This is a genomic window from Brevundimonas sp. GW821-FHT12C05 (assembly GCF_058807475.1).
Genome location: NZ_JBXAQS010000001.1, coordinates 998033 through 1113375, shown reverse-complemented (window position 1 = coordinate 1113375; position 115343 = coordinate 998033). Strand labels below are relative to the sequence as shown.

Here is a 115343-nt window from a genome sequence, read left to right as displayed (position 1 = left end):
CGGCGGTTCGTAGGACGAGCCGACGCCGGTCAGATCGACAATGACGCCGGCGTCGGCGCGGGCGTACAGGCCCTTGGGATCGCGTGCGCGGCAGGCGTCCAGGGGCGCATCGACGAAGATTTCGAGGAAACCGTTCGCGGGGAGCCGGTCCCGGACGGCCTGACGCGCGGTGACGCTGGGCGAGACGAAGGCGCACAGACTGATCACGCCGCCCTCGGCGAAGAGTCGCGCCACCTCCCCTGCGCGGCGGACATTCTCGGCCCGATCCTCCGGCGAGAAACCCAGATCCCGGTTCAGGCCGTGACGCAGATTGTCGCCATCCAGCAGAACCGTCCGTATACCCCGCCCATGCAGCTTGCGCTCCAGGGCCGTGGCGATGGTCGACTTGCCCGAGCCGGGCAGCCCGGTCAGCCAGATGGCGCCGCCTTCGTGGCCGTTCAGGCGAGACCGGTCGCGCCGCGAGACGGCCTCGGCGGTCGGATAGATGTGTCCGGCCTGGCCCAGCGCGGCCCGGGCCACCCCGGCCGCAGCGACGGCGCCGGTCTCTCGGTCGATCAGGACAAAGGCGCCCATGGCGGGATCGTCCGTGAACGGATCGAAGGCGATCGGCGCAGGCAGACCCAGTTCGGCGGTGGCGATCTCGTTGAGGTTCAGCCCCGCATCGTCCCCCGCCTCAGCGTCGGCCAGCACGACCTTGACCGGCGAGGTTCGGCCTCCGATGCGGATCCTGTAGGCGCGGTCGGGAGCGAAGGACCGGTCGTCCATCCACAGCAGGCTGGCCGAGAACCGGTCCACCGAGGTCGGCCGCGCATGAGGCAGGGCCAGGACGTCGCCCCGGGCCACGTCCACCTCCTCCTTCAGCACCAGCGTCACCGCATCACCGGCCTCGGCCGAGGTCCGGTCGCCTTCCCAGGTCACGATGCGCGAGACGGTCGCCGTCTTGCCCGACGGACTGACGACGATCTGGTCGCCCGCGCGGACCCGCCCGGAGGCCACCGTTCCGGCGTAGCCTCGGAACGCGTGATCTGGGCGATTGACGTACTGCACCAGGAAACGGAACGGCCGCGACCGGCGGTTGTCCTCGACCGGCAGGCCTTCAAGCGCCTCGATCAGCGTCGCCCCCTCGAACCACGACAGCTCGGGCGAGCGCCGCACGACATTGTCGCCCTGCCGCGCGCTGATCGGCACGGCGGTCACGGACCGGAAGGCCAACCCCGCCGCGAAGGCGGCGTAGTCGGTGGCGATGGCGTCGAAGACTGCGGGGTCGTAGTCGACCAGGTCGATCTTGTTCACCGCCAGGATGACGTGCCGGATTCCGAACAGGGAAACGATGCGGCTGTGACGTTCGGTCTGGGCCGTCACGCCCCGGGTCGCATCGACCAGAATGACGGCCGCGTCGCAGCCGGACGCTCCCGTCGCCATGTTGCGCGTGTACTGCTCATGGCCGGGCGTGTCGGCGACGATGAAGTTGCGGCGGGCCGTCGAGAAATAGCGATGCGCCACGTCGATGGTGATGCCCTGTTCCCGCTCGGCCTCGAGACCGTCTAGAAGCAAGGCGAAATCCAGAGCATCGCCTGCCGTGCCGAAGCGGCGGCTGTCGCGCGCGAGCGCGGCCAGCTGGTCGTCCGCGACCTGGCCGGTGTCGTGCAGCAGGCGGCCGATCAGGGTGGACTTGCCGTCATCGACCGAACCGCAGGTCAGGAACCGCAGGTGATCTCGCGTCGCGGGGTCGGGGATGGTTCCAGACAGAGGCACGACTTCACCGTCCATCAGAAATACCCCTCGCGCTTCTTGCGCTCCATGGAGGCGGTCTCGTCGGCATCGATCAACCGCCCCTGACGCTCGGAGGCGCGGCTGGACCGCAGTTCCGCGATGACGTCATCGATGTCCGCGGCGTCCGACTCGACGGCGGCCGAGAGCGGGTAGCAGCCGAGTGAGCGGAAGCGCACGCGGCGCAGGTGCGGGACCTCGCCGGCCCGCAACGGCAGGCGTTCGTCGTCGCGCACGATCAGCGCCCCGTCGCGCTCGACGACCGGCCGCGGGGCGGAGAAATAGAGGGGCACGACCGGGATCGCTTCAATCCGCGTGTATTCCCAGACGTCGAGCTCGGTCCAGTTCGACAGCGGGAAGACCCGCAGGGATTCGCCGGGCTGAAGGGCCGAGTTCCACAGCTTCCACAGTTCGGGTTTCTGACGGCGCGGATCCCAGGTGTGGCCGGGGCCGCGCACCGAGAAGATCCGCTCCTTGGCCCGGCTTTTCTCCTCGTCCCGTCGGGCGCCGCCGAAGGCCACGTCGAAGCCGTGCAGGTCCAGCGCCTGTTTGAGCGCGTCGGTCTTCATGACCTGGGTGTGCAACGACGAGCCCGAGGCGACGGGGCTGACGCCGCGTTCCAACCCATCCTGGTTGACGTGGACCAGCAGGCGAACGCCATAGGTCTCGGCGACCGTATCCCGATGCCGGATCATGTCGCGGAACTTCCAGGTCGTGTCGACGTGAAGCAGCGGGAACGGCGGCGGAGCCGGATAGAAGGCCTTGGCCGCGAGGTGCAGCAGCACGCCGGAGTCCTTGCCGATCGAATACAGCATCACCGGATTGCGCGCCGTGGCGGCGACCTCTCGGAAGATCTCGATGGCCTCAGCTTCCAGACGCCGCAGGTGAGGCGACAGCCGTCCGATCGGCGCCAAGGGCGCGGTCGGCGTGTCGGTGGGACAGATGAGTGGTGCGGCAAGAGTCATGGAAGCCTCGTGGATGCTCTACCCAAACTCCACCCACGCGGCTCAGGTCGAACGATTTGATCTGGGCGGCGCCAATAGACTTTCTTACACATCACCCGACGAAGGCCCGCTCCAGGACATAGTCCCCGGGGGCCGCGTTCGAACCCTCCGTGAAACCCGCCCGCTCCAGCAGGGTCGCCACATCGCGGATCATGGCCGTGGATCCGCACAGCATCGCGCGATCGGTCGCGGGGTCGAAGCCGCCGAGGGCCAGATCGGAGAACAGCGCGCCGTCCTCGATGCGGCGGGTGATCCGTCCCGGCCGGTCAAACGGTTCGCGCGTGACGGTGGGGTAGTAGAACAGCCGTCCCAGAGCGAGGTCGCCGATCAGGGGATCGTCGAAAACATCGCGCGTCAGGAAGGTCCGATAGGCCAGATCCTGCACCTGCCGGACGGTGTGAGTCACGACGACCTGGTCGAACCGCGCCCAGGTTTCCGGGTCACGCAGCACACTCAACCAGGGCGCCAGGCCGGTCCCGCCGGCGATCAGGAACAGTCGCCGGCCGGGGGTCAAGGCGTCCAGCACCAGGGTGCCCGTGGGCTTTCGACCCAGCAGGATTCTGTCTCCGGCGGCCAGCCGTCCGAGCCTTGAAGTCAGGGGCCCGTCCGGGACCTGGATGGAGAAGAACTCCAGCTCGTCCGACCAGCCAGGGCTGGCGATCGAATAGGCCCGGAGCGTCGGCTTGCCCGCGCCGTCTTCGGCCGGGAGCCCCAGCATGACGAACTCTCCGGAGCGGAACCGGAAGCTCTCGGGCCGTTCGACCGCGAAACTGAACAAGCGGTCCGTCCAGCGGCGGGTCCACAGGATGCGGGGCTCATGCCAGGCGGAGGCCGCGGCGACGGGACGAGCGGGGGCGAGGGTTTCGGTCATGGCGATCCTTCGAGCAGGATCTCGCCCATAGGAGACCGCATCGCCGAAGCGCGAACGACTTCTTCTGCCGTCATGGGGCAGAAAAACTGCGACCAGCGCCTAGAGTTGATCCAGGCCGGTGTCGTGGAACGCCGCCTGCTTCTTCAGCCAGTCGGTGAAGGCCTTGGCGCTCGGAGACAGCGGCCGGTCCTTCGGATGCACGACGTGATAGGCGAAACCGACGACCGCTCCGCCGTCGTGGAAGGGCGCGATCAGGCGGCCCGCCGCCAGGTCCGCCTGGGCCAGGGTGCGCTTGGCCAGGGCGACGCCGCGCCCCGCGACCGCCGCCTCGATCAGCATGGCGGACTGGTTGAACCGGGAGCCTCGCCGTGCGTCGCCGTGGCGAACACCGCGCGCCATCAGCCACATCGGCCAGTCCGGTCGACCGGGATCCCCGTCGCCCGACATGTCGTGCAGCAGCACATGATGAGCCAGGTCCGCCGGCGTCCGGATCGCATTCGGCCGCTGCATCAGCGATGGCGCGCAGACCGGAAGGACGCTCTCGATCAAGAGCCGTTCGGCCACATGGCCCGGATAATCCCCGGGGCCGTAGCGGATCGCCAGATCGACCTGGCCCTGATCGAAGGCGACCGGCTCCATGTCGGCCGACACCCAGACCTCGATCTCGGGATGAAGCGCGTGGAAATCGTCCATGCGGGGCATCAGCCATTTGGAGGCGAACGAGGGCGCGACGCTGATCGAGACCTGGCGACGACGCGGCGGCTCGCGCATGAGGGCCGAGGCGTCGCGCAATCGGTCCAGCCCTTCGGCCACCAGAGGCATCGACGAGCGGCCCAGATCGGTCAGCTGCAGCCCCTTGGCCTCGCGCTTGAACAGCGGGGCGCGAATGATCTCCTCGAGTTGGCGGATTTGCTGGCTGACGGCGCCGGGCGTGACCGCCAGCTCCTCCGCCGCGCGCGAAAAGCTCAGGTGTCGCGCGGCGCTCTCGAAGACGCGCAGGGCGTTCAGGGGTAACAGGGTTCGGGCCATCACTGATAGAAAACCTAATAGATCGACAAAGACAATCTCGTTTGTTGCGCAGCATCGCCGGACCTAGGGCTGGGGTGGAAGCTCGGCCGTCAGAGCGCCGTGAAATGATCCAATGCGCGTATTCCTCGCCTCCATTCCCCTGCCGGGAACCTCGATCGTCCTGATTGGCGCGGGCGACGCCGCCGCCGCCAAGGCGCGACTGTTCGACGGATCCGGAGCGAGACTGCGCTGGTTCGCGGGGCCGACTGCTGAGCCTAACGACGCCTGGATCGCCTGTTGGCCCGACGCGACGGATCTGGTCGGCGCCAGACTGGTCTTCATCGCCCTCCCCGACCCGAAACAGGCGGCGGCCTTCGCCGATCTGGCGCGGGCGGCGGGCGCCCAGGTCAATGTCGTGGATCAGCCCGGATTGAGCGACTTCCACACGCCGGCCCTGATCGACCGGGACGGGGTGGTGGTCGGGATCGCCACCGGCGGCGCGGCTCCGGTCCTGGCCCGCGAGGTCCGCTCGCGTGTCGAGGCGGCCCTGCCCCAGGGGTTGGATCGTCTCGCCCGCCTCGCCGAAGGCCTGCGCGAGACGGTCATGGCCACCCTGCCCGACTTCATGGCCCGACGTCGGTTCTGGGAGACCGCCTTCCGCGGCGCGCCCAGGGACCTGGCTCTCGACGGACAGACGGCGGAGGCGCGTCGTGAGATGCTCCGCCTGCTGAACACGCCCGAACGACCGCGGGGGGTCGTGCATCTGGTCGGCGCCGGCCCCGGCGATCCCGAGTTGCTGACGCTCAAGGCGCTGCGCGCGTTGCAGGACGCCGACCTCGTCATCCACGACCGCCTGGCGCCGCCGGCTGTTCTGGATCGCGCGCGCCGCGACGCACGCCGGATCTATGTCGGCAAGAGGCGCGGCGAGCACTCCGTTCCGCAGGAGCAGATCGCGGCCCTGATGATCGCCGAGGCGAAGGCCGGGCATCGCGTGGTGCGCCTGAAAGGCGGCGATCCATTCGTGTTCGGACGAGGCGGCGAGGAGCTGGAGGCCGTGCGGGCCGCGGGGATCGAGGTCATCGTCGTGCCGGGGATCACCGCCGCCCTGGGCTGCGCGGCGGCCGCGGGCATTCCGCTGACCCATCGCGACCAGGCCCAGGCCGTCAGCTTCGTGACCGCAGAGACCCGTGCGGGCGGCGCCGGGCCGGACTGGACCGCCCTCGCCGCCCCCAACCATACGCTCGCCGTCTATATGGGCGTCGCCGGCGCGGGGGCGGTGCAGGCCGGTCTGATCAACGCCGGCCGGTCGCCCGATACGCCGGTCGCCGTGATCGAGAACGGGTCCCGCCCCGATCAGCGCGTCGTGACAGGCCGGCTCGACGACCTCGCCCATCTGGTGGCCCGCGAGAAGGTCGTCAGCCCGGCCCTCCTGATCGTCGGCGAAGTCGCGGCCTGGGCGCGGTCAAGCGCGACAGCGCAGGAGGTCGCGGCATGAAGATCGTGACCGCCAACCGGCTCTCCGACGGACGGGTGATCTACGCCGACGCAGCGGGAGAGCCTGTCGGCGCTCTTGACCAAGCGGGTCGGTTCGACGGCGAGGCCGCCGAGCTCGCCCTGTCGCAGGCGGCGCTGAGACCCGCAACCTTCGTCAACCCCTACCTCGTCGAAGTCGACGACGGCCGTCCTTCGGGCCGTGACCGGTTCAAGGAGTTGATCCGCTCAAGGGGCCCCACCGTCGGCCACAGTCTGGAGCGGCTCTGATGTACCGCTACGACGAGTTCGACACCGCCGTGGTCCGCGAGCGGATCGAGGAGTTCCGGGACCAGGTCGCGCGCCGGGTCTCGGGAAGCCTGACCGAGGACGAGTTCAAGCCCCTGCGCCTGATGAACGGCGTCTATCTGCAGCTGCACGCCTACATGCTGCGCGTCGCGGTGCCCTACGGGACCATGAACAGCCGCCAGCTGCGCCGCCTGGCCCACATCGCGCGCGTCTATGACAAGGGCTACGGCCATTTCACGACCCGCACCAACATCCAGTACAACTGGCCGGCGCTCAGTGACGTCCCCGCGATCCTGTCGGAACTCGCCGAGGTCGAGATGCACGCCATCCAGACTTCGGGCAATTGCATCCGCAACGTGACCACCGACGTCTTCGCCGGCTGCGCGGACGACGAGATCGAGGATCCCCGTCCTTGGTGCGAGATCCTGCGCCAGTGGTCGACCATCCATCCCGAATTCTCCTTCCTGCCGCGCAAATTCAAGATCGCGGTCATCGCGGCTCCGAAGGACAGAGCCGCCATGCGCACCCATGACGTCGGCCTGCAGCTGATCCGGGGAGAGGACGGACAGGCGGCGTTCCGGGTCTTTGTCGGCGGTGGCCAGGGCCGGATTCCGCATATCGCGCAGGAGATCGCGCCGGCGGTGCCGAGACGCGACCTGCTGGCCTATCTGACCGCCATTCTCCGCGCCTGGAACCTGCTGGGCCGCCGCGACAACATCCACAAGGCACGGATCAAGATCCTGGTGGCCTCCCTCGGCATCGACGCCTTCCGCGAAGAGGTCGACCGGCATTTCGCCACCCTGCGGCGCGAGGACCTACGGGTGCCCGACGAAGAGGTCGCCCGCATCCGCGCCTATTTCGCGCCGCCGCCGTTCGCGGACCTGCCGAGGACCAGCGGGGCCTTCGACCGGGCGAGCCTGGCCGATCCCGACTTCGCCCGTTTCGCGCGCAACAACATCCGGCGCCATCGCCAGCCGGGCTATGCGACCCTCATCGTCTCGCTGAAGCCGCAGGGCGGCGTTCCCGGCGACATCACGGCCGACCAGATGGACCTGGTCGCGGACCTCGCCGAGCGTTTCTCCTTCGATGAGGTGCGGGCCGCCTATGAGCAGAACCTGGTCCTGCCCCATGTCCGCCTGGACGACACGCCGGAGATCTGGCGACGGTTGACCGACGCCGGCCTGGCGACGCCGAACGCGGATCTGGTGACGGACATCATCGCCTGCCCCGGCCTGGATTACTGCAGCCTGGCCAACGCCCGGTCGATCCCGGTCGCCCAAGCCCTGTCCGAGCAGCTCGCGGATCTCGACTATCAGGAACGGCTCGGGCCGGTCCGGGTCAATATGAGCGGCTGCATCAACGCCTGCGGCCATCACCACGTCGGCCACATCGGCGTGCTGGGCGTCGATCGCAAGGGCGAGGAGTACTACCAGATCACCGTTGGCGGCTCGGCGGACGAACAGGCCGCCCTGGGCGAAATCGTCGGCCGCAGCCTGGCCGCCGAGGACGTCGCGCCGGCGCTCAAGCGGGCGCTGGACCGCTATCTTGAGGTCCGCCGCGAGGGCGAAACCTTCCTGGACGCCGTTCGCCGCCTGGGCGCCGATCCGTTCCGCGACGCCATCTATGGAACGCTCGATGCAGTGGCTTGATACAGCTCCCCAGGGCGTGCGGCTGCCCGTGACGACACCGCTTGAAGAGGTCGAGGCCGCGGCGCGGGACGCCGAGGTCCTCGTTTTGGAATTCGACGCCTTTCGCGATGGTCGAGGCTTCTCCCTGGCGGCGGTCCTGCGCGAGCGCGGCTATCGCGGACGGCTGATCGCGGAGGGACGGGTCATTCCCGACCAGGCCCGCCATCTGCGCCGCTCAGGCTTCGACGGCGTGGTGCTCGGCGCCGGCGCCGACATCAACGCCTGGAAGCGGATGGACGCTGCATTCAGCGCCACCTACCAGCCCGTGGAAGACAGCGCGATCCCGATCTGGCGGCGCCGGAACCCCGCGCCGCGGGACCTTGAGGCTCTTGTCGGGACACTCGACCGCGCAACGCGCAGCGGCGGCGCCGAACAGATTCTTCGGGCGGCGCTGGATCCGTCTCTGGGGTTGAAGCCCGCGGTCCTGTCGTCGTTCGGCGCCGAGGCCGGTGTGCTGCTGTCGCTGGTCGCGCGGATCAATCCATCGACCCCGGTGATCTTCCTCGATACCGGCATGCATTTCCTCCAGACCCTGGCCTACCGAAAGGCCCTGTCGGAACACCTGGGCCTGACAGACGTGCGGCTGGTGACGCCTGACGCCGACCAGCGCGCCGACCTCGACCCCCGCGACGACCTGTGGCGGGCCGATCCCGACGCCTGCTGCGACCTGCGCAAGGTGGCCCCGCTCGAGCGGGCGCTGGCCGGCGTCGACACCCTGATCACCGGCCGCAAAGCGTTTCAGACCCCGGACCGGCGGGGCCTGCGTCCCTTCGAGCTGTTCGAGGGCCGCATCCGGGTCAATCCGCTGCACGACTGGTCGGAGGAACGGCTCGCGGCCTGGCTCGACGGCGAAAACCTGCCGAGGCATCCGCTCAGCGCCCATGGCTACCGCTCGATCGGCTGTTGGCCCTGCACCCAGGCTGTCGAGGCCGGCAAGGACGGTCGCCTCGGCCGCTGGTCCGGAGCCGCAAAGACCGAATGCGGTATACATCTAGGCCGCCGCGCGCTTCCGGTCGGCTGACTTTCCCGCCTTCTCCCGTTTCCAGAGATATCGCCTTGACGCTCCGACGTTCCGTGATCGACCTGATCGGTCAGACTCCCCTTCTTCGACTGAACCGCCTGTCGGATGCGACGGGGTGCGAAATCCTGGGCAAGGCGGAGTTCATGAACCCCGGCCAGTCGATCAAGGACCGCGCCGCCCTGTCGATTGTTCAGCGCGCCCGGGCGTCCGGCGAACTGCGTCCGGGCGGGACCATCGTCGAAGGCACCGCCGGCAATACCGGGATCGGCCTGAGCCTGGTCGGGGCCGCTCTCGGCCACCCGGTCGTGGTCGTCATGCCCCGCACCCAGTCGGAGGAGAAGAAGCTGGCGCTGCGGGCGCTCGGGGCCCGGCTGGTCGAGGTGGATGCCGCGCCCTTCTCGAGCCCCAGCCACTTCGTCCATCACTCCGCCCGCCTGGCGCGCGAGCTCGATGCGGACCTTCCCAACGGGGCCTTCTGGGCCAACCAGTTCGACAATCTCTCCAACCGCCTGTCCCACTACGAAGGGACCGGACCGGAGGTCTGGGAGCAGACCCAGGGCCGGATCGACGGCTTCGTCAGCGTCGTCGGATCCGGCGGCACCCTGGCCGGGATCGGGAGCTTTCTGAAGGAACGTAATCCGGCGATACAGACCGCCCTCGCCGACCCGGCCGGCGCCTCGCTCTACAGCTGGTTCACCCGCGGCGAGATGAAGGCCGAAGGCTCCTCGATCACCGAGGGCATCGGGGTGGGTCGGATCACCGGGAACCTTGAAGGCTTCGCGCCGGATCACGCCTACCGCGTCGAGGACGCGGAGTTCCTGCCGATCCTCTTCGATCTGATTCAGGAAGAAGGCCTGTCCCTTGGCGGATCGAGCGGCGTCAACCTGGTCGGCGCCGCGCGGCTGGCCCGGGAGCTCGGCCCCGGCAAGACCATCGTGACCCTGCTGTGCGACCCCGGAATCCGTTACGCCTCCCGGCTGTTCAATGTGGAGTATCTGTCGGCGCGCGGTCTGCCCACACCGGACTGGCTGACGTCCGTTCAGGCGACCGCCTGATGCAAGAGTTCCTGCTGTTCGCCGCCGTCGGCTTCGCCGCCCAGATCGTCGACGGGGCGCTGGGCATGGCCTTCGGGGTCATCTCTTCAACCCTGCTGCTCAGCCTGGGCACACCGCCGGCCGTCGCCTCGGCCAGCGTCCACGCGGCCAAGGTGTTCACCGGAACTGCGTCCGGCCTGTCCCACCTCGCCCACGGCAACGTCCGCTGGTCGCTGTTCTGGCCCCTTGCGGTCGGCGGCGTCATCGGCGGCGTGGTCGGCGGCGTCTTCCTGACCTCCGTCGACGGCGCGCTGATCAAGCCCTGGGTGCTGGGGTGGCTGGCGCTGATGGGGGTGATCATCCTGGTGCGCGCCACCCGGGAAATCCGGCTTCGGCACACGCCGATCAAGGGCGCCGGTCCGCTCGGCGTGGTGGGCGGCTTTCTGGATGCGCTGGGCGGCGGAGGATGGGGGCCGACGGTGACGACCACCCTGGTGAGCGTCGGCGAACCGCCCCGCCAGGCCGTGGGCACGGGCAACGCCGCCGAGGCCGTCGTCGCCGCGGCCGTTTCGACCACCTTCATCGTCGCCCTGGTCACGGGACATTGGGAGGAGGTCGACGGTTTGAAGCAGTACGGGACCTCGGTCGCGGGCCTGATTGTGGGCGGCGTCATCGCCTCGCCCCTGGCCGCCCTCATCTCCCGCGTTCTTCCGGTTCGGCCCTTCGCCTGGCTGATCGGGGTGCTGATCCTAGTGCTCGCGGGCTTCCAGCTGGTGGGACCGCTAATCGGTCGCTGATCCGCTCGCTCTCAATCGGGAGCGAGCAGGATCTGGAGCGTATCCGAGCCAGTGCGAACGAAGCCGCGGGGCAGCAGGACAGCCAGCTTCGCCGGATCGATCTCGGCCCTGTTCAATCGAACGCAAAGCCGCCCCGCCATGCGCTGGACGCTCTCGACATTGCCGGCGCCGCCCAAGGCCGCGAGGACGTCCGGAGCCAGCTCCGCCGTCCCTTGTGCGGGCACGGCGCGCGGGCCTTGGGGCAAAAGGTCGCCTGCGCCGACGACCGCCTTGATCTCGTCCGCCACGGCGTCGGCGATCGGTCCCAGCACGACCTGAAGCTGGTCCGGGGCCGGCGCGATGACGCCCCGCGCACCCAGCCGTTTCAGCGCCGCCTCATCCACCGCCTCGCGCGACCGGATATGCAGCCGCAGGCGTGTTGTGCAGGCGGCGACGGAGGTCAGATTGCCCGCCCCGCCCAGCGCCGCGACGAACACCTCGCCCCGGCTGCCCGCCACATCCGAAATCGGCGCGGCGGCCACGGGCTCGTCCTCCCGCCCCGGCGTCTTGAGATTGAAGATCGAAATGGCGCCCCGGAACAGGCCGTAATAGAGGCCCCCGTAGACCAGACCGACCGGCAACAGCATCCACGGCCGCGTCGCGCGACCGTAGTTCAGCACATAGTCGAACAGGCCCGCCGAGAAGGTGAAGCCCAGCCGCGATCCCAACAGGTCCATCGCCACCATCGATACTCCGGTCAGCACCGCATGGATGGCGTATAGGACCGGCGCCAGGAACATGAAGGTGAACTCGATTGGCTCCGTCACCCCGGTCAGGAAGGCCGTCAGGGCCAGGGAAAACAGCATGCCCCCGACCTCCTTGCGCCGGTCCGGACGGGCGGCGTGGTACATGGCCAGGCAGGCGGCAGGCAGACCGAACATCATGACCGGGAAGAAGCCGCTCATGAAGACGCCCGCGCTGGGGTCGCCGGCGAAGAAGCGGTTCAGGTCGCCCGTCGCGCCGTTGTAGTCGCCGACGATGAACCAAGCGACGTTGTTCAGGATGTGGTGCAGGCCGGTGACGATGAGCAGCCGGTTCAGGAAGCCGTAGACGAACAGGCCGATCTCGCCCGACCCGACCACGGCGCGGCTGAAGACGTCGATGGCGTGGTCAATGCCGGCGAACGTCAGTCCCACGGCGGCGGCCACGACCAGACCGGCGACCCCCGCCACGATGGGCACGAAGCGGCGACCGGCGAAGAAGCCCAGATAGTCGGGCAATTTGAACGTCGAGAAGCGATTGTAGCAGGCCCCGGCGATCAGGCCGGCGACGATGCCGATGGGCACGCCCAGTCGCGACAGAGCCTGGTCCTTGAAGGCTTTTGACGCCGCATCGAGGGCGTCTCCGCTGAGCCCCGCGACCACCTCGGGCGGGACGCTCAGCAGGACCTTGGACGCCTCCACCGAGATCAGGAAACAGACCACGCCCGCCAGGCCCGCGGCGCCGTTGTTGTCCTTGGCCAGGCCCACCGCCACGCCGACGGCGAACAGCAAGCCGAGGTTGGCGAAGATCGCCTGCCCCGCCGCCGAGATGAAGGCGATATCCATGAGGTCCGGCTGGCCCAGACGCAGCAACAGGCCCGCGACCGGCAGGACCGCGATGGGCAGCATCAGGGCCCGGCCGAGCGGCTGCAGGCTGGACAGTCCGATCTTCATGCGACCGCTCCGACGACATGGGATTTGAGCAGGGCCGCCAGACGCTCATCGGCCAGGGCGCGCACGGCCTCGGCGTTGTCCAGCGTCAGGGCCTGGGCCGCCAGTGCGCGACACTCGGCCAGGGTCGTGGACCGCACCACGGCCTTGATCTCGGCCACCATCGACGGCGTGGCCGACAGCTCGGTGACGCCGAGCCCGATCAGAATGGGCGCGGCCAGAAGGTCGGAGGCCAGACCGCCGCAGACGCCGATCCAGCGCGTGTCGGTGGCCCCCGCAGCGGTCTGCGCGATCAGGCGCAGGACGGCCGGATGCAGGCTGTCGAGCTGAGCCGCCAGATGGGCGTTCTGGCGATCCATGGCCAGGGCGTACTGGGTCAGGTCATTGGTGCCGATCGAAACGAAATCGATGTGGGGCGCCAGCAGGTCGGCGGTCATGGCCGCCGCCGGAGTCTCGATCATAACCCCCAGCAGGGGCGTCTGACCGCCGGTCTCGCTCGCGGCGATATCCAGCAGGGCGCGAACCTGGCGCACCTCGGACGCCGAGGCGATCATCGGCAGCATGACGGCCACCGTCCCGGCCGAACGCACCCGACAGATGGCGCGCAGCTGGGTCAGCAGCAGATCGGGCCGATGCAGCCCCGCCCGGACGCCGCGCAGGCCCAGGGCCGGATTGTCCTCCTGCGGCATGGGCAGATAGGGCAAGGGCTTGTCGCCGCCCGCGTCGAGGGTGCGGACGACCAGCGGTCGTCCGTCCAGGGCGTCGGCGATGGCCTGGTACTGGGCCAACTGCTCCTCTTCCGTCGGTGCGTTCTGGCGTTCGAGGAAGAGGAATTCGGTGCGCAGCAGGCCGCAACCTTCGGCGCCCCCGGCCACGGCGGGCGCGGCCTCGGTCACAGCGCCCAGATTGGCGAAGACCTCGATGCGGACGCCGTCGGCGGTGCGGCAGTCTTCGGAGGCCAGGGCGCGAGCCTCGGCGCGGCGGCGGTCGCGGGCGGCCGCGCCGCTCTGGGCGCGCGCCTGACGAGCCGCGGAAGGGCTGGCGACCAGCCGCCGCCCGTCAGCGTCCAGCACCACCAGAGCCCCGTCCTCGACCTGGTCCAGACCCGGCCCCACGGCGACGAGGGCGGGCACGCCCATGGCCGCGGCCAGGATGGCGACGTGCGAGGTCGGTCCGCCCCGCGCGGTGCACAGCCCCGCCACCTTGACGGCGTCCAGCGCGATCAGTTGCGACGGCAACAGATCGTCGGCCAGGATGACCGATCCGGTTCCCAGCACCACAGGCGCCGGCGCGGCCTCGCCCGACAGCTCGATCAGGACCTGACGCTCCAGATCCAGCAGGTCGTCGGCGCGCTCGGCGGTGCGGACATCGCCCAGAGAGCGGAACAGGGCCACGCCGCCCTGCGTCGCCTTGCGCCAGGCGAAGCCTGCGCCGCAGCCGGCCGCGATGGCCTCCTGCGCCGTCGCGATCAAACCTGGGTCATCGAGGAAGGCCAGATGGGCCGCCAGGATGGCGCGACGATGCGCGCCGCCCCCGGCCACCGAAGCCTCGATGCGGCCGCGCACCGCGTTCAGGGCCTGTTGCAAGGCGGCCTGCTCCAACGCGACGCCGCGCCCCTGTTCGGGCGTCTCGATCTCGGCCTGACGCAGACGAACGGCGCGGCCGATCGCCAGACCCGGCGCCGCCATGACGCCCGAGAAGATCAGCTCGCCGTCCTCGCCCGCCGCCGGACCGGCGGGAGCTTCAGGCGCTTCGGCAGCGTGGGCGACGGGCGCGCTCTCGCCCCCCTCGCCCAGACCAGACAGGATCAGGGCGGCGATCGCCTCCAGCGCCGCCTCGGCCTGCGGACCGCTGGCGCTGAGGATCAGGTCGTCGCCGTCCTTGAGGCCCAGCGTCATCATGGCCGTCAGGCTGGCGGCGTCGGCGCTGCGGTCGCTCAGGATCAAACGGACCCGCGCATCGAAGCCCTTGGCGGCGGCGGCGATGCGCGAGGCCGGGCGGGCGTGCAGGCCATGCGGCAGCGGCGCACGCACCGTTCGGGCCAGCGCCGTCTGTCCATCGCTCGCCGCCGCGCCGGAGGCCGCGGCCGGACGCACCGCCATGATCGGCTCGCCCGCCACGACCAGACGGTTCAGGGGCAACAGGCGGACCTCGCCTTCATTGGCCAGTAGGATCGGCGAGATCAGGCTCTTCGCGCCGCCCGCCACGACGTCCATGTCCAGCGCCAGCAGGAGATCGCCGGTGCGCACGCGCGCGCCCTCCGCGACATGGGCGGTGAAGCCCGCGCCGTTCAGAGAGACCGTCTCCAACCCCAGATGGATCAGGATCTCCGGTCCATCATCCGAGCGGACGCTGACGGCGTGGCCGGTGCGGGCCAGGCTCGAGACCACGCCGTCGAAAGGCGCCCGGACCGTCAGGCCGGTCGGATCGATGGCCAGTCCCTCGCCGACCATGCGCGCGGCGAAGGCGGCGTCCGGGACCTCGTCCAGTGAACAGACCCAGCCGTCGATCGGCGCGTGGACGATCAGTTCGGGCGTCATCAGTCGTCCTCGGGCTTGGTCGGATCGGACAGGCGCACCCAGTCGACGCCCCACATCGGATCCAGGTCCTTCTGTGTGAAGCGCAGGCACAGGTCGTGCCGGCCCGAGCGGACAGGCAGGCGTCCCGAAAGCGTGGTGATCCCGTCGTTCCCGGCGGCCTCGGCCAGAGGAATGATCAGCGCTGGTTCGCCCTCGCAGCCGTCGATGCGGACTTCCAGCTCACCTTCCGGCGTGCGCGGGGTCCCCAGTCGGATCTTGTCGCGGTCGGCGCCGATCTGGAAGTTGAAGGGGACCTGGCCGACGGCGGCCTCGAAGCGCATGCCCTGGCTAAGGTCCGCCGACTGGTAAATCCAGCAGGGGTTGAGGATGTCCATCAGCAGGGCCGCGCGTTCGCCCTCCAGCGGGGCGTCGTCGATCAGCGACAGCGGCAAGGCCGCGCTGCACAGCTTCATCTGATGGTCGTAGCGGCGCTGGCCGTCGGCGGGCGGGACCGCGGCGACCTCGGTCAGGCCGCTGGTCGCATAGTCGATGCCGAGGGTGCGATAGCGCGCCAGCTGCGGATCCAGCCGCGCGCGGAAATCGGCGAAGTCCAGTCGCTCGTGCGGGGTCCAGGCCATTTCGGCCAGGGCCGATATCCGCGGGAAGGCCTGGTATTCGACCCGCTCCTCGCTGCGCATATGCTCGGTGAACAGATTGGCCTGCACACCGATGACGCGGCGCGCCTGCTCCGGGGTCAGTTCGTCCGGCGTCGGATCAAAGGAATAGACATCGCGCAGGGACGAGGTGAAGCCGCGTCCCGGCGCCCCGTCATCGGCGCTCTGGCGATTATCGAGATAGAGGACCGGCGCCGGAGACATCACTGTGTCATGGCCCAGGCGCGCCGCCTCGATGGCGCCCTCGACGCCGCGCCAGGACATGACGCTGGCGTTCGGATTGATGCCGCCCTCGAGGATCTCGTCCCAGCCGATCATGCGCCGGCCGTGGTCGTTCAGTCGCTTTTCCAGACGGGCGACGAACCAGCTCTGCAGCTTCTCCTCGTCCGTGAGGCCCAGTTCGCGCATCCGCTCCTGAACGCGGGCCGAGGCCTTCCATTGATCCTTGACCGCCTCGTCGCCGCCGATGTGGACGTATTCGCCGGGGAACAGATCGACGACCTCGTCCATCACATTCTCGAGGAAGACCAGGGTCGGCTCCTCGACGTTGAACAGGGTCGGATAGACGCCCCAGTCGGCGGGCACGGCCGGCACGGCGCCGCCCGGTACGTCAGTCACGCCCAGCTCGGGATAGGCGGCGACCGCCGCGCTGGCGTGTCCGGGCACGTCGATCTCGGGCACCACGACGATATTGCGGGCCGCCGCATAGGCGACGATGTCGCGCACCTGATCCTGGGTGTAGACGCCGCCGTAGAGACGCGGACGGCCTGTTGCCGGGTCGATGTCCTTTTGCGCCGCCGCGCCCGCATGGACGCGCCAGCCGCCGACCTCGGTCAGCCGGGGATAGCGTCTGATCTCCAGCCGCCAGGCCTGGTCGTCGGTCAGGTGCCAGTGGAAGACGTTGAGCTTGTGCAACGCCATCCAGTCGATGAATTCCTTGATGAACTCCGGCGACTGGTAGTGACGGGCGGAATCCAGCATGACGCCGCGCCAGCCGAAGCGGGGGGCGTCCTGAATGGCCACGGCGGGGATGGTCACGGCCCCCTGCCCCGCTTCGGCGGTGGCCAGCTGCCACAGGCTGACCGCGCCATACAGAAGTCCGCCGAAGTCGCCGGCGGTGATGACCGCGCCCCGCGGGGTCACATCCAGACGATAGCCGTCGGCGGCCGATCCGGCCTCGTGGCGGAAGACGACGGCGCCCGGCGCGGCTTCGCCTTCACGCACCGTCAGGCCCAGCCCCCGCGTGCGTTGCATCAACTCCGCGAAATGAGCGGCCGCCCGGGCGGCTTCGGCGTCGCCGCGCGGCGTCAGGATCGTGGTCCCGGCATTGATCTGGAACACGCCGGACGTCGCCGTCACGGACTGTGGCCGAGGGATGATCGAGCCCGCTGTCACCTGCGCCAGCGCAGGCGTGGCCGCCGCCAAGGTGAAGATCAGGGCGAACGCCGTCGCCGATCGCGCGAACAGGGTCATCGCAGTCTCGCAGCTGGAGAAAGGGCGCGCGGGACGTGGGACGCCCCGCGCCAGTCTGGCCTCAGGAGGAGACCTTGGCGACAGGCTTTTGCGAGGACGACGGACGCCGTCCTCGCAAAGAAACCCCGTCCTAGAACTCGACCGACAGGGTCGCCATCAGCTTGCGGCCCGTACGATAGACGCCGCGCGGCAGGTCCACCGTATTGGCGTATGCGTAGTATTCGCTATCCAACAGGTTCTGGCCGGACACCGTCAGGCTTACGCGGTCGTTGAAGGCATAGCCCGCCGTCGCGTCCAGGGTATCGACGTCGCGCACATACATGGCGTCGCCGCGATCCAGGCCGGTGAAGTACCGCGACCGCCACGTATAGGTCACCCGGGCCGAGAAGGCGCCGTTCTCATAGAAGGGGCTGAGATTGACCTGGTGCTTGGAGTTGAACGGCAGGTCCTGGCCGTTGTCCGCCTCCCCGTCGACCAGGGTGTAGTTGGCCAGCAGGCCGAACCCGTAGGCGTAGTTCTGCTGGTAGGCGAGCGAGATCCCCTTCAGTTCGGCCGAGCCCGCATTGGTCGGACGGCTGATCTGATAGGTGGTGACGGCGTTCTGGGCCTGGTTGAAGTGCTGCTCAGGCGCGGTCTGCTGCAGGATGTAGTTCGAGATGTCCTTGATGAAGACCTCGCCCGACAGGATGGCGTTCTCGGCGAAATACCATTCCGCCGCCACGTTCAGGTTGGTCGATTCATACGGGTCCAGGTCCGGATTGCCGCCGCCGCCGTTCAGGATCTGGTCCGACAGCCAGAAGTAGTTGGACATGTCGGCGTAGTTCGGACGGGCGATGACCCGGGACGCCGTCGCACGGATGAGCAGATCGTCCGAGGCGTTGAACACCAGGTTCAGGCTGGGCAGGAAGTCGTCGTATTCCTTGGTCGTCACGTTCCAGGCCCAGTCGGCGGCGGTCGTGCCGCAGCCGGTGGCCGTCTGGTTCACGCAGATATAGCCGCCGCTGTCCGATTCCGTCCGGACGTAACGCAGGCCGATGTTGCCGCGCACGAAGTCGTTCTCGAAATTCGCCTGGCCGTAGACGGCGTGGATTGTCTCCTGGACGTTCCAGTTCTGGGCCGTGAACTCGGCGTTGCCGAACACGGTCGGCGTCGGCGCCGGCTGCCACGGACGCAGATAGCCTCCGGACTGGATGTAGTCCGCCAGGGCGGCGCCGTCGATGCGGAAGCGGCCGGTCATCTGGCCGTTCACGCCGTCGAAGCCGTCTAGATAGTTGCCCGGCACCTGGCTCGGGTTGAACATCGAGGCGCTGTCCGGCGCGCCGAAGATCTGGACCGTCACGCCCGACATGCGCTGGTCGGTCTCGTGCTTGCGGTATTTGTAGCCGAACTGAAGGCGGTCGAAGAAGCCGTCGCGATCAAGACCGAAATCGACCTGGCCGTAGGTCTCCTTGTCCGTGGTCGGCTTGGAAACGATGTTGCCGCCCCAACCGGCGTTGTAGCCCGTCGGGCCGACGGACGGATCGCCCGCGCCCCAGCCGCCGTCGAACGAGAACCTTGCGGCGTTGGACAGCACGTCGTTGTTGGCCGGATTGGTATAGGTCAGGACACCCGGCGAGCCGGGCGCGCCCCGGAAATCAACGGTGTAGTCGGCCCAGTTCAGGAACTCGCCGAACAGCTGGCGCTGGGTGCCGCCGTCCGCCTTGCTGTAACCGATGTCGCCGGACAGATCCCAGCCCTCGCCCTGCCACTTGCCGTCCAGGTGATAGGAGTCGGTCGTCAGGGCGGCCTCGCGGTACTGGACGTCCAGCACGCTCAGCGCATTCTTGAAGGCGGCGTACTTGATGACGCCGTCCTCGATCTGGATGTCGGTCAGGGCGCCCAGGCTGTTCCAGGTGTTGCCCTGGAAGGCGAACAGCGACTGGTTGGTGTTGTTGTAGGTCGCCTCGACGTGCAGCCAGTCGAAATTCAGGTCCAGTTGCTCGACCGGGCGCCATTGCAGGGCGACAGTATAGCTGTCGCGTTCGCGGTCCTGTTCGAAGAAGTGGGTGCCGAACGAGTTCAGGCCGCGTGCATTCGGGTTGGCCAGCAGAGTTGAGGCGCAGGTCCCGGCGCAGTTGCCGTTGGTGATGGAGTTGGCGCCCGGGTTTTCCGGATTGCCGCCGGCATAGTAGTTGGCCGGAATGGTGCCGTAGGCTTCCAGGCCGTCACGGCGCAGGCCGTCCTTGGCGTGCTGGTAAGAGACCAGGACACCGAAGTTGCGGTCCTCGTTCCGCCAGCCGGCCAGCAGCGAATACTGGGGATCGGATTCTTCCGACCGGTCATTGTACAGCCAGGTCGCGGCGCCCGAGAGGGTCAGGCCTCGGCTCAAGTCCAGCGGACGGCGGGTCAGGACATCGACCGTGCCGCCGATGCTGCCTTCGTCGATGCGAGCTTCCGACGACTTGAACACCTCGACCCGGCCGACGATCTGCGGCGCCAGCAGGGCATAGTTAAAGGTCCGTCCCGGCTGGTCCAGGATGAACCAGTCCGCCGAAGCGACCGTCTGGCCGTTCAGCAGGGTGCGGTTCAGCGCCGGGTCGGTGCCCAGGATCGAGACCTTCTCACCCTGACCGAAGGCGCGGTCGATGGTGACGCCCGGAATGATGGTAATGGCTTCGGCCACGTTCGAGCTGGGGAATTTGCCCACGTCCTCGGCGGTGACGACATCGATGATGGCGTCCGCGTTGCGTTTGGTCTCCAGCGATTGCTGCAGCGAGGCGCGGATGCCCGTGACGATCACGTCGTCAATGACGGTGGGTTCCCCTGCGTCCTGTGCGGCGGCGGAGCCGGCGACCAGCGCCAGTGCGCTGACGGTGCCGGCAAGCAAGGCATGACGAAGACTCATGACGCCTATTCTCCCCTGATTGGACCTACCCCCGCAGGTCCAGAAAAGCCCAATTTAAGACCAATATGGTCCATTCCCCGGCTGCGAATGCTGAATTGCGCCGCCGTTGACACGAGACTTTCATCAAACAATCACGACGCGCAAGACCAAAATGATAATTGGGCCTATTCTTTTATTATATTGGTACTTGATTGGTCGCATGACTTGCGTTCAGATGGGCCCATCAAACGGGCTGTTTGAATTGGACGGGGCGTAATGTCGTTTCTCGAAGCCATAGGCCCGCTGGACGCCCAGCGTCCGGCGCCGCTGTACCAGCAGCTGCAGCACGCGGTGCGCGAGGCGATCGAGCGTCACGCCCTGAAACCTGATGAGGCCCTGCCGCCCGAACGCGACCTCGCCTCGGGCCTAGCGGTGTCGCGCATCACGGTGCGAAAGGCGTTCGACGGGCTGGTCGCCGAGGGCCTGCTGACCCGTCGTCAGGGCGCCGGCACCTTCGTCGCCGCCCGAGTGGAGAAGAGCTTCTCCAAGCTGACCTCGTTCTCGGAAGACATGGCCGCGCGCGGCCGCAAGGCGACCAGCTCCTGGCTGAACCGCAGCGAAGGCGCCGTGACGCCGGAAGAATCGCTGACGCTTGGCCTCAGCCCCGGCACGCCGGTCTATCGCTTCAGCCGCATCCGCTACGCCGACGGCCTGCCGATGGCGCTGGAGTATTCGACGATCCCCGCAGCCTGCCTGCCCGGCCTCGACGCGGTCGGCGCCTCCCTGTACCGCGCCCTGGCCGACACCGGCTATCGCCCAAACCGCGCGCTTCAGCGCCTACGCGCCGTGTTGTTCAACGCCGAGCAGGCCGAACTTCTGGGCACCACCGCCGGGGCGGCCGGGCTGCTGATTGAGCGCCGGGCCTTCCACGCCGGCCAGGCCGTCGAGGTCACCCAGTCCTATTATCGCGGCGACGCCTACGACTTCGTCGCCGAACTGAACGACGGCCCCGCCTGATGCGCGCTGAAGACACGAAGATGTTCGCCGAGGCCGCCGAGGCCTCGGCCGTGGTTGCCGCCCAGCTGCGTGACAACGCCGGGATCGTCGCCCGCGCCGCCGCCCACCTGCGCGCGCACCCGCCCACCGCCGCCCTGATCTGCGGCCGCGGCAGTTCGGACAATGCCGGGGTCTTCGCCCGCTATCTGATCGAGGCCGAAACCGGCGTCCTGACCAGTCCCACGCCTCTGGCCCTCAGTTCGGTCTATGGGCTTACGCCACGCATTCCCGGCGGGGTCTGCTTCGCCGTCTCGCAGTCGGGCAAGAGCCCGGATCTGGTCGCCGCCGCCGCCGCCGCCAAGGCGGGCGGCGCCTTCGTCATCGCCCTGGTCAATGTCGAGGGGTCGCCCCTGTCGGACGTGGCCGACCTGACCGTTCCGCTGCGCGCCGGTCCGGAACTGTCGGTGGCCGCGACCAAGAGCTTCATCGCCAGCCTCAGCGCCATCGCCCATCTGGTCGCGGAATGGAGCGGCGACGCCGATCTGTCCGAGGGGCTGAAAGATCTGCCGCGACAGCTGGACGCCGCCTGGAAACAGGACTGGTCCGCCGCCCTGCCCGCCCTGACCGACGCGACCAGCCTCTATGTTGTCGGCCGCGGCGTCGGCTTCGGCGTGGCCCGCGAGGCGGCGCTGAAGCTGAAGGAGACCTGCGGCCTGCACGCCGAGGCGTTCAGCACCGCCGAGGTGCGCCACGGTCCAATGGCCCTGGTCAAGACCGGCTTCCCCGTCCTGCTGCTGCCCCAGTCGGACGCGACACGCGACGACGCCGTGGATCTGGCCGCCGACTTCGCCCGTCGGGGCGCCCGGGTCTTCTTCGCCGGAGCCACGACCGCGCCCGGCGTCATCGCCCTGCCGACCGTGCCCTGCCATCCGTGGCTTGAGCCGATCCTGCTGATCCAGAGCTTCTACCGGCTGGCGGCGACGCTCTCGACGGCGCGCGGCTTCGATCCCGACCGACCGCCCTATCTCAACAAGGTGACCGAGACCGTTTGATGCCCATCCTGCTGTACAACGGGCGGATTCTGGCCGAGGACGCCTTTCACGAGGACCTCGCCGTGGTCATCGACGGCGACCGAATCGCCGCCGTCGGGCCGGAAGACGCCCTACGCGCCGCCTTCCCGGAAGCGGCGGATCACGACCTGAACGGCGATCGACTGGTCCCCGGCTACATCGACACCCAGGTCAACGGCGGCGGCGGCGTCCTGTTCAACGACGCGCCCACGATCGAGACTATCGCCCGCATCGGCGCCGCCCACCGGCGCTTCGGCACCACCGGCTTCCTGCCGACCCTGATCAGCGACGACCTGTCGGTCATCGACCGGGCCATCGACGCGGTCGAACAGGCCATGGCCGACGGCGTGCCCGGGGTGCTGGGCATCCATATCGAAGGCCCCTTCCTGAACGTCGCTCGCAAGGGCATCCACGATCCCAACAAGTTCCGCACCCTGGACGCCGAGGCCGTGCGCCTGCTGACCCGGATGAAGACGGGCCGGACCCTGATCACCCTGGCCCCGGAAATGACCTCGCCCGACATGATCGCGGCCCTGGTCGAGGGCGGCGCCGTGGTCGCCGCCGGCCATACCGACGCCGACCATGCGACGACCAGAACCGCTCTGGACGCGGGCGTGACTGGCTTCACCCATCTGTTCAACGCCATGTCGCCGCTGACCAGCCGCGAGCCGGGCGTGGTCGGGGCGGCGCTGGAAAACACTACCGCCTGGTGCGGGATCATCGTCGACGGCCACCATGTCGATCCGGTCGTATTGAAGCTGGCCCTGCGCTGCCGGCCCGCCGACCGCTTCATGCTGGTCACCGACGCCATGCCCAGCGTCAACGCGGGCAGCGATCACTTCTATCTTCAGGGCCGCCGCATCTCGGTGAAGGACGGCGCCTGCCTGGACGAGCGCGGCGTGCTCGCCGGCTCCGACCTGGACATGGCCGCCGCCGTACGCAACGCCCGCGACCTGCTGGGCCTCGATCTGCCTACCGCCGTCATGATGGCCTCGGCCGCGCCAGCCACCTTCCTGGGGCTGCAGCGCGAACGCGGCCACATTGCGCCAGGGTTCGCCGCGGACCTTCTGATCCTCAACGACGACCTGTCCGTCGCACAAAGCTGGATCGACGGCGCTCCGATCCGTCATCGCTGACACCGCCTGAAGCCGTCAGGCGATCCTTCAGTGCGCCAGCATGGTCCCGGAGATCCCGTCGACCGAGGTCACCCCGGACAGGGCCATGGCGACGGTCATTTCGGCGGCCAGAAGGTCCAGGACATGGGTCACGCCGGCCTCGCCCCGCGCCGCCAGCGCATAGGCCCACGCCCGACCGATCAAGACGCCGTCGGCGCCGAGCGCGAGCATCCGCACGACATCCAGACCACTGCGCACGCCGCCGTCCGCCAGGATCGTGACCCGCCCCTGAACCGCCTCCGCGATCGCCGGCAGCGCGCGCGCCGATGACAGGGCGCCGTCCAGCTGGCGGCCGCCGTGGTTGGACACCACCAGGCCATCGGCCCCCAGATCCACCGCCGCCCGGGCGTCCTCGGGGTCGAGCAGTCCCTTGATGATCAGCGGGCCCTTCCACTGATCCCGCACCCATTCCAGGTCGCGCCAGGTCACGGAGGGATCGAAATTGTCCCGCATCCAGGCGAAGAAATCCTCCAGGCCGGAGCCGTCGCCCAATACGGGAGCCACATTGCCCAGGGCGTGCGGGCGCCCGTTGACCCCCACGTCCCACGCCCAGGCCGGTCGCTGGACCGCCTGCCAAATCCGCCTCAGGTCGCCCGCGAACCCCGGCGCGCCCGCCAGGCCGGACCGGAGGTCGCGATAGCGCGAGCCCGGCACCGGCATGTCGACCGTGAAGACCAGGGCGGGACACCCTGCCTCGGCCGCCCGCGCCAGAAGGTCCTTCATGAAGGCGCGGTCGCGGATCATGTAGAGCTGGAACCAGAACGGGGCCGGCGATCCTTTCGCCACCTCCGCGATCGGACAGGCCGAAACCGTCGACAGGGTAAAGGGCACGCCGAAGGCCGCCGCCGCCCGGGCGGCCTGAACCTCGCCGCGTCGGGCGTTCATCCCGGCCAGCCCGATCGGCGCCAAGGCGACCGGCAGGGCGCTCTTCTGACCGAACAGCGTGGTCGACAGGTCGATCTTCGACACGTCGCGCAGCACGCGCTGGCGCAGCGCGATGTCCTGCAGGTCCGACACATTGCGACGCAGGGTCGTCTCCGAATAGGAGCCGCCGTCGATGTACTCGAACAGGAAGCGCGGCAGGCGACGCCGGGCGAGCTCGCGGTAATCGCCGATGGATGCAGCCTTCATCGTCCCGCGCCCTACTGGAAGTTCGCCAGGGCGCCGCCATCGACCAGCAGGGCCGCGCCGGACATGTAGGACGCCATGTCCGAGGCCAGGAAGGCGACGACGCCGGCGATATCCTCGGGGCGGCCGAGCCGGCCCAGGGGGATGCGCCCCTCCATGTAGCGACGCTTGTCCGGGTCGGCGAGGTCGTCCTTGTTGATGTCGGTCGCGACCGTTCCCGGCAGGACGGAGTTGCACCGGATGCCGTGCCGCCCCAGGGCGACCGCGCAAGACTGCATCAGGCTGTGCACCCCGGCCTTGGTCGGGGTGTAGTGGGTCTGCATCTCGCCGCCCACCAAAGCGGAGATCGAACTGATGGCCACGATGGAACCGCCTCGCCCCTCGGCGTCCCTGCCCTGTTTGACCATCTGGTTGGCTGCGGCCCGAACCATGAAATAGGCCCCGTGCAGGTTGACCTCCATCGTCCGGCGCAGGGTCTCAACCGGCATTTCCAGGAAGGCGTGGAACGGGCAGATCCCGGCGTTGGAGACGAAGACGTCCACCCGCCCGAACGCCTCAACCGCCGCGTCCACGAACACCGTCGCGCTCTCGGGCAGGGCCACGTCGCCGTCCACCGCGATCGCCCTGCGCCCGAGCGCCCCGACCGCCGCGACCACGGCGGAGGCCTCTTCAGCGTCGTTGAAGGTGTTGATGGCGACATCCGCGCCCTGCCGCGCCGCTTCGATTGCGGTCGCCCGGCCGATCCCGCGCGAGGCTCCGGTGACCAGCACCACCTTGTTTTCAAGCAGCATGCGGGCTCCGGCGAGGTTCAGGGTTTGGGCGACCAGCCGAGATCGAGGCTGATGGCATTGGCGGCGTCCATGACCGTCACGGTCAGTTCGGCCATGCGGGCGTCGCTCATGTACTGGGCGGCGCTGGAGACGCTGATGGCGGCGATCACCTGGCCGTCCACGCCGCGCACGGGGGCGGCGACGCAGCGGATCTGGTCCTCGTTCTCCTCGAGGTCGAAGGCGTAGCCCTTGGCCGCATACCCTCGCATCCGTTCCAGCCAGACGGCGCGCGCCGCGGAATCGAACGGCTGACCTTCCGGCGAATAGAAATCCACCCACTCCGTCTCGGTCTTGTCCAGGATCAGGGCCTTGCCCAGGCCCGTGGACGCGATCGGATGCCGCTCGCCCAGGCGCGACCCGATGTTGATCCGTCGACGCCCGCCGACCTTGTCCAGATAAAGGGCGTGGCGTCCGTCCAGAACGCCCAGATGCACGGTGTCCTCGGTGGTCGCCGACAGCTGCTCCAGCCATGGCCGGGCGATGCGCGGCAGATGCATCTGCTGGCTGGCCGCGTGCCCGAGCTCCAGCAGCTTGGGCCCCAGGGTGTAGCCCTCGCGCGGGCGGAACGAGAGCAGGCGGCGATCGACCAGCGCCGACGCCAGGCGATGGGTCGTGCTGCGCGTCAGTTGCAGGTGTTCCGACAGTTCGGCCAGCGACAACGGCCCGTCGATCAGGGCGTCGATGACGTCCAGACCGCGCAACAGCGTCTGGCTGCCGGAAGCCTTGGCGGCTTCCTCGGGTTCGCCCGTCTCGATTGACGCAGTTTGTCCCATCACGTAAGCACCTGTTTCAGAATGTAGCAAAACACGCAAGCAAAGCGGCGATTGAAAGCCAGTTTGACGCGGAGCACGGAGAAGCGCCAGTGCCATCCCGGAATATGGGAAACGATCACCGGAATCGCACCACGTGAGCCGGCTGTCCAAGATCAAGGCTGTGCGCGCCTTCGTGGTGCGGGGCGGCGGCGCGGACTATCACGACCAGTCGGACGGTCACTGGATCGATGACCACATCGCCACGCCGATGTCGAAATACCCTGAGTACCGGCAGAGCCGCCGCAGCTTCGGCATCAATGTCCTGGGTACGCTGGTGGTCGAGATCGAGGCCGAGAACGGCGTCGTCGGCTTTGCGGTCACGACCGGCGGCGAGCCGGCCGCCTATATCGTCGAGAAGCACCTGGCCCGTTTCCTCGAGGGGCGCGACCCGTCCGATGTCGAGACCATCTGGGACCAGATGTATCTCTCAACCCAGTACTATGGCCGCAAGGGCTTGGTGGTGAACGCCATCTCCGGCGTCGATCTGGCGTTGTGGGACCTGCTGGGCCGCCTGCGTCAGGAGCCGGTGTTCGCCATGTTGGGCGGACCGGTGCGCGACGAACTGACCTTCTACGCCACCGGCGCCCGCCCCGACCTGGCCAAGCAAATGGGCTTCATCGGCGGCAAGATGCCCCTGCACCACGGTCCGGCCGAGGGCGACGAGGGGTTCGCCAAGAATATCGCCGAACTGGCTGAGATGCGCTCGCGCTGCGGCGAGGACTTCTGGCTGATGTTCGACTGCTGGATGGCGCTGGATCTGGACTATGCGACCCGCCTCGCCCACGCCGCCAACGACCATGGCCTGAAGTGGATCGAGGAAGCGCTGAGCCCCGACGACTACTGGGGCTATCAGGCGCTGAAGAAGGCCGCCCCTCCCGGCATGCTGGTCACCACGGGCGAGCACGAGGCCACGCGCTGGGGCTTCCGCATGCTGCTGGAGATGGAGTGTTGCGACATCATCCAGCCGGACGTGGGCTGGTGCGGCGGCCTGACCGAGCTGATCAAGATCGCCGACATGGCCGACGCCCGGAAGGTGCTGACGATCCCGCACGGGTCATCGGTCTACAGCTACCATTTCGTGGTGACGCGCCATGACAGCCCGTTCGCCGAATTCCTGATGATGGCGCCCAAGGCCGACGAGGTCGTGCCGATGTTCCATCCGCAGCTGATCGGCGAGCCCGTCCCCGTGAACGGCAAGCTCAAGGTCCCCGATCTCCCCGGCTTCGGCGTCGAGCTGAACCGGGACATCGCCCTTCACCGCCCCTACCCCCGCCAGGCGTCCTGATGAAACTGTTGCGTTACGGCCCCAAAGGCCTTGAGAAACCTGGCCTTCTGGATGGGGAAGGCCGCATCCGCGACCTGTCCGGCCTCGTCCCCGACATCACGCCGGACCTGCTGCATGGCGCAGGCTTGGCGCGGCTGAAAGCCGTCGATCCTGAAAGCCTTCCGCTCGTCGAGGGCGAGCCCCGCCTGGGCACGCCCGTGAACGGCAGCCGCAAGTTCATCGCCATCGGCCTGAATTTCGCCGACCACGCCGCCGAGTCCGGCCTGCCCGAGCCGACCGAGCCGGTCGTGTTCATGAAGGCCATCACCTGCCTGACCGGGCCGAACGACGAAGTCATGATCCCGCGCGGCTCTGAGAAGACCGATTGGGAAGTCGAGCTGGGCATCGTCATCGGCAGGACCGCTTCGTACGTCGAGCAGGCCGACGCCCTGGATCATGTCGCCGGCTATGTACTGATCAACGATGTGTCCGAGCGCGCCTTCCAGACGGAACGCGGCGGCACCTGGGACAAGGGCAAGGGCTGCGACACCTTCGGCCCCGTCGGCCCCTGGATCGTCACCGCGGACGAGGTCGGCGATCCGCAGGACCTGGACATGTGGCTGGACCTGAACGGCAAGCGCATGCAGACCGGCAACACCCGCACCATGATCTTCGGCGTGGCCGAGATCGTGTCCTACGTCAGCCAGTTCATGACGCTGGAGCCCGGCGACCTGATCACCACCGGCACGCCGCCCGGCGTAGGCCTGGGTCAGAAGCCGGAACCTTTCTACCTGAAGCCCGGCGACGTCATGACCCTGGGCATCGAGAAGCTGGGCCAGCAACGACAGACCGTCGTCGCCTGGCGCGCCGCCACCGAAGAGGCCGCCTGAATGTCCGTGTTTGAAGGCCGCTTTTCCGGTCGCCGCGCCATTGTCACTGGCGGCGCCTCGGGCCTGGGCAAGGCCGCCGCCGCCCGCATCGTCGCCGAGGGCGGCCAGGTCTCGCTCTGGGACCTGAACGCCGAGACCCTGTCCGCCGCAGCCGCCGAGATCGGTGCGGCTCATACGGTCGCCCTGGACGTCTCCGACGCCGACGCGGTGGCTGACGCCGCGCTCGCCGCCCATGACGCGCTAGGCGGGATCGACATCCTGATCGCCTCGGCCGGCATCACCGGCGCCACCGTGCCGGTGAAGGACTTCCCGATCGACAGCTGGCGCCGGGTCATCGACATCAATCTGAACGGCGTCTTCTACTGCTGCCGCGCGGTCGTGCCCTATCTGCTCGAGAACGGCTACGGGCGCATCGTCAACGTGGCCTCCGTCGCGGGCAAGGAGGGCAACCCCAACGCCTCGGCCTACTCCGCCTCCAAGGCCGGCGTGATCGGCCTGACCAAGTCGCTGGGCAAGGAGCTGGCCACCTCGGGCGTGATCGTCAACAGCCTGACGCCCGCAACCTTCGAGAGCCCGATCCTGGCCCAGATGCCCCAAAGTCAGGTCGATTACATGCGCTCCAAGATTCCGATGGGACGGCTGGGCGAGGTCGATGAGAGCGCCGCCATGGTCTGTTTCATGGCGTCGGAAGAGTGCAGCTTCACCACGGCCTCGACCTTCGACACCTCCGGCGGCCGGACGACCTACTAGGGGCATATGCAGGTGGGCAGGGACATCCGCATTGTCGATCCGCATGTCCACCTCTGGGACCTGTCGCGCGCGCGTTACGCCTGGCTTCAGGACGAGCCGCTGCCCCACAATCCGGCCGGCGACATGAGCCCGATCGCTCACCGCGACTACGGCCTGGCCGACTACCGCGCCGATACCGCCGGCTGGACGATCGACAAGATTGTCCATGTCGAATGCGGCCTGCCGCGCGGGGCGCAACTGGCGGAGACCGACTGGCTACAATCCCTCGCCGACGACGGCGGCTTCCCGCAGGGGATCGTCGCCGGCGCGGATCTGACCGATCCCGATCTCGACGCCCTGCTGGAAGGCCACGCCGCCCGCCTGAATGTGCGCGGCATCCGTCAGATCGTCTGCTGGCACGCCGATCCGTCCAAGACCTACACCACCCGCGACCTGCTGCTGGATCCGGCGTGGGAGGCCGGCTTCGCTCGGCTGGCGCGGCACGACCTGTCGTTCGACCTGCAGCTTTATCCGTCGCAGATGGCCGCGGCGGCGGCGCTGGCCGATCGCCATCCCGACATCCCGCTCATCGTCAATCACGCCGGCCTGCCGACCGATCGCGACCCGGCGGGCATGGCCGCTTGGCGCGACGGCCTGCATCGGCTCGCCGCCCGGCCACAGGTCTCGATCAAAATCTCCGGCTTGGGCATCACCGACCGCGCATGGACGACAGAGACGATCCGGCCGGTGGTGCTGGAGTGCATCGAGGCCTTCGGCGCCGGGCGCGCCATGTTCGCCAGCGACTTCCCGGTCGACAAGGTCCACGGCAGTTTCGACGCCGTCCTTTCCGCCTTCGACGCCATCACCGCCGGCTTCAGCGACGACGAGCGGAAGCGGCTGTTCGCCGCCAACGCCGAGGCGATCTACCGCATCTGAAACACGCCAAGCCGCCGCGAAAGACGGGGCCGAGAGGGAGGATTTCATGGTCATCGAAACGGACGCGGCCCACACGCCGGGCGGACTGGACCGGCCGGGGGGAAGTCTGCGCGGCCCCCTGGCCTTCGCCATCGCCTGCTTCCTGATCTGGGGGCTGGCCTACGGCCTGCTGGACGTCCTCAACAAGCATTTCCAGGAAACCCTGAGCATCAGCCAGGCCGACAGCTCCTGGCTGCAGATCGCCTATTTCGGCGCCTATCTGCTGATCAGCTTCCCGGCCGGAATGCTGCTGCACGCACGGGGCTACAAGTTCGGCATCGTCTCGGGCCTGGTGGTGACCGCGTTCGGCGCGCTGCTGTTCATCCCGGCGGCGGCGGCCGGAGCCTTCCTGCCTTTCGTCGGATCGATGTTCGTCCTGGCCGCCGGCCTGTGCATCCTCGAAACCTCGGCCGACACCTACGTCAATGTGCTGGGCGACCCGGCCAAGGCGTCGCAGCGGCTCAACTTGGCCCAGTCCTTCAACGCCCTGGGCGTTTTCTTCGGGCCGCTGATCGGCGGGGCGGTGTTCTTCAGCCCCAGCACCACGCAAGCCCTGGGCGGCGCGACCCGTTCGATCCAGACCGTGTACGGCCTGATCGCCGTGGCGGTGCTGGTCTTCGCCGTCGCCGTCTGGCGCGCCCGGTTGCCCGAGACGGGCCTGTCGGATCACGGTGAGGCGGTCGCGGGCGATGCCCCTGCCCGCTCCCTGGCGCAACAGCCGCACTTCATCGCCGGCGTCGTCACCCAGGCCCTCTACATCGGCGCCCAGGTCGGCATCGGCGCCTATTTCATCAATCTGGTCACCCACAACTGGACCGGCCTGACGTCGCAGCAAGGCGCCTTCATGCTGTCGCTGGCCGCCATCGGCTATCTGGTCGGACGGTTCGCCGCGACGGCGCTGCTGCTGCGGGTCAAGCCACGCACCCTGCTGACCACCTACGGCCTGATCAATGTGGCGCTGACCTTGGTGGTCGCGGCCGGCATCGAGCGGGTCTCGCCCATCGCCCTGATCGCGGTGTTCTTCTTCATGTCGACCATGTTCGCCACCATCTTCGCCCTGGGCACGACCGGCCTGGGAAGCGGGACCAAGAAGGCGTCATCGCTGATGGTCATGGCTATCGGCGGCGGGGTGCTGCTGCCCTGGCCGATGGGGCGTCTCGCCGACCTGTACGGCGCCAACGTCGCCTTCCTGCTGCCCGCGGCCTGCTTCGCCGTGGTGGCCTGGTACGGCTGGAAGGGCGCGGGACTGGGACGGGCGGCGACCGCCGCCTGACCCTTGCCGCCGGCCTTCGAGGTTCGCCTCAGCGGACCTCGAAGGTGGTGTGCAGTTCGGCCCGGGAATCCCCGCCGATCCAGACGTCGAAGGCGCCTGGATCGATCACCCAGCCGCGTTCCGCCGCGCTCCAGTATCGAAGCTCGGCTTCCCCCAGGGTGAAGGTCACGGTGCGGCTTTCGCCGGGGGCCAGGGTGACGCGCTGGAAGCCCTTCAGTTCACGCACGGGGCGTGTCGCCCGGCCCGCCTGCTGATGGATGTAGAGCTGGGCGGTCTCGTCGCCCGTACGATCGCCGGTATTGGTCACGACCGCCGAAACAGTGATGCGTCCGTCCCGCGCCATGGCGGGCCGATCGACGGCGATGTCGGAGAAGCCGAACGTCGTGTAGCTGAGCCCGTAGCCGAACGGATACAGCGGCGTGGACGCCTCATCCCAGTATCGGGTGGCGACGCCCGCGGGCTCCTTGGTCGCGTTATGCGCGTAGTAGAGCGGGATCTGACCCGCCTCGCGCGGCCAGGTCACGGGCAACTTGCCGCCGGGGTTCACGTCCCCGAACAGGACGTTGGCCACCGCCGCGCCGCCTTCGGACCCGGGATGCCACGCCTCCAGGATCGCGGGGACCTTGGCCTGGGCCTCGCGGATGTCGAGCGGCCGCCCGTTCATCATCACCATGACCACGGGCTTGCCCAAGGCGGCGACAGCGTCGATCAACGCCTGCTGGCGTCCCGGCAGGGACAGGGACACGCGCGAGGCCTGCTCGCCGCTCATGTAGAAGTCCTCGCCGACCACCAGCACGATCAGATCCGACCGGCCGGCCAATTCGACCGCCCGCGTGAACTCCTCGTCGGCCTGGGCTTCGGTCCAGCGCCGGGGCGGCGGCCTCAGGGCGGCGAACATCGACGCCGTCCCGCGGCGCAGCTGGACGCCGGGCGCGGTTTCGACCTCGGCCGCGCCGGCCAGCTCGGTCTTCACGCCGGCGTAGAGGGTGACCGTCTCGGCCGGTTTGTCCGCGAACGACCACGGGCCGACGGTGTCGATGGGCGAGTCGGCCATCGGTCCGATCACGGCGACGCGCCGGTGCGCGCCGCGCTGCAGCGGCAGCAGGCCGCCGGTGTTCTGCAGCAGGACCATCGACCGTTCCGCCGCGACCCGCGCCAGGTCACGATGCTCCGGCGCCGACAGCACGCCCTCCGTCAGCGCCGGGTCGGTATAGGGCTGTTCGAACAGACCCATCCTGAACTTGGCGATCAGCACCCGGCGCACCGCGCGGTCCACGACCGCCTCTTCCAGCCGCCCCTGCCGGACCGCGTCGACCAGTTGGCCGAAGGCGCCGGTTCCCAGCGACATCTCCATGTCGTTCCCGGCTCTGACCGACCGCACGGCGGCGTCCATCGGGTCCAGGGAGAAGTCCTGCGGGATCAGGCTGCGTACGGCGTTGGCGTCCGAGACCACGAAGCCCTCAAAGCCCAGTTCACCGCGCAGCAGGTCGTTCAGCAGCCAATCGTTGGCCACCGCCGGCACGTCATTCAGCTCCATGTAGGCGCTCATGACATTGCCCGCGCCCGCCTCGATGGCGGCCGCGAAGGGCGGCAGATAGACGTTGTACAGTTGGTTGTCGGACAGGTTGACGCTGTCGTAGTCGCGCCCGCCTTCGGACGCGCCATAGCCGATGAAATGCTTGGGACCGGCGATGACCCGGCCCGGCGTTCCGATGGTCTCGCCCTGGAAACCCCGCACCTGGGCGCGCGCCAGCACCGAGCCGAGATGCGGATCCTCGCCCGGCCCTTCGACGATGCGGCCCCAGCGCGGGTCGCGGGTGATGTCCAGCATCGGGGCGAAGGTCCAGTGGATGCCCGTCGCGCGCGCCTCGGCGGCGGCGACCGCCTGTGACCGCTCGACTAGGTCAGGATCCCAGGTCGCGGCCATGCCCAGCGGGACCGGGAAGATCGTGCGGAAACCGTGCACGACATCATAGCCGAACAGCAGCGGGATCCCCAGGCGGGTCTCCTCGACCGCCATGTGCTGCAGACGGTTGATGACGACGGGATCGCGAACGAACAACAGGGATCCCAGCCCGCCCGACCGCACCCGCGCCTCGACCGGCGCGGCGCTGCCCAGCACGAACTGCTGGCTGATCTGGCCCACCTTCTCTTCCAGCGTCATGCGGGCGATCAGGGCGTCGGCCCGCGCCTCGGGGGACGCGAGAGGCGCGGCGGCGTCGGGCGCCGACAGGGGGACGGTCGCCGGCTGCGGCCCTGTCTGGGCCAGGACGCCGGTTCCGCTCCAGCTCACGATCGCGGCGCTGAGAAGTAGACGTTGGAGAAGTCGCGACCGCATCAGACACACACCAAAAAAATGGGCCGACGCGGAGGCTGATCCACGTCGGCCAGTCAAGTCGGCGCGGCCCCGGGGGAGCCGCTCCGGCTCAGGATCAGAACGTCTTGCGAATGCCCACCGAGACCATCCGTCCCAGGGTGGCGCCGTTGGCCGTGCCGCCGGCCGCATTGTAGTAGGGCGGCTCTTCGTCGAACAGATTGTCAACGTTGACGGTCAGCGTCGTGTCGCTCAGGACCCCGCCGAACGACAGGTCATAGGCGCCGAACAGATTGACCGTGGTGAAGCTGTCGATCTTGGTCTGGCCGACGATGCCCTGAACATCCGCCGCGGCACTGTGATTGACCGTCAGTTCGACGTTGAACGCATCGATCGCCACGCCCGCGGATCCGACCAGCGAATAGGGGCTGGACCCGTTGTTGAACTCGTCGGTGACCGGGCCGCCGGCGACGGGACGGCTGTCGCGGGTCAGGTTGTAGGTCCCGGCCAGGCCGACGTGCCAGGCCCCGAAATCGGCGGGTCGGAAATACTGCAGATTGAAGTCGATGCCGTCGACATCGAGCGTGCCCAGATTGGTGCGGCGCGCGTCGATCAGGACGGCCGGCGTCAGGAAGCCGGCGTACAGGGCCGCGATGCTGGGCGCCCCTTCAACCCGCATTCCCGAGGTGGCCGCAAGCGCCTGAGCCTGGGTCGGATTGCGGATGAAGTAGGACGCATAGCTGGGGTTGGCGAAGAAGGGCGCGCCGCTCAGGAACGGCGCCAGGCCGATCGCATCGGTGAAGGCGACGTTGAAATAGGTCACGCTGGCGGTCAGGCCGTCCAGTGCGCCCTCGGGCTTCCAGTCGAAGCCGAGCGACCATGTGTCGGCCTCCTCCGGCTTCAGGTTGGGGTTGCCCCCGGCCAGGAGGATGGTGGGCCGGAACAGGTCAGTCGTGGGACTGCCGGCCGGCAGGAACGGGCTGAAGCTCAAGACCTGGGCCCGCGTATCAACCGCCTGCCCCATGTCCGCCAGGCTCGGCGCGTGGAACGAGGTCCCCCAGTTGCCACGCACGGTCAGAGAGGAGGTCGGCCGATAGTTGAAGCCGATCTTGGGATTGGTCGTGTCGCCGACGTCGCTATAGGAATCGTAGCGCACCGAGGCGGACAGATCGAACGAGCCCAGCGAGGCGCTGTCGAACACCGGAACCAGCACTTCGCCGAAGACCGATTTGACGTCCCGCTTGGCGGAGGCTTCACCCAGAACCAGGGCGGACGGCGGACCTGCCCCCTGCTCGGCGTCGATCGTCTCCTCGTGATACTCGGCGCCGAAGGCCACCTTCACGTCTCCGGCAGGCAGGCTCCCCAGCACGCCGTCGGCGACAGCGCGGACTTCGCGGATTTCCTGGACCGAGTGGCCGTAGCTCTGGAAGTTGATGATCCCGTCCAGCACCGCCCGATTGGTGGCCCCGACATTATAGGGATTGAGCGCGGTCGCGGTCGTCGTTCCCGCCAGGGCCGCCGCTTCCGCGGCGGTGTTGATCTGCCAGGTCCGCACCAGGTTGGTGCTGCGGCCCCAGTTCAGCGAGCCACGCAGGCGCCAGTCGTCGTTCAGTTGATAGGTCAGCGACGGCGTCAGGCCGGCGGAGGTGAAGCGGCTGGTGTTCTCCGGCGCGCCCGTGCCCCAGGCCGCCGAATAGTTGAAGGCGACCGAGTGGCCCAGTTCTCCGGCGACGGACTGGAAATAGGGATTCAGCGCCGTGATCGTGCCGCTGCCCCGGATGCCAGTGCCTTCGGTGGCGGACATGCCCCGGCGAGTGGTGTCGCGCTGGGAATAGTAGCCGGTCGCTTCGAACACCAGGCGGTCGCTGAGGTTATGCGTGACCGCGGCGAACAGGCTGTGGCGCTCTTCCTCCGGATAGAAGTCGATGACGTCGGCTTCGTCGCACAGGTTCGTTCCCGGCGTCCGACCCGGCAGGGTGTAGTTCACGCCCGGCAGGAGCGGAGAGAAGGGATTGGGGGTCGTGATGGTGCCCGGCGAACAGGCATTCGAGCGGAAATCGGAGCCGCCCTTGCTGCGCAGATCCTGGGTGAAATAGTCCCGGTCGGCGCCGATGATGTTGCTGTGCCGGGCGTAGGCGTAGGAGATGATGGCCGAACCGCCGGTCCAGTCGTGACCCGCCGTCAGGTTCAGGTCGGACTGGTCGTAACCGTCGGCGACGCCGTAACGGCCGGTCAGTTCTACGCCGTCAAACCGCTTGCGCGTGATGAAGTTGACCACGCCGCCGATGGCGTCGGAGCCATAGATGGACGACCCGCCGTCGGGGATGACCTCGACGCGCTCGATCATGCCCGGTGGGATGATGCTCGGGTCCGGCGAGGTCTGCAGCACCCCGGCGCCGACCAGGCGGTTCCCGTTCAACAAGACCAGCGTGGTCGATCCGCCCGAGGCGCCCAGGTTGCGGATGTTGGGTCGGTTGATCGGCAGCGCGATCGTGCCGCCGGGCTGCGGCGCGCCGTTGAAGGCGTTCGAAATCTGCGGAATGCGCGCCAGCAGGTCGTTGGAGGAGGCCACCCCGGTCCGGGTGATGTCCTCGCGATCGACGCTGACCACATTGGTGCCCGTCGGCGCGACTCCGCGCAGCAGGGTGCCGGTCACCACGACGTCTTCCAGGTTGGTGGCTTCTTCATCCTGCGCGCCCGACGGAGCGGGCGCGTCCTGGGCCGCCGCCACGCCGGCCGAACTGACGCCGAGAACGACGAGGGCGGTCGTCGCCAGCAGCCGCATGGTCAAGGTCGCATTTCGCATGTGTCATCCCCCCAGGCCCCATGGCCTGTCCGCCTCAGCGGTTGTTTCCGGACATCGGCGCGACCGAGAAACGGGGGGCCGACTAATCACTCCCAGCGACAGTTGAAATCTGTCGTCCCAGATTGTGAGCGGAGGTTCCGTTATTTCAAAAGTGTCGTCAACAATTATTTGAGCGATTGCATAACCAAACAGCGCAAGGCTAGCTATTCCGCACCACCGTCCGGATGCGGACGCTCCCAAGGGCGAGAATATCGCCGCCATCGCCACCCAGGAGGCTCTCCCATGCCGTCCACCGTCACCCGCGCCGGACTGGCGCTCGCCGCCTTCCTGGTCCTCGCCCTCCCCGCCCGGGCCCAGTCTCCCGCGTTCGACGTCTGGCCGGGCGCAGCCCCGGGATCGGAACACGCGACTCAGGTCGAGGTCGTCAGCCCCTTCCCCACCGGCGCCTTCCAGGTGGTGCGCAACGTCACGCGGCCGACCCTGCAGGTGTTCCAGCCCGAGCCAGGGACCGCGACCGGCGCCGCGGTCATCGTCGCGCCCGGCGGAGGCTTTCGCTTTCTAACCATGCAGGCCGAGGGTGTGGACGTCGCTCGCGCCCTGACCGCTCACGGCGTCACCGTCTTCCTGCTGAAATATCGCACCATTGAGACGCCGGTCGACGACCGCCAGCTTTGGCGCGAGTTCTTCGTCTTCATGGCCCAGGCGAGCGCGCGCGGCGGCGAACTGAACCTGGACGAGGCCGCCACCTTCGGCGTCGCGGACGGTCTGCAGGCTCTGGCCCTGGTGCGGAGCCGCGCGGCGGACTGGGGCGTCGATCCGGCCAAGGTCGGCATGATCGGCTTCTCGGCCGGAGCGAGAGTGACCGCGGGCGCCCTTCTGGCCCAGGACGCGGCGGCCCGTCCCGCCTTCGCCGGCCTGATCTACGGCGCGGCCTTCAACGACGCGCCCGTGCCTACCGACCTGCCTCCGGTGTTCCTGGCCGTCGCCGGCGACGACAAGCTGGCGGCGCCGACGGTCATCCGCTTCTACCAGGCCGCCGCACAGGGGGCCCGGCAGCCCGAACTGCACGTCTACGCCAAGGGCGGCCACGGCTTCGGCATGAACCATCAAGGGACAAGCAGCGACTTCTGGATCCGTGACCTGCTCAACTGGCTGGAAGTCCAGGGCTTCGCCGCGCCCTAACGGGCCGCCATCTCGGCCAGCGCGGTCTTCAGCACCTTGCCCAGGGCGTTGCGCGGCAGTTCGTCCAGGCGGATGACCACGGACAGGCGCTGAACCGGCCCCAACCGCTCATTGGCCCAGGCCCGGACGGCCTCTACGTCGATATCCGGCGCGCCGACCACGAACCCCACCGGGGTTTCGCCCCATCTGTCGTCCGGGACGCCCACGACGGCGGACTCCGTCACCGCCGGATGTTGATCCAGCTGCTTCTCAAGATCGACCGGGTAGATGTTGAATCCGCCCGAGATAATCATGTCCTTCTTGCGCCCGACGATCTCCAGGAAACCGTCTTCGTCGAACCGCCCCAGATCGCCGGTGCGGATGAAGGCTCGGCCGTCCGCGGACTCCCAGCGCCCGGCCGCGGTCGCCTCGGGACGATTGTGATAGCCGGCCATCATCATTTGCTCGGAGTAGCTGACGATCTCGCCGACCTCTCCGACCGCCAGTTCCAGGCCGGTCTCGTCAATGATCCGCATGTCGGCGCCCGGCGCGGGCATGCCGACGGTGTGGAGCTTGTGCGGGAACAGATGAGCAGGAAGCAGGCAGACGCCGCCGCCTTCGGTCATGCCGAACAGCTCCAGAAGACCGCCCGGCCAGCGCCGCAGCACCTCGGACTTCAGCTCGACCGAGAACGGCGCGCTGGTGCAGAGCTTGAGCTGGAACGCCGACAGGTCCGCGCCGTCGAACAGGGGGCTCGCCATCAGCCGCTGATACTGGACCGGGACCAGCATGGTGTGGGTCACGGCGTGCTGTTCGGCCAGACGCAGGAAGGCGCCGACATCGAATTTGCGCATGAGAACGACCGCGCCGCCCGTCAGCAGGGCCGGCAGAAGGGTGACCAGCGTCGTGTTCGAATACATCGGCGTCGTCAGCAGGGTCACGGCCTGGGGACCGAACAGACCACCCAGCCCGCCCATCTGCCGCTCGCGCATCGCGTGGGAATGGATGATGCCTTTGGGGACCCCGGTCGTGCCCGATGAGTAGATCAGATTGAACGCCGCGCCCGGCGCGATCTCGACGGTCGTCGGCGCCGCACCGGCCGGCGCCAGCCAGGTCTGCCAGGACTGTCCGCCATCGCCGTCGAGGGTGACGACCAGAGGGTCGTTGGCTGTTGTCTCGACCCGGCCGGATTGGGCGCCGTCGACAAACATCGCCGCCGGCCGGGCGTCGCCCAGCATGGCGGCGAGCGTTTCGTCCGTGACGCCTGTCGCCAACGGAACGGGCGTCATCCCGGCCCGGACGGCGCCCAGAAAGGCGACGGCGTAGGCCAGTCCGGGCTCCCCGAGCAGGACCACGCGATCCCCCACCGACAGGCCGTCGCGTTGAAGCGCGGCCGCGGCCCGGTCCATCAAGTGGTTCAGGGCGACGTAGCTCAGGGTCGTCTCGCCCTCGGTCAGCGCCGCGCGGTCGCCCGCCTCTCCGGCGTGATGTTTGATGGCCCCGGAGAGCGACGATGGGGCTGACGACATGTCGGGCGTTTCTCAGTTCGGCGTGAAGATGAAGGTCGCGGCTCCCGGACCGACCGCATAGATCGCGTGTCCGTCCTGGGCGCGAAGGTAGCGCGCGCCGCGGGGCGACCGGGTCAGCCGGCCGCCGCCGTTGGGCAGCCAGATTTCCGCCCGGGTCGCCCCCGGGACGACCACGTCCAGCACGGCTTGCGCCCCGTCGCGGCGCCAGGCCGACCGTATCTGTCCGCGCGGCGCATCGACCGTGGCGGCGGCATGGTCCAGACCGGCCGGCAGGGCCGGGCGAATGACCAGATCGGCGTACCCCGGCGAGGCGGGGCGGATGCCGGCCAGCCCTTCGTAGAACCAGTCGCTGATCGACGCGAAATAGTGGTGGTTCCAGGATCGGGCGTTCAGTCCCCACCCTTCCAGCATGGAATTGATGTCGTTCTCCAGCCAGAAGCCCCAGCTCGGCTGCGTCGTCCGCGTCGCCACACGATAGGCGGTGTCGGCATGGCCGTGGTCGGTCAGCAGGGTCATGGCGTAGCGCAGCGGATAAACCCCCATGGTCAGGGTCAGGTCGTTGGCTTCCAGATCGGCGGCGACCGCGTCGGCGACCGCCTGCGCCTCGCCGTCCGGAACCAGGCCGAACGCCAGCGGCAGGATGTTCTGGGTCTGGCTGAACGGCGGCGTCGGACCATTCGCGACCGGCGGCGTCAGATAGCGCCGGGCCGCCGCATTCCAGTATTTCCGATTGTAGGCCTCACGGATGCGGCCCGCGAGTTCGCCATAGCGGGCCGCTTCGTCCACCCTGCCCAGCGCCGCCGCATTCCGCGCCAGCATCGAGACCATGTGGAAATAATAGGCCGACGAGGTCGCATCGACCGGACCGAACGGCCCCTTCCCGGCATAGTCGCCCAGGCCTCGGGCATAGGTGAAGTCGGGCGCGGTGATGAGCGTCCCGGTGTAGTCGACCAGCCGCTTCTGCGCCTCGTACATCGACGCCAGGATGGTCTCGTCGCCGTAGTGGCGCACCAGTTCGTCCGGGATCACGAACATCGCCGCGTCCCATGCGGGCGTCGGCCCCCAGATGAAGGACCAGCCCGGCGTCTGCTCGAAGCCATAGAACGAGGTCGAGGGCACGATCTCCGGCAGTTCCCCGCTCGCCGCCTGGGCGTCGCGGAAGTCGGCCAGCCATTTGGTCCAGACCCGCGCCATGCCGAAATTCACGCCGGCGGCGGCCGACGACGCCTGGGCGTCTCCGGTCCAGCCGTTCTTCTCCAGGCTGGGCGTGTCGGTCATCAGCCCATGCATGTTGTTCAGCAGGGCGTTCTGCGACGCCTGCTGGATCCGGTTCAGCAGCGTATTTCCGCTTTCGAAGGCGCCGATCCTGGGCACGTCGGAGTGGATGATTTCGGCGACGACGAAGTCGTCGGCCGGGGCCGCGTCCAGGCCTTCGACCTGGATGTAGCGGAACCCGGCATAGCTGAAGCGCGGGGCCCAGTGCTCCGCCCCCTCGCCCGCGAAGGTGTAGCGCAACGTCTGCAGCTGGGCGTCGATCAGGCCGCTGGCGACCAGGGCGGTTCCGTCCTCGGCCTTCTTCTCAGTCAGGACCAGGCTGACCGTCCGCCCCGTCTCACCCGACATCGTCAGACGCGGCCGTCCGGTGAGAATGCGCCCGAAATCGAACACCCAGACGCCCGGACGGACCTCGGTGCGCGAGACCGGCCGCACATCCTCGATCGGACGGATCGGTTCGGCCGCCGCGGCGACCAGGGCGCCGCGCGGGCCAGTCGTTTCCATGGCCGGCGTCCAGCCGTTCGCGGCAAACGCAGCGGTGCGCCAGCCCCGCGGCTCCAGACGGGCGTCATAGCGTTCACCGGCGTAGATGGAGTCATGGCGGGTCGGCCCGTCCGCGGTCTTCCAGCTCCGGTCGGAGGCGATCACCTGACGGCGTCCGTCGGCGAAGGTGATCTCCAGCTGCGCGCGCAGGGCGGGTTCGGCATGCCAGGCCGCCTGATGGAAATACCATTCGTTGGGTTCGGTGACGCCGTACCAGCCTCGGCCCAGTTCGGCCGCCAGAACGTTCCGGCCTCGCGCCATCAAGGGCGCAACATCATAGGTCTGGTACAGAACCCGATGATCGTAGTCGGTCCAGCCCGGCGCCATCGGTAGTTCCGACAGCGGCGTGCCGTTCACGGTCATGTCGGCCCAGCCGCCGACGGCGACATACAGCCGGGCGGAGGCGATCTCGCCCGCCTCCAGATCAAAGTCCCGCCGCAGCAGGGGGGCGGGATTGGACAGGGGCACGACGATATCTTTGGTCGGCACCCCCGAAGGCAACATCAGGCCATCCGGGCCGATGCTCCCGCCGCTCAAGGGATTGTCGCCGCGCTCGAACCGAGTCTCGAAGGCCGGGCCGTCGGACGCCGAGGCCGGCGTGACCGAGACGCCGTGAATGACAGCCGCATCGGTGGCCGAGGCCAGGAAGCCGACCGTTCCCTGCGTCTGGCTGGCGTCGCGGGTTTCGTCGACCTGGCGTCCGTCCAGACGAGTGACGATCCGATCGCCCACAGCTTCGATGGTCAGGACATGGCGTCCCTGGCGCAGCGCCTCCGCCGACAGGCCCAGGGGCACGGTCTTCAGGGCAGTCTGATTGACCATCGAGCGGCTGCCGCCCGGATAGTCGCGGACCTGGGCGATCAGGACGGCGGCGCCGCTCTCGTCCTCGGTGATGCGCCAGGCGTAGGCCTCGCCATAGGTCTTGCCGACCGGCGTCGCCCGGAACAGCACGTCGAACATGCGGCCCCGCAGCGTGAAGTCGACGGTGATGACCGCATCGGACCAGCCGGTCGGCGCCGCGGCGTTGCGCTGGATCCAGCGCCCTTGCCAATCTCCCGGCTCCAGCAAGCCGGTCTCCCAGGAGGCCGGCGTACTCCACGGCGTGGCGCGGCCGCGCTCATCCCACAGGCGAACCTGCCACACGCGTCGCTCCCGGGAGGTGGGCGCGGGGCCGCCGTAGGCCGCGCTGACCGCCGTCGGCGACGCAACCCGTCCGCTGTCCCAGAGCAGCCGTCCTTGCCCCAGAGCCTGTTCGGACGCCGCGACGCGCACCTGCCAGGCGGTCTGCCCGCGAACCGGCGGTCGCCATGACAGCCGGGGTCGGGGCGTATCCACGCCGATCGGATCGACGGCCCCGTTGGTTCTCAAGGCGACGGGCCGGTCAGCCGGCTCATCCTCGGCGCGAACCGAGGCGACCGACAACAGAAGGCAGGCCAGGGCCGCCATGACCAGCTTGAGCATCGACATGGCGCAATTCTCCCTCGCCGCCATCAAGGGCGGAGTCTGACGACGGTCCGGCCGCCTCTTCGGTCGGCTTTGGCTTACTCGGTCGGCGGCGCAGCCGGGATCGCCGCCAGCGCGGCGTCCAGCTCGGCCAGGGCCGCGTCGTCCAGATTGGCTTGCGGGAACTCGGCCAGTTGGCGCGGCGTCAGGCCGGCGATCATCTCGCTGATGCTGGCGGTCTCCTCCGGCGTCATCGGCGGCGCGCCGGCGGCGATCCGGCGGCGCTCGAAGAAGGCGCCGACCACGACGCGCGCCTGCGGATCCGCGGTCAGATCGGCCATGGTCATGTCGATCGAGAATTTCGGTTTCGCCGGCGCTTCGGCGGCGGGAGCCGGAGCCGGGGCGGTCTGGGCCAGGGCCGGGGCGGCTCCGACGAGGGACAGGGCGGCGACAAGGGCGATGCGGCGGATCATGGGAGTGTTCCTGTGGTGGGTCATGTGAGCGTCCGGACTATCGGACAAGAACCTGGGTCAGCGCGTCGATATGGGCCTCGATGACATCCGGGTCGGACGGATCGATGTTCCACACGCGGCGGACCTCGGGCGCCAGGGTGTAGAAGGTCTGGGCGGCGCCGACGAAGATGTAGACCAGCGCCGGTGTGGAAACGTTCGGCAGTATGCCTTCACGCTTGCACATTTCGATGAACCGGGCCGAGACCTTGCTGATATCGGCGATGAAGCTGTCGGTGGCCCAGTGCAGGCGCTCGCTGTCGCGCATGCTCTCCTGCATCATCAGCCGCGCGTGTTCGGGATGCTTGGCCGAATAGACGACGACGGCGCGGATCACCGCCTTGGCGTAGGCCCGGAAATCGGCATGGACGGGATCGTCGGGCCGCGGCAGCGCCAGCTCCTTGGCCTGCCGCTCGAACAGGAAGGCGACAGCGGCCCGCCACAGGGCGTCCTTGCTGGAGAAGTGGTATTTGATCAGGGCGTTGTGGGCGCCGGCCAAGGCCGCGATCTCGCGCGTCGAGGCGCCGTCGAAGCCCTTTTCGGAGAAGACCTCCAGCGCCGCCTGAAGCAGGCTCGCCTGGGTCGCCTCTCTTTGCTGGACTCTGAGGTTCACCCGCGTTTCCAAGACAACTCGCCCGAATTCCTTCGTTTCCCGAGTGACATCCCTAGCGGGCGAAGCGTCCGACTCTCTGTTCGAAATCCGCGCCGCCGAAGGTCACTCGACATTCGTTATGCATCTGCATAGCGTGATGTGCAAGTGATCTGGCTTAAGGGGCGGAACTGTACTCCGTCGGCCGATCCGGGAGAAATCTCAGATGGATCAGACACGTCGCTCGCGGGGGCGCCGCGCCGCCTGGACCGCCGCCTGCCTGGGCCTGACGCTGGCGGCCGGCGCGGCCTGCGCCCAGACGCCGCCGCCCACGACACCGGGAACGTCGGTCACCGCCCAGATCTCGCAAGGCGCGCTGGCGGGCGTGGACGAAGGCGAAGTGCGGTCATTCAAGAACATCCCCTACGCCGCCCCCCCGGTCGGCGACCTGCGCTGGCGGGCGCCGCGGCCCGCGGCCGCCTGGACGGGCGTGCGCGACGCCTCGGCCTTCGGCGCCGACTGCATCCAGCCCCGTCCGGGCTGGGATGACACCCAGTCGAAACAGCCGACCAGCGAGGACTGCCTGACCCTGAACGTCTGGGCGCCCGAGACGCGGACGGCGGAGCCCCTGCCCGTCATCGTCTGGATCCACGGCGGCGGCTTCATCATGGGCTCGGGCAGCCAGCCCCTGTTCGATGGCGCCCGGCTGGCCGCGCGCGGGGTCGTGGTGGTGACGTTCAACTACCGGCTCGGGCGCTTCGGCTTCTTCGCCCACCCCGCCCTGACGGCGGAGGCGGGAGACGGCCCGACGGCCAACTACGGCCTGATGGACCAGGTCGCGGCGCTGCGCTGGGTGCACGACAACATCAGCGCCCTGGGCGGCGACCCTGAGCGGGTCACCATCATGGGCCAGTCGGCGGGCGGCGGCTCGGTCCTGCAACTGATGACCATGGCCGAAGCCCGGGGCCTGTTCCGGGGCGCTGTCGTCCAGTCCGGCGGCGGGCGCGACCGCTTGCCGCCGCTGACGGCGCCGGCCGGCCAACGATCGGGCGAAAGCGTCGGCGAGGCCTTCGCCGCGTCCGTCAATCTCCGGAACGCCACGGCGGCCGACCTGCGGGCCCTTCCGGTCGAGCGGGTGCGGGGACGGCTGGACCTGCTGAACCCCGAGCGGAACACCTTCACAGGCCCGATTATCGACGGGCGGCTGGTCACGACCCAGACCCTGGACGCCTTCTCGCGCGGGGAACAGGCGCCCGTGCCCCTGATCATCGGCGCCACCGATTTCGAGTTGGGCTCGATCCCGTCCTTCCTGCGCGGAATGGTCGCCGACCGCACGCTGGAGGACGTCGAGGTCTCCAAGCCGGACCTGATGGCCATCTACGGGACCTCCGACACCTTCAACCGGGCCATGCCGTCCGAGCTCACCTTCGTCGAGCCGGCCCGCCGCCTGGCCGCGCTAGACGCCGCCGCGGGCCATCCGGTCTGGCTCTACAGCTTCGGCTATGTCGCTGAGAGCAAGCGCCGCGAATGGTCGGGAGCGCCGCACGCCTCGGACCTCGGCTACGGCTTCGACACCCTGGGTCGGCTGAAGGGCGACTATTCCGAAGCCGACCAGCGCATCGCCACCGCCATGGCCGACTACTGGGCGGCGTTCGCGCGCGACGGCCGACCGGACGCCGCGGGTCAGCCCGAGTGGCCCCGGTACAGCCCGGACAGCGACCGGACGTTGCTGGTCGGCGAGACCGGCGTATCGGTCGGCTCGCCACCCGAAGCCGCCCGCCTCGACGCCCTCGGACGGTTGCGCGACGCCGCGCGGGCCGTTCCCTAGCGCCCTCTTCCCGAGGCTTCGTCACGCCGCCCCGCAGCTGATCCGTCATTGGTCCCGATCGCGCGCAACCGCTCCACGATGGCGTTGGCGGTTTCGTTCAACCTCGCCTGGGCGTCATCCGCGACGTGGGGCGTAACCAGGAATACGCCGAGGCCCTCGCGCGGATAGATCGAAACCCAGGACGACGTCCCGAAGGCGCCGCCCCCGTGATAGAGCATCCCCTCGGTGTCAGGACGATAGGTATTCCAGAGATATGCCCGTCCCCACTGACCCTGCTGGATCAGGGGCGTCGTGGCCTGCGCGACGAGGTCGCGGTCATCCGCCAGATAGAAGGCCATGTACCGCCCGACGTCCGTCGTCGTCGACGTAAGCCCGCTCCCCCCGTTACAGGCCCCACCGATATTCTCCTGCACGGCGAGACGAGGCCGAACCTGTGGCGGAACGCGGCAATAGGTCTCCTGCTCACCTGTCCGTGCGAAGACGAAGCGTTGGAGGAGCTCCGGATAGCTCGCGCCGTAACGTCGTTCCAGAACAAGGCCGATGAGTCTCGCGCCGGCATTTGAATAGAGATAGTCGGTCCCCGGATCGGATCGGAGCCTCACCGTCGCCAGACGTTTGAAGAAGTCCGCGGTATCGTGGGTTTCCATGCAGGCTAGGCGTTCCGGAATCGGCGACGTTTCGTCGTCACAGGCCAGGAACGCCGGCAGCCCGGACATGTGGGTCGCGAGATGGCGCAGGGTGATCGCCCTGCCATTCCGGCTGAGGACCGCCGGCTCGATGTCCGGGAGATAGCCGGACACCGGTACGTCCAGTTCCACCTTACCGTCCCGCACGGCCTGGGCGAGCAGGAGCCCCGTGTAAGTCTTGGTAATGGAAGCGATCTCATAGAGCGTGTGGCCGTCTGGAGGGCTACCTGACGCCAGTTCTCCCCGGTGAAGGGTTGAGAGCCGGCCCTGGCGGTAAACCACGACAGACATCGCCCGATAGCCCGGATCGGCCATCAGGGTCCGCAACTCCTGATCAACGGCCGCGATGACGGCGGCATCGGCCGCTGCCGGCGGGGCGACCTGTGGTTTCTCCGCCGGACCGGTCTCACGCCGATCAGCCGAACAGGCTGTTCCAGTAAGGATCACTGACCCTGCGATGGCGGCCAGACCCATGATGCGAAGGATATGGAAAGCTGGCTGTCTCATCGAACGAACACCGAGGTGCGGGCGACGCCCGCATTGTTCCATTGTGGGGCCCAGGCCCGGATTTCGATCTCGTACACGCCGACGCGCGTCGGCGTGTAGCGACCTTCAAACCGACTGGCGCGCCCGGCGTAGCTCAGCGGAAGAACCGCGACCTGGTCCCCGTCCCGGTAGATCCAGGCTTCCACCTTCACCTCATTTGCGTCCCAGGGCCCGCCGGGTTCCAGACCACATCCGCACATCATGGTGACGCCGGCGAGAAGGTCGATTTCCTCACCCACGGCCTTGAAGTCGTGGACCGTCGGGGTGGAGACATCGACGACAAGTCCGGGCATTTCGACGACCCAGCCGTCACCATTGGTCAGATGCCTGCCGGGAAGCACCCATTGCGCGCTGACCTGGCGACCGGTCCGTGAAGCCCCTTCCGGGCTTCCGACCTCGAGCATCACCAGACGAGGCCGGTTGAGCTCCAATGACACCGAAAACACCGCCGCGTTGTCTCCGGGGACCTGCCGGGGCGCTCCGGTCTCCGCGCTCAGGATGCGAGCCGTGTCGCCGGTTCCCCCCGCGGTCCAGCCTTGGCTCAGGATCTCGCCTGTGTCCGCGTCCCGCAGGGTTATGGGGACAGAGCCGTAGCCAGGCAGAAACTTGGCGCCACGGGCCAGGACGCGTACGTCGATACGCGTCTCCTCGGCCGTCGCGTGGGTCACCCCGCCAAGGGCGATGAGCGAACAGAAGACTGCCCGTATCATTGAGTGCATCATATTCAACAGGGTCCGATCAGGGCGCGGCCGGGCCGCAACGGCGTCACGGAAGGGGCTGGCTCTGCGGTCGGCAAATGACATGATGGGACATTTGCTGACGTCCAGCGCCGCGAGATCGGATCGATGACTCCAAACGGCCCAGCCATCCGGCCCGTCCGCGACGGCGGGCTGCAGTTCAACGGCTACCTCCTGCGCCGCCGCCCGTTGAGCCTGTGGTTCGCCGGAAGGCGCGTCGAAGTCCCGAGACAATCCCTCGAACTGCTCGACTATCTGATCGGCTGCCGAGACAGGGTCGCGACCCGGGAAGAGTTGATCGCGCATTTCTGGTCGACGGAGCATCTCGGCGCCGATCAAAACCTCAACACCTGTGTGAAACGGCTTCGGAAGGCCCTGGTCGAAGCGGGCGGTTCGGATCTGATCGAGACCCAGTCCCGCGTCGGCTACCGTTTCATCGGAGACCTCGATGCATCACGCGCGCCGAGGCGCGCCGGCCGGACGTCCCTTCTGCTGGCCTCCAGCGGAGTCGCCTGCGCCGTCGCGGCTCTCATGCTCTTCACCAACGCGCCGTGGGGGGCGACATCTCCGTCCCCTGAGACGGCAGAGGTCGCGAAAGTTCGCATCGCCGTGCCTCCCGGCCGCAATCTTTGCGACACGACCCTGTTTCCGATGTTCATCGACGGGCTCACCGAGAATCTGGTCGCCGACCTCCAGACGGAATCCGCCGGGGGAGTGGCCTTCCTCAAGGTCGGTTCCAGGGACGCACCCCTTCGTGAGGGGGACGCGACCCATGTGCTTGACCTGGCGGTTCGTCAGATGCCCGATCGAACGATCGCCAACCTGTCTCTGCTGTCGGCCGACGACGGCGAAGTTCTCTGGACCCGCCAGATGTCCGAACCCACGGATGTCGAAAACTATCTGAAGACCCAGGAACGCCTGTCTTCCCGCCTTGCCCAGGCCTTCACGGTGCGAGGGTCCTAGCGCCTTCGAGCGGCGTCCCGACTCAACCCCGCCGGGGCGTCAGCACGATCTCCAGCGACCCCGCCCCGGATGCCGTGACGCGGACGACCTGTTCGGTTCGGTCATGCTCCCAGACGGCGTCCGCGCCGGACAGGACCGCGTCGACGCCCTCGGGGAAGCGCCAGGTCGGCACGAAGATCTCGGTCGGGGCGCTAATGGCGAGATCGGCTTCGACGGTGACCGTGAAGCGGTGCGCCTTAGCTTCGAACGCCATGGCCGTGATCACGCCCTGCGCGCTGCGGGCATAGGGTCGGGAGAAGCCCGCCAGTCCCCGGGCGCCCGACGCCGGATCGTCTTCGACGGTCGTCTGGTCGACCGAATAGATCGACAGGTCTTCCTGGTTCCAGCCGTCGCCGACTCGCAGGTCGTTTCGGTTGGTCGCCGTATAGTTCCACTGGGTCGAGGACAGCAGAAGCGTGTCCAGCGTGTCGTACATCAGGCCCAGCGCCGTCGCGTGGGCGCTCCAGACCTCGTCGCCGCGCTCGCCCGACGCCCAGCGGTCGAAGGCTTCGCCATGATTGAGGTCGTAGGGAATACCGAACTCGCCCACCAGCGTCGGCGCCCCCCCTTCCCTCATCGTCAGCCCCATGGCCCTGATATAGCTCAGTTGGAACGCATAGCGCTGGCGGCGGGCGTCCAGGTCGGATTGCGGGTCGAACAGTTTCGAACCCAGGATCTCGACATCATACCAATGACTGGCGTTCACCGTCCGGGCCGGCATCGGGCTTGGGAAGGTCTTTCCCTGCAGCATCAGATACGGACACATCTCGCCGAACAGCAGCCAGTCCGGGCGGACGTCGCGGATCGCCGCAGCGACCTTGCCGAAGAACGGCCGCATGAAGTCCCGCTCGTGATCCAGCTTCTGGCCATCCCGCACGCGGAAGAAGTCCTCGTCCACGACCACCGCGGCGTCGCCCTGAAGTGTCCATGCGCCAGCCGTCTCGAACGGGTCTGGCCCGTCGTCCAGCCAGATCGATGCGCCACCGGGATTGACCACCGCCTCGCCGACCTCCGCCATCTCAAACCCCTGGCGGCGCTCGAGCACCGGCAGGAGAACGGCCTGTCCCCGGGCGGCCTTCAGGCTATCCAGCGGGGTCCATGACGGTCCCGGCCACAGCGGCGTGGCGTTGTCGGCATCCGGTCCGGTCCGGCGCTGCGACACCTTCTGTCCGACCCAGCCCTGGCCCGGCTCGTTCAGGCTGTCGAAGCCGATGACGTTGTTCAGGGACTTCACCCGGTCCGCGACCGCCCGCATGGCGCCCAGATAGGCGCCCTGAAGGAAGTCCTGCACATTGACGCCGCCGACCTTCCAGTCGGGCGTCAGGGTCGCCCCGGCGAAGAAGGCGGTCCACATGATCCCGTTGACCGGCATCTGGTAGTTCCGCGGCCAGCTCATCATCGGATAGCGATCCTCCTGCCGCGCGTGCGGGGAGGCGTAGTCGTAGCGTTGCTGCATCACGTGGACGGCGTCGGCGGCGTCAAACGCCGCCAGGTTCAGCCCGACCGCCTCGAACACCCATCCGGGCGCGCCGTCGCCGCCGCTCATCCGACTCCAGACGTCCTGGTGGAAGTCGATGAACACCGCCAGGCCGTGATCACCGGCCTTGGCGCAGACCGCCGCGAGATAGTCGAGATAGGCCGCGTCGTACTGACCGCGTCCGGCGTGCTCGACCGCTTCCCAGCAGGTCAGCAGCCGCAGGACGTTGAAACCCCAGTCCCGGATACGGCCCAGATGCGCGTCGGCCTCCTCCAGGGGGAAGGGCCGCCCGATGAAACTGACGCTGCGGTGATCAGCGAAATCGCGCGGCGGAACGGGACCGGCGTGGGACAGCGGGATCTTGCTGTCTCCCCCCAGATTGACGCCCCTCAGAATGGCGTGCCGCCCCTGCGTATCGACGAACCGGGGCCCGTCGATGTCAAACATCAGTTGCTGCATTCGCCCTATCGACCTCACACGAAACTCGTTATACAGTTGGACAATAAGAATAGGTCTGGGCCCAGTCCAGCCGGAAAAACATGGGGGCGGAGAACGTGGCTAAGGACCAGGCGGCCTTGTCCGGACGCATATCGCCGTTGCGCAAGCTGGCGATCGGCGTGGGCGACTTCGGGTGCAATCTGTATTGGCAGACCACCCAGCTCTATCTGCTGTTCTTCTACACCGACGTGGTCGGCCTTCCGGCGACGACCGCCGGCCTGATCTACATGGCGGCCCTGATCTGGGACGCGGCCATGGACCCGATCGTCGGCCTGATCGCCGACCGCACCCGCAGCCGCTGGGGCCGGTATCGCCCCTATCTGGTGCTCGGCGGGCCGCTGCTGGCCCCGGCCTTCGTGGTCCTGTTCGTCGGCCCGGGCAGCCATGTCGCCGGAGCGGTCGCCTTCGCCCTGATCAGCCAGCTGCTGTTCCGCACCCTCTACGCCCTGGTCGCCATTCCCTACGCCTCCCTGTTCGCCCGGGTGACCAGCGACAGCGCCCAGCGCGGCGACCTGGCCGGGTTCCGCATGGTCTTCGGCGCCCTGGCCGCCATCATCGTCGCGGCCCTGACCCTGCCCTTCGCCTCGGCGCTCGGCGGCGAAGGCGACGGACGCCAAGGCTGGATCATCATCGGCGCCGTCTATGGCGCGATCGCCACCGGCTGTCTGATGCTGACGGCCTGGGGCAGTCGTGGGCTGGATACGCCCAACGCGCCGGCGGAGCCGCGTCGCGCGCCGGCCGCCGTCTGGCGCAGCCTGGCGTCGAACCGGGCCCTGCACCTGCTGCTGGGCGCCATCGTGATCACTTCATTCTCGACCACGATGTTCTCCAAGAACCTTCTGTATTATTTCAAATATGTCGTCGGCGACGCCGACATGGGCAGCCTGGGTCTGGGCGCCATCGCCCTGACGGTCGTGGTCACCACCCCCCTCTGGGCCATCGCGCTGCGGGTGATCGGCAAGCGCAACACCTGGCTGGTCGGCGCCGTGCCCAGCGTGCTGGGCCTGACGCTGTGGCATTTCGCCGACGGCCAGACCCTGGGCGTCCTGTTCGCCGCCCTGGTTCTTCAAGGCGTGGGCATCGCCGCCGGCGTGGTCTGCTTCTGGTCCATGCTGCCGGACACCGTCGAATACGGCGAATGGCGCAGCGGCGTGCGCACCGAGTCCCTGGTGTTCGGCCTGACCGTACTCGGCCAGAAGGTGGCCCTCGGGCTCGGCGCCGGGGCGCTCGGCGTGGCCCTGACCCAGTTCGGCTACGTCCCCAATGTCGCCCAGTCGCCGCAGACCCTGGCCGACATCAAGGCCCTGATGTTCTGGGCGCCGCTGGCCGGAACCCTGGCGGCCGCAGCCCTGATCTGCTTCTACCCGATCAACCGGCGGACCCACGCCGTGATGGTCGAAGAGATCGCGGCCCGGACCGGAGCCGCGGACGCCGCCCCCTCCCCGCCCCAAGCCAGCTGAGTGACAGCATGATCCTTCGATCCAGCCTCGCCGCCGCCGTCGCCTTCGGGGCGCTCGCCGCCGCGTCCGGCGCCCACGCCCAGTCGGCCGATCCCGCCTGCGACCGCCTGACCACGCTGCGCCTGGCCAACACCCGGATCGACGCCGCCGTCGCGGTGAAACCTGGCGACCGCCAGCCGATCGAGGCCTTCGGCCTGCCGTCGCTGACCGCCAACGCCGCCTACTGCCGGGTCTCGGTGACCCTGACCCCGGCTCCCGGCTCGGAGATTCATTCCGAGGTCTGGCTTCCAGCGCCCACCGCCTGGAACGGCAAGTTCGCGGCGATGGGCAACGCTGGCTTCGGCGGCGCCCTGGGGCCGCCCCGGCTGTCCATGAGGCCGGCTCTGAGCCGCGGCTACGCCGTCGCCGGGACCGACATGGGTCACACCGAAGCCGGAGCCGACGGAAAGAACGCCAGCTGGGCGCTGAACCAGCCTGAGCGGATCATCGACTTCGGACACCGCGCCAACCACGTCACGGCGGTCGCCGCCAAGGCGCTGGTCGAGGCCTACTACGGTCGCCGCCCAGACCGTTCCTATTTCCAGGGGTGCTCCGACGGCGGCCGCGAGGCGCTGATGGCGGCGCAACGCTATCCCGACGATTTCGACGGCATCGTCGCCGGCGCTCCGGCCAATGCCTGGACCCATCTGATGGCGTCATTCGCCTGGTCCTGGAAGGCCGCGCACCAGTCCCCGGAAAGCATGCTCAAGGCGCCCAACTTGGCGCGCATCCAGGCGGCCGCCCTGGCCGCCTGCGATGATCTGGACGGCGTCAAGGACGGGGTCATCGAAGATCCGCGCGTCTGCCGGTTCGATCCGGCGACGATCCGCTGCGATGTCGATGCGACGGACGGCTGCCTGACCGCGCCTCAACTCGATGCTCTCAAGGCCCTCTACGCCGGCCCCCGGCGTGGCGTGACCGGCGCGTCCCTGTTCCCCGGCTTCTCGCCCGGCGGAGAGGCGGTCCGCAACGGCTGGGACCTGTGGATCACCGACGCGGCGGCGCAGCAGCCGGACTTCGCCCGCTCCTTCTTCGCCAACTTCGTCTTCAACGACGCGGACTGGCGGCTGGACCAGTTCGATTTCGACAAGGATTTCGACCGGGCCCAAGCCGAGATGGCGGGCATTCTCGATTCCGACAATCCCGACATGTCGGCCTTCAGGGCGTCGGGCGGCAAGCTGCTGATGTACCACGGCTGGAGCGATGCGGCCCTGCCGGCCGAGGGCACGATCCGCTACTTCGACGCTGTGCGCGACACCATGGGCGCCGAGGCCGTGGACGGCTTCGCTCGCCTGTTCATGGTGCCTGCCATGGGTCACTGCTTCGGCGGCCCCGGCCCCAACACCTTCGACATGCTGGGCGAACTGGACGCCTGGGTGGAGGGCGCTCCGGCGCCGGAGCGGATCGTGGCCAGCAAATACGCCAACGACCTGGCCCAGCTGCTGAACATGCCGGCCGGCCAGGCCCAAAGCACCCGCCCCCTTTGCGCCTATCCCAAGGTCGCGCGCTGGAAGGGTGAAGGCGCGACGAACGACGAGGCCAATTTCGAATGCGTCGTCCAGACGCCGCGCGCGAACGACTGAGCCGGACCATGGACAGCCACGTTCAAGGCCCGACCGAGCCGGCGCTGCTGACCCACACCATCGGCGCGGCGCTGGCGCAGGCGGCGCGGCTCTGGGGTGAGCGCGAGGCGGTCGTCTTCCCCGCGCAGGGCGTCCGCCTGACCTGGGCGGAGCTGCACCGCCGGGCCGGCGACTTCGCCGCCGGCCTGCTGGCGCACGGCCTGGCGCCCGGCGACCGGATCGGGATCTGGTCGTTGAACCGGGTCGAATGGATCATCACCCAGTTCGCCGCGGCTCGCGCCGGCCTGATCCTGACCACGATCAATCCGGCCTATCGTCTCGACGAACTGGAGTTCGCGCTGAACAAGGTCGGTTGCAAGGCGCTGGTCCTGTCGCCGCCCTTCAAGACCAGCGACTACCCGGCGCTGATCCGCGCCTTGGCGCCCGAGCTGGACGAGGCGACCGTCGGAAACCTGAACGCGGCCCGCCTGCCCCATCTCAAGCTGGTCGTGCAGATGGATGCGCCGACCCTGGCCGGCGCCGCCGGCTTCGCGGCCATAGAGGCCGCCGGGCGCGCGGCGAAACCGGACGTCCTGCACACTGCCGAAGCCGGCCTGTCCTGCGACGATCCGATCAACATCCAGTTCACCAGCGGCACGACCGGGCGGCCCAAGGGCGTGACCCTCAGTCACCGCAACATCCTGAACAACGGCTACATGGCCGGGATGACCATGGCCGTCACGCCGGACGACCGAATCTGCATTCCCGTGCCCCTGTACCACTGCTTCGGCATGGTGCTCGGCGTGATGGTCGGGGTCGCGCACGGCACGGCCATGGTCTTCCCCGGCGAGGGCTTCGACCCCCTGGTCACACTGGAGGCCGCCGCGGCCGAGCGTTGCACGGCGCTCTACGGCGTACCGACCATGTTCATCGCCGAACTGGAACACCCGCGTTTCGCCGAGTTCGACCTGTCGTCGCTGCGCACCGGCATCATGGCCGGATCGCCCTGCCCCATCGAGATCATGCGCAAGGTGATCGACCGCATGCATATGCGCGACATCACCATCGGCTATGGCATGACCGAGACCAGCCCGCTCAGCTTCCAGAGCGCCCTGGACGATCCGCTGGAGCAGCGGGTGTCCACGGTCGGGCGCATCCATCCCCACGTCGAATGCAAGATCATCGACGCCGACGGCGCCGTCGTGCCGTCGGGCGTTCCGGGCGAGCTCTGCACCCGGGGCTATTCCGTGATGATCGGCTATTGGGACGAACCCGAGCAGACCGCCGACGCCAAGGACGCCGACGGCTGGATGCACAGCGGCGATCTGGCGACCTTCGACGAGGCCGGCTACTGCCGCATCGTCGGGCGACTGAAGGACATGATCATCCGGGGCGGAGAGAACCTCTACCCCCGCGAGATCGAGGAATACCTCTATCGCCACCCCAAGATTCAGGACGTCCAGGTCTTCGGCGTCCCGGACGAACGTTATGGCGAGCAGGTCTGCGCCTGGGTCATGCTGATCGACGGCGAGACCATGGACGAGGCCGAACTCCTGGCCTTCTGCCACGGTGAAATCGCTCACCAGAAACTGCCGCACTACATCCGGTTCGTTCGTGAATTCCCCCTCACCGTCACTGGCAAGATCCAGAAATTCGTCATGCGCGAAACGATGATGCGCGACCTCGGCATCCAGGACTGAGGTCGCGTCGCCGCCACGAGGTCAGCCGCGCACTCTCCGCGGAAGCTGCGCCCGGCTGATCCGCCCCAGATCGAGGATCATCTGGGTGCAGGCGATCGTCTGCCGGTGCAGCAGATCGAAGTCGACATAGTCGACCGTCTCGATGTCGTAGTTCAGCAGGCAGGCGGGACCGGTGATGTAGTTGATCGTCGGGATGCCGCCGATGCCCCAGAAATACTGCCCCTCGCCGGGCCACATCGCGCCGTTGGCGTCGCCGTCTCCGTTGGGGTTGGTCGGCGGAATGACATAGGTCGGCGAGGCGTCCGCGTTCACGGCCCAGGCCTTGGCCGCCTCGACCAGCGGCGGAATCTCCGGCGTGAACAGCGCGGCCAGTTCGTTGCGGCCCGTCGGCTCCAGTTCGCCCTCGGCGTTGAACACCCACTCCTGCAGACCCAGGTGTTCGATCGTGAGCACGCAGTTAATCCGGTCCAGCACACCATCATCGGCGTGCCGACGCAGGAAGGCCTTGATCGCGTTCCCGCCGGCGAAATGGCCGGCGGACAGCATGATCATGATGCTCCGGGGCAAGGATTCGGTCGGCAACCGGGCCAGGTATTGCGCGATGTCCACGATCACATCGGGACCATTGTCCTCAAGGCCGTTCGTCCCGTCGGTGTGACTGTTCAGGACGACCAGTTCGTCTGTCCGTCCCGGGATCACCCCGATCACGTTCCGGGTCTTGGTGGGCACGATCTTCGCGTCGAGCGTCAGCCTCGCCGATTGCCCGGCGGCGGCCGCCGCCCGCAGCCTGTCTCCGGTGGGCTGGTCGACGTACAGCCCCGGCGTCTCGCGCAGGACGGCGTCATAGGGGCCATAGATCTTGCGGTATTTCGGCAGCAGGGAATCGGCGGTGATCACGACCAGGCCGAGCCCCCCGACGGCCTCCAGCGTCGCCAGCAGCGATGGCGCGACCAGCGAAATCCAGGAGCGCCGGTACGGTTCGGTCGGCAGCAGTGTCGGGCCGTGATCGTAGGTATCGATGGCCAGTTGGGTGAACATGCCCGCCACGGTGGGCAGGACCGGCGTCTCCGCCACCACGATCTTGCCCGCCAGCCCGGCGATCAGTTCCTCGGAGCCGGGCCGGTGGTTGACGATCACGCTGACCTGCGCCGCGGTCAGATAGGCGAGTTCGCCGACCACGCCGCCTTCGGGCGTGACGCCTGAATAGGGCACATAGGCGGACACCTCGATCCGCTCCAGGGCGCCGCCCTCGGGCCCAACCGCCAATCCCCAGGCCGTCGGCGTCCATCGCTGCATCTCGACGTCCTCGTATCGGACGTTCTTGACGCCCGCCTGGACGAGCCGGTCGTGCAGGGACTCGATGTAGACGTCGTGCGCCGCCGATCCCGTGGCGCGTAGGCCGAGGGCGTCGAGGTCGACATGCCACTGGCGCATCTGGCTGCTGGGCAGGAACTGGGAGCGGTCGACCGTCACCGCGGCCGAAGCCGGCAGAGGCCGGCCCAGCGCGCCGCTGTTGAACGCCTGCGCGACGGCCCGGCTTCCCGCCAGTCCCGTGAAGCCGACGGCGGCGATAGAACCCAGGGCGGCGCGGCGGGAAAGGGTCATCGAAATCATCCTTACGGGTTCACTGTCCAAGTTTCACGCCCCTGCCGACCAGGGTGGTCTTCGCAGGATTGGGCGAGCCGATCGTCTCCGCCGGCAGGGCGTCCAGCTGCAGCAGGGCGCGCGCGAAGGTCTGAACCTGCTGGTGCGCGAACTCGGGATCCAGGCGGTCCAGGTCCCCGCCGGACCGTACGGCGCACAGGTAGTCGGGCACGGGACACATGGCGATGGCGGGAATGCCGGCGGCGAACAGCGGCTGCCCTTCACCGAGGTGGACGCCGTTGCGCGGCTCGGCGGTCAGGGCGCGGATCTTCGTCCGCCCCGCGACCGCTCCGGCGAAGACCCGATCCATCACGTCGTTGGTCGTATAGACCAGCTCCCGCTCCAGCTTCCCCGTCGGCGCCGAGCGACTCTTGTCCTCGACATCCTTCCACTCCCGGCAGCCGATGTGCTCGATGGTGAGCCCGGCCACCGCCTTGCGATTCCCCGCCTTCCCGTCCCAGAGCTCGGGATGATCACGCAGCCAGCGCGAGGTCGCCTGACCCTCGTGGCCGCTGATCTGCGGCATCTGGAAATGACCGGTCACGAAGGCCAACACGATCGAGCGCCGGCGTTGCGCGATCGGCAGGCGAGACATGTATTGCGCCAGCGCCAGCAGGGCGGCGGGGCCGTTCTCCTCGCAGGCGTTGGGCCCATCCGTATGGGTGTTGACGATGATCGTCTCGTCCGGGTTCGATCCTTCCAGAACGGCGAAGATCGTCCGGGTCGGGGTGTCCGGCGCAAGCTCCGCTTCCAGGACCAGCGTCGCCTGCTCACCGGCCTCGCAGGCCGCTTTCAGCCGGGCGCCGACGGCGGGACCGACCCACAGTGCGGGGCAATCCTGATAGGGCGTCGTGAAGGGATTGTACTGGTCGCGCGCGGCGTCCTCGGACATGTCCTGGAAGACGCAGACAACGCCCAGCACGCCCGCCGCCCGGGCCGCCGCCAGGTCGATCCCCGGGCTCAGCCCCGACAGCAGGGGCGTCGTGACCGTGCCCGAGAAATCCGCCTCCTCCCGGCTTGGGTAGAAGGTCTTGCGGGTGAACATCAGGTCGCGGACGAGGAAGCCGATCGACGCGTTCTTGACCGGCACGACAGCGATCTTGCCCGCCGCGGCCTCGAGCGACTTCGGCTTCTCGCCCAGCCAGACCAGGGGCGCCGTGACGCCCTTCGGCCCCGTCCGGCCGGAATAGGCGAACGCGGAGGCCACGGGAACGGGCGCCCCGGAGACGGACAGGCTGGTTCCCTGCGCCGTCCAGCGCGTCATCGCATGCACATCGCTCTGGACGATCAGGCCCAGAGCTTCCAGTTCCTGAGAGATCAGGTCCAGCGACGCCTCGTGCGCGGGGTAGCCCGTCAGGCGGGGACCGAAGCTGTTCAGCCGCTCGATCCACGCCCAAAGCGTCTGGCGGTCCGCGAGTTGCGCAGGCGCGAACGGCAGGCCTTCTGGCAAGGCCGGCCGGGCCGGTGCGATGCAGCCGCCCACCAGAGAGGCCAGGGAGACCCCTACCCCTCCCGCCAGAGTCGCACGGCGCGTCATAGACGTCATCACCCCGTCCCCTAGTAGCGGACGCTCAGACGGGCGGTGAAATAGCGTCCGATCTGATCGTACAGCTGCGGGTTCGTCGGCGTGAAGATCGCCAACGTGCCGTTGGGGGCCAGCGCCGGCTCCCGGTCGAACAAGTTGTTCACGGTGACCGTCACGCGCGCCCGATCGTTCACGGCGTAGCTGGCGGTCAGGTCGGTGTAGAAGACCTGTCCGACGCTGTTGTCCTCGATGGTTCTCGGCTCCACGCGCGTGACGTCGAAGGTTCCCTCCGAGATGTAGCGCTCCTGGACGAACAGGGAGAACGGACCCCGCGTCCACTCGGCGCTGGCCGTGACCGTCCACTCCGGGTTGGCCGTCACGCCCACCTCTCCGGCGCGATCCACGGTCGCCCCGCCGAACACTTCGGTCGTGATCTCTCCGAGATAGGACGCCACGCCCCGCAGGTTCAGTTGACCGCCGAACGTCTCGAAGTCCGGTCGGTAGCCGAGTTCGATATCGACGCCCGCCGTCTTCAGCCGGTTCAGGTTCAGCGTCGGCGAAACGATGCGGGTGATCACGCCCGCCCCGTTGCGTGTGATGTTCGCGCAGAGCGCGGTCGCCCCGGCGGCGCACTGATCCCGGGTCACCTGCGGGGTCAGCGAACCGATCACGCCGTCGATGTCGATGGAGTAGTAGTCGACCGACGCCGTAAGGCCCGGAAGCCAGCTCGGCTGGACCACGATGCCCGCGGTGAAGGTGTCGGCTTCCTCGGGCTTGAGCAGGGCGTTGCCGCTGGTCGCCGCGATGATGCCGATGGTCGTGCCGTTCTCGATGACGGAGCCGGTGTTCTGGGTGATGCCGGCGAACAGCTCTGGGACGTTCGGCGCGCGAATGTCGCGAGACTGGGTGGCCCGCAGGCGAACGCCATCGACCGGCTCGTAGACCAGGCCCGCCTTCCAGGTCGTGACGCCGCCGCTGGTGCTGTAGTCCGTGTAGCGAACGGCGCCGTTGAAATCGAGCGACTTGGCCCAGGGCAGGTCGCGGGCCAGGGGAACGACTACCTCGCCGAACACCTCCCACAGATCGTACGACCCGGCGACGGGGAAGACGTTGGTCAGCAGCCATCCGCCCGGTTGGTTCTGGTAGGGCGCCGGGAAGCCCCGGATGCCCGTCGCGTCGTTGATGCTCGGCCCGATCGCGTCGGTCGTTTGTTCGATTTCCTCGCGGCGGTATTCGGCGCCGACCGCCGCCGAGATCGTCCCCGCCCAGGTCGAGAACAGATCGCCGCGCGCGCCCAGGGCCACCACATCCTGGTTGAGAACGGTCCGGAACGCCGAAGAGCCGGTGACGTAGTCGATCGCCGCCGCCGACGGCGCGCCGACGCCGAACAGGTTGATGGGCACGCATCCGGGATAGAGTCCCGGATTGGTCAGGGTCACGCGGCAGACGATCTGTCCGCCCGGAGCGAATACGGCGTCCGCCGCGGCGAAGAGGTGTTCGAGGATGACGTTGTTGTCGGTCCGGGTGTCCGACCGGTTGTCGCCGTGCTCATAGTAGCCGTTGACGGTCCAGCCGGCCGGGCCGTCCCACTCGAAGCCGACGGTCGTGTCGATCAGGCGGTTCTTGGTCGTGGCGTTGGCCGGATCGCCGAAATCGGTGTTGATGCGCCCCATGCCGAAGGCGGCGGTGCCTGTATTGTCGAGAATGGTCTGCACGGACGGGTGCAGGAAGGCGTTGCCGCTAAAGATGGTGAAGCCGTTGAAGCCGCCGACGTTGAAGGCCTGGACCTGATTGTAGTGGTTCTCGGTGTCCGCATAGCTGACCCGCGCGAAAACACTCAGCTCCGGCGTCAGGTCATAGTCGACGTGCGCGAACAGGCTGCGCGTACGCACATCGGCCGAGATGTTCGAGGACAGTTGCGAACCATCCCCGCCGACCTGGATCAGCCCCGACTGCACCGAGCCGCGATTGAACGGCGCCAGGGTGCCGTCGGGCCGGAACTGCTGGAACACCAGGGGTCCGCTGATGATCAGACCGCCGGGCGAGGTCGTCGCGCTGCGCACGTCCGGCCGGAAGATCAGCTGCCCCGGAACCGCGGGATTGCTCAGCGAGCCATAGAATGAGCGGCCCCAGTCCCGCTCGGTCAGGGACGGGATCCCTTCCACTTCGTAGTATTGGCCGCTAGCGACCACATGGCCGCGGCCGTCCGCGAAATCGCTCCCGCCGGTCAGGCTGAACTTCAAGGACTCGGCGTCGCTTTCGCTGGAGATCCCGCTCTGGATCTCCGACTTCAGGCCCGTGAAGTTGGTGTCGAGGATGAAGTTCACGACCCCGGCGACGGCGTCCGACCCATAGGCCGCCGAGGCGCCGCCGGTGACCACATCGACCCGTCGGACCAGCTGGGACGGCAGGGCATTGATATCGACCGAGCCGTCGCGCGCGGACGGGGCCGCCCGGCGCCCGTCGATCAGCACCAGGGTGCGCTGCGCACCCAGGTTGCGAAGGTTGAGGAAGCTTCCGGTGTTCTGCGCCAAGGCGCTGGTGCCGCCGGTGGTCGGGCGCGACGAGCCGCGGAACGCCGGCAGGGTGTTGAGCGCTTCGCCGATCAGGCCCGGCTGCGACTGTTGCAGTTGCTCGGCCGACACGACGGTGACCGGCGTCGGCGCCTGGGCGCCGTTGCGGATGGCCCGGGAACCGGTGACGACGACCTCGCCGATCTCCGTGGGCTGGGCGTCAGCCGGTGTCTGGTCCTCCGGGATGGACGCCGCGGGCTGGGCCTCTTGCGCGGCGGCGCCGGAAGCGCCGGAAATGACGAGCAGGCTTGCGCCGGCGAGGAGCCAGGTTTTCATTTTCCACCCTATGAACCGGCGCCGGTATGGGTTCCGGCGATCCTTGTTGTGAGCGGAGCTTATTAAGCCTGCGGACGTTGTCAAACTTATTCCTTCCCCGAAGAAGTAATAGATGATTGGCAAAGATCGGGGCGAGGCGCTAAAGCTGCCGCAACGTTAAGAGGCGTTGGTGATTTGAAAGACGATATTCCCGCCAGAGCGGCGCCGCCCCGGAAGGCCCAGGCTGATCGACGCCGGGACTCGATGGAGTCCATTCTCGATCATGCCGAGGCGCTGTTCGCTGAATCGGGCTTCAACGGCGTCACCATCAACGACGTCGCCCGCTCGGCCGGCATCGACACCGGCCTGATCCGCTACTATTTCGGCGACAAGAGCAGCCTGTTCGAGGCGGTTGTCGATCGCCGTTCCGGGCTCGCCAACGAAGCCCGTATGCGGGCCCTGGACGAGTACCGCCGGACGGCCGGAGAGTCCTTCTCACTCGAGGGCGTGATCCGGGCCTTCACCGCCCCCGCGTTCGAGATGATGCTGAAGGACGGCGGCTACCGAAACTACGGCATGATCATCGGGTACGTGAACGCGACCCACGCCGACCTGCGCCGGCTGATGTCCAAGAATTTCGACCATGTGTCGGAGGTGCTGATCGAGGACATGAAACGGCTCCTGCCGGACGCGCACCTCGAAGACCTTTACTGGGGGTACCACTTCCTCACCGGCGCCTTCACCTTCTCGCTGGCGCAGACCGGCCGGATCGACAATCTGTCGGGCGGCATGTGCAGCAGCGAGGATCTCCGGGCGATCTCGGAGCGTCTGCCCATCACCCTGGCCGCCGGCATCAAGGCGATGTGCGACGAACGCGCGGCGGCCCGCAAGCAGGCGGCGGCTTCGACCGGGCGCTAGCCGGTCGAAGCCGTGTCGAGCCGCGCGTCAGACAATCATTGACCGCTCGCCCGACCGGCGGATCGCCCGCGCCGCACGTGGGTGTCGAGGAACCGCAGATAGGCTTCCTGGGCCGCGATCCGATTGTCGCGCTTCCGGAACCCATGCCCCTCGTCCGGGAAGACGATGTACTCGACCGGCACGTTGTTGGCGCGGACCGCGGCGACCATTTCATCGCTTTCGACCTGAAGCACGCGCGGGTCGTTGGCCCCCTGCACGACCAGCAGGGGCCGCACGATGCCCTCCGCATGGAAGAGGGGTGAAATGCGACGGTGGCGCTCGGCGTCGGTCGCCGGGTCGCCCATCTCATCGAACAGGGACGCGCGTTGCGCGCCCCACCAGGCAGGGACCGATTCCAGTGTCCGCACCCAGTTGGTGACGCCGAAGATGTCGATGCCCGCTTCGAAGGCCTCGGGATGGAAGGCCAGGGCCGCGACGGTCAGATAGCCGCCATAGGAACCGCCCATGACCGCGACCTGGTCGTCGGCGATCCAGTCCTGCGCGCGCAGCCAGTCGCCGCCGGCGACGATGTCGCGCAGGTCCGCCTCGCCGTGACGCCGGTCGTCCATGTGCACGAAGGTCTTGCCGTAGCCCGAACTGCCCCGGTTGTTGGCGGCCAGCACGGCGTAACCATGGTTCACCAGATGCTGGACCATGGCGGAATAGCCGCGCCGGCTCTGCCCGCCCGGACCGCCGTGCACCAGGACGACCGCCGGAACGGGGGTCGCGGCGGAGGCGCCGTGCGGGCGGTACAGGATGGCGGGGATCATCACATCCCCCTCCCCCCGGTATCGAACGACCGTGGCCTCGACCAGGTCGTCTTCCCGCATCGCCGGATTCAGGGCGGTCGTCAGCCGGCGGGTCTGACCCGTGGTCAGATCGGCGACGAAGATGTCGTTGGGCGAGGTGTCGGACGCGACGGTGAAGGCCATGCGCCGCTCGTCGTCGCTGAACCGCACCGTGCCGATATCGCCCTCCGGAACCCCGGCCAGCGCCACGGCCCGTCCGGTGGTGGTGTCCAGGACGGTCAGCTCGGTCCGCGCATCGACGTTGAAGGCCGAGATCCGGTAGCGACCCGAGGGCGAATAGCTCAACGCCGTCAGATCCCAGTCGCCCTTCAGATCGTCGGTCGTCTCGCCGCTCGCCAGATCATGACGATACCCCCGACCGAACTCCCCGACGGCGTCGCTCCCGAACAGCAGGGCCCGGGAATCCGGCGTGAAATCGAATACCCGATACTTCACCGATCCGGTGTGGGGCGTGATCAGCCGCGGCTCTCCGCCGACCCGCAGATCGACAAGGTAGAGATTTCCGTCGCCGCTGCCGAGCTGCTCCTCCAGCACGACCCAATGCCCGTCGGCGGAGATGGCCCCCAGCGTCATGCCTGGGTTCTCGAACAGCAGCCGGCTGTCATAGGTGGTGGGGTCGATCGCGACGATGTCGAACACCTTCGGGTCGCGAGCGTTCGAGGCGACCCAGATCTCCGACCGGTCGCCCTTCCACCCGATCAGATTGGCCTTCACGGCGTCTCCGGGCGTCAGGTCCCGCAACGCGCCGTTGCGCTCACGCACATAGACGTGGCTGCGTTCATCGCCGCCGCCGTCCGCGGCGACCAGGATCCGGTCGTCGTTCGGAAAATAGCTTTCCGCATAGGTCGCATTGGTGGTGGAGGCGGTCAGGGGCACGGCGGCCCCGCCGGCCACGGGCAAGGCATAGGCGTTGAAGACGCCCGAGGCGTCGCTGGACACCAGCACCGACGCGCCGTCCGGCGAGAAGGCCAGCCCGGACCCGCTGGCCAGGCCGAAACTGGTGGTCTGGAAGAATTCCGCGGCGCTGTAGGTCCGGGTCGCATTCCGGGCCTGCACGGTCGGTCGGTCCTGCTGCGCGTGGGCGACCAGCGGCGTGGCCGCCATCAGGACGATCGCCGGGATGAGGCAGGCGCGGGTCAGCTTGAGGGGGTGTGACATGCTCTATGATTTCCAGGCGTTGAGGTCGGGGCGACGAAGGGGCGCGTTACGCCGGCCGTCGTGTGTTGAGCGTGAGGTCCGAAAGCCGATCCTTCAGAAGCGGCTCCAGGGTGAGAACGACGCCGATCATCAGAGCGGCGACGGCGGCCAGGACCTGCAGCAATGCAGGCGAGAGCCCCGCCAGGCCGCCGCCGGCGAGATATCCGGGCGCCAGCATGACCGGGACCCAGATCATGGCGGAGGCGACATTGGCGATCTGGAACCGCAGGCGCGTCATGCGGGTGATGCCGGCGACCAGAGGAACGAAGGCCTGAATCGGCCCCATGAACCGACCGGCGAAGATGGCGACGACTCCGTAGCGGCTGAAATACAGGCGGGCCCGGGCGATCGACCGGCGATGGCGACGCAGGGCCGGCGCTCGAACGAACGACCACCCGGCCCGCCGTCCGAGGCCGTACGACGCCGCCTCGCCCAGGACCGCGCCCGCGACACACCAGGCCAGAACGGCCCAAAGCGGAAGGACCCCGGCCGCCACCAACCCTCCGGCCATCAGCATCAGGACCGTGGCCGGTACGAAGGCGCCCACGACCGCGAGAGACTCGCCGAAGGTCAGCACCCCCAGCAAGGGCCCCGCCCAGGCGGCGTTTCGCGCGATGAAGGCGGCGACGTCCTGGACCAGACCATCCATCAGTTCCGCTCCCGGTGCCGGGCGGAGGCCAGGCCCAGCAGGGTCAGGCCCAGGCCGATCCAGAACAGCAGGGCCAGCGCCCATCGGCCGGCGGCGGGCGGATTGACCACCATCGCCGGACCGGCGCTTTCGACCTGTTCGCGCCACATCCCGACGCCGCCGGTCAGGGCCGCGTCCAAACCCAGCGCCCCCTCTCCGAGCACTTCCGCGACGGCCGAGACCAGGCGGTCCGGTCCCATGTCGGCGCCGATGAAGAAGACCACCACCAGGACCACGAACCAACGCACCGGATAGCGAAGGCCGACCACGAAAACCGATCCCGCCAGATGTGCCACCAGCGCGGCGCCGAAGGGCACGAGACAGAACCAGGCCCCGCCCGCCCCCCACCCGACCAACCGTCCGCCCGACACCGCCGCCAGGACGCTGAACCACGCCACCACCAGGCCGGTCAGGCCCAGGACCCAGACAGCGCCCGCCGTGACCCGGATCAGCACATGCTTCTGTCGCTCGACGGGCAGGGTCCAGAGGTCGCTGCGGTTGAACAGACGTTGCGTCGACCAGAGCCTGAGCGGCAGGACGAAGGCGATCAGAGGAACCAGCATCATCAGCTCATGCGGGTAGTCCAGGGCGTCGCCCTGAAGAACGACAAAGCTGAGCCCCATGAAGGTGACGACGCCGAGCACCACGGCCAGCGCGATGAACTCGGGACGCAGCGCGCGCCCGATAAACCGCACCTGGGCGCGCAGAATGGCGATCGCGCCGGGGGGCGCTGCTATCCGGGCCTCGGTCATGCCGGATCCTTTCCACGCATCAGGGTGACGACGGCGTCATGGAGATTGAGCGGCGCCACATTGCGGACCTGTCCGCCGGACGCGGCGATGCGGGCCACGATGTCGGCTTCCTCGCCCTGGACGGTCCATTGGATGTCCCGTCCGAACCGCCCCTTGTGGAGCACGCCCGCCAGATCCGACGGCCCGGCCCAGCCGTCCGGCCCGGCCGCGGAATAGACCTTCAAGGTCCGGTGCAACGTCTCGCGCGCGCCCTGGAACATCAGGCGGCCCGCCGCCAGGACGCCCACATGGTCGGTCAGGCCGTCGATCTCATGAATCTGGTGCGAGGAGACCAGGACCGTGCAGCCGGTGTCGGCCAGATGATCGGACACCAGGCCCAGGAAGACGTCCTTCGCCACCGGATCCAGTCCGTCGATCGGCTCGTCGAGCACCAGCAGGGCGGGCCGATGAGCGAGCGCCGCCGCCAGCTGCACGCGCCGGGCCTGCCCCTTGGACAGCTGGCCCAGCTTCCGACCGCGATCGATCTCCAGCCGCCGGCACAGGGTGTCCAGATAGTCGGCGTCCCAGGCCGGATAATAGGCCGAACGCTGCTCCAGCCACAGGCCCGCGCTCATCCAGCCGGGACCAGTGTCGAAGCGGTCCGGAACATAGCCGAGTTGCGCGCGCACGGCCGGACCCTGGCGTCGCGGGTCCAGCCCTCCGACGCGGATGTCGCCGCTGTCGGCGCGTTCCAGGTTCAGAAGAAGCCGCAACAGGGTCGTCTTGCCGGCTCCGTTCGCTCCCGCGAGCATGTAGACCGCGCCCGCCGGCGCCTCGAGGGCGACATCCGTGAGCGCGACTTCGCGCCGGTAGCTTTTCGAGAGCCGTCGCGTGGTGACCGACAGCCCACCGCCCGGTTCAGGCGGGGTCTCGTCGAGATCAGGCGGCGGGATAAGGTCGGGGCTTGTCATTCTGTTGAAGTCCTCGTCGGAGCGCCGCCCGCGGCGGCGTCCCGGATCGCGTCGATGAATTCGTCCACCCCCAGACCGTGACGATGCGCTTCGATCAGGGCCCGCTGCGCGACCTCGGCCAGCAGGGCGCGGCGGTCAGCCTCGAGCGGCCGGGCCGAGCCGACGAACGTCCCCTGCCCTCGCTGGACGTAGACGAGGCCGTCCCGCTCCATCTCGCGATAGGCCTGGGACACGGTGTTCGGATTGACACGCAGATCGCCGGCCAGCTGACGGACGGACGGCAGCGGGTCGTCCGGCGCGAAGGCGCCGACGACGATGGCTCGCCGGATCTCGTCCATGATCTGGACGTAGATCGGTCGGCTGTCTGAAGGATCGATCGTGAAGGGCAAGGGGCCTGCCTCTGGTGTACTAGCTCACTAATACACCTCGAACACAGCCGTCAAGTCTCGCCTCTCCGCACAGTCGCCCGCGCGATCACCGATCGCTCAAACAATCGTTGCTTTTTGCAGCGCGAATTCTAGCTTCCCGCGCGCAATTTGAGGGGTATCCGATGAGTCTGCGGCAGTGGGGATTGTGTACGGCGGTTGCGGCGCTTCTGGCGCCGCAGGCTTGGGCGCAACAGGCGTCGCCGGAATGGATGACATCCCCCCGCGACTGGTCCGCGACGCTGAAGAGCGATGTCGACGCCCTGGGCCGCATCATCGAGGACACCCACCCGGGCATGTACGACGACCGCAATCCGGCCTTCCGCGAGCGGGTCGAGGCCGGTCTGGCCGAGGCGCGTCAACGGGCAGAGACGACGACGGATTCCGGCGGCTGGTGGTGGGCCATGCGCGGCCTGATCGCCGGCTTCGACGACGGCCATGTGGACATCGGCTTGACCAATCAGGGCGGCTTCCCGACGCGTTGGCCGGGCTTCCTGACCGTCTATGACGGCGCCGATCAGGTCGTCGCCAGCCGGGACGAGGCCGACACCGACGCCCCGCCCTTGGGCGCGAAGCTGATCGCCTGCGACGGCGTCGACGCCGCGACCCTGGCCGAGCGTCGCGTCGGCGCCTTCCGCGGACGCTGGTTCCTTGAAGCGCAGAAGGTCCAGTTCGGCGACTGGGTCTTCATGAGCCCGAGCAATCCGTGGATCCCGGAGATGTCGGAGTGCCGCTTGGAGACCCAGGGCGTGGAGCGATCCTATCGCCTGAACTGGCGCGCGATCGAAGCCCAGGACCTCGGCGCCCGACGCACCGCCCTCATCCAACGGACTTCGCACGGCTTCGGCATCAGGACGCTGCAGGACGGCGGCGTGTGGCTGTCGATGCCGTCGTTCGACGGCAATCCCGGATCCGAGGCCTACGCGGCCCTCACGGCCCTGCTGACGGAGGCGACGGAAAACCAGGCCCGTCTGCGCGCCGCCCCCTATGTGGTTCTGGACGTCCGCGACAACGGCGGCGGATCTTCGCACTGGAGCGCGCGTCTGGCGCTGACCCTCTGGGGCGGAGACTGGGCGACGACCCATCCCATGGCGCCGATCGAGAGCGTCGACTGGCGGGCGTCCGAAGGCAATGCCGCGGGCCTCAAGACCCTTCGCGATCAACTGACCGCCGCCAACGGCGACCCGCAGATGATCGCCTGGGCGAACAACGCCGTTGAAGGCATGCAGGGTGCGATGGCCGCCGGCGAGCCCTTGTGGCGCGAGCAGACCCCGCAGGAAACTCCGCCCACCTACCCCGTCCCGCCGGAAAACCCGATGAAGGGGACCGTCTACGTCCTGACCGACTTCCGCTGCGGGTCGGCCTGCCTGGACGCCGTCGATCTGTGGAAGACGCTGGGCGCCGTTCAGATCGGGCGGGAAACCAACGCCGACACCGTCTACATGGAACTGCGCGAAGCCGCCCTGCCCAGCGGCCTGGCCAGGGTATGGGTCCCGATGAAGGTCTATCGCGGCCGGGCGCGAGGCAACAACGAACCGCAAGTCCCCGCGCACGCCTACGCCGGGAACATGGCCGACGAGCAAGCGCTCCAGGCTTGGGTGCGGGAACTGAAAGCCGCGAACTAGCCCCCTTTTTGAGCCGCCGGCGGCGGCGCTTTCCATCCTTCAGGACTATCCCGTGCATACCGTTCGTCGTTGTTCTTCCGCTCGCCTTCTGGTCTTGGGCGTCGCGCTGGCTCTTGCGGGGGCGTCCGCCGCCGCCGCCCAAGCCTACCGCCCCTCCTTCCATCCGGACCAGCACAAGGGACCGCCGGCGGGGCGGCTCAACGAAGTGCTGGTGCTCGGCTCGCCGCACCTAGCCCAGATGGGCGACACGGTCCGGGCGGAGATGCTGACGCCGGTGCTGGATCGTCTGGCGGCCTGGGCGCCGGAGGTGATCGCCATCGAGAACGTTTCGGGCCTGCAGTGCGACGCCATGCGCCGCTATCCGCAGCGCTACGCCGTGTCGATCAACGACTATTGCCCGGACGCCGGCCACGCCGGCCAGCAGACCGGTCTGGACGTTCCGGCGGCCAACGCCGAGGCTGAGCGGTTGCTGGCGGAGTGGCCGGCCGCGCCCGCGCCTGAGCAGCGTCGGCGTCTGGCCGCGGTCTTCCTGGCGGCGGGCGAGCCGACCTCGGCCTTCGTCCAGTGGCTGCGCCTGACCCCCACCGAGCGCCGTGAAGGCGAAGGGCTCGATGCGACGCTGGTCGCCCAACTGAACACGCAGCTCGACAGCATCAACGAGAGCGATTCCATCGCCGCCGTCCTGGCCGCGCGGCTGGGACTGGAGCGGGTGTGGAGTGTCGACGACCATTCGGCGGACCGTTATCCGGCCGACGTGAAGGGCTACGTCCGGGCGATCCGCCAGGTCTGGAACAACCCGGCGGGCGAAGAGCGCCGGGCGATTGAGGAGCCCTTCATGGCCGGGCTGTCGCAGCCGGACGGCCTGCTGAACCTCTATCGCCACTACAACGGCGCCGAGGCGCAGCGCCTGGCCTATGAGAGCGACTACGGCGCAGCTCAGAAGGACCCCTCGCCGGAGGGTTTCGGTCGGATGTACCTGACCTACTGGGAGACCCGGAACCTGCGCATGGTCGCCAACATGCGCGACATCATGGGCCAGCGGCCGGGCGTGAAGATGCTGACCCTCGTGGGCGGCTCGCACAAGGGCTACTACGAGGCCTATCTGAACCAGATGCACGACGTCGTCCTGGTGGATTCCGACGAGGTGCTGCGCTGATCCAGGTGTGAAGGGGCGCAGGCCTCACCTCGGTGGAAACCGAGGTGATCGCGTCATGTGCGTCGTGGCCAGGCGAAGGCCAGATCGGTCTCGCCCGTGCTCTGGCCGTCCGCGTCGAAGCGGCGTTCCAGGATGCGCCCCCGCCCCTCGGCGTCGATCGCCACCACCGTCCCGCAGCGGGTGCCGTAGACCGGCCCCCGGATGAAAACGGACGAGTTGCGCGGCTCGAACGGAGCATCGGACGGCTGCGCGGGGATGGCGCCGTCCACGCCCAATCGTTCGTCCTGAAGGCCACCGAGCAATATCTCGGGGTGGTCCGCCGGCCCCTCCAGCCAGCCCGCCAGGGTCGCCTTGAGGCGAAGGGTCTTGGGCCAGGGTTCATCCAGTTCGCCGTTGGAGAGGCCATAGAGTCCGGACGCCAGGGGGCGGCGGACCGGAGCGGGTTGATTGGTCCAGAAGACCGCCTCGTCATTCTCGACGCGGATCAGGTTGAACGGGCTGAAGGTCTCCAACGCGGCGTCGGACGGGTCCAGGAAGTCACCCGCGCCCCGCAACATGTCGCTGAGCAGCAGACCGCGGGACGGAGCGTCGGCCTTCGGTCCGCCGAAGCCTCGCAGATTGGTCACCACGGCAAGCCGGCCCTGTTCGGAGACGCCCAGCCAGGTTCCGCCCGAAAGCCAGTCACGACCCGCCAGGACGTGATCGGCGTCCGGCCACCGGGCCAGAGGATCGGCAGGGCGCGTATGCAGTTCATCGCGATTGCCGGCGAGGACGAGGCGCCAGCGAGGATGGGCGCGCCAAGCGAAGGCTAGAACGCACATGCGAGCTCCTGTTCAAGGCCGGCCGACATCCCGCTGACTTAGGCGACGCCCGATTGCGCGTCACCCCTGAACACGACGATCTGGCCCAGGGCGCCGCCGTGGCATAGGACGAACATGGCCATCAGTGTTCGGGGGAAATGATGGAACAGGACGCGTGGCTCGGCGCCGAGGCCCAGGTGGACGGCCGGCCGCTTCTCATCCGCGCCTTGAAGACCGTCCCGCCGGCGGCGATGGACAGCCGCCCTGACCTTCTCGTCGTCGATCTTCAGTACCCGCTCGGAGAGCCTGTGGGTCTTCCGAGCCATGCCGACTACGACCAGATCGCCGCGTTCGAGACCTTCGCCTTCGGCGGCGGCGCGGCGTCCGATCCAATGCTGGTGTTTGTCGAAACGGGCTCGGGCCGCGTCCGCTATTACGTCTATGTCGGCGACGTAGAGGCGACCGTCGCCCGGCTGGATCAGGATCCCGACATCGCCGACCGGTTGGAGTTCTCCGCCCTTGAAGACCCCCGCTGGGGCGTCCGCGCCGATCTCATGAGCCGATTGCTCGCGAGCTGAGCCGCAGGGGTCGCGGGCATGGCAAGGCCACCGCCCGCCGGCGGGGTAAGCGACTCACCAGCGCGCCTGCGCTGAACCTAGGTGGCGGCCGGGACAGGCTCGGCGCGCGCCTTGGCGGGCTTCTTCGAGGCCTTGGCCGGCGGCGGAGCGGCGGCCCGCGCGGCCTGGAGGGTCAGGAGCGCGGAGAAGCGTTCAAGCGACGACAGGTGGAAATGCACCAGCGCCAGCCAGCCCTTGCGGTGCCAATCCAGCACGACATCATCCGCCAACCCGGCGAATTTCTTGGCGTCGACGATCTGGAAGCCCTCGAGGCCCAGCTTGCGACCATCCGGCAACGTCGCGTCGGCGCGGCGATCGATCAGCAGGTCATTCGCCTTCAAGGCCTCGGTGAACGCCGTGGTCGCTGCGGCTTCCGCCTGGAAGGCCTCGCAGAACGCCAGGGCCTGCTCGGTCATCGCGCTGGGTTTGAGGTCTCCGTCGAACAGAGCGACGCCGTCTTCCCCGGTCCGCGCGACCCGGTCTGAGGCCGCGTCGATCATCAGCGCAAACCCCTTCGGATTGACCGTGGTGATGAAACCGAACGGATAGCGACGGACATAGGCGGGAAGATAGGCGTCCCGAGCCCACGCCCCATCGGTCACGAACAGATTGGCCCGTTCCAGACCCAGCACCGCGATCGGCTGGGCGTTGCCGGCGGCGAAGACGATCGGATAGGACCGCGCGCAGGCCGCCAGTTCGCCGACGACGATCGGCACGAAAGGGGCGTCCGCGGCGAACGACACATCGCCGTCCTTCAGCCGCCAGGCGCCATGGACGGCCGCCGAGAGCGGCTCTGGCGCACGATAGAAGAGCGGGAGGCTGGACAGAGGCGCGGTCGCGCCTGGGGCCTGGGGTTCGGAAGACATGAATCTACTCCTTGGAGGGATCGCGGCGCGGACGCCGGTCAAGGTTGCGGGTCCGACGTGCGCTCGCCAAGCCCAGGCCTGATCGTCGCCGTCACGACCTGCAGACCTCCGGCGAGGCGCCGCTCGCGCCCGCCGGAGGAACAGAGAACAACCTGAGCTCATGGATCAGGCAAGGACTCTCAATGGGACGGGCGCTGCTCCGGATCCTGCGCCTCCCCGGCATCGGTCACGATCAGATCCGGTGACGGGTCCCGGTCAAGCGCAAAGTCCGGTGTTCCGCCCAAGGCGCGCAGCATCTGCAGGCTCTGGATCCCGCCCGCCGGCGGAATCTGGATCACAAACTCGCCCGGCGTGAACGTGAGGATGTAGTTGGACGACGCCGCAAGGTCTCCCTGCAGGATGGCGTAGGAGCCGGCGGTATCCCCGGCGACGCGGACCAGGCCGCCGGTCAGGACGTCGCCCTGGACGAGACCATTCCCGCCGACGACATAGGTCAGGTTGGGATCCGGCTGGCCGAACCGCCTGGACTGGTTGTCCGCCGTAACGGTGATGGCCCGGCGCAGGATGTCGGCGATGCCGCTTCCGACGTTGGTCAGGGTGTAGTTGCCTGCATCGGCGCCCGACAGGGTGGTGTTGGTGGCGGTCACGGTCCGGCCGGCGCCGGCGTTGCGGTTGTCGAACGTGAGCGTCCCGCCGGCCCTGATGTCATCGCCCGCGATGACGCCGGTCAGGTTGATCGATCCGCTGGCCCCGGTGGTTCCGTCATAGACCCTGTTGTCCGCGACGACCGTTCCACCGATCGCCCGGCGCAGGATGTCCGCCACGCCCGATATCGGCCCAAGGTCGTAGTTGCCCGCGTCGGCCCCGGACAGGACCAGACCGGTGGCGGTGACCACCTTGCCCACACCCGCGTTCCTGTCCGCGAAGTTGAAGATCCCGGTGGCGGAAACATTGTCGCCGGCCACCACTCCCGTCAGATCGATGGAGCCGGTGGTGGTCGTCGTCCCGTCATAGGTCTTGTTGTTCGCCGTCAGCACGCCGATCAGGCTTCGCCGCAGGATGTCCGCGATCCCGCTGGCGACGCCGGCCAGGGTGTAGTTGCCCGCATCGGCGCCCGACAGGGTGGTGTTGGTGGCGTTCACGATCCGGCCGAGGCCGGCGTTGCGGTTGTCGAACGTAAGCGTCCCGCCGGCGCCGACGTCGTCGCCCTCGACCACGCCGGTCAGATTGATCGACCCGGTGGCCGCCGTGGTGCCGTCGTAGACCCTGTTATCCGCGACCACCCTTCCGGTCAGGGCCCGGGGGTCGATGATCAGCGTGCCGGAGCCGAACGAGAAGGCGTAGTTCATGTCCGACAGCAACGACCCGAGCGAAGCGGACAGACCATAGGTTCCGGCGTTCCTGCTGGTGGCGCCCGAGAGCGTCGGCGCGCCGGACCAGGCGTCGGCCGCCGCATCGCCGTTGATCAGGCCCGCGATGAGCGCGCCCAACGTCGGGATCTGACCATTGTAGGTGACCCGTTGGCTGATCGGCGTCACCACCAGCGTGGGCTGATAGGCGTAGACGAACCTGTTGCCGGCGTTGGGTGCGGCGCTGAAGGCGCCGGATCCGAAGTCGTAGGCCGAGCCGTAGTAGCTCCTGCCGCCCAGGCCGCCGAAACTGTTGCCTGCCGTGGATCCGCCGGGGTTCCCCGCAGCCTGGCTGTAGATCAGCCAGCGGCCGTTCGCCGCCTGCACCCCGTCAGCGCCGCTGGCGTTGGTAAAGACGCCGTTCGCCGCCAGGGTGACCGCATCACCCGAACCGGCGGAACGGACCGTGCCGGTCGAGGCGATGGTCATCGGCCCCGATTGAATCCGAAGCGAGCCGGTGCTGTCCACCGTGCCGACAATGCTCAGCGCCCCGTCGACGTTCAGGAAGAAGCCGCCACCGATAGTGGCGAAATCACCCAACTCATCGATCCGGTTGGCCCCGCCCAGAGTCGCCCCGCCGTCGGAGAATCCGGTCAACCGCCGCGCGACGATGACGCCTGCGCCCGATTGGGTGAGAGGGCCGTTCTCCGTGCGCAGATCCACCGTCTGGCCGGCGGCGTTGATCGCTCCGGCGATCTCGACCCCGCCCACGCGGACGCTGCGATAGGCGAAACCGCCGGCCGCGACGTCGATCGCGCGGATCGTCGCGATGTCGTTGAGGCCCAGCAGGCTGACCGCGTCGCCGGCGTCGACGGTCAGGCTGGCGGCCCTGAAGCCGGCGTCGCCGGCCTGCGAGATTCCCCCGCCGGCGCTCAGCGCCGCGTCGCCGCCGGCGACGATCCGCCCTGCTCCCAGGAAGCGGATGTCGCCGCTCGCATTGATGATCAGGTCGTCGCCGACCGTGCCGGACGTGAGGGTGACGTCGGTTCCAACAATCCGGGCGGCCGTCGCGGCGTTGAGGTCGCCGATCGTCAGTTCGCCCGTCGGTCCTTCGACATCGACCTGGCCGCCGACGGCCCTGACCGACCCGACGGTGAAGTCGCCATTGCGGACGACGACCCCGACATTGCCGCCCCCGAAGACCGAAGTCACAGCGTCCGCCCTATCGAGGTGGACGAAGGCGTCGCCGCCGGTGCTGGAGACGTTGGTCGTGGTGGTCGACCCGGCGGAGGTGAAGCGGTTCGCGGCCGTGATGTCGCTCGCCAGGACGCTGCCGAGGACGGCGTTCCCCGCGCCGCCGTCCACGTGCACGCGGAGCTGGTTGGCGCCCGTGCCGAGCAGCGCAGCCGCGCCGAGGATGGCGTCACCGCTGGAACTGTAGATGTAGATCGAATCCCTGGCCGTGGCCGAGGCGACCGTGACCCCGGCGGCGCCGTAGCCATAGGCGTCGACCGTGCCGTTCGCGGCCGACAGCGCGCCGCTGTCGATACCCGTACCGCCCTGGATAAAGATGTCGCCGTTGTCGCTGGTGATGTCTCCGCCGACCACGAGCCCCGCCGACTGGATATTGATGTCGCCGCCGTAGCGGAGGGTCGCGCCGGAATAGTCCAGGTCGCCGAACGTGTCGGTGATGCTCAGATCGCCGGCCCTGGCGCCCAGGGGGCTCAGGGCGGCGATCGAGAAGTCCCGGCCGACAAGCGTGTAGTTCCGGCCGACCGTGACCCGGGTCGCGATGTTCACCGCTCCCGCGCTCGCGTTCAGATCGACGTCGCGGCCGGCCGTGATGACATCGGCCTGGATCGCCGCTGCGGTGACGGTCACGTCGCCATCGGCCTCCAACCGGGCGTCACCGGTCAGCGCCCCGGCGCCGCGGACCTCGATCCGGATATCACCCTGGGCGGCGACGGAGACGCCGGTCATGTCCAGTCCGCCGAGCGTATCGACGATGGTGTAGTTCTGCAGGATCGACGGCGCGCCGAACTCGTCCTGCAGAAGCGGGTTGAGGACATCGCCAAGGAAGGCCTGGGCCGTGATGCTGTAGCTGCCGCCGGTGACGTTGGCGCCGATGGGCGAGCCGCCGGCGCCGGTCTCGATGGAGCCGTTGGAGACCTCGACGGTGATGTTGCGGCCCGACAGCTCGCCGATGGTCAGATTGCCGTTCAGGAGATTGACGTTGACGTTGCCGGTGATGGCGCTGATCGCCGCGAAATCGCCGACCACGCTGTCGAGGTTGACGTTGACGTCGCCGGACAGGGAGGCGACCACGATCCCGCCGCAGCCGCAGGCGCCGATGACGCCGCGGTTGGAGCCGGTGATCAGGGCCCTGGAGTCGGCCCCGAAGGTGGCGGTCCGGGCCGCGAACACGCCGATGCCGTCGACGGCTTGCGCGCCGCGAAGGGTGGCGTTCCCCGCGATGGAGCCGACCTGGAGCAGGCCGCCGGCGTCCGCGAACTCCACATAGGCGTCGCCGTCCGTGGCCGCCACGGTGATGTCTCCGCCGGCCGAGATGGCGTTCAGCACCACGTCGCCGCCGGACAGATTCAGGTCGCCGCCCGTCGTGATCGACACGGCCTGACTGCCGTCCAGCAGACCGTCGGTCTGCGCGATGACCTCTGAGGCGCCGAAGATGCTGCCGGTCAGGGTCAGATCGCCGCCGGCCGCATACAGCGCCACGCCGCCGTTAGCCGCGGTGGCGTCTCCGATCGTGAGGCCCCCGTCGAGGGTCTCGACATAGACGTCGCCGTTCAGCGCGGTGAGGGCGTCGAACGTCGCACTGCCCGAGGCGATGGTGACATCGACGTTGTCGCCCTGGAGCAGGTTCAGGGCGGCGTTGGTGGTGTCGAGATAGACCCGCGCATCGCCATTCGCGGCGGTGACCGTGACCGATCCCGCGCCACCGGCCACACGGGTCAGGACGTTGTCCGTGCTGATGTTCGTATAGTCGGTGGCGCCCAGGATCGCGTCGCCGCCGGTCGCCGAGACGAGCAGGTCGCCCGTCAGGCCGGTGAGAGACGCGGCTCCCAGGCGCGCTCCGCCGTTCGTCGCCAGCACCGTGATGTCGCCGCCGGACGTGGCCGCGCCGACGTCGGCCGCGCCATTGAGCGCCGTCACCAGGACATCGCCGGACGCCTCGGCATAGCCTTCGACGGTCACCGAAGCGCCGGTCAGGTCGACGGCGCCGTCATAGGCGGTCGCGGAGCCCAGAGTCAGGACGCCCCCGGACGTGACCGTGACGTCACGGGCCGCGTACAGGCCATCGATGTCGATGTCGGCGAGGCCGCCGATCCGCACCGATCCCAGGATCGATTGCACGTTGCCGCCGGTGATGAGGTCCGCGGCGTTGAGTTCGATGTCGCCGTTGTAGGTCAGCGTCAGGCCGGTGAAATCGAAGCCGCCGGTGGCGGTGAGGGTCCAGGCTCCGGCCATCGCGCCGATGGGGCTCAGCGCGCCGGCGGAGAAGGAACCGCCGCTGAGCCGGTAATCATTCATCACGACCAGCGTGCCGACGTCGATATCGCCCAACCCGGCGTCCAGGGTGACGTCGCCGTCGGCGCCGATGACGCTGGCGATGATGCCAGTGGCGAGAATGCTCAGGTTCCCCTGCCCCGCCGCGTCCGCCCCGGCGACCAGCGCCCTCCCGCCAAGAACATCACCGATGGCGTTGATCGTGAGGTGGCGTTGCGCCGTCACATCGGCGGTGAAGGTCAGCGCGCCGGCGGTGTCGGTGATCAGGATATCGCGCGCCGTGCCGGTGAACCCGAATGCGCCCGACAGAATGTCCCGACCGCTCAAGGTGTAGTCGCCGCCGCCGATGCTGACGGCGTCAGGGTCCACGTCGCCGTCGGCAGCCTTCAGCGTCACATTGTAGCCGGTGACCGTCCCGGCCCGGAGGTCGCCGTTGGCCGTCACGATCGTGGCCGTGCCGGTCGCGCCGCCCGCCGTGAGGGTGTCGATCTTGGCCCCGATGGAGGTCAGGAAGGCCCCGGCGTCCCCACCGGTCGAGACAACGCTGATGGTTCCCGCGCCGCCGGTGCGGCTCAGATCACTGGCGTAGAGGCCGATGTCGGCCTCGTTCCGGGCGCCCAGGAAGGCGTCGCCCGAGGCCGAAATCACGACGTTCTGCCCCGTGCCTTCGCCGTCGCTGGCGCCGGTCAGGATCAGGTTCCAGAGCTGCGCCTGGCCGTCGGCGGCCGTCACCGTGACGTCGTCGCCCGCGATGATGTTCCGGATCTCGATGTCGCCCGCGGATGCGGACACATCGACGTCGCCGTCCGTGCTGAGCGTGCCGCCGGCGAAGACGCCGCCGGCGCCGGCCAGGCGGATCAGCCCGCCGGTCGTGATGTCGTTCAGGGTCAGGAGCCCGGCGGTGGTGCTGACGGTGACATCGCCCGTGCTGGTCGCGTCCAGCACGGTCAGCGCCTGGGCGTTGGAGAAGACGACCGCGCCGGTCGCGCCATTGGCGATGGTCACCTTGTCGACCCGGTTGGCGCCGGCGAGGTCCAGGCCGGTCACGGCTTCAAGATTCAGATCATGGGCGGTGATGACGCCGCCGGTCTGGGTGATCGCCCCGCCGTTCGACCGCAGCCCGACGTGGCCGCCGATGCTGGCGACGGTGATGTCGCCGGTCAGGGCGAAATCGTCGTCGTCGGCGAAGGTGAAGTTGGAGCCCGTGCTGACGACGCCCAGACGATCGATGTCGTTGCCCTGGGCGCCGTCCAGCGCGATCCCGGTCACCGCGCTCAGGTTCAGGGTTCCGGTCTCGATACGGCCGATGCCGTGCCAGATCCCGCCGCCGCTGCTGAGCAGGCTGACGCTGTTGGCGCGCGCTGTCTGCAGCAGGCCGAACAGGGTGATGTCGCCGACGTTGCTGATGTCGATGTCGCCGCCGCTGCTGACGATATCGCCCAGGGCGCCGGTGAAGCGGGTCAGCGTGAAGTCGCCGGCCGCCGAACCCTGCACCACATAGGCGTCGATCTCACCCGAGATCTGGTCGACGGCGCCGTTGTTGGAGGTCAGCGAAACCGCCCCCAAGGGGCCCGTCACCGAGATGTCGCCCGCGATGTCTAGGTCGCCGTCATTGACGACGGTGAACACCGAACCGCCGGACGACGAGGCGCCCAGCACATCGATGTGGTTCTGCTCACCCAAAACGATGTTCCCGCCTGCACTGACGATCAGGGTCCCGGCGCGCAGCCCGGCGCCGGTCTGGCTGATGCCGCCGGTCGAGCCGGCCTGCAGGGTCATGGTCCCGGTGGTCCAGATATCGCCGTAGACCGTGGGATCGAACGAGAAGCCATCGACGTCGCTGTAGGTGATGTCGCCGAACTGCGAGTACAGCAGGGTCACTGAATCCAGGTCGTTGTCCTGGTCCAGGATGATGTCGCCGTTGGCCTGGGCCCGCAGGGTGGTCCCGGTGATGACGGCGCCGATCGACTGGGTGATTCCGGTATCGGCCTTCAGCTCCACGCCGTTGGTCGCGGTCAGTGCGCCGGTGAGGTTCAGGCCGCCGCTGCTGACGAAGGCGATCCGGTCCGCCGTGATCGGGCCGAGCTGGCCAACATTGTTGGCCAGGTCGCCGAGCGCGAAGGCCCCGCCGGCGGAGCCCTGGACCCGGCTGGCGCTGATCAGGCCGGTTCCCGACTGGGTCAGATCGCCGCCGACATTCAGGGTCGCAACGCCGCTCATCGACATCGGCCCGCTGATGCTGACCGAGTCGGCGTCCCGATAGGTGAAGTCGCCGGAGCGGACCGTGACGAGGTTGAGCGTGTCGACGTCGTTTCCGGCCTGCCCGAGGGAGACATCAAGCTCCGCGTCCACGGCCAGCGATCCCGCGGTGATGGCGCCGGAGATCTGGTCGATGCCGCCGTCGAGCGACGCCAGCACGATCTGATCGCTGACGAGATTTCCGGCGATCGAGAAGCTGTCGGCGTTGTTGAAGAAGATCCTGTCGCCGGCCGACAGGTTTCCGAGCGTCGTCACCACATTGGCGCGGGTGAAGTTGAGCTCGCCCACCGCGCTGGCGTTGAGGGTCCCGGCCGTGATGACGCCGGCGTTCTGGTTGATGTTCCCCGCGCCGGCGGAGAGCGTCATCACGCCGCCCGAGAAGATGTTGCCGTCCAGGCTGAAGTCGCTGACGTCGGCGAAGCGGAAGTCGGTTCCGGCGAAGCCGGCGGCTAGGCTGCCGATGTCGTTGCCAGGTCCGCCGAGGTCGATCCGGCCATCGGCGAAGAGGCTGAGCGTGCCCGTGACCACGGAACCGCTGCTCTGGGTGATGTCGCCGCCCGCCTGAAGCACGATGGCGTTGCCCGAGGTGATCAGTCCCCCGATGTCGAAGGAATCGCCGTCGCGGAAGTTGAAGTCGCCCGCGCCCGAGTCGACGGCGCCGAGGGTGTCGATGTCGTTCACGCGGGCCAGGCTGATGCCCTGCGCCGCGGTTCCGGAGAAGGTGGTCGCGACGATCGCGCCGCCGAACTGCTGGATCGACCCGGTGTCGGAGTTCAGTATCAACCCGCCGCCGGCGTTGACGTTGCCCTGCAGGGTGTAGCTGGCCGCGCCGCGGTAGCGGATGTCCCCGCCGGCGGTGAGGTAGCCGAGCTGGCCGACCACGTTGGCGCTGTTGAACAGCAGGTCGCCGGCCGCGGTCCCCTGCAGACGGTTGGCGGTGATCACGCCGCCGCTCTGGGTGATGTCGTTCCCGCCCGCGCCCGTGCCGTCCGAGACCAGCTCAACCGTCTGGCCGGCGGCGTTGATATCGCCGGTGATCTCGAAGCCGCCCATGTCGCGGTAGGTGACCCCGCCGCCGGTGCTGCTGAGGCCCGCCAGGACGCGGATGTCGTTCTGCCCGCCGAAGAACTCCAGTCCCGTGGCCGCCGAGGCGGTCAGGCTGTCGGCGACAATCCGGCCGGTCAGGGCCGTCTGGGTGATCCTGCCGGTGTTGGACCTCAGGGTGACGGCGCCTGTCGCCGTGATCACGTTGGCGGCGAAGGAGTCGCCATTGGTGAAGCTGACGTTCGCGCCGCTCAGGTTGATCGTATCGACGTCGTTGTTTCCGGTGGCGGCGATGTTTCCGCCCGCTGCCAGGGAGAGCGTGCCGGCGAAGATGAAGGCGCCGGCGTCCTGGATGATCGAGCCTGTCCCCCCGGCCGTCAGCGACACGCCCCCCGATGCGGTGATCACGCCGCCCAGGTTGAACCCGTCCGCATCGGCATAGGCGATGTCCCCGGATCCGGTGAGCGAGAGGGACCAGATGGTGTCGACGTCGTTGGTGCTGCTGGTCAGGCTGAGGTCGTCCACCGCACTGGCCCAGAGGTTTCCGGCGATGATCGCGCCGCTGCTCTGGGTGATGGCCCCGCTGGACGACAGGAAGAGATTGGCCGCGGTGACGTCGCCGGTCAGGTTGTAGCTGCCGCCGCTGTTGATCCTGACGGTGCTGCCCGACAACGTTCCGAGATTGCTGAAGCGGTTGCCCAGTTCCTGCAGCGAGACATCGCCCGCGGTCGAGGTCGCGTTCAGGGTTCCGACCGTCAGCGCGCCCGCGGTCTGCTCGATCGTGCCGCCGGAGGCGAGCGACAGCGTCCCGTCGACGGCGATGGCGCCCGTCAGGCTGAAACCGTCGGTATCGCGAAGGCTCATGTCCCCGGTGACGTCGACGTCGCCGAGAGCGCTGATGCTGTTCGCGCCGTCCAGCGTGACGGACGTCGCCGTCAGCGACAGCGTGCCGACGTTCAGATTGCCGGAGCTCTGCGTGATCGCGCCGCCGGCGGTCAGGTCCGCCGCCTGTGCGTTGAGCATGCCGCTGATGTCGAAACCGTCGATGTCGTTGAAGACGAAGGACGGGCCCGCGATGACGACTCCGAGCGCATCGACGTCGTTGTCGCCGCCCAGCGTCGCGCCGCCCCAGGCGCTGAGCGAGAGGACTTGGGCGGTGATCGACCCGCCGGCCCGCTGGGTGATCCCGCCATTGATCGAGGTCAGGCTCACGAACTGGCTTCCACCGGCGGTGATCGCGCCGGTCAGGTCGAAGTCGTCGGCGTTGGTGAAACTAATCTGGCCGCTGGTGGTGTTGTTCACCGTGCCGAGGGCGCCGATGTCGTTGCTCAGGTTGTTGAGCGCGATGCCGGTCACCGCGCCGAGGTTCAGGGTCGCCGCGCTCAGGGCGCCCGTCTGGGTGATCCTGCCGGTGGTCGAATAGAGGCTCAGCGACCCGTTGGCGGTGATCGTCGGCACGGACAGGTCGCCGACCTGACGGTAGAGGATGTCGCCCCCCGCGCTCAGCGCGGTGACGGCGCCGATGACGTTGGCGCTGCCCAGGTCCAGGTTCCCGGAAGCCGCCGCGTCGATGCTCGAGGCGGTGATGACGCCGCCGGTCTGGATGATCGAACCGTTCACGGCGTCCAGCACCACCGCCCCGGCGTCGATGTCGCCCGTCAGGTTGAAGCCGTCGACGTCGTTGAAGGTGAAGCCGCCGCCCGCCGTGACGACGCCGAGGTTGTCGATGTCGTTGTCGCGATGGAGCATGATCGCGCCGGCCGCCGAAAGGTTGAGCGTGCCGCCCTCGATCTGGACGAAGGTGTTTCCGGTCTGGGAAATGCCGCCGGCCGTCGAGGTGAGGCTGATGGTCTGGTTCTGCGCCCGGATCAGACCGTCGATCTGGAAGCCGCTGCTCTGGCCATAGGCGATCCCGCCGGAGCCGTGGTTCATCACGGTCATGAGCCGGCCGACATTGTTTCCGGCGTTGGTCAGGGTGATGCCGTTCTGCGCTTCGACATAGAGGCCGGCGGCCGTGATGTCGCTGCCGGCGGTCTGGGTGACGCTGCCGCCGACGGCGGTGACCAGCACGGTGCTCGACGCGCTGACCGCGCCGTCGAACACGACGTCGCCGTCGTTCCGGAAGGTGAAGCCCCCGTTCGTGACGTTGATCGCGCCCAACGCGCCGATCCGATTGATCGAGTTCAGGTACAGGGTCTGCGCCGTCGATGCGTTGAACCGTCCCGCCGTGATCAGACCGCTGTTCTGGATGATCCCGCCGGTCGTGCTGTTCAGCGTCACCGTCTGGCCCGTCGCGGTGATGTTTCCGTCCAACTCCACCCAGCCGCTGTTGGTCAGGTTGATGCCGCCGCTGGTGGTGTTGGTCAGGTTTCCGAAATGGGTGAACGTGAGACCTTGGGCGCCCTGCGAGATGCCGTTGGCGGCCTGGATGTTCAGCATGTCGCCGGTCGAGGCGCCGACGCCGTCGATGACGACCGCGCCGGTCGAGGTGATCGTGGCGGCGCCCGTCGTATTGACCTGGATGGTCAGGTCGCCGTCCGCGTTGAAGGTGGCGTCGAGCGCGCTCAGCCGGGTATTGCCGCTGATGCTGTTGGCGCCCGTCGCCGTCAGGGCGCCGGCGGTGTCGAGGGCCAGGTTGGCGGCGGTGATCGCGCCGCCGGTCTGGGTGATGGCGCCGGGGTTCACCAGCGTCATCGTCCCGCCGACCGTGATGTCGTCGGTCAGCTCAAGTGCGCCGGAGGACAGGCCGCCGGCGTGGGCGGCGGTGAAATTCCCGCCGGCCTCGATCCGGCCCAGCCGGGAGACGAAATTCTGGCCCAGCGTGATGTCGCCGCCGGCGCCGAGCGTCAGGGTGTCGGCGGTAATCGACCCGGTCTGGGTGATGTCGCCGGTGGTCGAATACAGGCTGACCGTGCCGCCCGCGTTGATCGTCGGCACGGAGAGGTCGCCGACCTGGCGGTAGAGAATGTTGTTCGCGGCCCCGAGGCTGCTGATGCTGTTGATCTGGTTGAGGCCGCCCAGGAGCAGGTCGACGCTGGCGTAGGCGTTGATGTCTTGGGCCGTGATGATGCCGCCGGTCTGGGTGATTGAACCACCCTGGGCGAGCATCACCACCTGGCTGGCGGCGGTGATGTCGCCCGTCAGGTTGAAGCCGGTGACGTCCCGGAACAGGAAGCTGCCGCCGGTGCTGATGACGCCCAGGCTGTCGACGTTGTTGCCCTGGTTCAGCGTCAGGGTCCCGGCGGCGCTGGCGTTCAGCGTCCCGGCGCTGATGCTGCCGGAGGTCTGGGTGATGGCGCCGTTCAGCGACGTCAGGCTGACGGTCTGACCGCCCGCGATGACGGGGCCGCTGATCTGGAAGCCGTTCGTCTGGCTGAACGCGAAGCCGCCGCTGGTGATCTGCGCCCAGGCGAGATCGTTGATCGCATTACCGGCGTTGGTCAGTGTGACGCCGTCTGCGGCGATCACCTGCAGGGAGTTCGAGGTGATGTCGCTGCCGGCGGTCTGGGTGATCGAACCGTTGTTCGACCTCAGGGTCACATCGAAGCCGTTGGCGGTGATGTCCCCGCCGACGACGAGGGACGAGTCGTTCCTGAGGAGGATGTGACCGCCGGCGGTCACCGTGCCGAAATTGGTCACGGCGTTGGCGTTGTTCAGCCAGATGCGACCGGCGGCCTGCAGGTTGACGACATTGGCGGTGACCACGCCGCCGATCTGCTCGATCCGGCCCGTGTTCGAGGTCAGCGTAAGATCCCCGCCGCCCGTGTTCACGTCACCGGTCAGGTTCAGGTCCCCGACATTGGTGATGGCGACGTTTCCGCCGGCGATCACCGTGCCGAGGCTGCCGAAGACATTGTTCCGGGTCGCGCTGATCCCGGCGCCGGCCGATAGCGACAGGGTGTCGGCCGTGATGACCCCGCCGGTCTGGTTGATCGCCCCCATGGTGTTGCTGATCGACACCGCCTGACCCGCCGCCGTGACGTTCCCGGTCAGGTTCATGGTCGGATAGGCGCTGGTGATGGTGACGCCGCCGCTGGTCGTGTTGCTGATCACGCCCAGATTGCCGATGTTGTTGGCGCCGAAGCCGCTGGCCGTCAGGTTGACGCCGGTGACGGCGCTGGCGTTCAGCGTGTTCGTCCAGATCTGGGCGTTGTTCGCCTGGGTGATCGCGCCGGTCGAGGTCAGCGAAACGGTGTTGGCCGAGACCGTGCCGTCCACCGACAGGTCGGTGGTGGTGTTGAGGGTGAGGGTCCCGCTGCCGATGAGCGTCGAGATCAGCCGCCGGATCTGGTTGGCGCCGCCGAGCGTGATCGAGCCGCCGGTCACCCCGCGGAAATAGCCGACGTCGAGGACGCCGGAAGTCTGGGTGATGCCCCCCGCGCCGCCCGCGACCAGCATGGCCCCGCGGCTGGTCGCGCTGTTGGCGGTGATGTCGCCCTGGAGGTCGAAGCCGTCGACGTCACGATAGACGATGTCGCCGCCGGCGCTGGCCAGGCCACCGATCGTCGTGACGTTGTTGACGCCGTCGTAGAGCGTGATGTCTCCGGCGGCGCTGGCGACGAGCCGGTTGGCGGTCATCGCGCTGAATCCGGTCTGGCTGATCGCGCCGGTGTCCGACGTCAGCGTGACGGTCGCGCCGGCGGCTCCGATCAGATAGTCCAGCACGATATTGCCGACATTGCGCAGCGTGATGTCGGCGCCGGTCCCGCTGGAGAGCTGGTCGGTTTCAAGCCGACCGATCACATCGATCTCGTTCGCCCCGGTCAGGCTGATGGCGCCGTTGGTGATGACGTTGAGGCGGCTCGCATCGATCCTGCCGCCGCTCTGGGTGAGGCCGGCGTTCGCGTACAGGCTGACCGTCCCGCCGGTGATGTCTCCGGTCAGGTCCATGCCGCCGTTGTAGGTGGTGAGCAGGATGTTGCCGCCGGCGGTGATGTCGCCGAGCGAGGCGATCGTGCCGTTCAGGTCGATGAAGCCCGCCGCGGACGCCGTCAGGCGCGAGGTCGTGACCCCGACGCCGGTCGTGCGGATATTGCCGGTGTCGGAGATCAGGGTCAGCGCGCCGCCGGAGCTGTAGCCGCCGCTGATCACGGGATTCATGTCGATCGTGCCGAGGTTGCGCAGCGTCAGGTCGCCGGCCACGTTCAGGTCGTAGATCGTGTTGAAATTGTTCGCTTCACCCAACGACACATTGCCGCCGGCGGTCAGGGACAGGGCGTTGGCGGTCAGCGTGGCGCCCGCGGCCTGGCTGATCGTGGTCCCCGCATTGAGGGTGATCCAGCCAGAGGTGATCGGACCGCCGTTCAGATTGATCGCGCCGGTGTTCGAACGGAGGTTCACCGCCCCGCCCGCGCCGGAGGCGACGGATCCGCTCAGATTCACGTCGCCGACGTTGCGGAAGCTGACGTTGCCGGAACTGCTGGTAAGATCGCCGAGACCGGCGACCACGTTGCTGTTGTACAGGTCGATATTGCCGGTCGCGGAAGCGGTGAACGTGCCCGCCGTGATGATCCCACCGGTCTGGCTGAGCCCCCCCGCGACGTCGGTGATCGACACCGACTGGCCCGCCGCCGTGATGTTGCCGGTCAGTCCGGTATTCGAGCCGCTGTAGTTGGCGATAACGATGCCGCCGCTCGTCGTGTTGGTGATCGTCCCCAGGTTCTGGACGCTGTTGACGAAGATCGGCCCCGCGTTCGGCAGGCTGATGCCGGTGACGGCGCTCAGGTTCAGGGTGTTGGCGACAACCTGGCCGGTGCTGTCCTGGTAGATTCGACCGCCGGACGTCAGCGACAGCGTCTGGCCGGCCGTAACCGACTGCCCGATCGCCAGATCCGTGGTGGTGCTGATCGAAACGCTGCCTGCGCCGGAGGTGGTCGCGACGAGGCGTCGGATCAGGTTGTTGGCGCCGTTGATCGTGATCGAGCCGTTGGAAATCGCACCGAAGAAGTCGACGTCGATGATCCCGGACGTCTGGGTGATCGTGGCGCCGGCGCCGACGGTGCGTAGCACCGCGCCCGAGCCGACGGCGGTGGTGATATTTCCCTGGATGTCGAAGCTGTTGGCGTCACGATAGAGGATGAAGCCGCTGGTGCTCGCCAGGCCTCCGATCGTCGCGACGTCGTTGGTGGAGGTGTTGAACTGGATGTCCCCCGCGGCGCTCGCCGTCAGCCGGTTGGCCGTGATCGCGCCGCCGCTCTGGGTGATGGCGTCGGAGGTGGAATACAGGTTCACATTGGCGCCAGCCGCGATGATGTCGCCGGTCAGGACGAGGGCGCCGGCGTTACGGAAGGTGATGTCGCCCGTTCCACTGACCGCCAGACGACCCAGCTGGGTGACCTGGTTCTCACCGCCGAGATCAAGGCCGTTGTCGGCCGTGGCCGCGAATGTGGCGGCCGTGATGACGCCGCTGCTCTGGGTGATCGCGCCGGTGAAGATATTGAACGACACCACTCCGCTGCCGGTGACGTCCCCGGTGAGAGACAGGTTTCCGTTGCTGATCAGGATGATGTCGCCGGACGTGCTCGACAGGCTGGAGATTTCGTCGATCTGGTTGCCGACCCGGTTCAGGTTGATCCCGTTCGCGGCGCGGGCGGAAAGCCGGTTGGTGTTGATCAGGCCGCCGGTCTGGGTGATCGCCCCCGCGATCGAACTCAGGTTCACATTGTTGGCGGTGATGGCGCCGGCCAGGTTGACGTCGAGCAGGGAGCGGTAGCTGAAGTCGCCCGCGCCGGCGGTGATCGTGCCCAGGTTGGCGGTGTTGTTGGCGGCGTTGCCGAGATCGATGCCGCCGTTGGCCGCGCTGACGTTCAGCGTGCCGACCTGGATGACGCCCGAGCCGGTCGCGCTGATCGAGCCGGTCAGGGCCGTCAGGCTGGCCGTGCGGCTCCCGCCCCCCAGATGGAAGATGTAGTCGTTGATGACGAAGCCGTCGGCGTCGACGATGTCGATACCGTTCACGCCCTGGGCCTCGATATAGCTCAGGAAGTTGAAGTCGTTGTCGGCGTTGGTGAGGATGATGTCCCCGCCGGCTTCCGCTCTCAGGCTGTTGGCGGTGATGGCGCCGGTCTGGCTGATGCTGGCCCATTCCGAGTTCAGCCACACCCGTCCCGTGGCGTTGATCTCGTCGACAGCGATGTCGGCGGACGCCCGCATGGTGACGTTGTCGGCGGTCAGGGTCGAGGTCGTGTCCTGGGTGATGCTTCCGTCGAAGCTCATCGGCGTGTCGGCCACGCCGTTGGTGAAGCCCGACCCGGCGCTCAACACGATGTCGCCGTTCTCGCCGGACGCGGCTGTCGCGGTGATGCTTCCGCCCAGCAGGATGCTGCTGGCGACGCCGCTCTTGGACACGATCGCCGCGAACACCTGGTTGGCGGTGGTGGTCCCGTTCAGGGTCAGGCCGGGCGTCCCGCTGGAGCCGTCGCTCTGCGAAGGAACCTGGAAGGTGATCAGATCAAGGTCGTCGGCGCCGGTCGGCGCGAAGGTGACGTTGTAGTTCTCGGCCGATCCGTAGATCACGTCGCCGCCGTTGGTCGCGGTGATGGTCGAACCCGCGGCGGTCGTGACGATGGGCGCGATCAGCGCCAGCGATCCGCCGTTGGTGTTCAGCGAAGCCCCGCCGGCGACGCTGATCGTGCTGTTCGCCGGGGCTCCGGTGAAGGCGAAATTCATATCGCCGTCGAGGATGTCGCTATCGGTCAGGCTGCCGGTCGACGCCAGGAAACCGCCGGTGTCGATCCGGGCGTTGGCGCCGATCAGGACGCCGCCGGTCGACAGAACCCAGATGTTGCCGCCGCTGGTGGCGCAGGTGGACATGCAACCGTTCAGGATGCCGTCGATCGAAGCCGCGCCCGCCACGCGGTTCACCACGATGTCGCTGCGGTTGTTGAAATAGAAGTTCAGGGCCTCCGTCGGCGTGACGGTCAGGTTGTTCCAGTTGACGATCGAGCGGCCGGCGTTGGTGGTGATGTTCGTGACGCCGCCGCCCGAGGCGACGCCGACGGCTCCGCCGTTGCTGTTGGTCGAGGTGACCGTGCCGACGCCCGTGACCTGGGCCATGGCGGAACTCGCGCCGATCGCCATGGCGGCGAGGACGCCGCACAGGGCCGAGCGCGCCAGAAGTTGGGCCCTACGGGAAGCGATCTGGTTTTTCATGGCGGTCTCTCCGGCGCGTGACGCCTGAAGTTCAGAACAGTGTGGTCGAGAGCGAGATCAGCAGGCGCGAGGCGGGGCGATCGCCGCCCGGGCCGTAGAGGCTGTCGAACGGACGCGCCCAGCCCACGTCGATATCCATCCTCGGCGTCAGCTGGACACGCACGCCGAGCCCGCCCGAGGACAGGTCCAGCTTGTCGGCGTCGGGCGCCAGGTTCGTCAGCTTGGCCGTCTCGTAGAAGGCGTAGGGTCGCCAGGCCATGCCCCAGGGCGATGTGAACGGCGTGGTGGTGAATTCCAGCGACGTCGCGAAGGCGCGATCCCCTGAGGCCGACGACGGATCATAGCCGCGACCGACGGTCATGTTGCCGGCCGAGAACTCCTCGTAGGACAACAGAGGGTCATCCGTGTGCTGCCATGACAGCGTCAACTTGCCGACGAGCGGCCCCGTGAGGCGTGCGCCGATCTGCAGCTCCCCGCGGTAGACCAGGGCGTCCGGTACGCCGAGATAGCGCGACGCCTCGATGTCTCCGTAATCGCTGGCGCCCAGCGCCGTCGTCCCGTGCCGCACCTCCACATAGCCGGTCATGGCTCCCGAGTGATCCGCCAGCGCCGCCGGCGCCCAGTGACCGTCCAGTCGCGCGAAGAAGACCCGCAGGTGATCCTCCGTCAGGGTCGCCAGTCCGCCGCCGAACTCGACCTTCTGGTCCAGGATCTCGAGCCCGGTCGACAGGTTCAGGTTCCGGCGGCGATGACGCACGATCGGCCAGGCCAGCTTCGCCACGCCGGAGAAGCTCTCGCCTTCCAGTTCCAGCGGCGTCAGTTCCTCGCCCGGCCGGGTCCAGGCCCACGCCCCCGAGACCTCGGCGGTCAGGCCGCTACCGCCCAGCCTGACCTGTTCGACCAGTTGGATGACCCGCTGCTCATCCAGGTCGCCGGAAACATAGGCGATCAGGGACGTCCGCTCGCCCAGCGGCGTCAGGCTGTTCAGGTCGAGCCGGGCGAGAGCAAGTTCGCGCCCCACCGTGCGCGAGCCGAAATTGTGCGCCCGCAGCGACGCATCGATCGGATCGTGGGAAACGACGATCTCAAGCGCCACGGCCCCGCGTTCGCCGGCGGGGCGCATGGTGGTGCGGATCTGGACGCCCGGAATGTCGGAGGCGAGCAGCAGATAGCGTTGCGCCAGGTTCAGATCGAACGGCGCCATGCCCTTCAACTGATCCAGATAGCGGGCCACCTGCGCCTGGGCCGGGCCGGCGTCCCCGCTATAGGTGACGGACGTGACGCGGGCCTCCACGACCTCGAGGACCAGCCGCCCGGTGTTGATCCGCTGCTCCGGGATCGTGACGGCGGCCAGGATCCCGCGTCTCAGGTAGAGCGCCGCCAGGCGGTCTCGGATCTCGCAGATCCTGGCGACGGGAATCTCCTGACCCAGGTGATTTGACCACGCCGTCGACAACTCGGCCTCGGACAACGCCAGGCGATCCGAGCCGGACGGTCGAACCTCCACGCTTTGCAGGCTGAATTTCAGGGCGCTGTCCCTGAACGGACAGGGGCCCGCCTCGATGTTGGCGAACATTTCGCCTCGCGGCGCGGCCGCGAGCGGAGCCAACTGCGACGGATTGAGGGTCTGGCGATCCGGCAGGCCGACTTGCGCGGACGCGGATCCGGCGGACGCTCCCAGCGCGATCGCCCCGACGGCGCCGGCCGCCCAGGCCCGCCAGGCCTTGCCCTTGGCCCTCCCCTGGGCCCCTACGGCGAGAACCGTCGCGACATCCGCGGTCGAACGGGGCGAGACGCCGCGCCGCGCAATCCGGCTGCGCGCGGAATTCGGAATCTGAGTCGCCATTGTCGTTGAAAATCTCCCCCGTCGTCCCAAGGCGCAGTTCGCCCCTCGGCGGCATCCCCTTTGCCGTTGTCCCTGCATCCCATTAAGCTTGACGGGTGTCCTGACGGCCCGATGCTGGCGTTCTGATATTTTTCTGATATCTGAGCGAGCTGGCCGCCACGGATGACGCCTGACAATCGTCCGGTCGGCATTGGGGGGCGCGCGGTGTATCGTTTCGCCGGTTTCGAACTGGATCAACGCAGGGCCGAGCTGCGCGGGCCTGATGGCGAGTCCATCAAGCTTCGGCCGAAAACCTTCTCCCTCCTGGTGTTGTTGCTGGAGAACACCGGACGGGTCGTCGGCAAGCAGGAGGTGATCGACGCGCTCTGGCCGAACGTCCACGTGGGCGAAGACGGTCTGTTCCAGTGTGTGCGGGAAGTCCGCGTCGCCCTCGGCGATCACCGGCGCGAGATGCTCAAGCTGGTCCCCGGACACGGCTACATCCTGAACGTCGATGTGACGGACACCCCCGCCGTCCGCCCCGAAGACGCCGCCTCCGCCCCGGCCGAGATCGTCTCCGCCGCACCCCGAAGGGAGGCGCCGACGGCCTTCCCCCGCGGTGGCCGCGGACGACTGATCGCCCTCGGGGTGATCGGGCTATGTGTGGTTCTCGGCCTGGCGGTCGGCGCATCCATATTCGGCCGCGACACCCTCTTCGGGCGCCGGGCGCCGGCGATCGTGGTCATCCCCATCGTCGACGCGAGCGCCGACCCGGAGGGGGCGGAAATGGCGGCGGCGATAACCGCCCGCCTGATCGACGGCCTCGCGCGGATCGACACCGTCCGCGTGGTGATGGCGCAACCGGAACAGGCTGCATCCCTGCCCACGGAGAACACGGATTTCGTCGTACGGGGCGAGCTGCGGCGCACGGGGCGATCATGGACCTTGCAGGCGCGCATGATCCGGACGGCCACGGGCGAAGTCCTGGCCGTGGCCGGTTCCTCGGTCGATGGGGACGGCCACGACCTCGAACTTCAGCAATCGCGATTGACGGCCGGGGCCGGACATATGCTGGCGCAACGTCTCAACGATCTGATGGAAGGCGGCGGCGACCAGACCACCACTCCGGATTCATCCGCCGGCGGCGCCCGCTTCGTGATCGATCAGGCCAGCGCCTCCATCAATCAGACGTCTCGCGAACGTTTCGGCGTCGCCGAGTCGATGCTGCAGGACGCGCTCGCCGCCGAGCCGGACAACATCGACCTGGCGGTCGCCCTGGCCGGGCTTCAGCTCCGCGGGGTCCAGATGGCCTGGTACACCCCTCAGGAGGTCGCCGCCATCCAGGCCCAGACCCAGGCGACGCTTGAACGCGCCCGGCGTGTGAAGCCCAACTCCATCCCGGTCGCCGAGACCTACTGCCGCTTTCTCAGCGCGACCAACCGTTTCGTCGAGAGCCTGGTGGAGTGTTCCAGGACCTTGAGCCTCGACCCCTGGGACGGCCTCGCCCTGTATCATGTCGGCCTCGGCCAGGTTCACCTCGGGCGTTTCGATGATGCGCTGGCGACGTTCGAACAGGCCGACCGGATCGACACGCCCCAGGTGTCGCGCTGGACGTGGCTTCTCGGCGCCGGATGGGCCAATCTCATGCTGGGGAGACCCGAAGCCGCGCTGCCGTGGCTCCATCGATCCATCGCCATCACGCCGGCGTCCGGACGGTCTCACATGCTGCTGGCCGTGGCCTATCAGCAGACCGGCCGCATCGACGAAGCCAGGGCCGCCATGCAGGAAGGGCTGAGGTTGCGGCCCGGCTCGACCGCCCTCAACATCGCTACGCCCTACGCAAACGCCAGCCCGGCGTTTGTTCAGGGGTCCGAGCGACTCATCAGGGTGATGGTTCAAGCGGGATTGCCGGAGCGCTGATCGGCTGCGGGCCGCATCGTTTCGCGGGTCCAGAATCGATCGCCCTAGAACTTCCCGACCACGTTCAGGAACAGACCCCGGTGGTCGTAGTCGAAGTCCGTCAGGTCGTCGCTGAACTCGGTGAAATTGTAGCCGACGCCGATCCTCAGGTAATCGCCGATGTCCCGATCCACGCCGATCAGCACGCCTTGCCGAGTTCCGCCGTCGTCCACGCCCAGGTAGCGGTACTCGGCCAGGGCGTGCCAGCGCCCGCCGATCTCCAGACGCGTCTGAACGGCCAGGAAGGTCGTCCCGGAATCCGCCCACTGGCCCGTCATCCGGCCGAAGCGGACCTCCCCTTCCCGGCGCGCGACCTTGCCCGCGAATTCCCAGGTCGTGTCCGGATTGTAGATCCCCTCCAGCGACACGACCTGGGTGCGCTGGTCGTAGAGCGCCATGCCGTCGCCGGTCTGCGACAAGGCCGAGACGTCGTAGAGATAGGTATGTCGGCCGAACAGGGCCCAACGGGTGCTGTTCCAGGGGCGGTAGGCGAAGCCGATGTTGCTTTCCAGGAAGCGGGCGCCGGCCTCGGGCTGCAGCCGGTCCTCGGTGTCGGAATAGTTCAGACGCCCGGCCAGGCGCAGGCTTTCGCTGACCCTGTGCACGATGCGGTTGGTGGTCACCCACTGGGTGCGGTCCTCCAGACCGTCGTCCTGGCGCCACTCCACCTTGCTCTGCCACTGGGTGTTCCGTGACGTCAGGCCGCCGGAGACGCTGATCGCCTGGCGCTCGACCAGGCCGTACAGGCCGCCGCCCAGGCGCCGTTCCAGATCGGCGTGGGTCACCGTGAAGCCCAGGTTCCACCCCTGCGACGGATAGAAGTCCAGGCCGAAGGTGTGGGCCAGACCCGCCTCGAAGGGCGTCTTCAGATACTGGCTCTCGTTGAACAGACTGGTGCGGTCGGTCAGCCGCCAGCGCTGGCCCACCACCCAGCCGTCGTCGGCTCGGGTGCTGAACAGGGGGTCGTAGTCCGTGCGGTCGGTCGAGGCCGTGTAGCTGGCGTAGACCGTGTGGTCGGGATCCAACCGGTGCTCGGCCGTAAGGCGCGCGGCGTTGCCCCGGTCGCCCGCGGTCAGTTCCGCGCCGACGCTGGATTGGTCGCCGTACAGATAGGTGCCGCCGACCGTCACCGCGTCGTTGCGGGCGTAGGCGCCCCCGTCGTCGTCCAGGGTGAGCTGTCCCTGGCCGTACAGTTCCAGCGAGGGCGTCACCTGCTGGGTGTAGCGCAGGGCCGCCAGGGCGCCGCGCCCGCGTCCGCCGCTGCGTTGCTCGTCCACGTGTCGGATCTCGGCGCCGATCGACGCCGTCTCACGGAAGCGCCATTCGCCGGTGACCTGGGCCTGGGTCAGGGCCTCGTCGCCGCGCTCGGCATGGCTGTAGCGGCTGTACAGGCTGATCGTCGGACCAAGCTCGCCGGTGACCTCGGCGCCGTACTCCTGGACCGGCTCGCCGATATCGGACCGGGCGGTGGAGAAGCCGCCGTCGACGTCCCGCCACCAGGCGCCCGCGGCCCAGGCGTCGCGCGTCAGGCCGAGGTCCTTCAGGTTGACCCGCGCCTCGACCGCGGTCGCCGAACCTTCGCGCGATCCCAGGTTGGCGCTCGGCTGGGTGAAGGTCAGGCCGCCGTTGTCTGAGTAGAAGACCGGCACGCCCGCGTTCTCGGTCCGGGTGTGCTCGACCTTCAGATAGGTCCCCCGCCCCGCCTGCAGGGTGATGTCGGCGCCCATCAGTGAATAGTCGTCACCGGCCCTGGCCTCGTCGACATAGGTCAGGCCGACGCCCAGATGCTCGCCGAACCATTGCTTGGCGCGCAGGCCGGCCACGGTGGCGTCCGGATCGAAGCCTGTCGGCACGTATTCGTAGTCGACCACCAGCACCTGCAGGAAACCGGCCAGGGGCGTGTCGGTGATCAGACCGGGCACGCCCTCGCGCGTGGTTGGGGTCAGCGGCCGCGTCAGCAGGATCCGGCCCTGCAGATCGTCCAGTTCGTAGTCGGCGCCGGGCAGCAGCGGCGTGCGTCGCTCCACGCGTCCCGTCGTGGGGTCCCGCACCTCAATGACCACGCGGTCCGATCCTGGAAGGATGTCGGTCTGGCGCAGGAAATACAGGCTGGCCCCGGTGCCCAGGAACTCGGAGTGGCCCGGCGCGGTCTGGGCGCTGGAGGCGAAGGCCCGCAACTGGCTGACGGGATCGCCCAGGGCGGTCACCTCCCGGCTGCGCAGGTCGGCCGCCCCGCCGTACAGGCTGCGGGAATAGCGGCCGTACTCGGTCCCGCCCAGGCCCGTCTCGAAATTGCCGAAGAGCAGCTGGTTCTTGTCCCAGTCGAGCCGGCCGTAGAGTCGCCCCTGGGTGTCCACGTCGCGATAGGTCGTCGAGTCGTCGCCGTAGGTCGGATAGTAGAGGTCGGGATCCAGGCGACGGAACACGTCCCTCGGATCGGCGTCGAAGAAACCGTCAAACAGCCGGTCGAGTTCGCGTTCCTGGGTGTCGGCCTGGGCGGTCAGCAGGTAGCGGCCTCGCAGCTTGGACTTCAGATAGAAGGCCAGTCGGCCCTCGATCAGGAAATCCTCGTCAAGCCGATCATCGGCCGCCAGCGGGCCGGTCGAACCCGAGACGCTGTTCTGCGACACCGTCAGGTCGGCGATGCCGACCAGGAAGTTGTAGCGCCCGCTGACGTTGATGTGCAGCGTCTCGCTGCGGGGCGGCATGTCGGCTCCCGACATCTCCAGCGTGAAATCGTGCGGCCCGACCGGGACCAGGTATTCCGCGACGAATTTGCGTTCAAGATCGATGGGATGGTCGCGCCCGTTGATCCTCACCGAGAAGGTCTCGGGCAGGCCTCGGCCCTGGATGCGGACCTTCGAGCCGTGCACCGGGATGTTCTGCAGCCGCAGGGCGTTCTCGCCGAACACCTGGTCCAGCTGGCTGCGGCGCAAGGCTTCCTCCACGCTGAAGGCTTCACCGAACCGACGTTCGGTCGTGGTGCGCAGCAGGCGCGACCGGCGCTCGGCCTGCTCGGGCGTCACCAGTTGCAGGCGTCGCGGGAAGGTTTCGTCGTAGACGCCGCCCGCGCCATAGGCCCGGACGATGTAGATCAGCTCGTCGCCCGCCCGCAGCGCCAGATCGGCCGGCAGGACGCCGTCCCACTCCATCTCCGTCACCGCGCCTGAAGGCAGCGGGATCGCAGCGATCGGCGCGACCAGGTCGGCGTCGATGGCGCGATAGACCAGCACCTCCGACCGCTCGATGAAGGCGGAATAATTGTTGTAGGCGTAGAAGCGCACCGGTTCGGCGATGCGCCCTTCCGAGAAGGCGATCTCGGACGGCGCCGAGATGTTCAGCGACGGCTGGCCGAGCGTCGGATCCTCGGTCGCCCAGATGGCGCCGCCGCCGGGCACCGCGATGCTCCAGCGCCCCACCGCCGCCGGCTGCGGGTCCTGGGGCGCCGGCGCGGCCTGGGGTTCCTCGGCTCGGGCCCGCCCCGGCGCGACGATCATCACCGAAGCGCCCGCCAGGATCGAACAACAGCACAGCATTTCCTTGAGGGTCACGGCCGGGCCTCCTGACCCGCCGGCGCGGCCGCCTGAGGCAGGATCACGCCGAAATCGAAGCGGACGGGCAGCCCCGGCGTCACGCGCCGCAGCAACGGATTGTCGGTGCTGAACCGGCTGCCGGGCGGCAGGGTCACGGGATCGACCTTCAGGATGAAGTTGCGTCCGCGCTCCCAGGGTCCGCCGTCGACACCGACCAGGTGGTAGCGGCCGAACTGGTCGGTCTCCACGATCAGCCCCCCGACCGAGGCGATGCGCACGCCGGGAATGCCGGGCTCGCCGTCGTCCTGCCAGCCGTCGCCGTCGCGATCGTCGAAGACCGTGCCGACGATCAGGCTCTCGTCCAGCAGCGGATCGGAGGTGAGCCGCACCTCGGCGGTGGCGATGTTGGAGCGCCTCGCCCCGTCCTCGGCGACGACGCTGTTCACGTGGCTGCCCGGCCGGACGCCGGCGCCGACACGCAGCAGATAGACCACCGTCGCCCGCTGGCCGATCGGGATGTCGATCTGGTCGACCCGGATCGGATTGACCCCGGCCAGGCGGAAGGCGTCGTCGAGGTCGTCGACCGCCAGTGAACCGTCGACATAGGTGAATCCCGCCGGCGGCGTGTCGGTCATGGTGACGTCGACGGCGTCCACCGCCCCGACGTTGACGATGGTGACCGTGTAACGGACCAGGTCGCCGATCTTCACATCGCGCGGCGCGGCCGACTTGGTGATCTGCAGATCGGTCGGATCGGGTTCAACGGTGATCGTCGCAGCGGCCCCGGCGGTCGCGCTCACGGCCGGCCGTCCCAGCACCTGCGCCCTGGCCGAGACGACATTGTCGAGCGGTTCGCCGGCGTTGGCCTCGGCCTGGGTGATGACGTGGGTGTAGGCGGCGCAGTTGGCCGTCGCCCCCGGCGCCAGGGTGGTGGGCGCGCAGCTTAGCAAGGTCTCGGTCCCGCCTTCGTAGGCGTCGCCCACGACCAGGTTCTCCACCGTCGTATTGCCGGTGTTGGCGACCGTCACCGTGTAGGTGATCACGTCGCCGGCGTTGCCCACGCCTTGCGTCGCCCGGTCGGTGGTCAGCGCGGCCGACTTGGTCGCCACGATCGCCGGCGCGCCCAGGATCGGCGTGGTGACCGTGTCCGCGTCGGAGACCGAGACCGCTCCAGGCCCCTGCCCTGTCGCCGTGGCCGTGTTGACCACCCGCCCCGCGTCGATGTCGGCCTGGGTCAGGAGGTAGGTCGCCGTGATCGTGGTCGCATCCGAAGCGCCCGGCGCCAGGCTGGCGATCGGGCCGCCCGACACCGTCACCCCGGCCAGGGCGTCGGCGATCGTCACGTTGTTCAGGGTCACATTGCCTGTGTTGGCGACAAGGAAGCCGTAGCGGATCGTGTCGCCCGCATCCGCGCGTCCGTCGCCGCCGTCGTCCAGCGCCGCGGTCTTGGTCAGCGTCAGGGCCGGCGCGGCCGCCACGGCGACCGTCACGCTGTCCGTCCCGGTCAGCGGGTCGCCGGACGGCGTCTGGCCGGTGACGGTGGCGGTGTTGATCACCCGCCCCGCGTCGACGTCGGCCTGGGTCAAGACGTAGGTCGCGGTGATCGTCGTAGCGTCCGAGGAGCCCGGCGCCAGGGTCGCGATCGGACCACCCGACACCGTCACCCCGGCCAGGGCGTCGGTGATGACCAGATTGCTGAGGGTCACATTGCCCGCGTTGGCGACCGTGAAGGCGTAGGTGATCACGTCGCCGACGCCGGCGCGGCCGTCTCCGCCCAGGTCCAGCACGCCGGTCTTGTCCAGCGTCAGCAGCGGCGCTCCCGTCACCGGCAGGGTCAGGCTGTCGGTCGCCGATACGGGCCCGCCGCCCGGCGCTGCGCCCGAAGCGGTGGCGGTGTTGATCACCCGGCCCGCATCGATGTCGGCCTGGGTCAAGGCGTAGGTCGCGGTGATCGAGCTGGTGTCCGAGGCTCCGGGCGCCAGGCTGGCGATCGGGCCGCCGCTCATCGTCACCCCGGCCAGGGCGTCGGTGATCCCGACATTGGTCAGGGTCTGGTTGCCCGTGTTGGTCACGGTGAAGGCGTAGGTGATCAGATCGCCCACATCCGCCCGGCCGTCCGCGCCCAGGTTGAGCGCGCCGGTCTTGTCCAGCGTCAGGGTCGGCGTTCCCACGATCGGCGTCGTCAGGCCGTCGCTCGCCGAAACCGGGTTGCCGCTCGGATCCTGTCCGTTGGCGGTGGCGGTGTTGATCACCCGGCCCGCATCGATGTCGGCCTGGGTCAAGGCGTAGGTCGCGGTGATCGAACCGGTGTCCGACGCTCCGGGCGCCAGGGTGGCGATCGGGCCGCCGCTCAGCACGATCCCCGGCAGGACATCGCTGATCGTGACGCCGTTGACGGTGACGTTGCCGATATTGGTGACGACGAAGGCGTAGGTGACCAGATCGCCCACGTCCGCCCGGCCGTCGGCCCCCATGTTCAGGCTGCCGGTCTTGTCCAGCGTCAGGGTCGGAAGGCCGGTCAGCGCCAGGGTCACCTCGTCCGAGGCGGTCGCAGTCGCGCCACCGGGCGTGGTCCCGGTCGCAGTGGCCGGATTGGTGATCCGGCCCGCGTCGATGTCGGCCTGGGTGATGGCGTAGGTCGCGGTGAAGGTCGTCGTATCCGTCGCCCCCGCCGCCAAGCTGGCGATGGGGCCGCCTGAAACGACGACGCCCGGCAAGCCATCCGTCAGGGTGAGGGTGTTGATCGTCACATTGCCGGTGTTGGAGACGGCGAAGGCGAAGCTGATGGTGTCGCCCGCGCCGATGCGGCCGTCCGGACCCAGGTTCAGGACCCCGGTCTTGACCAGTTCCAGATCGACCCGCTGGGTGATCCGGGTGAGCGCCGTGTCATCGGCCGCCAGGGTCCCGCCGGCCGGCCGCTGAGCCGTCGCGGCGGCCGTGTTCACCAGGTCGGCGCCGGCATCGATTTCGGCCGCGGTGACGGTGTGAGTGGCGGCGTAGGTCCAGGTTTCGCCGACGTCGAGCACGCCCGCGGTCCCGCCCGGCAGGCTTTCGGACGGCGCCCCGACGACGACCACGCCCCCGTTCGAAAGCGTATCGGTCAGCACCGGGGTCATCAGCCGGGTGTTGCCGCCGTTGGTGACCCGGATGGCATAGGTCAGCACGCCCGGCGCGCTGATCTGCTGCAGGTCCACGTCCTTCTCGACGATCAGCTCGGACATGTCGCTGACCATGGTGCTGGCGGTCGCGGTCTGGGCCGCGGTCAGGTCGGTGGTCACCGAGGCCGTGTTCACCAGGGTGGCGGCGGCGTCGATGTCGGCCTGGGTCAGGGCGTAGGTCGCCGTCCAGGTCCAGGTCTCGCCGACGTCGAGCACGCCCGCGGTCCCGCCCGACAGGCTTTCGGACGGCGCCCCGACGGCGACCGCGCCGCCGTTGGACAGGGTGTCGTTCAGCGCCACCGAGCTCAGCGAACGGTTGCCCGCGTTCTGCGCACGGATGGTGTAGGTCAGCGTAGTCGGGCTGCTGACCGTCGCATGGTCGACTGTCTTGGTGATCAGCACGGCCGGCGCGCTCGAGACCATGGTCGTCGCCGAGGCGGTGCGGGCGGTCGGAGTCTGGGTCGTCGTGGCCGACAGGCTGTTGACCAGGGCCGTTCCCGCATCGATCCGCGCCTGATCGACGGCGAAGGTGGTGGTGTAGGTCCAGGTCTCGCCGACATCGAGCGCGCCCGGGGTCCCGCCATCGCCCGTCGGGCCGGCCAGGGTCGCTGTCGTTCCGTCAGGCAGGGTGTCAACCGGCGCGACGCCCGTCAGGGAGACATTGCCGGCGTTCCTCAGCCGAATCACATAGTTCAGCACGCCCGGCGCCGAGATCGCCGTGCGGTCGACCGTCTTGGTCACCGTCAGGTCGGGCGCGGCGGCGACGGTAGTGGTGGCCGAGGCGGTTTGGGCGGCCGGGGTCTGCGTGGTGGTGGCCGACAGGGTGTTGACCAGGGCCGTCCCCGCGTCGATGCGCGCCTGATCGACGGCGAAGGTGGTGGTGTAGGTCCAGGTCTCGCCGACATCGAGCACGCCAGGCGCGCCTCCATCGCCCATCGGACCGGCCAGCGTCGCCGTCGTTCCGTCAGGCAAGGTGTCGATCGGCGCCACGCCGGTCAGGGAGACATTGCCGGTGTTCGACAGCGTCAGGGTGTAGTTCAGCGTTCCGGGCGCCGAGATTGCGGCCTGGTCGACGGTCTTGGTGACCGCCAGGCCGGGCGCGCCGGAGACCGTGGTGGCGGCCGTCGCCGACGCCGGCGCCGGCGTCTGCGTCGAGACCACGGAGACGCTGTTGGTCAGGGTCGCGCCGGCGTCGATCTGGGTCTGGGTCGCGTTGAAGACCGCCGTGTAGGTCCAGGTCTCGCCGACATCGAGGACGCCGGGCGCGCCGCCGTCGCCGACGGGGGCGCTCAGCACCCCGGCGGTTCCGTCCGGCAAGGTGTCGGTCGGCGTCACGCCGGTCAGGGAGACGTTGCCGGTGTTGGCCACCGTGATCGTGTAGTTGAGCGGGCCCGGCGCCGAGATGGCGGCGCGGTCCACGACCTTGGTCACCCGCAGGCTCGGCGCGCTCGTGATCGTCGTCGCGGCGGACGCCGTCTCCGGCGTCGGAGTCTGGGTCGTAACCGCCGACAAGGCGTTGATCAGGGTCGCGCCGGCGTCGACCCGCGCCTGATCGACGGCGAAGGTCGTGGTGTAGGTCCACGTCTCGCCGACATCGATGACGCCCGCCACGCCGCCGTCGCCGGTCGGGCCTGACAGAACCGCCGTCGATCCGTCCGGCAAGGTGTCGGTCGGCGCTACCCCGGTCAGCGAGACATTGCCGGTGTTCGACAGCGTGAGGGTGTAGTTCAGCACGCCCGGCGCGGAGATCGAGACCTGGTCGACGGTCTTGGTCACCGCCAGCCCCGGCGTGCCGGACACCGTCGTGGCGGCCGTCGCCGTCGCCGGCGTCGGCGTCTGCGTCGAGACCACGGACACGCTGTTGGTCAGGGTCCCCCCGGCGTCGATCTGGGCCTGGGCCGCGTTGAAGCTGGTCGTGTAGGTCCACGTCTCTCCGACATCGAGCACGCCGGGCGCGCCGCCGTCGCCGGCGGGGGCGCTCAGCACCCCGGCGGTTCCGTCCGGCAAGGTGTCGGTCGGCGTCACGCCGGTCAGGGAGACGTTGCCGGTGTTGGCCACCGTGATCGTGTAGTTGAGCGGGCCCGGCGCGGAGATGGCGCTCCGGTCCACGATCTTGGTCACCCGCAGGCTCGGCGCGCTCGTGATCGTCGTGGTGGCGGACGCCGTCTCCGGCGTCGGGGTTTGGGTCGTGGTCGCCGACAGGGTGTTGACCAGCGCGGTCCCCGCATCGATCCGCGCCTGATCGACGACGAAGGCGGTCGTATAGGTCCACGTCTCGTCGACATCGAGGACGCCGAGTGTTCCGCCGTCGCCCGTCGGCCCGACCAGGGTCGCCGTGGTTCCGTCCGGCAGGGTGTCGATCGGCGCCACGCCGGTCAGCGAAACGTTGCCGGTGTTCGACAGCGTCAGGGTGTAGTTCAGCGTTCCCGGAACCGAGATGGCCCCCTGATCGACGGTCTTGGTCACCGCCAGGCCAGGAACGCGGACCAGGGTCGTCGTGACGGAATCCGAGTCCGTGCGATTGCCGCCCGGGTCCGTCGCGGTGACCGTGACGTTGTTTATCAGGTCGACGCCGGCGTTCAGCTGGTTCTGGTTGACCGTATAGGTGGTGGTCCAGGTCCAGGTCTCGCCGACGTCGATCTCGCCCGGCAGGCCGCCGTCGCCGCTGGGGCCCACCAGCGTCGCGATCGAGCCGTCCGGCAGTGTGTCGACCGGCGTGACGTTGCTCAGCGTGGTGTTGCCGATATTGGTCGCCCGGATGATGTAGGTCAGCGTCCCGGCGGCCGCGATCGTGTCCTTGTCGACATCCTTCTCGACCAGGATGCCGGCGGTCTGGTTGACGATCGTGGTGGCGGTGTCGGAGACCGACACCGGCGTCTCGGTCGAGGTGGCGCGCGCCGTGTTGACCAGGGTCGCGCCGTTGTCGATGTCGGTCTGGGTGACCGTATAGGTCCCGGCGTAGGTCCACTGCTCGCTGACATCCAGCTGATTGTCGCCGTCGGTGTCGCCGCCGGTGAAGGTCAGCACGCCGGCCGCGCCGCTTGGCAGGGTGTCGGTCACGTTCAGCCCGGTCAGGGAAACGTTTCCGGTGTTCCGCAGCGTCACGATGTAGTTCAGCACCGTCCCGACCGTGCTGGTGCTGCTCTGGTCGACGATCTTGTCGATCGACAGCGAATAGTAACGGGCGATCGAGGTGGCCGCGTCATCCTGGGGCGCGGTGGTCTGATCGGTCGTCACCGACACGGCGTTGATCAGGGTTCCGCCGGCCTCGATGCGCGCCTGGCCGACGCTGTAGGTCGTGGCGTAGGTCCAGGTCTCGCCGACATCGATGACGCCGGCCACGCCGCCGTCGCCCGTCGGGCCCGACAGGACCGCGGTCGATCCGTCCGGCAGGGTGTCGACCGGCGTCACCCCCGTCAGCGAGACGTTGCCGGTGTTGATCACCCGGATCGCGTAGTTCAGCACCCCGGGCGCCGAGATCACCGCCTGATCGACGGTCTTGTCGATGCGGAAGGCGCCCCGCTGCGACACGGTCGTCACCGCGGTGTCGGTCGCCGGGGTCGGCGTCTGGGTGCTGACGACAGAGGCCAGGTTGGTCAGATTGGTCCCGGCGTCGATCTGCGCCTGGGTGACGTTGAAGAGCGTCGTGTAGGTCCAGGTCTCGCCGACATCCAGCACGCCCGCCACGCCGCCGTCGCCGGCCGGACCCGCCAGGCTTCCCGCCGTTCCGTCCGGAAGCGTGTCGGACGCCGCCACTCCGGTCAGGGCGACGTTGCCGGTGTTGCGCACGGTCACGGTGTAGTTCAGTGGGCCCGGCGCCGAGATCGAGGCTCGGTCGACGGTCTTGTCGACCACCATCGCCGGCGCCCTCTGAATCCGGGTCACCGCCGAACTCGTCGCCGGCGTCGGCGTCTGGGTCGTGACGACGCCGACCGTGTTGGTCCGGTCCGTTCCGGCGTCGATCTCGGCCTGGGTGACGCTGTAGGTCGTGGCGTAGGTCCAGGTCTCGCCCGCCTCGAGCACGCCGATCACGCCGCCGTCCCCGGCGGGCCCCGCCAGGCTTCCGGCCGATCCGTTCGGCAGGGTGTCGGTCGGCGTCACCCCCGTCAGCGAGACATTGCCGGTGTTGGCGACCGTGATCGTGTAGTTCAGCACGCCGGGTGCCGAGATCGTCGGCCGGTCCACCGTCTTGCGCACCGTCAGACCCGGCGAGGCCGCGATCGTCGTCACCGCGGTGTCGGTCGCCGGCGTCGGCGTCTGGGTCGTGGTCACGGAAGCCTGGTTGACCAGGGTGACGCCGGCGTCGATCCGGGCCTGGTCGCCGTTGAAGCTCGTCGCGTAGGTCCAGGCCTCGCCGACATCGAGCACGCCGATCACGCCGCCGTCCCCGGACGGCGGGGACAGGACGCCGGGCGAGCCGTCCGGCAGGGTGTCGGTCACGTTCACCCCGGTCAGGGCGACGTTGCCGGTGTTCCGCACGACGATCGTGTAGACCAGCGTGACCGGCGAGGAGAGCGACGCCACGTTGACCGTCTTGTCGATCGTGATCGCCGGCGCCCTCTGGATCCGGGTCACCGCCGAACTCGTCGCCGGCGTCGGCGTCTGGGTCGTGACGACGCCGACCGTGTTGGTCCGGTCCGTTCCGGCGTCGATCTCGGCCTGGGTGACGCTGTAGGTCGTGGCGTAGGTCCAGGTCTCGCCGACATCGAGCGTCCCCGCGACGCCCGCATCGCCGGTCGGGCCCGCCAGGCTTCCGGCCGATCCGTTCGGCAGGGTGTCGGTCGGCGTCACCCCCGTCAGCGAGACATTGCCGGTGTTGGCGACCGTGATCGTATAGTTCAGCACGCCGGGCGCCGAGATCGTCGGCCGGTCCACCGTCTTGCGCACCGTCAGACCCGGCGAGGCCGCGATCGTGGTGGCGGCCGTGTCGGTCACCGCGGTCGGGGTCTGGGTGGTGGTCACCCGGGCCGTGTTGACCAGGGTCGTGCCGGCGTCGATCTGCGCCTGGGCGACATTGAAGGTGGTGGTGTAGGTCCAGGTCTCGCCAAGATCGAGCGTTCCAACCACGCCGGCATCGCCCGTCGGCCCGGTCAGGGCTCCGACGGCTCCGTTCGGAAGCGTGTCGCTCACCGCCACGCCGGTCAGCGCCAGATTGCCGGTGTTGCTGACCCTGACGGTGTAGTTCAGCACGCCCGGCGCCGAGATCGAGGCCCGATCCACCGTCTTGTCGATGGCCACCGCCGGATTGCGGGTGATCGTGGTCGTCGCCGTGGCGGTCAATGGAGAGTTGATCTGAGCCGTTCGCCCGGTGACCGAGTTGACCCGGGCGGTCCCCGCCTCGATCTCGGCCTGGCTGACATTGTAGGTCGTCGTATAGGTCCAGCTCTCGCCGACATCGATGGCTCCGGCCACACCGCCGTCGCCGGTCGGCCCGGACAGCACCCCGGCCGCGCCGCTCGGCAGGGTGTCGGCGACCGAGATCCCGGTCAGCGTCACGTTTCCGGCGTTGCGCAGCGTGATGGTGTAGTTCAGCACGCCCGGCTGGCCGATGCTGGCGCGGTCCACCTGCTTGGTGACGACCATCACCGGATTGCGCGACACCAGCGTCGTCGCCGTGGCCGATACGGGCGACGACTGATCACTGCTTCCCAGCGCCGAATTGACCAGCGGCGCGCCGCCATCGACGTCAGCCTGGGTGGTCACGTAGGCGACCGTGTAGGTCCAGGTCTCACCCGGCTGCAACAGGCCGTCGGCCAGCACCGATTCCGTCTGCCCGCCGAGAGTGCTGGCGACGGCGTTCGGCAGGGTGTCGACCACCCTGGCGTTGGTCTGGGTGATGTTGCCGGTGTTCCGCAGCACCACTGTGTAGGTCAGCGTCTGCCCGGCGGCGTTGACCGTCGTCGGCCCGCCGGTCTGGGTCTTGGTGATGCCGAGGCCGACAGTCTGCGGGATCGGCGTGGTGGTCTGGCCGGTCGCCGTGAGCGTGGTCCCCGTCCCGTCCCGGGCTGTTCCATCGACGGTGTTGTCCACCCTCCCCCGGTCCACATCGGCCTGGGTCAGGGTGTAGGTCGCCTTGAAGGTCGTGGTGTCCGTCGCGCCGCGCGGCAGTGTCGCGATCGGACCGCCGGTCAGGATCGCCCCGGGCAGCCGGTCGGTCAGGGTGACGTTGGTCAAGGCGCTGGTGCCTGTGTTCCGCACCGTGAAGGCGTAGGTGATCACGTCGCCGACCCCGGCCACGTTGTCAGGTCCGCGATCCAGCACCCCACTCTTGGCCACCGAGAGGCCCGAGGTGGAATTCACCACCACGCTCTCGGTCAGATCGTCTCCGGCGGTGCGGCTGTTATCGACGTTGGTTCCTGTCGCGGCTGTCGTCGTGTTGGTGAGCGTGTTCCCCGCCTGCCCCGTATTGACGGTCCCGGTCAGTGTCAGGGTCGCCGTCGCGCCGGCGGCCAGGTTGCCCAGCGTCCAGACGCCGTTGGCGTTGTTGTAGCTCCCCGTGCTCGGGGTCGCGGAGGTGAAGGTCATGCCCGCGGGCAGTTGGTCGGTCAGGGTGACGCTGGTCGCGGTCCGCGCGCCCAGGTTGGTCACCGCGATCTGGAACGAGACCGCATCGCCCTCGGCCGGCGAGGCGTTGGTCGAGGACAGGGTCTTGTTGGTGCGCAGATCGACGTCGTCGTTCAGGATCGTGTGGGTCGCCTGCAGGGCCGGGTTGCCGCTGCAGCCCGTGTTCGCCAGGAAGATTTCGGCGTTGCTGGGCGTGCCGAGGCGGATGATGACCGTCTCGTCGGCCTCGATCGTGCTGTCGTTGATGATCGTCAGCGGGACCGGGAAGAGCGTGCCGCTATAGTTGCCGGCGGGGATGGTGATCGACAGCGGCGTCAGGGTGTAGTCGACGCCCGAGGTCGCCGTACCGCCGGTGATCGTCAGCGGGATGGTCACCGCCTGGTCGACCTTTCCGGTCACGGTGATCGACGGAACCGTCGGGCCGACGGCGCCTTCCAGCGCCGATGTGGCCGCCGACGAGAACTCCGCATAGGCGGCCAGATCGATCTGGATCGCGTCCAGGAAGTTGCCGACGCTGCCCGGATTGGTCGTGCGGAACTGGATCCGCTGGATTCCGGTCGCGCCAGTGTAGACGCCGGTCCCCGAATTGGTGTGCCAGAGGTTGTCGATCGGGGAGCTCTGCGACGCCAGGGTCTGCAGCACGGTCCCGGAGGAATTGGCGATCTCGAAATTGGCGATCTGCGGATTGGCGCCGCCGGCGCGGGCTCGGTGGGCGAAGAACCAGCCGATGCTCTCGCCCGTGGTGAAGCAGACCTCCTGATAGAGGGCGCCGGGAACATTGGCGTTCATCTCGGCGTGAACGGAGCCCTCGTAGGAGGCCACGCCCTGGAAGCCGCTGTCCCAGAGCTCGATCTGAGTGGCCGTGTTGTTCGAGTTGGCGACAGCTCTCCAGCCCGTGACCGCCCCGCTGTTGAACAGCTGGAAGGAAGGCGCCCCTGGGCCGTTCGGGTTCTGAGCCTCAAAGCCGGTGTTCAGGATGGATCGCTGCTGGGCTTGGGCCGCCCCGGTCCCTGAAAGAATCGTCAGGCCGACAAGTGCACTCGTAAGAGCAGCACGCAGTCCGGAAAGATGGGGCGAGAGCATCCCGTCAAACATAAAAGCTGATCATCACTTCAGAACAAGAACGTCATTCAACTTCCAGAACAAACTCAACATACAAAAGTAACTCAGCAACGCTGATTCCGCTGAATGTGGCGACTCTATAGATCTACGAACATCATTCATCACCACTATCGGAACGCACAAACATCGATGACAAAAACATTGGTCAAGCAAAAGCCCAACCGAATTACAATTCACAAGATTTCGGCTATCACCAGTGTCAAGACAAACCCGATAGCGTTCACAACACGCTCGGAGTCAGCCCAGCAATCGAATGGTGAATTCGCGCATACCCCCACCACAGCCCTCAAAAATCAGCATTTCTATTCCCACAAGGAAAGAAAATACCGCCTCCTGAAACCTTCAGCGCTGATGAATGGAAAATGTTCCCAAGCTTCTCTGAAAAGTTCATTGCACATGAAGCCTTATCGTAGCTTGCATTCGCGAACTCGCCTGAGGCGCGATGTTTGAAGCTACGATCAAGGGGCCCATCGGAACGCTCGATGCATATCCCCAGCCCGGGCGCGCACGCGAAAGACGACGCCCCATGGAGCGCGCCCCTGCTCACAATATTGCCGAAAGATCACTTGAACCCCGGGCCCGCGCGGCGTCAGCTATCGCCATTCTTTGAAGCGGAGGCACCGTGATGATTGATCGACGTCTCTTGGTGGCGGTCGCTCCCGCGGCCGCGTTGGGCCTGACCGGATGTTCCCAGGACGGCGCCGCCGCGCCGGAAGGCTCGCTTCAGCGGCTGCTGGACACCACTGGCGCCCCGGCCGTGGCGGGCATGATCGTGACGCCCGAAGGGGTGAGCTATCTCGAAGCTGCGGGTGTCCGCCGACGCGGCGCGGCCGACGTCGTGACCCAGAATGACCTCTGGCATCTCGGGTCGAACACCAAGGCCATGACTGCGGCGCTGTACGGCAAGCTGGTCGAGGACGGCCTGGCCCATTGGGGCGCGACGTTGCCCGAGCTGTTCCCGGATCTGAACCTTGACCCGGCCTGGACCCGGACGACCGTCGACCAGGTGATGAGCCATACGGCAGGGCTCAGCGACAACGGGCTGATCGATGGGCCTTGGCTGGCCGAAGCGCGGACGGACAAGCGTCCGCTGGAGGCCCAGCGCATCTCGCTGGTCGGCAAGGCTCTGGCCGCGCCTCCGAACGCCAGGCCTGGCGTCTTCGAGTACGCCAACATGAACTTCGTGCTGGCGGGAGCCGCCATCGAACGTCTGGTCGGCGCGCCTTGGGAAGAGGCGATGCGGCTGCGGCTGTTCGGTCCCCTGCAGATGGCCGGCGCGGGCTTCGGCCCGCCTCGAGGCGACCAACCCTGGGGACATCGTCGCCTGCCTCTGGGCCTGTTCGGCCTGATCCCGATGGACCCGGCCTCGGGCGCGGACAATCCCGCGGCCATGGGGCCGGCGGGCAGCGTCCATGCGTCCCTGACCGACTACGCCAAATTCCTGCGGTTGTTCCTGACCGACGGCGGCGGCTTCCTGAAGCCGGAGACCATCGCCCATCTGCTCACCCCGCCGCCGGGGAGCGACTACGCCCAAGGATGGGGGGTCCGCGCCGACGACCCCTGGGCGCAGGGCGTGCGCTACGGTCACGAAGGCAGCAACACCCTGTGGCACGCCGCGGCCCTGATCGCGCCGGCCCGGAAGCGGGCGATCGTGACCGTGTCCAACGCCTTTCTGCCCCGGAAGCGCAACGCCGCCTACGATCTGCTCACCCAGCTGAAGGCGCGCTAGTCCTCGCGCGGCTCCAGCGCGGTGAACGGCGGATCACAGGAGATCAGGCCATTTCTTGAGATGACAGGACGGGCTCGACCCGCCCGCCGGACGCAAGGCGTTCCACGGCGGCCAGCGCCGAAGAGAAGTCCGCCACCGTATCGATGACGATGTGAGCGCCGGCGTCGAGCAGCGCCGCCCGAGCGATCTGGATTCGACGCTCGCGTTCAGCGGGGGCCAGCGAAAACAGCGCCGCCCGATCAAGTCCCACGCCATTGCCCGAGGCCGCGACCCCTACGGTCCAACAGCCGGCGTTCCGGCCTTCCGCGATCCCGACGGGCGCGTCGTCGACCTTGATGCAGGCCCCCGCGGGCCAGACGCCCAGTTCGACGAGCGCTTTCCACACCATCAGCGGCGATGGGCGGCCCTCGGTGGTTTCGCCTGCGCAGACCAGCACGTCGGGCGTATAGCCCTGCTGGGCGGCGCGCGGCAGGATCGCCTCCATCATTGGGCGCGTATAGCCGGTGTTTGAACCGATGCGGATTCCGCTTCGACGGAGGTCCGTCACGATATCGGCGGCGCCGGGGATCAACTCGGCGCACTCGGCGGCCGCGGCGATCATCAGCGGCTCCACCGCATCGTGAAGCCGGTCGATATCGGCATCCTCAGGCGCCTGACCGTGCGCGGCGCGCCATTGCGCGGCAAGCCGGGGCATTGAGAGCAGGGCCGCGATATGGGCGCGCTTGGCCCGTCCCATGTCTTGGCGGACCTCAGCCTCTGTCGCCTCGACGCCTGCCCCATCAAGCACCGACAGCAGCGCGCGGACCGGCGCGCGGCAGCCGAAATCGACCATTGTCCCGGCCCAGTCGAACACCACCGCCTTGATCACGCCGGTCATGCCGCCACTCCCATCTTCACGCCGTAGAGTTGGCCGACGACGTCCTCGGCGATGGCGAAACCGGTCGAGGCGCCCGAGCCGCTCGTCACCATCACCAGCCGGACCGCCGGCTCCGGCGCATCGATGAAGCTTTGGTCCGGTCCCGAGGCGTAGGTGCCGGTCCACCGCTCGGTGATATCGGGCGCGAAGCCCAGAAGCGCCGCATACTCGTCCAGGATCAACCGGTCGACCGCGTCGGACGCAAAGGGCGGCGGCGTGTCGGCATAGTGATGGCTGTCGCCGACGACGAGCGATCCATCGGCGCTCTGGACGACGATCAGATGGATGCCGTTGGCGACGTGGCCGGATTGTTCGGCCTCGAGCCGCGATTTCAGCGTCTCGGCTTCGGGCAGGGCGGCGTACCCCGCATAGCGGATCATGCTCAGATCAGACATCAGCGCGCCCGGCAGACGCACCCCCGGATCAGCCAGGCGGAGCATCTGCAAGCGGCATCGTGTCAGGCCGCGCGCCGCGATGCGATCGGCATACAGGCCCGTGAAGTCATCGCCGGGACATGCGACCACGGCTTCAGCGCGGAGCGCGCCGTTGCTTGTGACAATGTCGGGAGCGGAGATTTCGTGAACGGTCGTACCGCGCATGAAGGCGACCCCCCAGCGCTCTTCAAGCCATCGGGCGAGCGCGGGAATGGCGGTGCGCGATTCAACGCGCAGGTCGTGCGGGCTCCACAGGGCTCCTGATACCGCCCCGTCGGACCGCAGGGGAAAGCGCGATCGCGCCTCCTGCGGGGAGAGCAGCAGACAGCCCTCCCCCATCTCGGTCTCGGCGAAGGCTTCGATCACGGCCAAGGCCTCGGGACGTTGCGCCGTCAGCATCATGCCGCGCTGTTCGACGGCGATCCCGGCCTCGGCCGCGACCTCGGTCCACACGGCGCATGATCGTTTGGCGCGCCGCCAGGTCAGGCCGCGATCCTGGCCGGTGACCGTCACGAAGCCGAAGTTGCGGATCGAGGCGCCGTTGGCCTGCGCGTCGCGGTCGATGACCACGACGCGCTTGCCCAGCTTCGCGGCGGCAAGAGCATGAGCCAGGCCCAGTATGCCGGCGCCGACCACCGCGAGATCATATTCGCGCGACACAGGACGCCCCATCAGAAGGCCAGCGACAGCGTAAGCGAGGCGCTGCGCGGCGCGCCCACGGTATAACGCTGGGTGAAATCATCGAGCATGCCGCCGATGTAGCGCTCGTCGAACAGATTGTTGACCGCCAGCTTGGCCTCGACCGAACGATCGCCGTTCAAGGGCAGCCTGTAGGTCGCCGAGAGATCGACCAGGGTATAGGCCGGGATCTCGAGCTCCGGGGTGTTCGCCGCGTCGCCGGGCGCCTCGCCGATATGGCGAACCGAGACCTGGGCGTTGAAGTCGGCGTCGTGATAGGTCAGCGCGCCGGCGAGAATGTAGTCGGGCGTGCCCGCGACATTGGCTCCCTTGGGCACCTCGACCTTGTTGCCGCCGTAGCTCGCCCCGCGGAAACCGTCCGTATAGATCGCGTCGGTGACCGTCACCGCGGCGTAGGCGCCGATGTTGCGGGTCACGTCGTAGTCGACGCTGGCCTCAAGGCCACGGGACCGCACGCCGCCGTCGACGTTGAAATAGGTTCCGCCGGTGCCTGCCGAATAGTTGATCTCGGGCTGGCCGATCGCGAAGTCATCGGTCAGGAAGACGATCGGGTCGTTGTATTCGATGTGATAGACCGTCGCCGCCGCGCGCAGTCCCGGTCTTGAGTAGCGCAGGCCCAGGTCGATGTTCGTGGCCACTTCCGGCTTGAGGTTGGAGAAGTCGGTGCCGGTCTTCTCAACCGCCCAGTCGCCGATCGCCGCGAAGTTACGCGAGTAGCCCCCGAAGATCTGGAGATCGTCGGTCAGGTCGTAGACGGCGCCGATCGACGGCAGCAGCATGTCGCTGTCGCTGTTGAGCTCGGAAACCGTCGTCGAGATCTGCACGCCCGCGGCATTGAAGTTGCGGTCCTCGACGGACTCGCCGGAGATGTCGACAAAGTAGTGCTGCAGGCCGAGATCGACCGTCAGGCGGTCCGTCGGCGTCCAGGTGTCGGCGATGTGCAGCTTGACCAGATCGGTCTCGAAATTCTGTTTGAAGTCCTCGCGATAGACGACGCCCGAAGCGATGGGCCCCCTGCGGATGTCGATGTAGGGATACCATTTACGACCGAAGTCGCGGTCCATGTGCTCGTACCAGACGCCGGCGCGCAGAACGTGGTCGCCGACCTCCGCGCTCACATTGAACACGGCCCCATAGCGGTCGTGGTTGTAGGTGCTGTTGCGATAGCTCTGGGCCGACGAGCAATCAGCGCCGGCTCTGGGCGTGTTGTCGGGGTTGAAGCAGGTCGAGGACCGCACGGTCTCGCCCGCCAGGTTGGTGTAGATCCGCTCAACGCCGCCGGTCGCGAAAGGCAGCACCGCCCGGCCCTGGTTGTCCGCCAGCGTGGTGCGGATGCGGGAACCGGCATACAGCACCTGCTGCAACGCGCCCGGGTTGGCCGTGTTGACGAAGCGGGGCTCCTGATAGGGCGGCAGGAATTCCCCGACGCCTTCCTGGTGATGGAAATAAGGCGCCAGGCTGACCTTCACCGTATCGGTCGCGTCCCAGTCGAACGTCACCGAGCCGAGGGTGTTCTTCCGGACGCCGGCCCACTCGTCGGCCCAGTACTCGTTGGCCGCCGCGCTGTTCGGGTTGAACACCGACGACGAGCCGTCGACCCGGTATCCCGTCTGTTCGATGAACGCGCGCGTCGACTCGATCACCGGATCGTCGTCGCTGTCGTCGTACGAGCCGCGCAGGGTGATGCTGAGATCGCCCAGGTCGGTGACGCTTTTGCCCTCGACGTGGAACTGCTCCAGTCCCGCCGGGGTCGAGCCGCCGTGCGGCCACAGGTGGGTGTCGAGCTTGGCCGCGCTCAGATAGGCGCGGGTGTTGCCCAGGATCAGGCCCGTGTCGATGTCGGCGAAGAAGCGATAGCTGTCGTAGCTTGCGATCGTGCTGCTGATGCGCCCGCCGAAGTCCTGGCGCGGCTCGCGCGATGAATAGGCGATCGTGCCGCCGAGCGCGGACGATGATGGCGACCCAACATCGGCCGTGCCCTGGTTGACCTGGATGCTGTCGGCGTTTTCGGACAGCAGGTACTTCATCGCGGGCGTACCCCCGAGATAGTAGGACGCGTTGCCCAGCGGGATGCCGTCCAGGGTCTGGCCGATCTTGGAATTACGCAGGTTCACCTCGAAGCCGCGGATGTTGATGCCGTAGCTCCAGGGGTCGCCGTTGAAAGCGTCCGATCCGCGGATCTGCACGCCGGGCACGAGCCGGATCGCATTGACCAGGTTCTCGCCGCCCGCGAGCGCCTCGATCTGCTGCTGGTCGACGACGTTGTTGCCGCGTGCGACGCGCTCGGCGGTGACGATGACTTCGTCGATCACGGTGGCCTGCAGCTCCCCGTTGGCCGCCGCATCCTGGGCGTGGGCGCCCCCCGCAAGCATGATGGCCGCGACCGCCACGCTTGTGGCCAGCCCCTGTTTGGTTGTGTGCTGCACGTCTCTGCTCCCCGCATGAGGTCGATGGACGGAAGCAGTTCGCCGCCGTCGGCAGAGGCCCAATGATCGGATAGCGCGGCTACGGCAAAGTCATTGCGCCTATGCCGCCCATAGGAAGCACCTATTGGTTCGACGGCCCCGGCGTCATCAAACTGACGCCCATGTCGACCATGACGCTCCCACCTCCCAACGCCGCATCAGCCGCATCAGCCGGGACCGGAATGTCGGTGAATTTCCAACATCTCAGGGCGTTCCATGCGATCGCCATCGAGGCGAGCGTAAGCGCCGCCGCGCGACGGCTGAACGTTTCACAGCCGACGTTGTCCCAACAATTGAAGACGCTGGAGGAACGGCACGGCGTCGTTCTCTTCCATAGCCGCAAGTCGCCGCTGAAGCTTTCCGAGGCGGGGCAGGACCTGTTCCGGCTTACCCAGAAACTCTTCTCCGCCAGCGCCGACATCGGCGAAATGCTGGGAGAAGCAAGCGGCGTCGACGGCGCGACACTCAGGATCGCATCGGATTCACCCCCTTACGCCGCCCATCTCGTCGCCGCGTTTCGCCAGCTCCATCCCAAGGTGCAGCTCCGCGTCCGGATCGGGAACGCCCGTGAGGTCGTGGAACTGTTGCGCAAGGCCGAGGCGGATGTGGCGATCGCGTCGGATCCGCCCGGCGATTCCCTGTTCGCCTACGAGCCTCTTTATGCGGATCGGCTGACGATAGGGCTGCCGGCCCAGCACGAACTGGCCAAGCTGGACGCCTTCCCGCTTCCGGCCCTGGTCCGTGAGACGCTCCTGGTCCGCGAGCAGAGTTCACGGACCCGGGTGGTGTCGCAGTCCCTGATTGCGAGCGCCGAAATCGAGCCCGCTACGGTGATCGAGATGCATACGCGCGAGGCCATCCGCGAAGCGATCGCCCTGGGCGTGGGCCTGGGCTTCTTCTTCTCCTGTGAGGCGCCGCCCGATCCGCGCATCGTCTATCGACCGATCGAGGGGAACATCGACGGCTACGGCCTTTCGGGCTACTTGGTCTGCCTCGCGGACCGGCGACGCACCTCACTGATCCGCGCCGTCATGGATGTCGCCCGACCGCTTCGGGCATTGAGCCCGATCGCGCTGCCCGGCCTGAGCGGCGGCCAATGACGTTTTCGCAACGCCTGGACCGCGCCCATCCCGCGCTCTTCTGCGCCTTCGCGGGGCTCGCGTCCTTCTCGGCCTATTTCGCGATGTATGCGTTCCGAAAGCCCTTCGCCGCGGCGACGTTCGAGAACGTGGCGGACTGGAGCTTCGCACTCGATTACAAGATCGCCCTGATCGTCGCCCAGGTCCTGGGCTATGCGCTGTCGAAGATCATCGGGGTCAAGCTGATCTCCGAGCTCGGGCATGCACGCCGGGCGGCCTCGATCGTGGGGCTGATCGTCCTGTCCTGGCTGGCGCTGGTGTTGTTCGCGGTCGTGCCCGCGCCCTGGAACGTCGGGGCTCTGTTTCTCAACGGACTTCCGCTCGGGCTGATCTGGGGGCTGGTGTTCAGCTATGTGGAAGGACGCCGAACATCGGAGATGATCGGCGCGATCCTGTGTTCCAGCTTCATCCTGTCGTCCGGCGTGGTGAAATCCGCGGGCCGTTGGTTGCTCGATGACATGGGCGTCAGCGCCTTCTGGATGCCCGCCGCCGCCGGCGCGCTGTTCTTTCCCATGCTGTTGATCGCGGTGCTCGGCCTGTCGATGCTGCCGCCGCCCAATGCCGCCGACCGCGCCGAACGCACCGAACGCGCGCCGATGAACCGCGACCAGCGAAGCGCCTTCCTGCGCCGCCATGCGGGCGCGATCATCCCGCTGGTCGCGGCCTACGTCCTGCTCACGGCCTTCAGGGACTTCCGGGATAATTTCGCCGCCGAGATCTGGCAGCAGCTCGGCTACAAGAACGTCGCCGCCCTGTTCACGGCCAGCGAGATCCCCGTCGCCCTCGCCTCGCTCGCCATCCTGGGCGCCTTGATGGTCGTGCGCGACAACCGGCGGGCCCTCTTGCTGGTCCACGGCGCGATCATTGGCGGCGCGCTTCTGATCGGCGCCTCGACGCTCGCCTACCAGGCCGGGCTGCTCGACCCTCTCGCATGGACCATCCTGACCGGTGCGGGCGTCTACATGGCCTATACGCCGTTCAACGCCATGCTTTTCGACCGGATCATCGCGACTACGCGCGAGGTCGGCACCGCCGGGTTCCTGATCTACCTCGCCGACGCGAGCGGCTACGCGGGAACCGTCGGCCTTCTCCTGTTCCGCAACTTCGGCGCCGTGCATCTCGACTGGGTCAGCTTCTTCGCGGCGATCGCCTACGCCACGACGGTCATCTGCGTCGGCGGGGTCCTCCTGTCCGCCCTTCACTTTTCGAAGGTGCGGGCGGCCCATATCGTCGGCGCCCCCGCGCCGCAGGGGTCTTCGGCGTGAGCTTGCACTGGCCGGACGGCTATCGCCCGGGAAGCGGACTGCGAGCCCTTTCGCTAGATCCGGCTTTCAGAAGGGCTGCAGCCCGGCCGCGATCCTGAGCCCTTGAGCCGACGCCACGCAGTCTGCGCGCTTGCGATCCATGAAGTCTCCGACCGACGGATCGTCGACGACGACATAGCCGTTTCGGTCTGAAAGCCGCCCCTGCTTTCTGGCCAATGCATAGGTTTCCCGAAGCATGGCCACGTCATAGTAGAGGTCGTGCAAGGTTCGTCGCCAGACAGGATTGACGACCTCGGCGCGGGCGCCGTGCGCCACTTCAAACGCCCGGCG

Annotated in this window: 66 protein-coding genes (1 of these 66 cut by a window edge); 28 read left to right on the top strand and 38 right to left on the bottom strand. The window is 68.3% G+C overall.

What is annotated here, in order from left to right:
* The 4 genes from cysC to gcvA all read right to left on the bottom strand — a co-directional run.
* A protein-coding gene (cysC, locus tag AC1RRF_RS05120) for an adenylyl-sulfate kinase (protein WP_492833382.1) crosses the window boundary here: on the bottom strand, nt 1-1770 show its 5' portion. Its footprint begins 105 nt before the window's first position; only the first 1770 of its 1875 coding nucleotides appear in the window; its start codon is at nt 1768-1770; the stop codon falls past the left edge of the window.
* Nucleotides 1770-2735 (bottom strand): sulfate adenylyltransferase subunit CysD, encoded by a 966-nt coding sequence (cysD, locus tag AC1RRF_RS05115; protein ID WP_492833381.1) that lies wholly within the window; start codon nt 2733-2735, stop codon nt 1770-1772. Before cysD ends, cysC begins: the two co-directional genes overlap by 1 nt.
* Before the next feature lie 91 nt (nt 2736-2826).
* Nucleotides 2827-3645, bottom strand: coding sequence for a ferredoxin--NADP reductase (locus AC1RRF_RS05110; protein WP_492833380.1), 819 nt, complete (start codon nt 3643-3645; stop codon nt 2827-2829).
* Between the two features lie 99 nt (nt 3646-3744).
* Nucleotides 3745-4674, bottom strand: a complete 930-nt coding sequence (gene gcvA / locus AC1RRF_RS05105; protein ID WP_492833379.1) for a transcriptional regulator GcvA — start codon at nt 4672-4674, stop codon at nt 3745-3747.
* A gap of 112 nt (nt 4675-4786) precedes the next feature.
* Between gcvA and cysG the strand changes: the two genes are divergently transcribed.
* Genes cysG through AC1RRF_RS05075 form a run of 6 tightly spaced genes read left to right on the top strand, consistent with a single transcriptional unit; the run spans nt 4787 to nt 10972 of the window.
* Complete coding sequence (cysG, locus tag AC1RRF_RS05100; RefSeq protein WP_492833378.1) at nt 4787-6148, top strand: siroheme synthase CysG; 1362 nt, start codon at nt 4787-4789, stop codon at nt 6146-6148.
* Nucleotides 6145-6414, top strand: coding sequence for a DUF2849 domain-containing protein (locus AC1RRF_RS05095; RefSeq protein ID WP_492833377.1), 270 nt, complete (start codon nt 6145-6147; stop codon nt 6412-6414). Before cysG ends, AC1RRF_RS05095 begins: the two co-directional genes overlap by 4 nt.
* Nucleotides 6414-8081, top strand: a complete 1668-nt coding sequence (locus tag AC1RRF_RS05090; protein WP_492833376.1) for a nitrite/sulfite reductase — start codon at nt 6414-6416, stop codon at nt 8079-8081. The genes AC1RRF_RS05095 and AC1RRF_RS05090 overlap by 1 nt, the downstream gene beginning before the upstream one ends.
* A complete protein-coding gene (locus tag AC1RRF_RS05085) occupies nt 8068-9141 on the top strand; it encodes a phosphoadenylyl-sulfate reductase (protein WP_492833375.1) in 1074 nt (357 codons plus the stop codon). Before AC1RRF_RS05090 ends, AC1RRF_RS05085 begins: the two co-directional genes overlap by 14 nt.
* Nucleotides 9142-9176: 35 nt before the next feature.
* Complete coding sequence (locus AC1RRF_RS05080) at nt 9177-10196, top strand: cysteine synthase A (protein ID WP_492833374.1); 1020 nt, start codon at nt 9177-9179, stop codon at nt 10194-10196.
* Nucleotides 10196-10972, top strand: a complete 777-nt coding sequence (locus AC1RRF_RS05075) for a sulfite exporter TauE/SafE family protein (protein ID WP_492833373.1) — start codon at nt 10196-10198, stop codon at nt 10970-10972. The genes AC1RRF_RS05080 and AC1RRF_RS05075 overlap by 1 nt, the downstream gene beginning before the upstream one ends.
* A gap of 11 nt (nt 10973-10983) precedes the next feature.
* On the opposite strand, the gene nagE is transcribed toward AC1RRF_RS05075, so the two are convergent.
* The 4 genes from nagE to AC1RRF_RS05055 all read right to left on the bottom strand — a co-directional run bounded on the left by nagE (nt 10984) and on the right by AC1RRF_RS05055 (nt 20213).
* Nucleotides 10984-12666, bottom strand: a complete 1683-nt coding sequence (nagE, locus tag AC1RRF_RS05070) for an N-acetylglucosamine-specific PTS transporter subunit IIBC (protein ID WP_492833372.1) — start codon at nt 12664-12666, stop codon at nt 10984-10986.
* Entirely contained in the window at nt 12663-15203 is a 2541-nt protein-coding gene (ptsP, locus tag AC1RRF_RS05065) for a phosphoenolpyruvate--protein phosphotransferase (RefSeq protein ID WP_492833371.1), read from the bottom strand. Before ptsP ends, nagE begins: the two co-directional genes overlap by 4 nt.
* Entirely contained in the window at nt 15203-17329 is a 2127-nt protein-coding gene (locus AC1RRF_RS05060) for a family 20 glycosylhydrolase (protein ID WP_492833370.1), read from the bottom strand. The genes ptsP and AC1RRF_RS05060 overlap by 1 nt, the downstream gene beginning before the upstream one ends.
* A 130-nt stretch (nt 17330-17459) precedes the next feature.
* On the bottom strand, nt 17460-20213 hold the full coding sequence (locus AC1RRF_RS05055; RefSeq protein ID WP_492833369.1) for a TonB-dependent receptor: 2754 nt from the start codon (nt 20211-20213) through the stop codon (nt 17460-17462).
* 255 nt (nt 20214-20468) lie between these two features.
* Between AC1RRF_RS05055 and AC1RRF_RS05050 the strand changes: the two genes are divergently transcribed.
* Genes AC1RRF_RS05050 through nagA form a run of 3 tightly spaced genes read left to right on the top strand, consistent with a single transcriptional unit; the run spans nt 20469 to nt 23394 of the window.
* Nucleotides 20469-21209 (top strand): GntR family transcriptional regulator, encoded by a 741-nt coding sequence (locus tag AC1RRF_RS05050; RefSeq protein ID WP_492833368.1) that lies wholly within the window; start codon nt 20469-20471, stop codon nt 21207-21209.
* On the top strand, nt 21209-22240 hold the full coding sequence (locus AC1RRF_RS05045) for an SIS domain-containing protein (RefSeq protein ID WP_492833367.1): 1032 nt from the start codon (nt 21209-21211) through the stop codon (nt 22238-22240). The genes AC1RRF_RS05050 and AC1RRF_RS05045 overlap by 1 nt, the downstream gene beginning before the upstream one ends.
* A complete protein-coding gene (gene nagA / locus AC1RRF_RS05040; protein ID WP_492833366.1) occupies nt 22240-23394 on the top strand; it encodes an N-acetylglucosamine-6-phosphate deacetylase in 1155 nt (384 codons plus the stop codon). Before AC1RRF_RS05045 ends, nagA begins: the two co-directional genes overlap by 1 nt.
* Nucleotides 23395-23421: 27 nt before the next feature.
* Here the strand turns inward: nagA and lldD are convergent, their stop codons facing one another.
* Genes lldD through AC1RRF_RS05025 form a run of 3 tightly spaced genes read right to left on the bottom strand, consistent with a single transcriptional unit; the run spans nt 23422 to nt 26164 of the window.
* Nucleotides 23422-24564, bottom strand: a complete 1143-nt coding sequence (gene lldD, locus AC1RRF_RS05035; RefSeq protein WP_492833365.1) for an FMN-dependent L-lactate dehydrogenase LldD — start codon at nt 24562-24564, stop codon at nt 23422-23424.
* Between the two features lie 11 nt (nt 24565-24575).
* Nucleotides 24576-25352 carry an L-rhamnose 1-dehydrogenase Lra1 gene (gene lra1 / locus AC1RRF_RS05030; RefSeq protein ID WP_492833364.1) on the bottom strand — a complete coding sequence of 259 codons (777 nt, stop codon included), beginning with the start codon at nt 25350-25352 and terminating at the stop codon, nt 24576-24578.
* Nucleotides 25353-25369: 17 nt separating this feature from the next.
* Nucleotides 25370-26164 carry an IclR family transcriptional regulator gene (locus tag AC1RRF_RS05025; protein ID WP_492833363.1) on the bottom strand — a complete coding sequence of 265 codons (795 nt, stop codon included), beginning with the start codon at nt 26162-26164 and terminating at the stop codon, nt 25370-25372.
* Between the two features lie 133 nt (nt 26165-26297).
* Between AC1RRF_RS05025 and rhmD the strand changes: the two genes are divergently transcribed.
* Genes rhmD through AC1RRF_RS05000 form a run of 5 tightly spaced genes read left to right on the top strand, consistent with a single transcriptional unit; the run spans nt 26298 to nt 31334 of the window.
* Nucleotides 26298-27488 carry an L-rhamnonate dehydratase gene (gene rhmD / locus AC1RRF_RS05020; RefSeq protein ID WP_492833362.1) on the top strand — a complete coding sequence of 397 codons (1191 nt, stop codon included), beginning with the start codon at nt 26298-26300 and terminating at the stop codon, nt 27486-27488.
* Nucleotides 27488-28357 (top strand): 2,4-didehydro-3-deoxy-L-rhamnonate hydrolase, encoded by an 870-nt coding sequence (locus AC1RRF_RS05015; RefSeq protein ID WP_492833361.1) that lies wholly within the window; start codon nt 27488-27490, stop codon nt 28355-28357. The genes rhmD and AC1RRF_RS05015 overlap by 1 nt, the downstream gene beginning before the upstream one ends.
* Nucleotides 28358-29107: an SDR family NAD(P)-dependent oxidoreductase gene (locus AC1RRF_RS05010; protein WP_492833360.1), complete on the top strand. Its 750-nt coding sequence runs from the start codon at nt 28358-28360 to the stop codon at nt 29105-29107.
* A gap of 6 nt (nt 29108-29113) precedes the next feature.
* Nucleotides 29114-30022, top strand: coding sequence for an amidohydrolase family protein (locus AC1RRF_RS05005; RefSeq protein WP_492833359.1), 909 nt, complete (start codon nt 29114-29116; stop codon nt 30020-30022).
* Nucleotides 30023-30068: 46 nt separating this feature from the next.
* Nucleotides 30069-31334 carry an MFS transporter gene (locus tag AC1RRF_RS05000; protein ID WP_492833358.1) on the top strand — a complete coding sequence of 422 codons (1266 nt, stop codon included), beginning with the start codon at nt 30069-30071 and terminating at the stop codon, nt 31332-31334.
* 28 nt (nt 31335-31362) lie between these two features.
* On the opposite strand, the gene bglX is transcribed toward AC1RRF_RS05000, so the two are convergent.
* Both bglX and AC1RRF_RS04990 read right to left on the bottom strand, forming a co-directional pair.
* Nucleotides 31363-33627 carry a beta-glucosidase BglX gene (bglX, locus tag AC1RRF_RS04995; protein WP_492833357.1) on the bottom strand — a complete coding sequence of 755 codons (2265 nt, stop codon included), beginning with the start codon at nt 33625-33627 and terminating at the stop codon, nt 31363-31365.
* A 139-nt stretch (nt 33628-33766) separates the two neighbouring features.
* A complete protein-coding gene (locus AC1RRF_RS04990; protein WP_492833356.1) occupies nt 33767-36454 on the bottom strand; it encodes a TonB-dependent receptor in 2688 nt (895 codons plus the stop codon).
* Between the two features lie 282 nt (nt 36455-36736).
* On the opposite strand from AC1RRF_RS04990, the gene AC1RRF_RS04985 reads away from it, so the two are divergent.
* Nucleotides 36737-37636, top strand: a complete 900-nt coding sequence (locus AC1RRF_RS04985; protein WP_492833355.1) for an alpha/beta hydrolase — start codon at nt 36737-36739, stop codon at nt 37634-37636.
* Here the strand turns inward: AC1RRF_RS04985 and AC1RRF_RS04980 are convergent.
* From AC1RRF_RS04980 to AC1RRF_RS04965, 4 genes are all read right to left on the bottom strand, one after another.
* Nucleotides 37633-39144: a class I adenylate-forming enzyme family protein gene (locus AC1RRF_RS04980; protein WP_492833354.1), complete on the bottom strand. Its 1512-nt coding sequence runs from the start codon at nt 39142-39144 to the stop codon at nt 37633-37635. The genes AC1RRF_RS04985 and AC1RRF_RS04980 overlap by 4 nt on opposite strands.
* Before the next feature lie 12 nt (nt 39145-39156).
* Entirely contained in the window at nt 39157-42429 is a 3273-nt protein-coding gene (locus AC1RRF_RS04975) for a family 78 glycoside hydrolase catalytic domain (RefSeq protein ID WP_492833353.1), read from the bottom strand.
* 74 nt (nt 42430-42503) lie between these two features.
* Nucleotides 42504-42878 (bottom strand): hypothetical protein, encoded by a 375-nt coding sequence (locus AC1RRF_RS04970; RefSeq protein ID WP_492833352.1) that lies wholly within the window; start codon nt 42876-42878, stop codon nt 42504-42506.
* 37 nt (nt 42879-42915) lie between these two features.
* Nucleotides 42916-43527: a TetR/AcrR family transcriptional regulator gene (locus tag AC1RRF_RS04965; RefSeq protein WP_492833351.1), complete on the bottom strand. Its 612-nt coding sequence runs from the start codon at nt 43525-43527 to the stop codon at nt 42916-42918.
* Nucleotides 43528-43729: 202 nt separating this feature from the next.
* Here AC1RRF_RS04965 and AC1RRF_RS04960 point away from each other — a divergent pair, with 202 nt between their 5' ends.
* Nucleotides 43730-45331, top strand: a complete 1602-nt coding sequence (locus AC1RRF_RS04960; RefSeq protein WP_492833350.1) for a carboxylesterase/lipase family protein — start codon at nt 43730-43732, stop codon at nt 45329-45331.
* On the opposite strand, the gene AC1RRF_RS04955 is transcribed toward AC1RRF_RS04960, so the two are convergent.
* Nucleotides 45328-46491: a serine hydrolase domain-containing protein gene (locus tag AC1RRF_RS04955; protein WP_492833349.1), complete on the bottom strand. Its 1164-nt coding sequence runs from the start codon at nt 46489-46491 to the stop codon at nt 45328-45330. The two genes, AC1RRF_RS04960 and AC1RRF_RS04955, sit on opposite strands and share 4 nt — an antisense overlap.
* Nucleotides 46492-46520: 29 nt before the next feature.
* On the bottom strand, nt 46521-47606 hold the full coding sequence (locus AC1RRF_RS04950) for a hypothetical protein (protein ID WP_492834160.1): 1086 nt from the start codon (nt 47604-47606) through the stop codon (nt 46521-46523).
* Here AC1RRF_RS04950 and AC1RRF_RS04945 point away from each other — a divergent pair.
* Complete coding sequence (locus AC1RRF_RS04945) at nt 47490-48263, top strand: winged helix-turn-helix domain-containing protein (RefSeq protein WP_492833348.1); 774 nt, start codon at nt 47490-47492, stop codon at nt 48261-48263. The two genes, AC1RRF_RS04950 and AC1RRF_RS04945, sit on opposite strands and share 117 nt — an antisense overlap.
* Nucleotides 48264-48285: 22 nt before the next feature.
* On the opposite strand, the gene AC1RRF_RS04940 is transcribed toward AC1RRF_RS04945, so the two are convergent.
* Nucleotides 48286-50226 carry a cellulase family glycosylhydrolase gene (locus tag AC1RRF_RS04940; protein WP_492833347.1) on the bottom strand — a complete coding sequence of 647 codons (1941 nt, stop codon included), beginning with the start codon at nt 50224-50226 and terminating at the stop codon, nt 48286-48288.
* 128 nt (nt 50227-50354) lie between these two features.
* On the opposite strand from AC1RRF_RS04940, the gene AC1RRF_RS04935 reads away from it, so the two are divergent.
* Genes AC1RRF_RS04935 through AC1RRF_RS04925 form a run of 3 tightly spaced genes read left to right on the top strand, consistent with a single transcriptional unit; the run spans nt 50355 to nt 55038 of the window.
* The gene (locus AC1RRF_RS04935; RefSeq protein WP_492833346.1) at nt 50355-51737 is read left to right on the top strand and encodes an MFS transporter; all 1383 of its coding nucleotides are present in this window, start codon (nt 50355-50357) and stop codon (nt 51735-51737) included.
* Between the two features lie 8 nt (nt 51738-51745).
* Nucleotides 51746-53359: a tannase/feruloyl esterase family alpha/beta hydrolase gene (locus AC1RRF_RS04930; RefSeq protein ID WP_492833345.1), complete on the top strand. Its 1614-nt coding sequence runs from the start codon at nt 51746-51748 to the stop codon at nt 53357-53359.
* Nucleotides 53326-55038: an AMP-binding protein gene (locus tag AC1RRF_RS04925; protein ID WP_492833344.1), complete on the top strand. Its 1713-nt coding sequence runs from the start codon at nt 53326-53328 to the stop codon at nt 55036-55038. The genes AC1RRF_RS04930 and AC1RRF_RS04925 overlap by 34 nt, the downstream gene beginning before the upstream one ends.
* Before the next feature lie 21 nt (nt 55039-55059).
* On the opposite strand, the gene AC1RRF_RS04920 is transcribed toward AC1RRF_RS04925, so the two are convergent.
* From AC1RRF_RS04920 to AC1RRF_RS04910, 3 genes are read right to left on the bottom strand one after another with little or no spacing between them, the layout of a single operon-like run.
* Nucleotides 55060-56643 (bottom strand): hypothetical protein, encoded by a 1584-nt coding sequence (locus AC1RRF_RS04920; protein WP_492833343.1) that lies wholly within the window; start codon nt 56641-56643, stop codon nt 55060-55062.
* Between the two features lie 19 nt (nt 56644-56662).
* Nucleotides 56663-58228, bottom strand: a complete 1566-nt coding sequence (locus AC1RRF_RS04915; protein ID WP_492833342.1) for a zinc-binding metallopeptidase family protein — start codon at nt 58226-58228, stop codon at nt 56663-56665.
* Nucleotides 58229-58239: 11 nt separating this feature from the next.
* Complete coding sequence (locus AC1RRF_RS04910; RefSeq protein ID WP_492833341.1) at nt 58240-61056, bottom strand: TonB-dependent receptor plug domain-containing protein; 2817 nt, start codon at nt 61054-61056, stop codon at nt 58240-58242.
* Between the two features lie 243 nt (nt 61057-61299).
* On the opposite strand from AC1RRF_RS04910, the gene AC1RRF_RS04905 reads away from it, so the two are divergent.
* Nucleotides 61300-61953 (top strand): TetR/AcrR family transcriptional regulator, encoded by a 654-nt coding sequence (locus AC1RRF_RS04905; RefSeq protein WP_492833340.1) that lies wholly within the window; start codon nt 61300-61302, stop codon nt 61951-61953.
* A 35-nt stretch (nt 61954-61988) separates the two neighbouring features.
* Here AC1RRF_RS04905 and AC1RRF_RS04900 read toward each other — a convergent pair whose 3' ends face one another.
* From AC1RRF_RS04900 to AC1RRF_RS04880, 5 genes are read right to left on the bottom strand one after another with little or no spacing between them, the layout of a single operon-like run.
* Complete coding sequence (locus AC1RRF_RS04900; RefSeq protein ID WP_492833339.1) at nt 61989-63959, bottom strand: alpha/beta hydrolase family protein; 1971 nt, start codon at nt 63957-63959, stop codon at nt 61989-61991.
* Between the two features lie 46 nt (nt 63960-64005).
* Nucleotides 64006-64647 carry a DedA family protein gene (locus AC1RRF_RS04895; RefSeq protein ID WP_492833338.1) on the bottom strand — a complete coding sequence of 214 codons (642 nt, stop codon included), beginning with the start codon at nt 64645-64647 and terminating at the stop codon, nt 64006-64008.
* Nucleotides 64647-65438 carry a hypothetical protein gene (locus AC1RRF_RS04890; protein WP_492833337.1) on the bottom strand — a complete coding sequence of 264 codons (792 nt, stop codon included), beginning with the start codon at nt 65436-65438 and terminating at the stop codon, nt 64647-64649. The genes AC1RRF_RS04895 and AC1RRF_RS04890 overlap by 1 nt, the downstream gene beginning before the upstream one ends.
* On the bottom strand, nt 65435-66388 hold the full coding sequence (locus tag AC1RRF_RS04885) for an ABC transporter ATP-binding protein (RefSeq protein WP_492833336.1): 954 nt from the start codon (nt 66386-66388) through the stop codon (nt 65435-65437). Before AC1RRF_RS04885 ends, AC1RRF_RS04890 begins: the two co-directional genes overlap by 4 nt.
* Nucleotides 66385-66777: a GntR family transcriptional regulator gene (locus tag AC1RRF_RS04880; RefSeq protein WP_492833335.1), complete on the bottom strand. Its 393-nt coding sequence runs from the start codon at nt 66775-66777 to the stop codon at nt 66385-66387. The genes AC1RRF_RS04885 and AC1RRF_RS04880 overlap by 4 nt, the downstream gene beginning before the upstream one ends.
* Nucleotides 66778-67025: 248 nt before the next feature.
* Between AC1RRF_RS04880 and AC1RRF_RS04875 the strand changes: the two genes are divergently transcribed.
* Entirely contained in the window at nt 67026-68438 is a 1413-nt protein-coding gene (locus tag AC1RRF_RS04875; protein ID WP_492833334.1) for a S41 family peptidase, read from the top strand.
* A gap of 52 nt (nt 68439-68490) precedes the next feature.
* Nucleotides 68491-69594, top strand: a complete 1104-nt coding sequence (locus AC1RRF_RS04870; RefSeq protein WP_492833333.1) for a DUF5694 domain-containing protein — start codon at nt 68491-68493, stop codon at nt 69592-69594.
* Nucleotides 69595-69647: 53 nt separating this feature from the next.
* Here the strand turns inward: AC1RRF_RS04870 and AC1RRF_RS04865 are convergent, their stop codons facing one another.
* On the bottom strand, nt 69648-70415 hold the full coding sequence (locus AC1RRF_RS04865; RefSeq protein ID WP_492833332.1) for an NRDE family protein: 768 nt from the start codon (nt 70413-70415) through the stop codon (nt 69648-69650).
* A gap of 140 nt (nt 70416-70555) precedes the next feature.
* On the opposite strand from AC1RRF_RS04865, the gene AC1RRF_RS04860 reads away from it, so the two are divergent.
* Nucleotides 70556-70972, top strand: a complete 417-nt coding sequence (locus tag AC1RRF_RS04860; protein WP_492833331.1) for a DUF695 domain-containing protein — start codon at nt 70556-70558, stop codon at nt 70970-70972.
* 77 nt (nt 70973-71049) lie between these two features.
* Here AC1RRF_RS04860 and AC1RRF_RS04855 read toward each other — a convergent pair whose 3' ends face one another.
* From AC1RRF_RS04855 to AC1RRF_RS04845, 3 genes are all read right to left on the bottom strand, one after another.
* Nucleotides 71050-71877, bottom strand: a complete 828-nt coding sequence (locus tag AC1RRF_RS04855; RefSeq protein ID WP_492833330.1) for a SapC family protein — start codon at nt 71875-71877, stop codon at nt 71050-71052.
* Between the two features lie 179 nt (nt 71878-72056).
* On the bottom strand, nt 72057-88205 hold the full coding sequence (locus AC1RRF_RS04850; protein WP_492833329.1) for a YDG domain-containing protein: 16149 nt from the start codon (nt 88203-88205) through the stop codon (nt 72057-72059).
* Between the two features lie 31 nt (nt 88206-88236).
* Entirely contained in the window at nt 88237-90051 is a 1815-nt protein-coding gene (locus AC1RRF_RS04845; RefSeq protein WP_492833328.1) for a ShlB/FhaC/HecB family hemolysin secretion/activation protein, read from the bottom strand.
* Between the two features lie 204 nt (nt 90052-90255).
* Here AC1RRF_RS04845 and AC1RRF_RS04840 point away from each other — a divergent pair, with 204 nt between their 5' ends.
* Nucleotides 90256-91950, top strand: coding sequence for a winged helix-turn-helix domain-containing tetratricopeptide repeat protein (locus tag AC1RRF_RS04840; RefSeq protein ID WP_492833327.1), 1695 nt, complete (start codon nt 90256-90258; stop codon nt 91948-91950).
* 44 nt (nt 91951-91994) lie between these two features.
* Here the strand turns inward: AC1RRF_RS04840 and AC1RRF_RS04835 are convergent, their stop codons facing one another.
* Both AC1RRF_RS04835 and AC1RRF_RS04830 read right to left on the bottom strand, forming a co-directional pair.
* Complete coding sequence (locus tag AC1RRF_RS04835; protein WP_492833326.1) at nt 91995-95540, bottom strand: RHS repeat domain-containing protein; 3546 nt, start codon at nt 95538-95540, stop codon at nt 91995-91997.
* Nucleotides 95537-106339: a DUF7507 domain-containing protein gene (locus tag AC1RRF_RS04830; protein ID WP_492833325.1), complete on the bottom strand. Its 10803-nt coding sequence runs from the start codon at nt 106337-106339 to the stop codon at nt 95537-95539. The genes AC1RRF_RS04835 and AC1RRF_RS04830 overlap by 4 nt, the downstream gene beginning before the upstream one ends.
* Before the next feature lie 652 nt (nt 106340-106991).
* On the opposite strand from AC1RRF_RS04830, the gene AC1RRF_RS04825 reads away from it, so the two are divergent.
* Nucleotides 106992-108095: a serine hydrolase domain-containing protein gene (locus AC1RRF_RS04825; protein WP_492833324.1), complete on the top strand. Its 1104-nt coding sequence runs from the start codon at nt 106992-106994 to the stop codon at nt 108093-108095.
* Nucleotides 108096-108138: 43 nt separating this feature from the next.
* On the opposite strand, the gene phnX is transcribed toward AC1RRF_RS04825, so the two are convergent.
* The 3 genes from phnX to AC1RRF_RS04810 are packed head-to-tail and all read right to left on the bottom strand — an operon-like array spanning nt 108139 to nt 112570.
* Complete coding sequence (gene phnX / locus AC1RRF_RS04820) at nt 108139-108972, bottom strand: phosphonoacetaldehyde hydrolase (protein ID WP_492833323.1); 834 nt, start codon at nt 108970-108972, stop codon at nt 108139-108141.
* Nucleotides 108969-110105, bottom strand: a complete 1137-nt coding sequence (locus AC1RRF_RS04815; RefSeq protein ID WP_492833322.1) for a TIGR03364 family FAD-dependent oxidoreductase — start codon at nt 110103-110105, stop codon at nt 108969-108971. Before AC1RRF_RS04815 ends, phnX begins: the two co-directional genes overlap by 4 nt.
* 11 nt (nt 110106-110116) lie before the next feature.
* The gene (locus AC1RRF_RS04810) at nt 110117-112570 is read right to left on the bottom strand and encodes a TonB-dependent receptor family protein (protein ID WP_492833321.1); all 2454 of its coding nucleotides are present in this window, start codon (nt 112568-112570) and stop codon (nt 110117-110119) included.
* A 221-nt stretch (nt 112571-112791) separates the two neighbouring features.
* Between AC1RRF_RS04810 and AC1RRF_RS04805 the strand changes: the two genes are divergently transcribed.
* Both AC1RRF_RS04805 and AC1RRF_RS04800 read left to right on the top strand, forming a co-directional pair.
* Nucleotides 112792-113709: a LysR substrate-binding domain-containing protein gene (locus AC1RRF_RS04805; RefSeq protein ID WP_492833319.1), complete on the top strand. Its 918-nt coding sequence runs from the start codon at nt 112792-112794 to the stop codon at nt 113707-113709.
* The gene (locus AC1RRF_RS04800) at nt 113706-115013 is read left to right on the top strand and encodes a DUF5690 family protein (protein ID WP_492833317.1); all 1308 of its coding nucleotides are present in this window, start codon (nt 113706-113708) and stop codon (nt 115011-115013) included. The genes AC1RRF_RS04805 and AC1RRF_RS04800 overlap by 4 nt, the downstream gene beginning before the upstream one ends.
* 66 nt (nt 115014-115079) lie before the next feature.
* Here the strand turns inward: AC1RRF_RS04800 and AC1RRF_RS04795 are convergent.
* Nucleotides 115080-115343: hypothetical protein (locus tag AC1RRF_RS04795; protein ID WP_492833315.1), on the bottom strand; the 264-nt coding region annotated here is incomplete at its 5' end.

Coding starts and splice junctions, on each gene's coding strand:
- cysD (WP_492833381.1), bottom strand. CDS start 2,735: ATGACTCTTGCCGCACCACTCATCTGTCCCACCGACACGCCGACCGCG.
- AC1RRF_RS05110 (WP_492833380.1), bottom strand. CDS start 3,645: ATGACCGAAACCCTCGCCCCCGCTCGTCCCGTCGCCGCGGCCTCCGCC.
- gcvA (WP_492833379.1), bottom strand. CDS start 4,674: ATGGCCCGAACCCTGTTACCCCTGAACGCCCTGCGCGTCTTCGAGAGC.
- cysG (WP_492833378.1), top strand. CDS start 4,787: ATGCGCGTATTCCTCGCCTCCATTCCCCTGCCGGGAACCTCGATCGTC.
- AC1RRF_RS05095 (WP_492833377.1), top strand. CDS start 6,145: ATGAAGATCGTGACCGCCAACCGGCTCTCCGACGGACGGGTGATCTAC.
- AC1RRF_RS05090 (WP_492833376.1), top strand. CDS start 6,414: ATGTACCGCTACGACGAGTTCGACACCGCCGTGGTCCGCGAGCGGATC.
- AC1RRF_RS05085 (WP_492833375.1), top strand. CDS start 8,068: ATGCAGTGGCTTGATACAGCTCCCCAGGGCGTGCGGCTGCCCGTGACG.
- AC1RRF_RS05075 (WP_492833373.1), top strand. CDS start 10,196: ATGCAAGAGTTCCTGCTGTTCGCCGCCGTCGGCTTCGCCGCCCAGATC.
- nagE (WP_492833372.1), bottom strand. CDS start 12,666: ATGAAGATCGGACTGTCCAGCCTGCAGCCGCTCGGCCGGGCCCTGATG.
- ptsP (WP_492833371.1), bottom strand. CDS start 15,203: ATGACGCCCGAACTGATCGTCCACGCGCCGATCGACGGCTGGGTCTGT.
- AC1RRF_RS05060 (WP_492833370.1), bottom strand. CDS start 17,329: ATGACCCTGTTCGCGCGATCGGCGACGGCGTTCGCCCTGATCTTCACC.
- AC1RRF_RS05055 (WP_492833369.1), bottom strand. CDS start 20,213: ATGAGTCTTCGTCATGCCTTGCTTGCCGGCACCGTCAGCGCACTGGCG.
- AC1RRF_RS05050 (WP_492833368.1), top strand. CDS start 20,469: ATGTCGTTTCTCGAAGCCATAGGCCCGCTGGACGCCCAGCGTCCGGCG.
- AC1RRF_RS05045 (WP_492833367.1), top strand. CDS start 21,209: ATGCGCGCTGAAGACACGAAGATGTTCGCCGAGGCCGCCGAGGCCTCG.
- nagA (WP_492833366.1), top strand. CDS start 22,240: ATGCCCATCCTGCTGTACAACGGGCGGATTCTGGCCGAGGACGCCTTT.
- lldD (WP_492833365.1), bottom strand. CDS start 24,564: ATGAAGGCTGCATCCATCGGCGATTACCGCGAGCTCGCCCGGCGTCGC.
- lra1 (WP_492833364.1), bottom strand. CDS start 25,352: ATGCTGCTTGAAAACAAGGTGGTGCTGGTCACCGGAGCCTCGCGCGGG.
- AC1RRF_RS05025 (WP_492833363.1), bottom strand. CDS start 26,164: ATGGGACAAACTGCGTCAATCGAGACGGGCGAACCCGAGGAAGCCGCC.
- AC1RRF_RS05015 (WP_492833361.1), top strand. CDS start 27,488: ATGAAACTGTTGCGTTACGGCCCCAAAGGCCTTGAGAAACCTGGCCTT.
- AC1RRF_RS05010 (WP_492833360.1), top strand. CDS start 28,358: ATGTCCGTGTTTGAAGGCCGCTTTTCCGGTCGCCGCGCCATTGTCACT.
- AC1RRF_RS05005 (WP_492833359.1), top strand. CDS start 29,114: ATGCAGGTGGGCAGGGACATCCGCATTGTCGATCCGCATGTCCACCTC.
- AC1RRF_RS05000 (WP_492833358.1), top strand. CDS start 30,069: ATGGTCATCGAAACGGACGCGGCCCACACGCCGGGCGGACTGGACCGG.
- AC1RRF_RS04990 (WP_492833356.1), bottom strand. CDS start 36,454: ATGCGAAATGCGACCTTGACCATGCGGCTGCTGGCGACGACCGCCCTC.
- AC1RRF_RS04985 (WP_492833355.1), top strand. CDS start 36,737: ATGCCGTCCACCGTCACCCGCGCCGGACTGGCGCTCGCCGCCTTCCTG.
- AC1RRF_RS04980 (WP_492833354.1), bottom strand. CDS start 39,144: ATGTCGTCAGCCCCATCGTCGCTCTCCGGGGCCATCAAACATCACGCC.
- AC1RRF_RS04975 (WP_492833353.1), bottom strand. CDS start 42,429: ATGTCGATGCTCAAGCTGGTCATGGCGGCCCTGGCCTGCCTTCTGTTG.
- AC1RRF_RS04970 (WP_492833352.1), bottom strand. CDS start 42,878: ATGATCCGCCGCATCGCCCTTGTCGCCGCCCTGTCCCTCGTCGGAGCC.
- AC1RRF_RS04960 (WP_492833350.1), top strand. CDS start 43,730: ATGGATCAGACACGTCGCTCGCGGGGGCGCCGCGCCGCCTGGACCGCC.
- AC1RRF_RS04955 (WP_492833349.1), bottom strand. CDS start 46,491: ATGGGTCTGGCCGCCATCGCAGGGTCAGTGATCCTTACTGGAACAGCC.
- AC1RRF_RS04950 (WP_492834160.1), bottom strand. CDS start 47,606: ATGCGCGATCAACTCTTCCCGGGTCGCGACCCTGTCTCGGCAGCCGAT.
- AC1RRF_RS04940 (WP_492833347.1), bottom strand. CDS start 50,226: ATGTTTGACATCGACGGGCCCCGGTTCGTCGATACGCAGGGGCGGCAC.
- AC1RRF_RS04930 (WP_492833345.1), top strand. CDS start 51,746: ATGATCCTTCGATCCAGCCTCGCCGCCGCCGTCGCCTTCGGGGCGCTC.
- AC1RRF_RS04925 (WP_492833344.1), top strand. CDS start 53,326: ATGCGTCGTCCAGACGCCGCGCGCGAACGACTGAGCCGGACCATGGAC.
- AC1RRF_RS04920 (WP_492833343.1), bottom strand. CDS start 56,643: ATGACCCTTTCCCGCCGCGCCGCCCTGGGTTCTATCGCCGCCGTCGGC.
- AC1RRF_RS04915 (WP_492833342.1), bottom strand. CDS start 58,228: ATGACGTCTATGACGCGCCGTGCGACTCTGGCGGGAGGGGTAGGGGTC.
- AC1RRF_RS04910 (WP_492833341.1), bottom strand. CDS start 61,056: ATGAAAACCTGGCTCCTCGCCGGCGCAAGCCTGCTCGTCATTTCCGGC.
- AC1RRF_RS04905 (WP_492833340.1), top strand. CDS start 61,300: ATGGAGTCCATTCTCGATCATGCCGAGGCGCTGTTCGCTGAATCGGGC.
- AC1RRF_RS04900 (WP_492833339.1), bottom strand. CDS start 63,959: ATGTCACACCCCCTCAAGCTGACCCGCGCCTGCCTCATCCCGGCGATC.
- AC1RRF_RS04895 (WP_492833338.1), bottom strand. CDS start 64,647: ATGGATGGTCTGGTCCAGGACGTCGCCGCCTTCATCGCGCGAAACGCC.
- AC1RRF_RS04890 (WP_492833337.1), bottom strand. CDS start 65,438: ATGACCGAGGCCCGGATAGCAGCGCCCCCCGGCGCGATCGCCATTCTG.
- AC1RRF_RS04885 (WP_492833336.1), bottom strand. CDS start 66,388: ATGACAAGCCCCGACCTTATCCCGCCGCCTGATCTCGACGAGACCCCG.
- AC1RRF_RS04875 (WP_492833334.1), top strand. CDS start 67,026: ATGACATCCCCCCGCGACTGGTCCGCGACGCTGAAGAGCGATGTCGAC.
- AC1RRF_RS04865 (WP_492833332.1), bottom strand. CDS start 70,415: ATGTGCGTTCTAGCCTTCGCTTGGCGCGCCCATCCTCGCTGGCGCCTC.
- AC1RRF_RS04860 (WP_492833331.1), top strand. CDS start 70,556: ATGGAACAGGACGCGTGGCTCGGCGCCGAGGCCCAGGTGGACGGCCGG.
- AC1RRF_RS04855 (WP_492833330.1), bottom strand. CDS start 71,877: ATGTCTTCCGAACCCCAGGCCCCAGGCGCGACCGCGCCTCTGTCCAGC.
- AC1RRF_RS04850 (WP_492833329.1), bottom strand. CDS start 88,205: ATGAAAAACCAGATCGCTTCCCGTAGGGCCCAACTTCTGGCGCGCTCG.
- AC1RRF_RS04845 (WP_492833328.1), bottom strand. CDS start 90,051: ATGGCGACTCAGATTCCGAATTCCGCGCGCAGCCGGATTGCGCGGCGC.
- AC1RRF_RS04830 (WP_492833325.1), bottom strand. CDS start 106,339: ATGTTTGACGGGATGCTCTCGCCCCATCTTTCCGGACTGCGTGCTGCT.
- AC1RRF_RS04825 (WP_492833324.1), top strand. CDS start 106,992: ATGATTGATCGACGTCTCTTGGTGGCGGTCGCTCCCGCGGCCGCGTTG.
- phnX (WP_492833323.1), bottom strand. CDS start 108,972: ATGACCGGCGTGATCAAGGCGGTGGTGTTCGACTGGGCCGGGACAATG.
- AC1RRF_RS04805 (WP_492833319.1), top strand. CDS start 112,792: ATGTCGGTGAATTTCCAACATCTCAGGGCGTTCCATGCGATCGCCATC.
- AC1RRF_RS04800 (WP_492833317.1), top strand. CDS start 113,706: ATGACGTTTTCGCAACGCCTGGACCGCGCCCATCCCGCGCTCTTCTGC.